The 108,546-nt window shown below is 69.5% G+C and carries 125 protein-coding genes and 2 tRNA genes (2 of these 127 only partly in view); 91 read left to right on the top strand and 36 right to left on the bottom strand.

What is annotated here, in order from left to right:
- The 26 genes from LCC91_RS10175 to tatC all read left to right on the top strand — a co-directional run.
- Window positions 1-555: the end of a glutamate synthase-related protein gene (locus LCC91_RS10175; RefSeq protein ID WP_043703669.1), read on the top strand. 4,221 nt of this gene lie to the left of the window's left edge; 555 of the gene's 4,776 nt are visible here — the last part of the coding sequence; its start codon lies beyond the left edge, outside the window; the stop codon is at window positions 553-555.
- Between the two features lie 27 nt (window positions 556-582).
- Window positions 583-2,049, top strand: coding sequence for a glutamate synthase subunit beta (locus LCC91_RS10170; RefSeq protein ID WP_043703670.1), 1,467 nt, complete (start codon window positions 583-585; stop codon window positions 2,047-2,049).
- Between the two features lie 107 nt (window positions 2,050-2,156).
- Entirely contained in the window at window positions 2,157-2,981 is an 825-nt protein-coding gene (locus LCC91_RS10165) for an ABC transporter ATP-binding protein (RefSeq protein ID WP_043703673.1), read from the top strand.
- Window positions 2,978-3,760 (top strand): lipid asymmetry maintenance ABC transporter permease subunit MlaE, encoded by a 783-nt coding sequence (mlaE, locus tag LCC91_RS10160; protein WP_043703675.1) that lies wholly within the window; start codon window positions 2,978-2,980, stop codon window positions 3,758-3,760. The genes LCC91_RS10165 and mlaE overlap by 4 nt, the downstream gene beginning before the upstream one ends.
- A gap of 19 nt (window positions 3,761-3,779) precedes the next feature.
- Entirely contained in the window at window positions 3,780-4,250 is a 471-nt protein-coding gene (gene mlaD / locus LCC91_RS10155; protein ID WP_043704110.1) for an outer membrane lipid asymmetry maintenance protein MlaD, read from the top strand.
- Entirely contained in the window at window positions 4,247-4,960 is a 714-nt protein-coding gene (locus LCC91_RS10150) for an MlaA family lipoprotein (protein WP_043703677.1), read from the top strand. Before mlaD ends, LCC91_RS10150 begins: the two co-directional genes overlap by 4 nt.
- A 102-nt stretch (window positions 4,961-5,062) precedes the next feature.
- The gene (locus LCC91_RS10145; RefSeq protein ID WP_082007748.1) at window positions 5,063-5,719 is read left to right on the top strand and encodes an MlaC/ttg2D family ABC transporter substrate-binding protein; all 657 of its coding nucleotides are present in this window, start codon (window positions 5,063-5,065) and stop codon (window positions 5,717-5,719) included.
- Between the two features lie 4 nt (window positions 5,720-5,723).
- Window positions 5,724-6,017, top strand: coding sequence for an STAS domain-containing protein (locus tag LCC91_RS10140; protein WP_043703679.1), 294 nt, complete (start codon window positions 5,724-5,726; stop codon window positions 6,015-6,017).
- A gap of 12 nt (window positions 6,018-6,029) precedes the next feature.
- Window positions 6,030-6,968 (top strand): ABC transporter ATP-binding protein, encoded by a 939-nt coding sequence (locus LCC91_RS10135; protein WP_043703681.1) that lies wholly within the window; start codon window positions 6,030-6,032, stop codon window positions 6,966-6,968.
- Complete coding sequence (locus tag LCC91_RS10130) at window positions 6,965-7,720, top strand: ABC transporter permease (protein ID WP_043703682.1); 756 nt, start codon at window positions 6,965-6,967, stop codon at window positions 7,718-7,720. Before LCC91_RS10135 ends, LCC91_RS10130 begins: the two co-directional genes overlap by 4 nt.
- A 49-nt stretch (window positions 7,721-7,769) precedes the next feature.
- The gene (locus LCC91_RS10125) at window positions 7,770-8,018 is read left to right on the top strand and encodes a BolA family protein (RefSeq protein WP_043703684.1); all 249 of its coding nucleotides are present in this window, start codon (window positions 7,770-7,772) and stop codon (window positions 8,016-8,018) included.
- 10 nt (window positions 8,019-8,028) lie between these two features.
- Window positions 8,029-9,303, top strand: coding sequence for a UDP-N-acetylglucosamine 1-carboxyvinyltransferase (murA, locus tag LCC91_RS10120; protein ID WP_043703685.1), 1,275 nt, complete (start codon window positions 8,029-8,031; stop codon window positions 9,301-9,303).
- Window positions 9,300-9,980: an ATP phosphoribosyltransferase gene (hisG, locus tag LCC91_RS10115; protein WP_043703687.1), complete on the top strand. Its 681-nt coding sequence runs from the start codon at window positions 9,300-9,302 to the stop codon at window positions 9,978-9,980. Before murA ends, hisG begins: the two co-directional genes overlap by 4 nt.
- Before the next feature lie 76 nt (window positions 9,981-10,056).
- Complete coding sequence (gene hisD / locus LCC91_RS10110; RefSeq protein ID WP_052231808.1) at window positions 10,057-11,451, top strand: histidinol dehydrogenase; 1,395 nt, start codon at window positions 10,057-10,059, stop codon at window positions 11,449-11,451.
- Complete coding sequence (gene hisC, locus LCC91_RS10105; protein ID WP_043703689.1) at window positions 11,448-12,545, top strand: histidinol-phosphate transaminase; 1,098 nt, start codon at window positions 11,448-11,450, stop codon at window positions 12,543-12,545. The genes hisD and hisC overlap by 4 nt, the downstream gene beginning before the upstream one ends.
- Window positions 12,542-13,159, top strand: coding sequence for an imidazoleglycerol-phosphate dehydratase HisB (gene hisB / locus LCC91_RS10100; RefSeq protein ID WP_043703690.1), 618 nt, complete (start codon window positions 12,542-12,544; stop codon window positions 13,157-13,159). The genes hisC and hisB overlap by 4 nt, the downstream gene beginning before the upstream one ends.
- 31 nt (window positions 13,160-13,190) lie before the next feature.
- The gene (gene hisH / locus LCC91_RS10095) at window positions 13,191-13,883 is read left to right on the top strand and encodes an imidazole glycerol phosphate synthase subunit HisH (protein ID WP_043703691.1); all 693 of its coding nucleotides are present in this window, start codon (window positions 13,191-13,193) and stop codon (window positions 13,881-13,883) included.
- A 9-nt stretch (window positions 13,884-13,892) separates the two neighbouring features.
- Window positions 13,893-14,633 carry a 1-(5-phosphoribosyl)-5-[(5-phosphoribosylamino)methylideneamino]imidazole-4-carboxamide isomerase gene (gene hisA / locus LCC91_RS10090; RefSeq protein WP_043703692.1) on the top strand — a complete coding sequence of 247 codons (741 nt, stop codon included), beginning with the start codon at window positions 13,893-13,895 and terminating at the stop codon, window positions 14,631-14,633.
- A 4-nt stretch (window positions 14,634-14,637) separates the two neighbouring features.
- Window positions 14,638-15,441: an imidazole glycerol phosphate synthase subunit HisF gene (gene hisF / locus LCC91_RS10085; RefSeq protein ID WP_043703694.1), complete on the top strand. Its 804-nt coding sequence runs from the start codon at window positions 14,638-14,640 to the stop codon at window positions 15,439-15,441.
- Window positions 15,442-15,594: 153 nt separating this feature from the next.
- Window positions 15,595-15,990: a phosphoribosyl-AMP cyclohydrolase gene (hisI, locus tag LCC91_RS10080; RefSeq protein WP_043703697.1), complete on the top strand. Its 396-nt coding sequence runs from the start codon at window positions 15,595-15,597 to the stop codon at window positions 15,988-15,990.
- 30 nt (window positions 15,991-16,020) lie between these two features.
- Window positions 16,021-16,437, top strand: coding sequence for a phosphoribosyl-ATP diphosphatase (locus tag LCC91_RS10075; RefSeq protein ID WP_043703699.1), 417 nt, complete (start codon window positions 16,021-16,023; stop codon window positions 16,435-16,437).
- Window positions 16,438-16,454: 17 nt separating this feature from the next.
- Window positions 16,455-16,817, top strand: a complete 363-nt coding sequence (locus LCC91_RS10070; RefSeq protein ID WP_052231809.1) for a DUF4870 family protein — start codon at window positions 16,455-16,457, stop codon at window positions 16,815-16,817.
- 15 nt (window positions 16,818-16,832) lie between these two features.
- Window positions 16,833-17,192: a histidine triad nucleotide-binding protein gene (locus LCC91_RS10065; RefSeq protein WP_043703700.1), complete on the top strand. Its 360-nt coding sequence runs from the start codon at window positions 16,833-16,835 to the stop codon at window positions 17,190-17,192.
- A 119-nt stretch (window positions 17,193-17,311) separates the two neighbouring features.
- Window positions 17,312-17,548: a Sec-independent protein translocase subunit TatA gene (gene tatA, locus LCC91_RS10060; protein ID WP_043703702.1), complete on the top strand. Its 237-nt coding sequence runs from the start codon at window positions 17,312-17,314 to the stop codon at window positions 17,546-17,548.
- Window positions 17,549-17,565: 17 nt separating this feature from the next.
- Entirely contained in the window at window positions 17,566-18,075 is a 510-nt protein-coding gene (gene tatB, locus LCC91_RS10055) for a Sec-independent protein translocase protein TatB (protein ID WP_043703704.1), read from the top strand.
- Between the two features lie 3 nt (window positions 18,076-18,078).
- Entirely contained in the window at window positions 18,079-18,873 is a 795-nt protein-coding gene (gene tatC, locus LCC91_RS10050) for a twin-arginine translocase subunit TatC (RefSeq protein WP_143897336.1), read from the top strand.
- 33 nt (window positions 18,874-18,906) lie between these two features.
- On the opposite strand, the gene LCC91_RS10045 is transcribed toward tatC, so the two are convergent.
- Window positions 18,907-20,052, bottom strand: a complete 1,146-nt coding sequence (locus LCC91_RS10045; protein WP_043703709.1) for a S1C family serine protease — start codon at window positions 20,050-20,052, stop codon at window positions 18,907-18,909.
- A gap of 126 nt (window positions 20,053-20,178) precedes the next feature.
- On the opposite strand from LCC91_RS10045, the gene LCC91_RS10040 reads away from it, so the two are divergent.
- The 19 genes from LCC91_RS10040 to LCC91_RS09950 all read left to right on the top strand — a co-directional run bounded on the left by LCC91_RS10040 (window position 20,179) and on the right by LCC91_RS09950 (window position 34,151).
- Complete coding sequence (locus tag LCC91_RS10040; RefSeq protein WP_185974850.1) at window positions 20,179-20,325, top strand: DUF3149 domain-containing protein; 147 nt, start codon at window positions 20,179-20,181, stop codon at window positions 20,323-20,325.
- Between the two features lie 39 nt (window positions 20,326-20,364).
- Window positions 20,365-21,168 (top strand): Nif3-like dinuclear metal center hexameric protein, encoded by an 804-nt coding sequence (locus tag LCC91_RS10035; protein ID WP_052231810.1) that lies wholly within the window; start codon window positions 20,365-20,367, stop codon window positions 21,166-21,168.
- Complete coding sequence (pdxA, locus tag LCC91_RS10030; protein WP_052231811.1) at window positions 21,168-22,241, top strand: 4-hydroxythreonine-4-phosphate dehydrogenase PdxA; 1,074 nt, start codon at window positions 21,168-21,170, stop codon at window positions 22,239-22,241. Before LCC91_RS10035 ends, pdxA begins: the two co-directional genes overlap by 1 nt.
- 126 nt (window positions 22,242-22,367) lie before the next feature.
- Window positions 22,368-22,967, top strand: coding sequence for a ubiquinol-cytochrome c reductase iron-sulfur subunit (petA, locus tag LCC91_RS10025; protein ID WP_058616062.1), 600 nt, complete (start codon window positions 22,368-22,370; stop codon window positions 22,965-22,967).
- A 38-nt stretch (window positions 22,968-23,005) separates the two neighbouring features.
- Entirely contained in the window at window positions 23,006-24,427 is a 1,422-nt protein-coding gene (locus LCC91_RS10020; RefSeq protein ID WP_043703713.1) for a cytochrome b, read from the top strand.
- A gap of 20 nt (window positions 24,428-24,447) precedes the next feature.
- Window positions 24,448-25,218, top strand: coding sequence for a cytochrome c1 (locus tag LCC91_RS10015; protein ID WP_043704124.1), 771 nt, complete (start codon window positions 24,448-24,450; stop codon window positions 25,216-25,218).
- 96 nt (window positions 25,219-25,314) lie between these two features.
- Window positions 25,315-25,926, top strand: a complete 612-nt coding sequence (locus tag LCC91_RS10010) for a glutathione S-transferase N-terminal domain-containing protein (protein WP_043703716.1) — start codon at window positions 25,315-25,317, stop codon at window positions 25,924-25,926.
- Window positions 25,926-26,387, top strand: coding sequence for a ClpXP protease specificity-enhancing factor (locus tag LCC91_RS10005; RefSeq protein ID WP_043703718.1), 462 nt, complete (start codon window positions 25,926-25,928; stop codon window positions 26,385-26,387). Before LCC91_RS10010 ends, LCC91_RS10005 begins: the two co-directional genes overlap by 1 nt.
- Window positions 26,388-26,520: 133 nt before the next feature.
- A tRNA-Thr gene (locus tag LCC91_RS10000) sits at window positions 26,521-26,596 on the top strand.
- A 295-nt stretch (window positions 26,597-26,891) separates the two neighbouring features.
- On the top strand, window positions 26,892-28,103 hold the full coding sequence (locus LCC91_RS09995; RefSeq protein WP_143897337.1) for a tyrosine-type recombinase/integrase: 1,212 nt from the start codon (window positions 26,892-26,894) through the stop codon (window positions 28,101-28,103).
- A 25-nt stretch (window positions 28,104-28,128) separates the two neighbouring features.
- Window positions 28,129-28,338, top strand: coding sequence for a hypothetical protein (locus LCC91_RS09990; RefSeq protein WP_143897338.1), 210 nt, complete (start codon window positions 28,129-28,131; stop codon window positions 28,336-28,338).
- Between the two features lie 28 nt (window positions 28,339-28,366).
- A complete protein-coding gene (locus tag LCC91_RS09985) occupies window positions 28,367-28,957 on the top strand; it encodes a hypothetical protein (protein WP_143897339.1) in 591 nt (196 codons plus the stop codon).
- A 200-nt stretch (window positions 28,958-29,157) separates the two neighbouring features.
- Window positions 29,158-29,403: a helix-turn-helix transcriptional regulator gene (locus tag LCC91_RS09980; protein ID WP_143897340.1), complete on the top strand. Its 246-nt coding sequence runs from the start codon at window positions 29,158-29,160 to the stop codon at window positions 29,401-29,403.
- Between the two features lie 12 nt (window positions 29,404-29,415).
- The gene (locus LCC91_RS09975) at window positions 29,416-29,643 is read left to right on the top strand and encodes a hypothetical protein (protein ID WP_143897341.1); all 228 of its coding nucleotides are present in this window, start codon (window positions 29,416-29,418) and stop codon (window positions 29,641-29,643) included.
- The gene (locus tag LCC91_RS09970) at window positions 29,637-32,459 is read left to right on the top strand and encodes a DUF927 domain-containing protein (protein ID WP_143897342.1); all 2,823 of its coding nucleotides are present in this window, start codon (window positions 29,637-29,639) and stop codon (window positions 32,457-32,459) included. Before LCC91_RS09975 ends, LCC91_RS09970 begins: the two co-directional genes overlap by 7 nt.
- The gene (locus LCC91_RS09965; protein WP_143897343.1) at window positions 32,456-33,205 is read left to right on the top strand and encodes a hypothetical protein; all 750 of its coding nucleotides are present in this window, start codon (window positions 32,456-32,458) and stop codon (window positions 33,203-33,205) included. Before LCC91_RS09970 ends, LCC91_RS09965 begins: the two co-directional genes overlap by 4 nt.
- Entirely contained in the window at window positions 33,202-33,420 is a 219-nt protein-coding gene (locus LCC91_RS09960; RefSeq protein WP_143897344.1) for a hypothetical protein, read from the top strand. The genes LCC91_RS09965 and LCC91_RS09960 overlap by 4 nt, the downstream gene beginning before the upstream one ends.
- Complete coding sequence (locus LCC91_RS09955) at window positions 33,417-33,803, top strand: HGGxSTG domain-containing protein (protein ID WP_143897345.1); 387 nt, start codon at window positions 33,417-33,419, stop codon at window positions 33,801-33,803. Before LCC91_RS09960 ends, LCC91_RS09955 begins: the two co-directional genes overlap by 4 nt.
- A gap of 105 nt (window positions 33,804-33,908) precedes the next feature.
- Window positions 33,909-34,151: a hypothetical protein gene (locus tag LCC91_RS09950; RefSeq protein ID WP_143897346.1), complete on the top strand. Its 243-nt coding sequence runs from the start codon at window positions 33,909-33,911 to the stop codon at window positions 34,149-34,151.
- 176 nt (window positions 34,152-34,327) lie between these two features.
- On the opposite strand, the gene LCC91_RS09945 is transcribed toward LCC91_RS09950, so the two are convergent.
- The 5 genes from LCC91_RS09945 to LCC91_RS09925 form a co-directional block, all read right to left on the bottom strand.
- A tRNA-Ser gene (locus LCC91_RS09945) sits at window positions 34,328-34,420 on the bottom strand.
- A gap of 71 nt (window positions 34,421-34,491) precedes the next feature.
- Window positions 34,492-35,811 carry a tryptophan--tRNA ligase gene (locus tag LCC91_RS09940; protein WP_143897347.1) on the bottom strand — a complete coding sequence of 440 codons (1,320 nt, stop codon included), beginning with the start codon at window positions 35,809-35,811 and terminating at the stop codon, window positions 34,492-34,494.
- 53 nt (window positions 35,812-35,864) lie between these two features.
- The gene (locus tag LCC91_RS09935) at window positions 35,865-36,533 is read right to left on the bottom strand and encodes a site-2 protease family protein (RefSeq protein ID WP_043703721.1); all 669 of its coding nucleotides are present in this window, start codon (window positions 36,531-36,533) and stop codon (window positions 35,865-35,867) included.
- Window positions 36,534-36,567: 34 nt separating this feature from the next.
- Window positions 36,568-37,203, bottom strand: coding sequence for an L-threonylcarbamoyladenylate synthase (locus tag LCC91_RS09930; RefSeq protein WP_043703723.1), 636 nt, complete (start codon window positions 37,201-37,203; stop codon window positions 36,568-36,570).
- Window positions 37,204-37,221: 18 nt separating this feature from the next.
- Complete coding sequence (locus LCC91_RS09925; protein WP_043703726.1) at window positions 37,222-38,079, bottom strand: 3',5'-nucleoside bisphosphate phosphatase; 858 nt, start codon at window positions 38,077-38,079, stop codon at window positions 37,222-37,224.
- Window positions 38,080-38,116: 37 nt separating this feature from the next.
- On the opposite strand from LCC91_RS09925, the gene murJ reads away from it, so the two are divergent.
- Both murJ and LCC91_RS09915 read left to right on the top strand, forming a co-directional pair.
- Window positions 38,117-39,679 carry a murein biosynthesis integral membrane protein MurJ gene (murJ, locus tag LCC91_RS09920; protein WP_043703728.1) on the top strand — a complete coding sequence of 521 codons (1,563 nt, stop codon included), beginning with the start codon at window positions 38,117-38,119 and terminating at the stop codon, window positions 39,677-39,679.
- 4 nt (window positions 39,680-39,683) lie between these two features.
- A complete protein-coding gene (locus LCC91_RS09915; protein ID WP_043703729.1) occupies window positions 39,684-40,535 on the top strand; it encodes a SirB1 family protein in 852 nt (283 codons plus the stop codon).
- A 39-nt stretch (window positions 40,536-40,574) separates the two neighbouring features.
- On the opposite strand, the gene purM is transcribed toward LCC91_RS09915, so the two are convergent.
- On the bottom strand, window positions 40,575-41,606 hold the full coding sequence (purM, locus tag LCC91_RS09910) for a phosphoribosylformylglycinamidine cyclo-ligase (protein WP_043703730.1): 1,032 nt from the start codon (window positions 41,604-41,606) through the stop codon (window positions 40,575-40,577).
- Between the two features lie 85 nt (window positions 41,607-41,691).
- Here purM and LCC91_RS09905 point away from each other — a divergent pair, with 85 nt between their 5' ends.
- The 5 genes from LCC91_RS09905 to folK are packed head-to-tail and all read left to right on the top strand — an operon-like array spanning window position 41,692 to window position 46,314.
- Window positions 41,692-42,792 (top strand): AI-2E family transporter, encoded by a 1,101-nt coding sequence (locus LCC91_RS09905; protein WP_052231812.1) that lies wholly within the window; start codon window positions 41,692-41,694, stop codon window positions 42,790-42,792.
- A 2-nt stretch (window positions 42,793-42,794) separates the two neighbouring features.
- The gene (gene hda / locus LCC91_RS09900; RefSeq protein WP_043703731.1) at window positions 42,795-43,484 is read left to right on the top strand and encodes a DnaA regulatory inactivator Hda; all 690 of its coding nucleotides are present in this window, start codon (window positions 42,795-42,797) and stop codon (window positions 43,482-43,484) included.
- A gap of 28 nt (window positions 43,485-43,512) precedes the next feature.
- Window positions 43,513-44,232 carry an HAD family hydrolase gene (locus LCC91_RS09895; RefSeq protein WP_185974851.1) on the top strand — a complete coding sequence of 240 codons (720 nt, stop codon included), beginning with the start codon at window positions 43,513-43,515 and terminating at the stop codon, window positions 44,230-44,232.
- Window positions 44,229-45,857, top strand: a complete 1,629-nt coding sequence (gene pcnB, locus LCC91_RS09890; protein ID WP_043703733.1) for a polynucleotide adenylyltransferase PcnB — start codon at window positions 44,229-44,231, stop codon at window positions 45,855-45,857. The genes LCC91_RS09895 and pcnB overlap by 4 nt, the downstream gene beginning before the upstream one ends.
- A complete protein-coding gene (gene folK / locus LCC91_RS09885; protein ID WP_052231842.1) occupies window positions 45,850-46,314 on the top strand; it encodes a 2-amino-4-hydroxy-6-hydroxymethyldihydropteridine diphosphokinase in 465 nt (154 codons plus the stop codon). The genes pcnB and folK overlap by 8 nt, the downstream gene beginning before the upstream one ends.
- A 3-nt stretch (window positions 46,315-46,317) precedes the next feature.
- Here folK and LCC91_RS09880 read toward each other — a convergent pair whose 3' ends face one another.
- The 3 genes from LCC91_RS09880 to pdxH form a co-directional block, all read right to left on the bottom strand.
- On the bottom strand, window positions 46,318-46,584 hold the full coding sequence (locus LCC91_RS09880; RefSeq protein WP_043703736.1) for a Txe/YoeB family addiction module toxin: 267 nt from the start codon (window positions 46,582-46,584) through the stop codon (window positions 46,318-46,320).
- On the bottom strand, window positions 46,581-46,832 hold the full coding sequence (locus LCC91_RS09875) for a type II toxin-antitoxin system Phd/YefM family antitoxin (protein ID WP_043703737.1): 252 nt from the start codon (window positions 46,830-46,832) through the stop codon (window positions 46,581-46,583). The genes LCC91_RS09880 and LCC91_RS09875 overlap by 4 nt, the downstream gene beginning before the upstream one ends.
- Window positions 46,833-46,918: 86 nt before the next feature.
- Window positions 46,919-47,554, bottom strand: coding sequence for a pyridoxamine 5'-phosphate oxidase (gene pdxH / locus LCC91_RS09870; RefSeq protein ID WP_043703738.1), 636 nt, complete (start codon window positions 47,552-47,554; stop codon window positions 46,919-46,921).
- Window positions 47,555-47,612: 58 nt separating this feature from the next.
- Here pdxH and LCC91_RS09865 point away from each other — a divergent pair, with 58 nt between their 5' ends.
- The 24 genes from LCC91_RS09865 (at window position 47,613) to LCC91_RS09750 (ending at window position 67,299) form a co-directional block, all read left to right on the top strand.
- Window positions 47,613-48,263 (top strand): YceD family protein, encoded by a 651-nt coding sequence (locus LCC91_RS09865; RefSeq protein WP_043703739.1) that lies wholly within the window; start codon window positions 47,613-47,615, stop codon window positions 48,261-48,263.
- A gap of 105 nt (window positions 48,264-48,368) precedes the next feature.
- Window positions 48,369-48,551 carry a 50S ribosomal protein L32 gene (gene rpmF / locus LCC91_RS09860; RefSeq protein WP_043703740.1) on the top strand — a complete coding sequence of 61 codons (183 nt, stop codon included), beginning with the start codon at window positions 48,369-48,371 and terminating at the stop codon, window positions 48,549-48,551.
- Window positions 48,552-48,611: 60 nt separating this feature from the next.
- A complete protein-coding gene (plsX, locus tag LCC91_RS09855; RefSeq protein ID WP_043703742.1) occupies window positions 48,612-49,664 on the top strand; it encodes a phosphate acyltransferase PlsX in 1,053 nt (350 codons plus the stop codon).
- Between the two features lie 39 nt (window positions 49,665-49,703).
- Window positions 49,704-50,723 carry a beta-ketoacyl-ACP synthase III gene (locus tag LCC91_RS09850; RefSeq protein WP_043703744.1) on the top strand — a complete coding sequence of 340 codons (1,020 nt, stop codon included), beginning with the start codon at window positions 49,704-49,706 and terminating at the stop codon, window positions 50,721-50,723.
- Between the two features lie 39 nt (window positions 50,724-50,762).
- Window positions 50,763-51,716, top strand: coding sequence for an ACP S-malonyltransferase (fabD, locus tag LCC91_RS09845; protein ID WP_043703746.1), 954 nt, complete (start codon window positions 50,763-50,765; stop codon window positions 51,714-51,716).
- A gap of 75 nt (window positions 51,717-51,791) precedes the next feature.
- The gene (fabG, locus tag LCC91_RS09840) at window positions 51,792-52,541 is read left to right on the top strand and encodes a 3-oxoacyl-ACP reductase FabG (RefSeq protein ID WP_043703748.1); all 750 of its coding nucleotides are present in this window, start codon (window positions 51,792-51,794) and stop codon (window positions 52,539-52,541) included.
- A gap of 96 nt (window positions 52,542-52,637) precedes the next feature.
- Complete coding sequence (gene acpP / locus LCC91_RS09835) at window positions 52,638-52,877, top strand: acyl carrier protein (RefSeq protein WP_043703749.1); 240 nt, start codon at window positions 52,638-52,640, stop codon at window positions 52,875-52,877.
- Between the two features lie 6 nt (window positions 52,878-52,883).
- Window positions 52,884-54,128 carry a beta-ketoacyl-ACP synthase II gene (gene fabF / locus LCC91_RS09830; RefSeq protein WP_043703750.1) on the top strand — a complete coding sequence of 415 codons (1,245 nt, stop codon included), beginning with the start codon at window positions 52,884-52,886 and terminating at the stop codon, window positions 54,126-54,128.
- A 5-nt stretch (window positions 54,129-54,133) separates the two neighbouring features.
- Window positions 54,134-54,646, top strand: a complete 513-nt coding sequence (locus LCC91_RS09825) for a hypothetical protein (RefSeq protein ID WP_043703752.1) — start codon at window positions 54,134-54,136, stop codon at window positions 54,644-54,646.
- Window positions 54,643-55,278 (top strand): RNA polymerase sigma factor RpoE, encoded by a 636-nt coding sequence (gene rpoE, locus LCC91_RS09820; RefSeq protein ID WP_043703754.1) that lies wholly within the window; start codon window positions 54,643-54,645, stop codon window positions 55,276-55,278. The genes LCC91_RS09825 and rpoE overlap by 4 nt, the downstream gene beginning before the upstream one ends.
- Window positions 55,279-55,310: 32 nt before the next feature.
- Window positions 55,311-55,961 (top strand): sigma-E factor negative regulatory protein, encoded by a 651-nt coding sequence (locus LCC91_RS09815; RefSeq protein WP_143897349.1) that lies wholly within the window; start codon window positions 55,311-55,313, stop codon window positions 55,959-55,961.
- Between the two features lie 9 nt (window positions 55,962-55,970).
- Window positions 55,971-56,984 carry a MucB/RseB C-terminal domain-containing protein gene (locus LCC91_RS09810; protein ID WP_043703757.1) on the top strand — a complete coding sequence of 338 codons (1,014 nt, stop codon included), beginning with the start codon at window positions 55,971-55,973 and terminating at the stop codon, window positions 56,982-56,984.
- A 31-nt stretch (window positions 56,985-57,015) separates the two neighbouring features.
- On the top strand, window positions 57,016-58,524 hold the full coding sequence (locus LCC91_RS09805; RefSeq protein ID WP_052231843.1) for a DegQ family serine endoprotease: 1,509 nt from the start codon (window positions 57,016-57,018) through the stop codon (window positions 58,522-58,524).
- A 109-nt stretch (window positions 58,525-58,633) separates the two neighbouring features.
- Window positions 58,634-60,448 carry a translation elongation factor 4 gene (lepA, locus tag LCC91_RS09800; RefSeq protein ID WP_043704137.1) on the top strand — a complete coding sequence of 605 codons (1,815 nt, stop codon included), beginning with the start codon at window positions 58,634-58,636 and terminating at the stop codon, window positions 60,446-60,448.
- An 11-nt stretch (window positions 60,449-60,459) separates the two neighbouring features.
- Window positions 60,460-61,425, top strand: a complete 966-nt coding sequence (gene lepB / locus LCC91_RS09795; RefSeq protein ID WP_043704139.1) for a signal peptidase I — start codon at window positions 60,460-60,462, stop codon at window positions 61,423-61,425.
- 118 nt (window positions 61,426-61,543) lie between these two features.
- A complete protein-coding gene (locus LCC91_RS09790; protein WP_318010112.1) occupies window positions 61,544-61,843 on the top strand; it encodes a DUF4845 domain-containing protein in 300 nt (99 codons plus the stop codon).
- Between the two features lie 3 nt (window positions 61,844-61,846).
- Window positions 61,847-62,551 carry a ribonuclease III gene (gene rnc / locus LCC91_RS09785; protein WP_043703763.1) on the top strand — a complete coding sequence of 235 codons (705 nt, stop codon included), beginning with the start codon at window positions 61,847-61,849 and terminating at the stop codon, window positions 62,549-62,551.
- A complete protein-coding gene (gene era / locus LCC91_RS09780; protein WP_082007749.1) occupies window positions 62,548-63,501 on the top strand; it encodes a GTPase Era in 954 nt (317 codons plus the stop codon). Before rnc ends, era begins: the two co-directional genes overlap by 4 nt.
- Window position 63,502: 1 nt before the next feature.
- Window positions 63,503-64,300 (top strand): DNA repair protein RecO, encoded by a 798-nt coding sequence (recO, locus tag LCC91_RS09775; RefSeq protein ID WP_052231814.1) that lies wholly within the window; start codon window positions 63,503-63,505, stop codon window positions 64,298-64,300.
- Window positions 64,297-65,082, top strand: coding sequence for a pyridoxine 5'-phosphate synthase (locus tag LCC91_RS09770; RefSeq protein WP_043703766.1), 786 nt, complete (start codon window positions 64,297-64,299; stop codon window positions 65,080-65,082). The genes recO and LCC91_RS09770 overlap by 4 nt, the downstream gene beginning before the upstream one ends.
- Window positions 65,083-65,087: 5 nt before the next feature.
- Complete coding sequence (acpS, locus tag LCC91_RS09765) at window positions 65,088-65,483, top strand: holo-ACP synthase (protein WP_043703768.1); 396 nt, start codon at window positions 65,088-65,090, stop codon at window positions 65,481-65,483.
- The gene (gene nagZ, locus LCC91_RS09760; RefSeq protein WP_043703770.1) at window positions 65,480-66,565 is read left to right on the top strand and encodes a beta-N-acetylhexosaminidase; all 1,086 of its coding nucleotides are present in this window, start codon (window positions 65,480-65,482) and stop codon (window positions 66,563-66,565) included. Before acpS ends, nagZ begins: the two co-directional genes overlap by 4 nt.
- Window positions 66,566-66,655: 90 nt before the next feature.
- On the top strand, window positions 66,656-66,976 hold the full coding sequence (locus LCC91_RS09755) for a BrnT family toxin (RefSeq protein ID WP_043703773.1): 321 nt from the start codon (window positions 66,656-66,658) through the stop codon (window positions 66,974-66,976).
- Window positions 66,973-67,299, top strand: a complete 327-nt coding sequence (locus tag LCC91_RS09750; RefSeq protein ID WP_043703775.1) for a hypothetical protein — start codon at window positions 66,973-66,975, stop codon at window positions 67,297-67,299. The genes LCC91_RS09755 and LCC91_RS09750 overlap by 4 nt, the downstream gene beginning before the upstream one ends.
- Window positions 67,300-67,317: 18 nt before the next feature.
- Here the strand turns inward: LCC91_RS09750 and LCC91_RS09745 are convergent, their stop codons facing one another.
- The 9 genes from LCC91_RS09745 to asd form a co-directional block, all read right to left on the bottom strand.
- Window positions 67,318-68,364: a restriction endonuclease gene (locus LCC91_RS09745; protein WP_043703776.1), complete on the bottom strand. Its 1,047-nt coding sequence runs from the start codon at window positions 68,362-68,364 to the stop codon at window positions 67,318-67,320.
- A 2-nt stretch (window positions 68,365-68,366) separates the two neighbouring features.
- Window positions 68,367-68,507, bottom strand: a complete 141-nt coding sequence (locus LCC91_RS09740) for a hypothetical protein (RefSeq protein ID WP_156137282.1) — start codon at window positions 68,505-68,507, stop codon at window positions 68,367-68,369.
- A 46-nt stretch (window positions 68,508-68,553) separates the two neighbouring features.
- On the bottom strand, window positions 68,554-69,423 hold the full coding sequence (gene accD / locus LCC91_RS09735) for an acetyl-CoA carboxylase, carboxyltransferase subunit beta (RefSeq protein ID WP_043703779.1): 870 nt from the start codon (window positions 69,421-69,423) through the stop codon (window positions 68,554-68,556).
- 72 nt (window positions 69,424-69,495) lie between these two features.
- Window positions 69,496-70,341, bottom strand: coding sequence for a tryptophan synthase subunit alpha (trpA, locus tag LCC91_RS09730; protein WP_043703782.1), 846 nt, complete (start codon window positions 70,339-70,341; stop codon window positions 69,496-69,498).
- Window positions 70,338-71,639, bottom strand: a complete 1,302-nt coding sequence (gene trpB / locus LCC91_RS09725) for a tryptophan synthase subunit beta (RefSeq protein WP_058616054.1) — start codon at window positions 71,637-71,639, stop codon at window positions 70,338-70,340. Before trpB ends, trpA begins: the two co-directional genes overlap by 4 nt.
- Window positions 71,640-71,686: 47 nt before the next feature.
- Window positions 71,687-72,364 carry a phosphoribosylanthranilate isomerase gene (locus LCC91_RS09720; protein WP_143897350.1) on the bottom strand — a complete coding sequence of 226 codons (678 nt, stop codon included), beginning with the start codon at window positions 72,362-72,364 and terminating at the stop codon, window positions 71,687-71,689.
- A gap of 11 nt (window positions 72,365-72,375) precedes the next feature.
- Window positions 72,376-73,170, bottom strand: a complete 795-nt coding sequence (truA, locus tag LCC91_RS09715; protein WP_058616071.1) for a tRNA pseudouridine(38-40) synthase TruA — start codon at window positions 73,168-73,170, stop codon at window positions 72,376-72,378.
- Between the two features lie 32 nt (window positions 73,171-73,202).
- Window positions 73,203-75,752: a FimV/HubP family polar landmark protein gene (locus LCC91_RS09710; RefSeq protein ID WP_143897351.1), complete on the bottom strand. Its 2,550-nt coding sequence runs from the start codon at window positions 75,750-75,752 to the stop codon at window positions 73,203-73,205.
- Window positions 75,753-75,924: 172 nt separating this feature from the next.
- On the bottom strand, window positions 75,925-77,043 hold the full coding sequence (asd, locus tag LCC91_RS09705) for an aspartate-semialdehyde dehydrogenase (RefSeq protein WP_043703790.1): 1,119 nt from the start codon (window positions 77,041-77,043) through the stop codon (window positions 75,925-75,927).
- Between the two features lie 274 nt (window positions 77,044-77,317).
- On the opposite strand from asd, the gene cutA reads away from it, so the two are divergent.
- A complete protein-coding gene (gene cutA, locus LCC91_RS09700; protein ID WP_224440912.1) occupies window positions 77,318-77,671 on the top strand; it encodes a divalent-cation tolerance protein CutA in 354 nt (117 codons plus the stop codon).
- A 51-nt stretch (window positions 77,672-77,722) separates the two neighbouring features.
- Here the strand turns inward: cutA and leuB are convergent, their stop codons facing one another.
- The 12 genes from leuB to LCC91_RS09645 are packed head-to-tail and all read right to left on the bottom strand — an operon-like array spanning window position 77,723 to window position 87,114.
- Window positions 77,723-78,808, bottom strand: a complete 1,086-nt coding sequence (leuB, locus tag LCC91_RS09695) for a 3-isopropylmalate dehydrogenase (RefSeq protein ID WP_043703793.1) — start codon at window positions 78,806-78,808, stop codon at window positions 77,723-77,725.
- Window positions 78,809-78,863: 55 nt separating this feature from the next.
- The gene (gene leuD, locus LCC91_RS09690; RefSeq protein ID WP_043703797.1) at window positions 78,864-79,517 is read right to left on the bottom strand and encodes a 3-isopropylmalate dehydratase small subunit; all 654 of its coding nucleotides are present in this window, start codon (window positions 79,515-79,517) and stop codon (window positions 78,864-78,866) included.
- Complete coding sequence (locus LCC91_RS09685) at window positions 79,518-79,646, bottom strand: entericidin A/B family lipoprotein (protein WP_082007750.1); 129 nt, start codon at window positions 79,644-79,646, stop codon at window positions 79,518-79,520.
- Window positions 79,647-79,687: 41 nt separating this feature from the next.
- Window positions 79,688-81,109: a 3-isopropylmalate dehydratase large subunit gene (gene leuC / locus LCC91_RS09680; protein ID WP_043703799.1), complete on the bottom strand. Its 1,422-nt coding sequence runs from the start codon at window positions 81,107-81,109 to the stop codon at window positions 79,688-79,690.
- Between the two features lie 12 nt (window positions 81,110-81,121).
- Entirely contained in the window at window positions 81,122-82,432 is a 1,311-nt protein-coding gene (gltA, locus tag LCC91_RS09675) for a citrate synthase (protein WP_043703801.1), read from the bottom strand.
- Entirely contained in the window at window positions 82,429-82,758 is a 330-nt protein-coding gene (locus tag LCC91_RS09670; RefSeq protein ID WP_043703804.1) for an FAD assembly factor SdhE, read from the bottom strand. The genes gltA and LCC91_RS09670 overlap by 4 nt, the downstream gene beginning before the upstream one ends.
- Before the next feature lie 21 nt (window positions 82,759-82,779).
- Window positions 82,780-83,481 (bottom strand): succinate dehydrogenase iron-sulfur subunit, encoded by a 702-nt coding sequence (locus LCC91_RS09665; RefSeq protein ID WP_043703806.1) that lies wholly within the window; start codon window positions 83,479-83,481, stop codon window positions 82,780-82,782.
- 25 nt (window positions 83,482-83,506) lie between these two features.
- Window positions 83,507-85,312, bottom strand: a complete 1,806-nt coding sequence (gene sdhA / locus LCC91_RS09660) for a succinate dehydrogenase flavoprotein subunit (RefSeq protein ID WP_043703809.1) — start codon at window positions 85,310-85,312, stop codon at window positions 83,507-83,509.
- A 3-nt stretch (window positions 85,313-85,315) separates the two neighbouring features.
- Complete coding sequence (gene sdhD, locus LCC91_RS09655; protein ID WP_043703810.1) at window positions 85,316-85,681, bottom strand: succinate dehydrogenase, hydrophobic membrane anchor protein; 366 nt, start codon at window positions 85,679-85,681, stop codon at window positions 85,316-85,318.
- A 27-nt stretch (window positions 85,682-85,708) separates the two neighbouring features.
- Entirely contained in the window at window positions 85,709-86,140 is a 432-nt protein-coding gene (gene sdhC / locus LCC91_RS09650; RefSeq protein ID WP_043703813.1) for a succinate dehydrogenase, cytochrome b556 subunit, read from the bottom strand.
- Window positions 86,141-86,158: 18 nt separating this feature from the next.
- Window positions 86,159-86,287: a hypothetical protein gene (locus LCC91_RS13850; protein ID WP_263479492.1), complete on the bottom strand. Its 129-nt coding sequence runs from the start codon at window positions 86,285-86,287 to the stop codon at window positions 86,159-86,161.
- A gap of 23 nt (window positions 86,288-86,310) precedes the next feature.
- Window positions 86,311-87,114 carry a GntR family transcriptional regulator gene (locus tag LCC91_RS09645; RefSeq protein ID WP_052231815.1) on the bottom strand — a complete coding sequence of 268 codons (804 nt, stop codon included), beginning with the start codon at window positions 87,112-87,114 and terminating at the stop codon, window positions 86,311-86,313.
- A gap of 103 nt (window positions 87,115-87,217) precedes the next feature.
- Between LCC91_RS09645 and LCC91_RS09640 the strand changes: the two genes are divergently transcribed.
- The 4 genes from LCC91_RS09640 (at window position 87,218) to LCC91_RS09625 (ending at window position 93,466) form a co-directional block, all read left to right on the top strand.
- Window positions 87,218-88,204 carry a malate dehydrogenase gene (locus tag LCC91_RS09640; RefSeq protein WP_043704154.1) on the top strand — a complete coding sequence of 329 codons (987 nt, stop codon included), beginning with the start codon at window positions 87,218-87,220 and terminating at the stop codon, window positions 88,202-88,204.
- A 16-nt stretch (window positions 88,205-88,220) separates the two neighbouring features.
- Window positions 88,221-89,225: an HpcH/HpaI aldolase/citrate lyase family protein gene (locus LCC91_RS09635; protein WP_143898364.1), complete on the top strand. Its 1,005-nt coding sequence runs from the start codon at window positions 88,221-88,223 to the stop codon at window positions 89,223-89,225.
- Between the two features lie 21 nt (window positions 89,226-89,246).
- Window positions 89,247-91,841: a bifunctional aconitate hydratase 2/2-methylisocitrate dehydratase gene (gene acnB, locus LCC91_RS09630; protein WP_043703817.1), complete on the top strand. Its 2,595-nt coding sequence runs from the start codon at window positions 89,247-89,249 to the stop codon at window positions 91,839-91,841.
- 101 nt (window positions 91,842-91,942) lie between these two features.
- Window positions 91,943-93,466, top strand: a complete 1,524-nt coding sequence (locus LCC91_RS09625) for a peptidase U32 family protein (protein ID WP_043703820.1) — start codon at window positions 91,943-91,945, stop codon at window positions 93,464-93,466.
- 63 nt (window positions 93,467-93,529) lie between these two features.
- Here LCC91_RS09625 and LCC91_RS09620 read toward each other — a convergent pair whose 3' ends face one another.
- Genes LCC91_RS09620 through thiD form a run of 3 tightly spaced genes read right to left on the bottom strand, consistent with a single transcriptional unit; the run spans window position 93,530 to window position 96,646 of the window.
- Window positions 93,530-94,480: a cyanophycinase gene (locus LCC91_RS09620; RefSeq protein ID WP_082007751.1), complete on the bottom strand. Its 951-nt coding sequence runs from the start codon at window positions 94,478-94,480 to the stop codon at window positions 93,530-93,532.
- A 4-nt stretch (window positions 94,481-94,484) separates the two neighbouring features.
- On the bottom strand, window positions 94,485-95,780 hold the full coding sequence (gene hemL / locus LCC91_RS09615) for a glutamate-1-semialdehyde 2,1-aminomutase (RefSeq protein ID WP_043703822.1): 1,296 nt from the start codon (window positions 95,778-95,780) through the stop codon (window positions 94,485-94,487).
- The gene (gene thiD, locus LCC91_RS09610) at window positions 95,777-96,646 is read right to left on the bottom strand and encodes a bifunctional hydroxymethylpyrimidine kinase/phosphomethylpyrimidine kinase (RefSeq protein WP_043703824.1); all 870 of its coding nucleotides are present in this window, start codon (window positions 96,644-96,646) and stop codon (window positions 95,777-95,779) included. Before thiD ends, hemL begins: the two co-directional genes overlap by 4 nt.
- A gap of 95 nt (window positions 96,647-96,741) precedes the next feature.
- Here thiD and LCC91_RS09605 point away from each other — a divergent pair, with 95 nt between their 5' ends.
- Window positions 96,742-96,918, top strand: a complete 177-nt coding sequence (locus tag LCC91_RS09605; protein WP_082007752.1) for a rubredoxin — start codon at window positions 96,742-96,744, stop codon at window positions 96,916-96,918.
- Window positions 96,919-96,966: 48 nt separating this feature from the next.
- A complete protein-coding gene (locus LCC91_RS09600) occupies window positions 96,967-100,602 on the top strand; it encodes an Hpt domain-containing protein (RefSeq protein ID WP_143898363.1) in 3,636 nt (1,211 codons plus the stop codon).
- 48 nt (window positions 100,603-100,650) lie between these two features.
- Here LCC91_RS09600 and LCC91_RS09595 read toward each other — a convergent pair whose 3' ends face one another.
- On the bottom strand, window positions 100,651-102,156 hold the full coding sequence (locus tag LCC91_RS09595) for a cryptochrome/photolyase family protein (protein ID WP_043704158.1): 1,506 nt from the start codon (window positions 102,154-102,156) through the stop codon (window positions 100,651-100,653).
- A 25-nt stretch (window positions 102,157-102,181) separates the two neighbouring features.
- Here LCC91_RS09595 and LCC91_RS09590 point away from each other — a divergent pair, with 25 nt between their 5' ends.
- The 8 genes from LCC91_RS09590 (at window position 102,182) to LCC91_RS09555 (ending at window position 108,297) form a co-directional block, all read left to right on the top strand.
- Entirely contained in the window at window positions 102,182-102,922 is a 741-nt protein-coding gene (locus tag LCC91_RS09590; RefSeq protein ID WP_043703830.1) for a YqgE/AlgH family protein, read from the top strand.
- Entirely contained in the window at window positions 102,919-103,329 is a 411-nt protein-coding gene (gene ruvX, locus LCC91_RS09585; protein WP_043703831.1) for a Holliday junction resolvase RuvX, read from the top strand. The genes LCC91_RS09590 and ruvX overlap by 4 nt, the downstream gene beginning before the upstream one ends.
- On the top strand, window positions 103,326-103,904 hold the full coding sequence (gene pyrR / locus LCC91_RS09580) for a bifunctional pyr operon transcriptional regulator/uracil phosphoribosyltransferase PyrR (protein ID WP_043703836.1): 579 nt from the start codon (window positions 103,326-103,328) through the stop codon (window positions 103,902-103,904). The genes ruvX and pyrR overlap by 4 nt, the downstream gene beginning before the upstream one ends.
- Window positions 103,905-103,922: 18 nt before the next feature.
- Window positions 103,923-104,882, top strand: coding sequence for an aspartate carbamoyltransferase catalytic subunit (locus tag LCC91_RS09575; protein WP_043703839.1), 960 nt, complete (start codon window positions 103,923-103,925; stop codon window positions 104,880-104,882).
- Window positions 104,879-106,210 (top strand): dihydroorotase, encoded by a 1,332-nt coding sequence (locus tag LCC91_RS09570; protein WP_043703842.1) that lies wholly within the window; start codon window positions 104,879-104,881, stop codon window positions 106,208-106,210. Before LCC91_RS09575 ends, LCC91_RS09570 begins: the two co-directional genes overlap by 4 nt.
- Window positions 106,197-106,994 carry a lysophospholipid acyltransferase family protein gene (locus LCC91_RS09565; RefSeq protein WP_390612144.1) on the top strand — a complete coding sequence of 266 codons (798 nt, stop codon included), beginning with the start codon at window positions 106,197-106,199 and terminating at the stop codon, window positions 106,992-106,994. Before LCC91_RS09570 ends, LCC91_RS09565 begins: the two co-directional genes overlap by 14 nt.
- An 89-nt stretch (window positions 106,995-107,083) precedes the next feature.
- Window positions 107,084-107,233 carry a DUF2889 domain-containing protein gene (locus LCC91_RS09560; protein WP_224440911.1) on the top strand — a complete coding sequence of 50 codons (150 nt, stop codon included), beginning with the start codon at window positions 107,084-107,086 and terminating at the stop codon, window positions 107,231-107,233.
- Entirely contained in the window at window positions 107,233-108,297 is a 1,065-nt protein-coding gene (locus LCC91_RS09555) for a DUF475 domain-containing protein (protein WP_197052594.1), read from the top strand. Before LCC91_RS09560 ends, LCC91_RS09555 begins: the two co-directional genes overlap by 1 nt.
- Window positions 108,298-108,417: 120 nt before the next feature.
- Here the strand turns inward: LCC91_RS09555 and LCC91_RS09550 are convergent, their stop codons facing one another.
- Window positions 108,418-108,546, bottom strand: partial view of a hypothetical protein gene (locus LCC91_RS09550; protein ID WP_224440910.1) — the final stretch only. It continues 549 nt past the right edge of the window; 129 of the gene's 678 nt are visible here — the last part of the coding sequence; the start codon falls outside the window, past its right edge; it ends in the stop codon at window positions 108,418-108,420.

Here is a 108,546-nt window from a genome sequence, read left to right as displayed (position 1 = left end):
GTGCTCTACGGCGCCACGCGCGGCGAGGCGTTTTTCCGTGGCGTGGCGGGCGAGCGCTTTGCGGTGCGGCTCTCCGGCGCGACGGCGGTGGTCGAGGGCACGGGCGACCACGGCTGCGAGTACATGACGGGCGGCACCGTGGTGGTGCTCGGCAAGACCGGGCGCAACTTCGCCGCCGGCATGAGCGGTGGGGTGGCCTACGTCTACGACGAGGACGGGCTGTTCGCCAAGCGCTGCAACACGGCGATGGTGGCGCTGGAGCGCGTCGTCTCCGCCGCGGAGCAGGAGGCGACCGTGGACCGCGCGATCTGGCACCGCGGCATGACCGACGAGGCGCAGCTGCGCCAGCTGCTGGAGGAGCACCACCGCTGGACCGGCTCGACCAAGGCGCGCGCGCTGCTGGACGACTGGGCCACCGCCCGTACGCGCTTCGTGAAGGTCTTCCCGCACGAGTACAAGCGCGCGCTGGCCGAAAACGCCGCCAAGGGGACCCCCGCGGCCGAGCCCGCGCCGGCCAAGCCCGCCGCCAAGGCGCGCAAGACCGCCACCGCCTGAGCACGCCATCTGACGAGGTTGTCGATCATGGGAAAGATCACCGGCTTCATGGAATACGAGCGCGTCGAGGAGGGCTACCAGCCCCCGGCCGAGCGCATCAAGCACTACCGCGAGTTCGTCATCGGGCTCGACGACGCGCAGGCCAAGGTGCAGGGCGCGCGCTGCATGGACTGCGGCACGCCGTTTTGCAACAACGGCTGCCCGGTCAACAACATCATCCCGGACTTCAACGACCTGGTGTACCGGGGTGACTGGAAGGGGGCGATCCAGGTGCTGCACAGCACCAACAACTTCCCCGAGTTCACCGGCCGCATCTGCCCCGCGCCGTGCGAGGCGGCGTGTGTGCTCAACATCAACGACGACCCGGTGGGCATCAAGTCGATCGAGCACGCCATCGCCGACCGCGCGTGGAAGGAGGGTTGGGTCCGGCCGCAGCCACCGGCCGTCAAGACGGGCAAGAAGGTCGCGGTGGTCGGCTCCGGCCCGTCGGGGCTGGCGGCCGCGCAGCAGCTCGCCCGCGCCGGGCACGACGTGACGGTGTTCGAGAAGAACGACCGCATCGGCGGCCTGCTGCGCTACGGCATCCCAGACTTCAAGATGGAGAAGTGGCTGATCGACCGCCGCGTCGAGCAGATGCAGGCCGAGGGGGTGACCTTCCGTACGCGCGTGCTGGTGGGGGCGCTGCCCGACGGTTGCAAGGTGACCAACGACGCGCGCGAGGTCGTGACGCCGCAGGAGCTGCTGGCGGCGTTCGACGCCGTGCTGCTGTGCGGCGGCGCCGAGCAGCCGCGCGACCTGCCGGTACCGGGGCGCGAGCTCGACGGTATCCACTTCGCGATGGAGTTCCTGCCGCAGCAGAACAAGGTCAACGCCGGCGACAAGCTCAAGAAGCAGATCACCGCGACCGGCAAGCACGTCATCGTCATCGGCGGCGGCGATACGGGCAGCGACTGCGTGGGCACGAGCAACCGGCACGGCGCGGCGAGCGTCACACAGTTCGAGGTCATGCCGCAGCCGCCGGCGCAGGAGAACAAGCCGCTGACCTGGCCGTACTGGCCGCTCAAGCTGCGCACCAGCACCAGCCACGAGGAGGGCTGCCAGCGCGAGTTTGCGATCGCGACCAAGGAGTTCGTCGGCAAGAACGGCAAGGTCACCGCGGTGCGCACCGTGCACGTCGAGATGAAGGACGGCAAGCTCGTCGAGATCCCGGGCACCGAGAAGGAGTACAAGGCCGACCTCGTGCTGCTGGCGATGGGCTTCGTGTCGCCGATCGGGACCGTGCTGGACGCCTTCGGCGTCGAGAAGGACGCGCGCGGCAACGCCAAGGCGCACACGGAGCCGGTCGGCGGCTACGCGACCAACGTGCCCAAGGTGTTCGCGGCGGGCGACATGCGGCGCGGCCAGTCGCTGGTCGTGTGGGCCATCCGCGAGGGCCGGCAGGCGGCACGCGCCGTGGACGAGTTCCTGATGGGCGCGTCGGTGTTGCCGCGCTGATACCGCCTACGGCGCACCGGCCGTGGGCGGGCCGGCGCCGTTTCGGGTTATCCCTTATCATCGGGCGGCCGGGTTTTCCGGCCGTCTTTTTTCTGTGGCCTGCACACATGAAGCCGTCGCCATTCGTCGAGTTGCAAGGGGTCGTCTTCGGCTATGGCGACGGGCGGCGCGTGCTCGATGGCGTGGACATGGTGGTCCCTCGGGGTGGCGTGACGGTGCTGCTGGGGGCGTCGGGCGGCGGTAAGACCACGATCTTGCGCCTCATGGGAGGGCAGTTGCGCCCCGACAACGGCCGGGTGTTCTTCGATGGGCACGATATCGGGACGCTCGATCGCGCAGGCCTGTACGCAATGCGCCGCCGCATGGGGATGCTCTTCCAGTTCGGCGCGTTGTTCACCGACATGTCGGTGTTCGACAACGTGGCGTTTCCGCTGCGCGAGCACACCCAGCTGTCAGAGCCGCTGATCCGTGACATCGTGTTGATGAAGCTGCACGCGGTGGGCTTGCGCGGTGCGCGCGACCGCATGCCCGGTGAACTGTCGGGCGGCATGGCGCGGCGGGTGGCGCTGGCGCGTGCGATTGCGCTCGATCCGGAGTTGGTGCTGTACGACGAGCCGTTTTCCGGGCTCGATCCGATCTCGCGCGGGACGGCGGCGCGGCTGATCCGCCAGCTCAACGACACGTTGGGGCTGACCAGCGTCGTCGTCTCGCACGAGCTGGATTTCACGTTCGCGGTGGCCGACCACATCGTGGTGTTGGTGGATGGCAAGGTGGCGCTGCAGGGCACGCCCGACGAGGTCCGGCGCAGTGACGATCCGCTGATACAGCAGTACATTCAGGCGGCACCGGATGGCCCCGTGCGTTTTCATTATCCTGCCGTCTCGGTGGAGGAGGATTTCGGGCCGCGTGCCGCTCAGGGAGGGCGTGCATGAAAGGGGGGCGTCTGGCAGACCTGGGTTTTGCGGTGCGTACCAAGCTCGCCGACATCGGGCTGGGCGCACGGCTTTTCGTGCGCCTGGTGCTGGGGATGGCGCCGGCGCTGCGGCGCTTCGGGCTGGTTCGGGACCAGCTGCACTTCCTGGGCAACCACTCGCTGTCGATCGTGGCCGTCTCCGGCCTGTTCGTCGGCTTCGTGCTCGGGCTGCAGGGGTACTACACGCTACAGCGCTACGGCTCATCCGAGGCGTTGGGGTTGCTGGTGGCGTTGAGCTTGGTGCGTGAGTTAGGGCCGGTGGTGACGGCCTTGCTGTTTGCGGGGCGTGCCGGCACGTCGCTGACCGCCGAGATCGGTTTGATGAAGGCGGGCGAGCAGCTCAGTGCGATGGAGATGATGGCGGTCGACCCCATCCAACGTGTGTTGGCACCGCGCTTTTGGGCCGGGGTGATCGCGACGCCGCTGCTGGCGGCGGTGTTCAGTGCGATGGGCATCATCGGCGGCTGGGTGGTGGGGGTGCTGCTCATCGGCGTCGATGGCGGGGCGTTTTGGAGCCAGATCCAGCACGGTGTCGATGTGTGGGCCGATGTGGGCAATGGCATGCTCAAGAGCGTGGTGTTCGGCGTTGCGGTGACTTTCATCGCCTTGCTGCAGGGGTATGCGGCGCATCCGACGCCAGAGGGCGTTTCGCGCGCCACCACGCGCGGGGTGGTCATGGCCTCGTTGACGGTGCTGGGGTTGGATTTTGTGTTGACCGCTTGGATGTTTTCGATTTGAGGAAAGAGGCTGGGCCATGCTGCAACGAACGAAAATCGACGTGTGGGTGGGTTTGTTCGTGCTCATCGGCGCGGCAGCCATCCTGTTTTTGGCCCTGCAGGCGGCCAATTTGCTGAATCTCAGCTTGGAGCCGACCTACCGGGTGACGGCGTTGTTTGACAACGTCGGGTCGCTCAAGCCCAAGGCCGCGGTGCGCAGCGGCGGGGTGGTGGTCGGTCGGGTCGAGTCGATCGCCTTTGACGACAAAACGTATCAGGCGCGGGTGGTGCTCGCGCTCGAATCGCGCTATGCTTTCCCCAAGGACAGCTCGTTCAAAATCCTCACCAGCGGCCTGCTCGGGGAGCAGTACGTGGGCATTGAGCCCGGTGGAACCGATGCCAATTTGTCCGATGGGGATGTGATCACACAGACCCAGTCGGCCCTGGTGCTGGAGAACCTGATCGGGCAGTTCCTGTTCAACAAGGCCGCAGAAGCCGGAGAAACGAAATGAAGGCCATGCTGTCACGACAGGGCGCGCGCCTCGTGGCGGGGGGCGCGGCGCTCGCGCTGCTCGCCGGCTGTGCCACGGGGCCGGATGCAAACCCGCGCGATCCGCTCGAGCCCCTCAACCGGGGCGTGTACCAGTTCAACGACGCGGTCGACCGCGCGGTCCTCAAACCGGTGGCCGAGGGCTACGTCGCGGCCGTGCCGCGACCGGTGCGCACGGGGGTCAGCAACCTCTTTGGCAACTGGCGCGACCTGTGGTCCGCCGTCAACGCGCTGCTGCAGGCGCGGCTGCAGCCTGCGGCGGAAAACGCGATGCGCTTCAGCGTCAACACCGTCCTCGGTTTCGGGGGGGTGCTCGACCTCGCGACCGAGATGGGCATCCCCCGCACGACGCTCGATTTCGGCCACACGCTGGGCCGTTGGGGCGTGCCGCCGGGGCCGTATGTCGTGCTGCCGCTGCTCGGGCCGTCGACGGTGCGCGAGACGGTGGCGCTGCCCGTCGACCGCCAGGGCGATCCGGTCAGCCAGGGCATCGACGATATCCCGACGCGCAACACGACGCAGGCGCTGCGCATCGTCGACACGCGCGCTTCGGTGCTGCGCGCCGGCGAGCTGCTGGAAGAAGCGGCGCTGGACAAGTACAGCTTCACCCGCGATGCCTACCTGGCACGCCGCCAGCGGCAGATCGACGCCGCGCGGGGCGAGGAGGAATGACGCATGACGCCGCGCGCGCGCCGTTGGCCGCCGCGGTGGGTGGATCGTAACCCTTGGTAACGGGGCGGAAACCGCCAGGCCCGCCCGCGATTCGAACGAAGCATGACACACGCATCCCTGTCTTCCCCGGTTTCGGTGGCCCGGCGCCGCTGGTTGCGCGGTGCCGGTTTGGCGCTCGCGCTGCCGTGGTGGGTGTCCGCCGTGCAGGCCCAACCCGAAGCGCCCGAGGCGCTCATCCAGCGCGTCGCCGGCGAGGTGTTCGACGCCGTCAAGCGCGACGCCGCGATCCGCAACGGGGATCTGGCGCGCATCACGCAGCTCGTCGACACGCTGCTGATGCCGCACGTCAATTTCGAGCGCATGACCGCGTCGGCCGTCGGGCGCTTCTGGCGTCAGGCCACGCCCGAGCAGCGCCAGCGGCTGCAGGCGGAGTTCAAAACGTTGCTGGTGCGCACGTACGCCGGGGCGCTGACGCAGATCCGCGACCAGACGCTGGTGGTCAAGCCGAGCCGTGCGGCCGCCGGGGCGTCCGAGGTCGTCGTGCGCTCCGAAATCCGCGGCAGGGGCGAGCCGATCCAGCTCGACTACCGGCTGGAGCAGACGCCCGCGGGCTGGAAGGTCTACGACCTCAACGTGATGGGGGTCTGGCTCGTCGAGACCTACCGCACCCAGTTCGCGCAGGAGATCAACGCCAAGGGGATCGACGGGCTGATCGCCGCGCTGGCCGAGCGCAACCGCGCCAACGCGCAACGCTCGTGACGCGATGGCTGAGGGGCGCTTCGTCGATCTGCCGGCGCTGCCGGCGACCCTGACCCACGCGCAGGCCGAGGCCTATCTGGCCGAGTGCCGGCGCGCGCTCGCGTCCGTGCCCGCCGGGGCCGCGGTGGCGGTCGATGCCGGGGCATTGCAGGTGTTCGATTCGTCCGCGCTGGCGGCGCTGCTCGCGCTGCGGCGCGAGGTGCTGGCGCGCGGTGGCGACTGGCACGTACGCCGTCTGCCCGAGCGGCTCCAGGCGCTTGCACAGGTGTACGGGGTGGCGGAGCTGCTGCCGACGTAGAATGGCGGGTTTATGTCCGCCGCTGTCACTTTCGCGCACGTCAGCAAGCGGTTCGCGTCGCCGCGCGGGCCGCTGCAGGCCCTGGACGACGTCACGTTCGACATCCAGCCGGGCGAGTTTTTCGGCTTGCTCGGGCCCAACGGTGCCGGCAAGACCACGCTGATCAGCATCCTCGCAGGACTGAGCCGTCCCAGCCAAGGGGCGGTCGCGGTGTTCGGCTCGGATGTGCACGCGGAGCCGATGCGTGTGCGCCGCGACTTGGGGCTGGTGCCGCAGGAGCTGGTGTTCGACCCCTTTTTCACCGTGCGCGAGGCGCTGCGGTTCCAGTCCGGCTATTTTGGCATCCGGCGCAACGAAGACTGGATCGACGAGCTGCTCGCCGGCCTGGGCCTGACCGACAAGGCCGACACCAACATGCGCGCGCTCTCCGGCGGGATGAAGCGGCGCGTGATGGTGGCGCAGGCGCTGGTGCACCGGCCGCGCGTGATCGTGCTCGATGAGCCCACGGCCGGCGTCGACGTCGAGCTGCGCCAGGGGTTGTGGGCCTTCGTGTCGCGGCTCAACCGTGACGGTTGCACCGTGCTGCTGACCACGCACTATCTGGAAGAGGCCGAGGCGCTGTGCAGCCGCATCGCGATGCTGCGGGGTGGGCGCGTGGTGGCGCTGGAGCGCACCGCCGACCTGCTGCGCCGCGCGTCGGCCAACGTGCTGCGCTTCAAGACCGATCAGGCGCTGCCCGCTGCGATCGCGGCGCGCGCGCGCGTCACCGGGCGCATTGCGCAGATCAAGGTGCACGACGCCTACGAGGTCGAGCAGACGCTGGCCGCGTTGCGCCAGGCCGGCGTCGTGATGGAGGATATCGAGGTCCACAAGGCCGATCTGGAAGACGTGTTCCTGGAGCTGATGGCCACCGCCCCGGCGACCCGGTCCGCGCAGGAGGTGTCGGCATGAGTGGCTGGCGCGCGCTGTTCGTCAAGGAGGTGCTGCGGTTCTGGAAGGTGGCGTTCCAGACCGTGGCCGCGCCCATCGTGACCGCGATGCTGTACCTGCTGATCTTCGGCCACGTGCTGGAGGAACACGTGCAGGTCTACGACGGCGTGTCCTACACCGCCTTTTTGCTGCCGGGGCTCGCAATGATGAGCCTGCTGCAGAATGCGTTTGCCAACAGCTCCTCCAGCCTGATCCAGAGCAAGATCATGGGCAACCTGGTCTTCGTGCTGGTGGCGCCGCTGTCGCACTGGGCGTGGTTCGGCGCCTATGTGGGGGCCTCCATTCTGCGTGGGCTGGTCGTTGGTGCCGGCGTGCTGCTGGTCACCGCGTGGGCGGCGGATCTGCGTCTTGCCCACCCGCTGTGGATCGCGGTGTTCGCGGTGCTGGGGGCGGGCCTGCTGGGGGCGCTCGGGGTGATCGCGGGTCTGTGGGCGGAAAAATTCGACCAGATGGCCGCGTTCCAGAACTTCGTCATCATGCCCATGACGTTCCTGTCGGGCGTGTTCTATTCGATCCACTCGCTGCCGCCGTTCTGGCAGGGGGTGAGCCACCTGAACCCATTCTTTTACATGATCGACGGCGCGCGCTACGGGTTTTTCGGGGTCAGCGACGTTTCGCCGTGGCTGAGCTTGGCGGTGGTGGCGTCGACGTTCACCGCCGTCGCGGCGCTGACCCTGTACCTGCTGCGCACCGGTTACAAACTGCGTCACTGAACGCCTGGATCCACCGGGCGCGTCCGTTATTTCTGTTGCCCTGACCATGATGACCGCCGAACACTTGCGCTCGCTCATTGCCGCCGGCCTGCCGTGCGACCACTTGGAGGTCACCGGCGACGGGCGGCACTGGGCCGCCGTGATCGTCTCCCCCGCCTTCGAGGGGCGGCGCGCGATCCAGCGCCACCAGATGGTCTACGCGACGCTGGGCGAGCGCATCCACAACGACGAGGTGCACGCGCTGTCGATGAAGACCTACACCCCGGACGAATGGCGCGCGCGCGCCGGCACACGCTGAGGCTGCGGCGATGGACCGACTTCTGATCCGTGGTGGACGACGACTGTGCGGCGAGGTCACGATTTCCGGCGCCAAGAACGCGGCGCTGCCCGAGCTGTGCGCGGCGCTGTTGACCGAGGAGGCGCTCACGCTGCGCAACGTGCCGCGGCTGCGCGACGTGGCGACGATGCGCACGCTGCTCGAGCGCATGGGCGTGGCGGTGCAAACGCACGGCGAGCGTGGCGGCATGACGCTGCATGCCGCGGGGCCGCTCGATCCGGTGGCGCCGTACGAGCTGGTCAAGACCATGCGCGCGTCGATCCTCGTGCTCGGGCCGCTGCTGGCGCGCTGCGGGCACGCGCGCGTGTCGCTGCCCGGCGGGTGCGCGATCGGCTCGCGCCCGGTGGACCAGCACATCAAAGGGCTGCAGGCGATGGGCGCGGAAATCGCCGTGGAGCACGGCGACATCGTCGCGCGGCTGCCGGCGGGGCGCTCGCGGCTGCGCGGAGCGCGCATCACCACCGACATGGTCACCGTCACCGGCACCGAAAACCTGATGATGGCCGCGACGCTGGCCGAAGGGCAGACCGTGCTGGAGAACGCCGCGCAGGAGCCCGAGGTGGTGGACCTGGCGGAGCTGCTCATCTGCATGGGCGCGCGCATCGAGGGGCACGGCACGAGTCGTATCGTGATCGAAGGCGCCGAGGCGCTGCACGGTGCCGAGCACGCCGTCGTCGCAGACCGCATCGAGGCCGGCACGTTTCTGTGCGCGGTGGCAGCCGCCGGCGGTGAGGCGTGGCTCGCCGCCGCGCGCGCGGATCACCTGGATGCGGTGATCGACAAACTGCGCGATGCGGGTGTGACCGTCGAGGAGGCCGCGGACGGGATCCGTGTGCACTCGCCGGGCGGTGCGGCGCTGAAGGCGCAGAGCTTTCGCACCACCGAGTATCCGGGCTTTCCGACCGACATGCAGGCCCAGTTCATGGCGCTCAACGCCATCGCGCAGGGGCCCAGCGCGGTGACCGAAACCATCTTCGAGAACCGCTTCATGCACGTGCAGGAGCTGGTGCGGCTGGGGGCACAGATCCGCATCGACGGGCGCACCGCGTTCGTCGAGGGGGGCGCCCGCCTGTCCGGCGCGACCGTGATGGCGACCGACCTGCGCGCCTCGGCCAGCCTCGTCATCGCCGGGCTGGTGGCCGAGGGCGAGACGGTGGTCGACCGCATCTACCACCTCGACCGCGGCTACGACCAGATGGAGGTCAAGCTGCGCGCGCTGGGCGCCGACATCGAGAGGATCGCATGAGCCCCGACACCGTGACGCTGGCCCTGTCCAAGGGCCGTATCTTCGACGAGACGCTGCCGCTGCTGCGCGCCGCCGGTATCGAGGTGCTGGAAGACCCGCAGACCTCGCGCAAGCTGATCCTGCCGACCAACCGGCCCGACGTGCGCGTGGTGCTGGTGCGCGCCACCGACGTGCCGACCTACGTCGAGCACGGTGGGGCCGACCTCGGTGTGTGCGGCAAGGACACGCTGATCGAGCACGACGCCGCGTGGGGCGGCGCGGCGCGCGCCGGGCTGTACCGGCCGCTCGACCTGGGGATTGCGCGCTGCCGCATGAGCGTGGCGGTGCCGGCCGATTTCGACTACGCCCGCGCGGTGCGCCAAGGCGCGCGCCTGCGCGTGGCGACCAAGTACGTCGCGATCGCGCGCGAGTTCTTCGCCAGCAAGGGCGTGCACGTGGACCTGATCAAGCTTTATGGCAGCATGGAACTCGCGCCGCTGACGGGCCTGGCCGACGCCATCGTCGATCTGGTCTCCACCGGCAACACGCTCAAGGCCAACCGCCTGGTCGAGGTCGAGCGCATCATGGACATCTCGTCGCAACTGGTCGTGCGCCCGACCGCGCTGAAGGTGCAGGGGGCGCGCATTCGCCCGATTATCGACGCGTTCCGCGAAGCGGTGCGCGCCCGCGGGGCCTGATGCGATCGCGGCGATCGGTGCTTTCCATCGTGCGCCCGCGCCCGCCAGCGGCGACTCCTGCGACAATTGACGCACCATGACCACGCCCGAGATGCCCTGTGCCCGGCCGCTGCGGCTGGACACGACCGAACCGGACTTCGCCACGCGCTTCGCCGAGCGGCTGCACTGGTCCGCCGAGACCGACGCGGAGATCGAGGCGCGCGTCGCGCAGATCCTGGCCGACGTGCGCGCTCGCGGTGACGCCGCGGTGCTCGAGTACACGCGCCGCTTCGACGGCGTGGAGGCGGCGAGCGTCGCCGAGCTCGAGATCGGCCCGCAGGCACTGCGCGCCGCGTTCGAAGCGATCCCGGCCGCGCAGCGCGACGCGCTGCAGCAGGCCGCCGCGCGCATCCGCCGGTACCACGAGGCGCAGCTCGACGCCTGCGGGCGGTCGTGGCAGTACCGCGACACCGACGGCACGCTGCTGGGCCAGAAGGTCACGCCGCTGGACCGCGTGGGCCTCTACGTGCCGGGCGGCAAAGCCGCGTACCCGTCGAGCGTGCTGATGAACGCCATTCCCGCCCACGTCGCGGGCGTGCCCGAGATCGTCATGGTCGTGCCCACGCCGCGCGGCGAGCGCAACCCGCTGGTGCTCGCCGCCGCCCACGTCGCCGGGGTGCATCGCGCCTTTGCCATCGGGGGGGCGCAGGCGGTGGCGGCGCTCGCCTACGGCACCGCCACGGTGCCCAAGGTGGACAAGATCACCGGCCCCGGCAACGCCTACGTGGCCAGTGCCAAGAAGCACGTGTTCGGCACCGTCGGCATCGACATGATCGCCGGGCCGAGCGAAATCCTCGTGCTGGCCGACGGCACGACGCCGCCCGACTGGGTCGCGATGGACCTCTTCAGCCAGGCCGAGCACGACGAGCTGGCGCAGTCCATCCTGCTGTGCCCGGATGCCGCGTACCTGGACGCCGTGCAGGCGGCGATCGACCGGCTGCTGCCGACGATGCCACGTGCGGCGATCATCGCGCGCAGCCTCAACGGCCGCGGCGCACTCATCCGCACGCGCAGCATGGCCGAAGCGTGCGAGCTGAGCAACCGCATCGCGCCGGAACACCTCGAGATCGCCAGCGCCGAGCCGCAGCGCTGGGAGCCGCTGCTGCGCCATGCCGGGGCGATCTTCCTCGGGGCCTACACCAGCGAAAGCCTGGGCGACTACTGCGCGGGGCCCAACCACGTGCTGCCTACCAGCGGCACCGCGCGCTTTTCCAGCCCGTTGGGCGTGTACGACTTCCAGAAGCGCTCCAGCCTCATCGCCGTCAGTGCCGACGGCGCGCAGACGCTGGGGCGTATCGCGTCGGTGCTGGCGCATGGCGAGGGGCTGACCGCGCACGCCCGCGCGGCCGAACTGCGGCTGCACGGGGCCGGCCATCCGGACGCGGCCGTTTCCGGGGGGCAGCGCGCAGGGGGCGCGGAGGGCGCGCAATGACCGATTTGCTCCAGCGGGCGCTGGCACGTGTTCGCGACGACGTGCAGGGCATGCACGCCTACGCGATTCAGGACGCGACGGGCCTCATCAAGCTCGACGCGATGGAAAACCCCTATCCGCTGCCCGAGGCGCTGCAGCGTGCGCTGGGCGAGCGGCTGGGGCGCGTGCCGGTGAACCGCTACCCCGGCCCGCGCGTCGAGGACCTCAAGCGCGCGCTGGCCGCGTATGTCGATTTACCGCCCGGCGCCGCGCTGATGCTGGGCAACGGGTCGGACGAGCTCATCGCGTTGCTCGCGCTGGCGTGCGACCGCCCCGGTGCGGCCATCCTCGCACCGGTGCCCGGTTTCGTGATGTACGCGATGAGCGCGCAGCTGCAGGGGCTGGCGTTCCACGGCGTGCCGCTCACCGCCGACTTCGCGCTCGACGAGGCCGCGATGCGGGACGCGATCGCCCGCGTGCGCCCCGCCATCACCTACCTGGCCTACCCCAACAACCCCACCGCCAACCGCTGGGACCCGGCGGTGATGCGCCGCCTGATCGCCGCCGTGGGCGACGTGGGCGGTCTGGTCGTCGTCGACGAGGCGTACCAGCCGTTCGCGAGCCACACCTGGCTGGACGAGTGGCGCGCCGACCCGGCCGCGCACGCGCACGTGCTGGTGATGCGTACGCTGTCGAAGTTCGGGCTGGCCGGTGCGCGGCTGGGCTACCTGATCGGCGCGGCGCCGCTCGTCGCCGAGCTCGACAAGGTCCGCCCGCCCTACAACGTCAGCGCCCTCAACGCGGAGTGTGCGCTGTTTGCGCTGGAGCACGCCGACGTCTTTGCCGAACAGGCCGCCGCGATCCGCGCCGAGCGCGCGCGCCTGATGGCGGCGCTCGCGGCGCTGCCGGGCGTGCAGGTCTACCCGAGCGAGGCCAACATGATCCTCGTGCGTGTGCCGGACGCCACACGGGCGTTCGCCGGCTTGCGCGCGCGCGGCGTGCTGGTCAAGAATGTTTCTACAATGCACCCGTTGCTCGCCAACTGTCTGCGGCTGACCGTGGGCACGCCCGCCGAAAACGACGCGCTGCTCGCGGCGCTGCCGCCTTCGCTATGACCACCCTGCCAGCTCCGAGCGCCGCCGCCCGCACCGCGGACGTGCAGCGCGTGACGGCCGAAACCCAGATCCGCGTGCGCGTCGACCTCGACGGCAGCGGGCGCAGCCGGCTCGACACCGGCATCGGCTTTTTCGATCACATGCTCGACCAGATCGCCCGCCACGGGCTGATCGATCTGGACGTCGAGTGCCGCGGCGACCTGCACATCGACGGGCATCACACGGTGGAGGACGTCGGTATCACCCTCGGACAGGCGGTGGCGCGCGCCGTGGGCGACAAGCGCGGCATCCGCCGCTACGGCCACGCCTACGTGCCGCTGGACGAGGCGCTGTCGCGCGTGGTGGTCGATTTTTCCGGCCGGCCGGGCCTGTTCATGGACGTGCGCTTCACCGCGGCGATGATCGGGCAGTTCGACACGCAGCTCGTGCACGAGTTTTTCCAGGGCTTTGTCAACCACGCGGGCGTGACGCTGCATATCGACAACCTCAAGGGCCACAACGCGCACCACCAGTGCGAGACGATCTTCAAGGCGTTTGCGCGCGCGCTGCGCGCCGCGCTGGAGCGCGATCCGCGTCTCGGGGACGTCGTGCCCTCGACCAAAGGCAGCCTGTGAGCCGGTGCGTGCCGCCCCCCGATCGGTCACGATGAACAGTCAGGTCAAGCGCGAGACGGTCGCGGTCGTCGATTACGGCATGGGGAACCTGCGCTCGGTGGCGCAGGCGGTCATCCACGCCGCGCTGGCGACCGATCACGTGGACGTCGTGGTCACCGCCAGCCCCCAAGTCGTGCGCGACGCGCACCGCGTCGTCCTGCCGGGCCAGGGGGCCATGCCCGACTGCATGGCCGAGCTCGAGCGCAGCGGCCTGCGCGAGGCGGTGCTGCACGCCGCGGCCACGAAGCCGCTCTTTGGCGTGTGCGTGGGGATGCAGATGCTCCTCGACCACTCGGAGGAGGGCGACACGCCGGGCTTGGGGCTCATCCCGGGGCGGGTGCGGCGTTTTTGCCTCGAGGGGCAACGCCAGCCCGACGGCAGCCGCTACAAGGTGCCGCAGATGGGCTGGAACCGCGTCTGGCACGGGCTGGAGCACGGCGCTGCCGAGCGACCGCGCGCGCACCCGCTGTGGGCCGGTATCCCGGACGGCAGCTATTTCTACTTCGTGCACAGCTACCACGCGCACCCGGTCGACCCGGCCCATGCGGTCGGCGAGACCGAGTACGGCGTGCGCTTCGCCAGCGCGATCGCACGCGACAACCTCTTTGCCACCCAGTTTCACCCTGAAAAGAGCGCCGCGCACGGGCTGGCGCTGTACCGCAACTTCCTGCACTGGAACCCCTGACCCGACGCCATGCTGCTGATCCCCGCCATCGACCTCAAAGACGGCCAGTGCGTTCGCCTCAAGCAAGGCGACATGGAGCAGTCCACCGTGTTCAGCGACGACCCGGCCGCGATGGCGCGCCACTGGGTCGACCTGGGGGCGCAGCGGCTGCACCTGGTGGACCTGAACGGCGCGTTCGCCGGCAAGCCGAAGAACGAGGCGGCGATCCGCAGCATCCTGCGCGAGGTCGGTGACGAGGTGGACGTGCAGCTCGGCGGCGGTATCCGCGATCTCGACACCATCGAGCGCTATCTGGACGCGGGGCTGCGCTACGTCATCATCGGCACGGCGGCGGTCAAGAACCCTGGCTTCCTGCAGGACGCCTGCACGGCGTTTGGCGGCCACATCATCGTCGGGCTCGACGCCAAGGACGGCAAGGTCGCCACCGACGGCTGGAGCAAGCTCACCGGCCACGAGGTCGTGGACCTGGCCCGCAAGTTCGAGGACTACGGCGTGGAGGCGGTGATCTACACCGACATCGGCCGCGACGGCATGCTCACCGGCATCAACATCGACGCCACGGTGCGGCTTGCGCAGGCGCTGTCCATCCCGGTGATCGCCTCCGGCGGCCTGTCGAACCTGGAGGACGTGCGGCGGCTGTGCGCCGTCGAGTCCGAGGGGGTCGAGGGCGTGATCTGCGGCCGCGCCATCTACAGCGGCGAGCTGGACTTTGCCGCCGCGCTGCGGCTGGCCGACGAGCTGAGTGCCTGAGGCGATGCTGGCCAAGCGCATCATCCCGTGTCTGGACGTCACCGGCGGGCGCGTCGTCAAAGGCGTCAACTTCGTCGATCTGCGCGACGCCGGTGACCCGGTCGAGATCGCCGCGCGCTACAACGAGCAGGGCGCGGACGAACTCACCTTTCTCGACATCACCGCCACCAGCGACGGGCGCGACCTGATCCTGCCGATCATCGAGGCGGTAGCTTCGCAGGTGTTCATTCCACTGACCGTTGGCGGCGGCGTGCGCACGGTCGAGGACGTGCGCCGGTTGCTCAACGCCGGCGCGGACAAGGTCAGCTTCAACTCCGCGGCGATCGCCAACCCGCAGGTCATCCGCGACGCGTCGGCCAAGTACGGCTCGCAGTGCATCGTCGTGGCGATCGACGCCAAACGCCGCACCCCCGCCGACGAGGCGCGCCCCGGGCCGGACGGCGGGCCCATCGGGCCGGGGTGGGACGTGTACTCGCACGGCGGGCGCAAGAACGTCGGGCTCGACGCCGTCGCGTGGGCGCGCCGGATGGCGGCGCTGGGCGCGGGCGAGATCCTGCTCACCAGCATGGACCGCGACGGCACCCAGGCCGGTTTCGACCTGGCGCTCACGCGCGCGGTCAGCGATGCGGTGGACGTGCCGGTCATCGCCTCCGGCGGCGTCGGCAACCTGGATCACCTGGTCGACGGCATCCGCCTGGGCGGGGCGGACGCGGTGCTCGCGGCCAGCATCTTCCACTACGGCACCTACACCATTGCGCAGGCCAAGCAGCGGCTGGCCGACGCGGGCATTCCGGTGCGCCGTGGGTGACGGACCGGCGCGAGCGTTGAGGCAGCGCGCAGGATCATCCGCGGTGGGGTGCGCGTCGCTCTCCGCATGACGGTCGTTGCGCATGTTCTTCACTTGCGCGGGCGGCTGGCGTGTGTCGCGCCGCGTGCGCCGGACGTGATACGCTAGCGCTCCATGAACTGGTTGGACGAGGTGCGTTGGGACGCCGACGGGCTGGTGCCGGCGATCGCGCAGGAGCGCGGCAGCGGCGACATCCTGATGATGGCTTGGATGAACCGCGAGGCGCTGCAAAAGACCGCGGAGACCGGGCGGGCCGTTTACTACAGCCGCTCGCGCCGACGCCTGTGGTTCAAGGGCGAGGAGTCGGGCCACGTGCAGCAGGTGCACGAAATCCGCCTCGACTGTGACGGCGACGTCGTGCTGCTGCAGGTGACGCAACTCGGGCACGTGCCGGGCATCGCGTGCCACACCGGGCGGCACAGCTGTTTCTTCCAACGGCTGGACGTCGCCACCGGCCGCTGGCAGGCCGTCGATCCGGTGCTCAAAGACCCCGAAACCATCTACCGCTGAGACCGCTGAGACCGCCGAGACCACTGAGCCATGCCCGACACCCCGCCCGCCGATACCCCGCCGCTCGATACCCTGCTGCGCCTGGCCGCCGTCATCGAGAGCCGCAAGCCCGCCGCGGGCGGTGACCCGGAGCGCAGCTACGTCGCGCGGCTGCTGCACAAGGGGCCGGACGCGTTCCTGAAAAAAATCCCCGAGGAGGCCGGCGAGGTCGTGATGGCCGCCAAAGACCTGCAGCACGGCGCCGGCAGCCACGGCGCACTGGTGGGCGAGGTGGCCGATCTGTGGTTTCACAGCCTGATTGCGCTGGCGCACTTCGGCCTGGGCCCCGCGGACGTGGTGGCCGAGCTGGCGCGGCGCGAGGGGCTGTCGGGTCTGGAGGAAAAGGCGCTGCGCAAGGCGCGCGAGCGCGAGGTCGCCGCATCGGTGCCGCCCACCGCCGCCGGCTGACACCCCAGGAGCCCCGCATGGACGATCCGCGCGTTATCGACCTCACGCCCCGCAGCCCCGAGCAGCTCGCGAGCCTGCGGCGGCTGACGCTGATCATCTACATCCTCTACGGCGCGTCGTGGTTCGTCGCGGTGACGGCGTTGATCGCCATCATCGTCAACTACGTCAAGCGCGAGGACGCGGCCGGTACCCTCTACGAGAGCCACTTCACGTGGCAGATCCGCACCTTCTGGTGGAGCCTGCTGTGGGCCTTGCTGGGCGTGGCGACGATCTGGTTCGGGGTCGGCGCGCTGATCCTGCTCGCGGCCGCGGTGTGGTCGCTCTACCGGCTGGTCAAGGGCGTGCTGTACTGGAACGACCGCAAGCCCATGCCCGTTTGATGTCCACGAGACCCCATGACACACGATCCGAACTGCATTTTCTGCAAGATCATCGCCGGCCAGATCCCGAGCCGCAAAGTGTACGAGGACGACGAGCTGTACGCCTTTCACGACATCCATCCGTGGGCGCCGGTGCACTTCCTCATCGTGCCCAAGGCACACATTCCGTCGATGGCGCAGCTCACGCCGGCGCACGAGCGCCTGATGGGGCGGTTGATGGTGCTGGCGCCGCGGCTGGCGCTGGAGCAGGGCTGCCTGCCGTATCCCGAAGGCGGCTTTCGCATCGTTTGCAACACCGGCGAGCACGGGGGGCAGGAGGTGCACCACCTGCACGTGCACGTCATCGGCGGCCCGCGCCCCTGGCGCAAGGGCTGATACGCCGCGCGGGCCGTTTCGGGCACAATCACGGCTGTCGCGCCCCGCTGAACCGGGGCGGGTGTCCTCTCCTCTAAACCCAGGCATCGGGGCTGGCTGCCCCGTCGTTGGAGACTTTCATGGGCAGTTTTTCCATCTGGCACTGGCTGGTCGTGCTGCTGATCGTGGTGCTGGTCTTCGGCACCAAGAAGCTCAAGAACATCGGCTCGGACCTCGGCGCGGCCGTCAAGGGTTTCAAGGACGGCATGAAGACCGGCAGCGAGTCCGAACCCGCGACCACCGCCACCGCGCAGGTCGGCCAGGACAAGGCGGCCGAGAAGACCACCATCGACGTCGACGCCAAGACCAAGTCCTGATCGCGGTCGCGTAGCGCATGATCGACCTCGGGATATCCAAGCTCGCCCTCATCGGCGTGGTGGCGCTCGTCGTCATCGGGCCGGAAAAGCTGCCGCGTGTGGCGCGCACCGTCGGCGCCCTGCTGGGCAAGGCGCAGCGTTACGTCGCCGAGGTCAAGGCCGAGGTCAACCGCACCATCGAGCTCGAAGAGCTCAAACGGATGAAAGAGTCGGTCGAAAAGGCCGCGCGCGAGGTCGAGACCCAGGTCAGCTCGACCGCCGCCGAATTCGAGCGCGAGTGGTCCGAGGTGACCGCGGGGCTCGACGGTGCGTCGGCCAGCACCGGCGGCCCGGACCCCGCGACGCAGGACGCGCTGTCGTCGCTGGGCTCGCCGGTCTATCCGCAATACCGCCGACCGAAAAAGAACTTCCGCCTCAAGCGCCAGGCCGTGCCCCAGTGGTACAAGGCCCGCGCCGGCGTGCGCACCCGGGCGCTGTCCGGTGCGGCGCGTGTGGCGCGTTACCGTCCCAAGTCCGTGCAGCGCTGAGCCATGGCCGACCCGAAAGACCCTGCCGACGAACTCGCCGGCACCGAGCAGCCGTTCGTCGCGCACCTGATGGAGCTGCGCGACCGCATCCTGTACGCCCTCTACGGCGTCGGGGCGGCGATGGTGCTGCTGGCCATCTGGCCCGGTCCGAGCGGCCTCATCGACTGGATCGCCGTGCCGATCCGCGCCCACATGCCGCCGGACGTCAAGCTGATCGCGGTGGGCGTCTTCACGCCGTTTTTCGTGCCGCTCAAGGTGCTGATGATGGCGGGGCTGCTGCTGGCGCTGCCCTGGGTCATCTACCAGATCTGGGCCTTCGTGGCACCGGGCCTCTACAGCCACGAGAAGCGCTTTGCGCTGCCGCTCATCGTCATCGGCAGCGCGCTGGCGTACCTGGGCATCGCGTTCGTGCAGTTCTTCGTGCTCGACAAGATGTTCGCCTTCATCCAGGGCTTCACGCCGGCGAGCGTCAACGCCACCCCGGACATCGCGTCCTACGTCGAGGCGATCCTGTCGCTCTACCTCGCGTTCGGACTGGCGTTTCAGGTCCCGGTGGTCGTGATGCTGATGGTGCGCTTCGAAATGGTGACGGTGGAAAAGCTCAAGTCCTTCCGCGGCTACTTCATCGTCATTGCGTTCGTCATCGCGGCGATCGTCACGCCCCCGGACGTCATTTCGCAGCTCGCCTTGGCCATCCCGATGTGCCTGCTGTACGAAATCGGCATCTGGGGCTCGCGCTGGTTCGCGAGCACGAAGCCGAAGACCGAGGCCTCGGCAGCCGACGCCGATCAGTCCTGACGCGAAGGCGAACGCCCCGGTGGCCGATACCCTTCAGTCCTGACGCTGCCCTGCCGGTGGGCGCCGTCCGGGCACCACGGTGAGCGTGCGGGGGCTGCCGCGGCGCAGCACCTCCAGCGCCGCCGGTTCACCGGGGCGCAGCGCCGCGACGGCCGACAACAGCCCCGGCACATTGCGGATCGGCGTGTCGCCCACGCGCGTGATCACGTCCCCGGGCACGATGCCCGCCTGGTCCGCCGGGCCGCCCTGCAGCACCCCCGTGACCACGACGCCCTGCGACGCGGGCACGCCAAAGTGCTGGGCCAGCTCGGGGGTGAGCTCGCGGGGCTCGACGCCGATCCAGCCGCGCGTGACCGCACCGTCGCGCACGATCGCCGCCATCACCTCGCGCGCGGTCGCGACCGGAATCGCGAAGCCGATGCCCATCGAACCGCCCGAGCGCGAGTAAATCGCGGTGTTGATGCCGATCAGGTGCCCCTCGGCGTCGACCAGCGCGCCGCCGGAGTTGCCGGGGTTGATCGCCGCGTCGGTCTGGATGAAATTCTCGAACGTGTTGATGCCGAGCTGGCTGCGCCCCAGCGCGCTGACGATGCCGGCCGTCACCGTCTGCCCGACGCCGAACGGGTTGCCGATCGCGAGCACCCGGTCGCCCACCTCCAGCGACTCCGACTGGCCGAGGACGATCACCGGCAGGTCCGACAGCTCGATGCGCAGCACGGCGAGGTCGGTTTCGGGGTCGGTGCCGATCACGCGCGCCGGCGCCTGCCGGCCGTCGCTCAGCTGCACCAGGATCTCGTCTGCCTCCTCGATCACGTGGTGGTTGGTGAGGATGTAGCCTGCGGGGCTGACGATCACGCCCGAGCCCAGGCCGGTCTGCGGCTCGACCTCCGGCCGGTCGCCGAAGAAGAAGCGGAACCACGGCTCTTGCGCGTGCGGGTGGGGCGCCGCCTTGCTGGTGCTGATGCTGACCACCGCCGGTGCCGCGGCGCGCGCGGCGGCGCTCAGGCTGTTGCCGGCGATCACCGGGCTGCGGGTATCGGGCTCGACCTCGAACACCGGCACGACGCTGGCCAGCCGCGGGCGCTGGCTCAGCCACTGCGGCTTGAGCGTGGCGACCACAAACCAGACCGCCAGCAGCACGGTCACCGTCTGGGAAAACAACAGCCAGAGACGTTTCATGGGGGCGAGCAGGGCGGCCGATGCGCGGCAATTGCCCCTTTGGGTAGCAGGGTTGATATGGGTCAAAGCGCCCGCGGCAGGTCCGCTTTCCAATGGAGGGTGTCGTGAACCGCACAGGAGTGGCGCATGAAAGCGATTGTGGACCTTTTTTCGACCGACTACGGCCTCATGAGCCTGGGGGTGATCGTCTTCATGTTGGGCATGGGGATGTTCTTTTACCGCATGTTCACGAAAAAGATCGAGGAGTCGGCGCGCGCATCCGGCAAATCCTGACGCGGCGCCGGGCTGCGTGGGCGGTGCGACAATCCGCCCATGACCGCGATCGAATCCCCCGCTGCGGCCGCCCGCCCGGCCGCAGTCAGCCGTGAGGCGCTGCTCGGCGCGTTCGACGCGCTGCTGGAGCCCGCACGCTTTCAGGACTATGGCCCCAACGGCCTGCAGGTCGAAGGGCGGGCACAGGTGCGGCGCCTGGTCAGCGGCGTCACGGCGAGCCTGGCGCTGATCGAGGCCGCCATCGACGCCGGGGCCGATGCCATCCTCGTGCATCACGGGCTTTTCTGGCGCGGCCAGCGCGGCACCGTCACCGGCTGGATGAAGGGCCGGCTGCAGCGCCTGCTGGCGCACGACATCAACCTGTTTGCCTACCACCTGCCGCTGGACGCGCACCCGCAGTTGGGCAACAACGCGCAGCTCGGCCAGCGCCTCGGCTTCGCGCCGCTGGCCGACGGGGCGTGGGGGCGTTTCGGCGAGCAGCAGCTCGGCTTTCTCGGCGTGTGCGACGCGCCCGACGCGGCGGCGCTGGCTGCGCGGGTCGAGGCGGTGCTGGGTCGTGCCGTCACCTGCATCCCCGGTGACGGGCGGCCGATCCGGCGCGTGGGCTGGTGCAGCGGCGGCGCGCAGGGGTATTTCGAGGCGGCGATCGCCGCCGGCGTGGACGCGTTCCTGACCGGCGAGCTTTCGGAACCGCAGGCACACCTGGCGCGCGAGTGCGGCGTGGCCTTCCTCGCCTGCGGGCACCACGCCACCGAACGCTACGGCGCGCCGGCGTTGGGGGCGCACGTCGCGGCGCAGCTCGGCCTCGAGCACCGCTTCATCGACATCGACAACCCGGCCTGATGGACACCACCCGCCGCGCCGCGCCGGATGCGCCGGTCGCCCTCACGATGGGCGACGCTGCGGGCATCGGGCCGGAGATCATCGCGGAGGTGTTTCGCCGCCGCCCCGAGTGGTCGGCGCGCTGCGTCGTGATCGGCGACCTGGCGGTGATGCGCCGCGCGGTCCAGGTCACCGGCGGTGCCCTGCCGATCGCGGTGCTCGACGGGCCGCAGCAGGCGCGCGACGTCCCGCCGCGCTGCATTCCGCTGTGGCCTGCGGTGTCGCTGGCGGCGCTGCCCCCCTTCGGCGCCGTCAGTGCCGCGGCGGGGCGTGCCGCGGCCGATGCCGTGATCCTGGCCGCGGAGGCGGCGCTGCGTGGCGAGGTAGCGGCGCTCGTGACCGCGCCGCTGAACAAGGCCGCCCTGGCCGCCGCGGGGTTGGACGTGCCGGGGCATACGGAGCTGTTGCAGGCCGTGGCCGCGCGGCACCTCGGGTGTGCGCCGGCGCAGCTGCCCGTGCGCATGATGCTCTCCAACGACGAGCTGCGCACGGTGCTCGTCAGCATCCACGTGTCGTTGCGGGAGGCGATCGAAGCCGTCACCGCCGAGCGCGTGTGGGAGACGCTGCGCATCACGCACACGCATTTCACCGAGCGGCTCGGCTGGCCGCGCTGCCGCATCGCGGTGGCGGGGCTCAACCCGCACGCCGGCGAAGGTGGGCTGTTCGGCCGCGAGGAGATCGACGCGATCGCCCCGGCGGTCGAACGCGCGCGCGCCGCAGGCTGGTGCGTCAGCGGCCCGCACCCGCCGGACACGGTCTTCATGCGCGCGCGCGCCGGCGCGTTCGACGTCGTCATCGCGATGTACCATGACCAGGGGCTGATCCCGGTCAAGTACCTGGGCCTGGATCGGGGGGTCAACACGACGCTGGGCCTGCCGTTTGTCCGCACCAGCCCGGACCACGGCACGGCCTTCGACCTCGCGGGCCAGGGGCGGGCCGACCCGGGCAGCCTGATCGCCGCATTGGAGGCGGCCCTCTCGGCGTGCGGGTCGGCCGCCGCGCGGACCGGTTCAGCGCCCACCCCCGCCGGTTGACCCGCATCAAGGCAGCGCGCGCGGCGAGTCCTTTACAATGATGGGGATCACGGGCACGGGGTCGGCGCGGGCACGCGCGGCGTCCGTGGCCGGCGTTTTGTTCCTCGCTTTACGAAAGTCCTCCCCATGAGCGAAGCCCCCCTGGACCAAGACCGCCGGACTTGGCTGATCACGTCGTGCGCCGTGGGCGGCGCCGGCGCGGTCGCTGCGGCGGTTCCCTTCGTCAGCTCGTTCGCCCCGTCGGAGCGCGCCAAGGCCGCGGGTGCCTCGGTCGAAGTCGACGTCTCCAAGCTCCAGCCGGGCGAGAAGATGGTCGTCGAGTGGCGCGGCAAGCCGGTGTGGATCATGCGCCGCACACCCGAGATGCTGGCGTCGCTCGAAAAGGTGGAGCCCCAGCTCGCGGACCCCAACTCCGACCGCAAGGCCTACCCCACGCCGCCGTACGCGAAGAACCGGCACCGCTCGATCAAGCCCGAATACCTGGTCGCGGTGGGCATCTGCTCGCACCTCGGCTGCTCGCCCGTGGACAAGTTGCAGCCCGGCCCGCAGCCGTCGTTGCCGGACGATTGGCAGGGCGGCTTCCTGTGCCCCTGCCACGGCTCGACCTTCGACCTCGCGGGCCGTGTCTTCAAGAACAAGCCCGCGCCGGACAACCTGGAAATTCCGCCGCACCACTACGTGTCGGACACCGTGGTGCTGATCGGCGAAGACCCGCCCAAGGCCTGAGGCGACGGCAACCCGCAATCCAGCTCTAGGGAACCACCATGGCCGAGTTCAAGGAAGCCCCTCCCAACGCGTCGCGCGGCGAAAAGCTCCTGACCTGGATCGACAACCGCTTTCCGTTGTCGAAGATGTACAAGGAGCACATGTCCGAGTACTACGCGCCGAAGAACTTCAACTTCTGGTATTTCTTCGGCTCGCTGGCGATGCTGGTGCTCGTCATCCAAATCGTCACCGGCATCTTCCTCGTGATGCACTACAAGCCCGACGCCTCGCTCAACAGCGCCGGTGTGCCGGTTGCGTTCGCGTCGGTCGAATACATCATGCGCGACGTGCCGTGGGGCTGGCTGATCCGCTACATGCACTCCACCGGCGCGTCGGCGTTCTTCATCGTCGTGTACCTGCACATGTTCCGCGGGCTGATCTACGGCTCGTATCGCAAGCCGCGCGAGCTCGTGTGGATCTTCGGCTGCGCGATCTTCCTCGCGCTGATGGCCGAGGCCTTCATGGGCTACTTGCTGCCGTGGGGCCAGATGTCTTACTGGGGCGCGCAGGTGATCGTCAACCTGTTCTCGGCGATTCCCTTCATCGGCCCGGACCTGGCGATCCTGATCCGTGGTGACTACGTGGTCAGCGACGCGACGCTCAACCGCTTCTTCAGCTTCCACGTGATCGCGGTGCCGCTGGTGCTGCTGGGGTTGGTGGTCGCGCACATCATCGCGCTGCACGAGGTCGGCTCCAACAACCCGGACGGCATCGAGATCAAGGCGACCAAGGGGCCGGACGGCAAGCCGCTCGACGGCATCCCGTTCCACCCGTACTACACCATCCACGACATCCTCGGCGTGGCGGTGTTCCTGATGGCGTTCTCGGCGATCGTCTTCTTCGCGCCGGAGTTCGGCGGCTACTTCCTCGAGTACAACAACTTCATCCCGGCCGATCCGATGGTGACGCCGCCGCACATCGCCCCGGTGTGGTACTTCACGCCGTTCTACTCGATGCTGCGCGCCACCACGTCCGAGATGATGTACGTGCTCGTGGCGGTGGTGCTCGTCGCCGGATTGCTCGCCGCGCTGAAGTCCAACGGCGGTGCGGTCGCCAAGGCCGGCATCGTCGGCGGCGCGGTCGTGCTGTCGGCGCTGATGCTGACCATCGACGCCAAGTTCTGGGGTGTGGTCGTGATGGGCGGCGCCGTCGTCATCCTGTTCTTCCTGCCCTGGCTGGACAAGAGCCCGGTCAAGTCGATCCGCTACCGGCCGAACTGGAACAAGTACCTGTACGGTCTGTTCGTGATCAACTTCCTGATCCTGGGCTATCTGGGGGTGCTGCCGCCGTCGCCGGTGGGCGAGCGCGTCTCGCAGGTGGGCACGCTCTTCTATTTCGGCTTCTTCCTGCTGATGCCGTGGTGGAGCCGGCTGGGCGAGTTCAAGCCCGTGCCCGCCCGCGTCACCTTCCACGCCCACTGATGTTGCAGGAGACCAACCCCATGAAGCGATGGATTGCCACGGGTCTGCTGGCCCTCGGTGCGGTGTTTGGCGCGGTGGGCGCGGCCCACGCAGCGGGAACGAGCTTCCCGATGGACAAGGCCCCGCGCCTGACCAACGACCAGGCGGCGCTGCAAAACGGTGCCAAGATCTTCGTCAACTACTGCCTGAGCTGCCACTCGGCGTCGTTCGTGCGCTACAACCGGCTGACCGAGATCGGTCTGACCGAGAAGCAGATCAAGGAAAACCTGATGTTCACCACCGAGAAGGTGGGGGACCAGATGATCGCCGCGATCGATCCGAAGCAGGCCAAGGCGTGGTTCGGCGCGCAGCCGCCGGACCTGTCGCTGGTGGCGCGCTCTCGCGCGGCGCAGCTCAGCTACAGCGGCACGGACTATCTGTATACCCTGCTGCGCGGGTACTACCGTGACCCGAACCGCCCCACCGGTTGGAACAACGTCGCCTTCCACAACATCGGCATGCCGCACCCGCTGTGGGAGCTGCAGGGCGAGCGCAAGCCTATTTTCGAGAAGGTCGTCAGCCACGGCCACGAGACCGAGGTCTTCCGCGGCTGGGAGGTGGTCAAGCCCGGCAAGCTCACCGAAGCCGAGTACGACCGCACGGTCGCCGAGCTCGTCGCGTTTCTGGAGTGGATGGGCGAGCCCGCGAAGAACGACCGCATCCGCCTGGGGGTGTGGGTGATGATCTTCCTGGGCGTGTTCACGGTCATCGCCTGGCGCCTGAACGCGGCCTATTGGAAAGACGTCAAATAACCCTTATCTGATCCGGCGCCGTCCGGTTCGTGCAGTGGGTGCGCCAGCCCTGGGGTGGCCACCCACTGTTTTGCTTTGTCGAGGAGCCAGCACACCATGATGGTTTTGTACTCGGGCACCACCTGCCCGTATTCGCATCGCTGCCGTTTCGTGCTGTTCGAAAAGGGCATGGACTTCGAAATCCGCGACGTGGACCTCTACAACAAGCCGGAGGACATCGCGGTGATGAACCCCTACGGTCAGGTGCCGATCCTGGTGGAGCGCGACCTGATTCTGTACGAGTCCAACATCATCAACGAATATATCGACGAGCGTTTTCCGCACCCGCAGCTGATGCCCGGCGACCCGGTCGACCGCGCCCGTGTCCGGCTGTTTCTGCTCAACTTCGAGAAGGAGCTGTTCACCCACGTGTCGGTGCTGGAGCAGCGCAGCCCGAAGCCCACCGACAAGCAGATCGAGAAGGCCAAGGCCCACATCCGCGAGCGCCTGACGCAGCTCGCGCCCGTGTTCCTGAAAAACAAATACATGATGGGCGACAACTTCTCGATGCTCGACGTGGCGATCGCACCGCTGCTGTGGCGCCTCGATCACTACGGCATCGAGCTCAACAAGAACGCCGCGCCGCTGCTGAAGTACGCCGAGCGCATCTTCTCGCGTCCGGCGTACATCGAGGCGCTGACGCCCTCCGAAAAGGTGATGCGCAAGTGATGGACAGCGACGCCGGCCTGCCGTCGACGCGGCCGTACCTGATCCGCGCGCTGCACGAGTGGTGCACGGATGGTGGGTTCACGCCCTACATCGTGGTCGCGGTCGACGAGCGCGTGCAAGTGCCGCGCGAGTACGTGCGCGACGGCCAGATCGTGCTCAACGTCGGCTACGAGGCGACGAGCGGCCTGCAGATCGGCAACGACTTCGTCACCTTCAAGGCCCGCTTCGGTGGCGTCGCGCGCGAGGTGGTGATCCCCATCGACCACGTGATCGCGATCTATGCGCGCGAGAACGGCCAGGGCATGGCGTTCCCAGCACCGGCACCCGCCGAGCCGGCCGCCGCCTCTGGCGACGCCGCGCCGGACGCGGGGCAAAAGCTCCACGCCGTCGACACGAGCGACGGCCCCGACAAGCCGTCGGGTGGCGGCGGCAAGCGCCCCGCGCTCAAGCGCGTCAAGTGACCGGTCCGCGCTGGCCCCATCGGGGGGCGGCGGGCATGTGGGCGGTTACAATCCGTGATGACGATGTCACCGCGCCCGCGTGACGTTGCATCGACGGTGCAGGGGGTGTCGCCCGTTTTTCTGCGTCGTCCTCGCCGCTTTAGCTCAGTTGGTAGAGCACCCGCCTTGTAAGCGGTAGGTCGTCTGTTCGAGTCAGACAAGCGGCACCAGCGCTTTCGTCCACGTTCTTGCCCAACGTCCCGGGCGTCTGCTTCTTCGGCCTGTTTGGGTGTCGTTGCCCGGGACCAACAAAAAAGCCGTTGCCAAAGCAACGGCTTTTTGCATTTTTGGCGGAGAGAGAGGCAGCCGAACCGTAGTTCATGGCCGTTCGCCACCGTCCGAAAACCACTATTTTTCACAGACATTTGCAAGCATCATCGTTTGCTGATGTTTGCCGAAGTTCGCCAAAATCCGCGCCAGCGAGTAAGATCGCGAGTAAGAACTGGAGTTAGGCGGAGTGCGAACATGGCGGCCCGGTTACACCTTCTTTCGGCCCGTGCGGTGCAGACTGCCGGGCCGGGTTTTCACGCCGATGGCGGCAACCTGTACCTGCGGGTGAAGGCCAGCGGAGCGCGCAGCTGGGTGTTCCGCTACCGGGACAAGGCAACGCAGCGGGTACGTGAGATCGGGCTGGGGCCGCTGCACAGCCGCACGCTGGCGCAGGCCCGCAAGCTGGCAGAGGCCATGCGCGCCGCCGTTGCCGACGGCAAAGACCCGGCGCAGCTGCTGCCGCGCACCGAGGCCGAAAAGCGCCGCACGTTTGCCGACTGCGCCGAAGAGCTCATCGAAGCCAAGCGCCCCGGCTGGCGCAACCCCAAGCATGCGCAGCAATGGGCCAACACGCTGCGGGACTACGCCTTTCCGGTGATCGGCCACAAGGCCCCGGCGGACATCACGCTGGCTGACATCAAGGCCATTCTTGTGCCGCTGTGGGCAGAAAAGACCGAAACCGCAACGCGCCTGCGCCAGCGCATCGAAGCGGTACTGGACTACGCCGCCGTGCACGGGCTGTGCGACGGCGCGCGCAACCCGGCGCGCTGGAAAGGGGTACTGGATAAGGTGCTGCCGCCTGCGCGCAAGGTGGCCGCACGGCAACACCATGCCGCTGCGGACTACGCCGACGTGCCGCGCATCATGGCCGCGCTGGAGCAGCAGGATCGCGCATCGGCCCTGTGCCTGCGCTTCATCATCCTGACGGCAGCGCGCAGCGGCGAGGCGCGGGGGTGCCGCTGGGAGGAAATCGACCTGCGCACGGCGACGTGGACGATACCAGCGCAGCGCATGAAGGCTGCGCGCCCCCACCGGGTGCCGCTGTCGGCTGCGGCGCTGGAAGTTTTGCGCGCTGCACAGAAGATGCGCCGCACGGATGCGGACTGGGTGTTTCCGGGTGCCCGTGGCGGGATGCTGTCGGACGTGGCCGTCAGCAAGGCGCTGCACGCCATCGCACCCGGCGTGACCGTGCACGGCTTCCGCTCTGCATTCCGCACGTGGGCAGAGGAGCAGACAAGCTACCCCCGCAGCGTGACCGAGGCGGCGCTGGCGCACGTCAACGCGGACAAGGTGGAGGCCGCCTACCAGCGATCCGATCTGTTCGAGCGCCGCCGCGAACTGATGAGCGCATGGGCGGACTTCGCCACCGGCACGGGGCGGGTGATTAGGCTGGCCCTTGCATCGTGAGGCCGATCAACCAAGGAGGAAAGCCATGCAGTCACAGCAACGCGCAGCCGCCAAAGCCATCCGCGACGTGCGGGCCATTCTCGGGCTGGTATCGATGGGCTTTGACCCGCAGGCGGCGCAAGTCGCGCCAGAAAGCGCCAGCGACATCGTGGCTGGGCTTGCTGTGGCGTCAGAGCTGGCCGATGAGATCGCGGCTGCCATTGCCGACGGAGCCCACGATTGCCGGTGCGTTTGATGTCTTCGATTCGCAGGGGGATGCAAACATGGAAGAGGACGACAACTTGGCGCTTTGGCGGCTGTGCGAAACATTGACTGTCCAAGAGGCCGCATGCCTGATTGCCGGAGCTGATCCGGCAGAAGTGGATAGTGTAGAAAATGCCGGTTTCTACAAAGCTGACGGAACATTTACCAGATACATGGCCGCAAAGACCGCAATTTTCCGTGCACTGGAAGCCGATAGGCTGAAAGGCAAAATTCTCGTAGATACTGACGGGTTCGGGGTGCCATTCAACAACATAAACCAATCTACCGTTGAGGTGGAATCCCTGCGCGACTGGCTGCGTCAACGTGGCGTCACCAATGGGTTTTTCTTCCACGATGCGAAAGTGCCGGACTACATGAATCCGGAGCATCCCCGCTACGCTCCCAAGCTGGCCGCCGCCGTGTCTGCATGGCTGGCCGCCGGGGAGGTGGCCGGGCGCAGCCCGAAAGAAACGCTGAAAAAGTGGCTGCGCGAACACGCCGCGCAGTTTGGCCTGACCAAGGAAGACGGCAGCCCGAACGAGCAAGGCATCGAAGAGGTTGCCAAGGTAGCCAACTGGCAGTTTGGCGGAGCCCCGAAGACCCCGGGGTAACCCACCCCATAACCCATTGATTGTTCAGCATCTTTATGCCCGCACGGGCCGCACCCACCCACCCCCGGGGTGGGTGGATTAGGCTGTGGGGGGTGGCTGGGATCGCAGGCTGCGGTGGGCAAGTTTTTTGAACCCGCCCATCTTCACGGCTTCCGTTCTTGAGGGTGCAATGCACGCACTTCCGCCACAGGAGTGCACGCATGCAAATCCGCGAACATCAGCAAACCGCCGCCGCATGGCACCCGGATGCCATGCTGCGCCGCCGCGACATTCTCGAAGGCACGCGCCACCATCCGCCGCTGCTGCGCATTGGCGTGACCAAGTTTCACGCACTAATCAATGAGGGCAAGCTACCCCGTCCGGTGCACATTGGCCGCGCCGCATTCTGGCGCGCCGGGGACTTGATCGAGGCCATGCGCCGCCTGAGCGCTGAGGCCAAAGACTGAAAGGGGGGCGGCATGAAGCAACATCCGACCCCAAAAGAAAACCCCGGCACCGGGCCGGGGCTGCCGGAACAACTCGGGGATGCGTTCGGCACCCCGGATTGTGCCACCAGCGCCAGCGGCTGCCAACTCCCGGGGCGCGATCCGTACTACGACATTGCCTACCGGCTGGGCTACATCAACGCCATTCTGGATCGTCTGGAAGCCCATTACGGCATTGAGCAGGGGGGCGCATCATGCTGATCGATGCGAGCTGCACCGGGGCGCTATCGAGCCTGCCCGCCCCCCGGCTTTACCCGGTGGAGGCTTTCCGCAATGCCATTGCCGCCGCTGGCCTGACGCCACCGGATGACATCATCCCCGATGGCAAGCTGCGCCGCTTTGCCAGCGACGGCAAGCGTGGCGACGATGCGGGCTGGTACGTGCTGCATCTGGACGGCGTACCGGCTGGCGCTTTCGGCTGCTGGCGCAGCGGCATCAAGCGCCGATGGTGCAGCAAGACCCGGGAAGCCATGACCCCGGCAGAGCGCGAAGCCTACCGGCGAAAGCTGCAAGCCATGCGCCAGCAACGCGATGCGGACACGGCGCAGCGCCAGCAGCAAGCCGCACAGGTGGCGGCCCGGCGCTGGCAGGCAGCAGCCCCGGCCACCGCAGAGCATCCCTACCTGAGCGCCAAGGGCGTGAAACCCTACGGCGTGAAGGTGGAGGCCGACGGTTACCTGATCGTGCCCATGCGGGATGCGGGCGGCAAGCTTTGGAACATCGAACGGATCAACCCGCGAAACAGCGAAGACAAGAAAGGGCTTCTGGGCGGCAGGCGCACCGGCTGTTATCACGCCATCGGCAAGCCTGAAGGCGTGCTGATCGTCTGCGAAGGCTACGCCACGGGAGCCAGCATCCATGAGGCCACCGGATGCGCCGTGGCCGTGGCCTTCAACGCGGGCAATCTGGAGCCGGTGGCCCTTGCCCTGCGATCCAAGTACCCCGATGCGCGGCTGATCGTGGCCGCCGATGATGACTGGCGCAAAGAGGGCAACCCCGGCCTGACCAAGGCCAGCGCAGCGGCGCGCGCGGCTGGCGCGCTGCTGGCCGTGCCAAGGTTCCCTGCGGATCGGCCCGACAAGGCTAAAGACTTCAACGACCTGCACCAGCTGGCCGGGCTGCAGGCGGTGGCCGCGTGCTTTGAGGCCGCGCAACCGCGTGCAGACATTGCGTTTGATCGCCAAGACGGGGTTACCGGGGTAACAGAGGTTACACCGTTGATTCACAACGAGTTTTCCGTAACCCCGCAGCCCGAAGCCGGGGTTACAGGGGTTACAGACGGCGCTGACCCGGTGCCGGGCGAAGAGGGCAGGCCCGCATTCAAGGTGTTCGACGACTGGGTGCAGCGCCCCGGCGGGCAGCGGCTGCGCCCCGGCGTGTGGCACTTTGGCATCAAGCCCGGCAAGGGGGAGGCCCCGCCGGTGCTGACCGACACGTGGGTATGCAGCCCGCTGCACGTGGTGGCCGTAGCATCAGACGATCACGACGCCAACTATGGCCGCCTGCTGCGGCTGCGCAACACGCACGGGCGCTGGCGGGAGTGGAGCATGCCAATGGCGATGCTGGCAGGCCGAGGTGATGAGCTGCGGGGCGTGCTGCTGTCGCTGGGGGTGGAAATCGACCCGCACGCGCGCCACCTGCTGGATGTGTACCTGCAAAGCCAGCATCCGCGCCGCAGCGTCACCTGCGTGCAGCAGGTGGGCTGGCACCGGGGGTGTTTCGTGCTGCCCGATGCGGTCATTGGCCCCGGCGCGCAAGACGTCGTGTTCCAAAGCGAAGAGGCGCTGCTGGCCGATTACGCCACCGCTGGCAACCTGCAGAGCTGGCGAGATGCCATTGCCGCGCGCGCTGTTGGCAACCCGCTGCTGATGCTGGCGCTGTGCGCTGCCTTTGCTGGCCCGCTGCTGCACCGGTGCAACGCCGAAGGCGGCGGGCTGCACTTCGTTGGCGACTCCAGCACCGGCAAGACCACGTTGCTGGAAGCCGCACGCAGCGTCTGGGGCGGCCCGGCGTTCAAGCGAAGCTGGCGCGCCACCGCCAACGGCATCGAAGGTGCCGCCGTGCTGTTCAACGACGGGCTGCTGGCGCTGGATGAAATCAGCGAGTGCGAGCCGCGCGACATCGGCCTGATCGTCTATGCCCTGACCAACGGCACCGGCAAGGCGCGCGCCAGCCGCACCGGAGCGGCGCGCAGCCTGCGGCGCTGGCGCTGCTTTGTGCTGTCCAACGGCGAGCGCACCATCGCCACATCCATGCAGGAAGTCGGTATCAAAGCCAAGGCCGGGCAGAGCGTGCGGCTGCTGGATGTGCCCGTGGCGCGCCAGCATGGAGCGTTCGACGAGCTGCACGGCTTTGAGGATGCGCGCGCCTTGGCTGACGCCATCAAGGAAGCCGCCAACCGGCACTACGGGCATGCGGGCCGCGCGTTCCTTGATCGACTGACGCACGATACCGAAAACCATGCAGAGCTGCTCGACACCATCCGCAGCCTGCCGGAATTTGCCGCCCAAGGCGCGCACGGGCAGCAGCACCGCGCCGCCAACCGCTTTGCGCTGCTGGCGCTGGCAGGCGAGCTTGCCACCGAGTACGGGCTGACCGGCTGGCCCGAAGGCGCAGCGGTGAAGGCTGCCGCGCTGGGCTTTGAGCTCTGGGGCGCGCAGCGCGGCAACGGCAGCGATGAGCAGCGCCGCATTCTGGAGCAGGTGGCCGCCTTCATTGACCGGCACGCAGACGCCCGATTCTCGGCCACCGACGCCCCCGAAAGCCACCTTGTGCGTGACCGTGCGGGCTGGTGGACAACGGGCAGCAGCGGCGAGCGCATCTTCCTGTTCACGGCGGACGGCTTCGCGGAGGCCGTGCGAGGCTACGACAAGCAGCGCGCCTATGACGCGCTGGTGCAGGCCGGGGCTGCCGACGCGCCGGGGGAGGACGGCAAGCGCCAGCGCTGCATGCGGATTGCCGGGCGCACCGTCAAGGTGTACCGCATCTACGCCGAGCGGCTGGGGGAGCAGGTATGACATTGCGGGACTACCTGCGGGCAAGGCGCGCGGCTGTAACCCCTGTAACCCCGGCGCAACCGTCCGAGGTTACGAAAACCACCAACAAAATCAACGATGTAACCCCTGTTACCCCGGTAACCCCGCCAAACAACACAAACGCAAGCGATGCGCGCGGCAAAGCGCCCCAGCGCCAAGGGCCGGAATCGAATTCCGCCCCCGCCAGCGCACCGGCCGGTGCCGACGCATGGCAGGCTGCCGACCGCGCCTACCGGCGGCACGCTGAGGCCTGCGCCATCTGCGCTGCGGCTGGCCGGGGCTACGGGCAGCGCTGCCCCGCCGGTGCCGACCTGTGGGCGCGTTACGCGCATCTGCCCGGCCCGGCATCCCAGCGCCAGCAGACGCCCGGCCCAAGCGCGATCACGCAGACCCCGCACCCCTACCAAGCCGAGCGGCTGCGCGACTGGAGCCCGGCCAGCGAGGAAGAGATCGGGCGCATGGCCGCGGTGCAGGCGCGCGCGCTGGCGCTGGGCATGGAAGAGGCCGAAGCCGAGCGGCTGGCGGACGTGGTGCACTGGGGCAGGCGCTGCGGTGATGACCGCGTGCCGTGCGTGACCTGTGCGCACCTGCGCGCCGGGGCCGATAGCCGCTGGCGCTGCGCCGTGCAACATCTGGCGCTGCCCGTGGAGCTGGTGGCGCTGCCGCACCGCTGCACGGGGTTTGCAGCATCGGTCAACCCGCCCCTATCCGAAGGACGGCAACCATGAAACGAACGTGCGCCAACTGCTGCGCCTACGATGCCCGATGGGGCTGCATCAACGGCATCTACGATGCGGCCCAGCCCAACGCCTGCTGCGCCCATCATCAGACCCCGGCGGAGTTTGACGCGGACATGCAGGCCATTGACCGCTTCCGCATCCGAATCGGGCTGCCCCCACGGCGGGGCTGGCCGGACGATGCCACCCCCGGAGTGGCCCCATGATCGAGCGCAGCCTACCGAAAGCGGCGGCGCAACGACTGCTGCAATTGCAGGCGATGGTGGATGCCATCGCAACCAAGCGACAGGCCCGCAAGGCCGCGTCCGATCTGGCGCAGCGGCTGGTGGCGCTGGGGGTGGAGCCTGAAAAGGCCCGCCATGCTGCCGAGAAAGCGCAGCGCAACGGCTGCGGGCTGTGCATGGCGAAGAACCGCCGTGGCCTGCCCTGCATCGCGCTGGGCGATGGAGCGGGCGGGCGCTGCCGCTTCCACGGTGGCCTGAGCACGGGCCCCAAGACACCGGAGGGCAGGCAGCGGGCGCTGGAAGCGCTGGCGCGGGGCAGGCTGCGCGCCGCCGACAACCGGCGCAGGGGCCCAGCAGGAAGTTAGCGCCGCAAGTTAGCGCCAAAGTTACCGCCGCAAGCGGCAAAAAAACCGGGGTGGGGTGCAGAACACCCACCCCCGCGGCGCGGCGCTTCCCAGACAATCCGCGCCATGACCCCAGAGCAAGCCATCGAGGAAGCCGACAACGTGGTGATCGGCACGCCGCAGGATGCGGCGCGCTTCGTGCGTGCCGCTGCCGTGCTGCTGGAAACTGAACCCGAGCTGGTGGAGGCCATCTGGCCGCGCTGCTGGATGACCGGCTGGCAGACCGAGCTGCTGCGCTGTGCCCTTGCCATCGGCGCAGGCCAAGAGCCGCCGCCGCCATTGGACTGGCTGCCTGCGCGCAAGAGGTGACCGGGGAGGCCGGGGGTGCAACCCCGGAGGTTGCAGCCTGCAACCGGCCTGCAACTTGGGGCGGCTGCGCGCCGTGGCGGGGCCCCTAGCGCCGCGCGCCAGTAAGAACGGCAGTAAGAACCGGCGCGCAACCAGAAGAAAAAAGCCCATGAAATCATGGGCTTGCGTGATCTGTCTGGCGGAGAGAGAGGGATTCGAACCCTCGATACGGGGAAGACCCGTATACCGGATTTCGAGTCCGGCGCATTCGACCACTCTGCCATCTCTCCGCGGTCGATAAGCCTATTATTGTAGCAGGCCCGCCGGCCGGCTCCAGGCCGGGGCCGTGTCAGGATCAGGCCTAGCGCAACCGGGCCAGCGCGGCCTCGATCTTGTCGGCTTCGGCCGCTGCCGTGACCGCGCCGTGCAAGTCGGCGCAGGCAGCCCAGCCCTCGGCCTTCAGCCGTGCGACGGCCTGTCCGGCGTCTTTCGGGCTGTCGAAGCCGGTGCTTTGCAGCAGCACGTGGCCTTTGGCGTCCGTGAGCTTGAAATAAAAGCGCCCGTCGGCCTCGCGGTACTGCTTGAAGACGGGCGGCGCGGCCTTCGCAGGCGCGGTGGAGGCGGTGGCGGTGCCCCAAGAGGTGGCAGTACCCATCGCGGTGACCATCGTGGCCAGGGTGTCCAGTGGCCGCAGGCCGACGGCGGCGCGCAGGCGGGCCATGAAGGGCGTCGCTTCGGCGCGCGCCTTGGCGGCACCGGCGCGCAGCATCGCCTCGACGCGCGCGGGGTGGGCCATCAGCTCGTCGTAGGTGGCGCGCATCGGCGCGATTTCGCGGTCGATGCGCTCGAACAGCCGCTCCTTGGCCTCGCTCCACGCGATGCCGGCGGCAAAGTCGCGCGCGAAGGCGGCGGTTTCCTCGGCCGTGGCGAAGGCCTGGTAGAGCTGGAAGACCGCTGAGCCGTCGGTGGCTTTCGGCTCGCCCGGCGCGCGCGAGTCGGTGACGATGCCCATGATGAGCCGACGCAGCTGCTCGCGCGGGGCAAAGAGCGGGATGACGTTGTCGTAGCTCTTGCTCATCTTGCGCCCGTCCAGCCCGGGCAGGGTGGCGACCTGCTCGTCGATCACGGCCTCCGGCAGTGTGAAGTGCGGACCGTAGAGGTGGTTGAAGCTGGACGCGAGATCGCGCGCCATCTCGATGTGCTGGATCTGGTCGCGGCCCACGGGCACCCGGTGCGCGTTGAACATCAGGATGTCGGCGGCCATCAGCACCGGGTACATGAACAGCCCCATGGTCACACCGTCGTCCGGGTCGCGCCCTTCGGCGGTGTTCTTATCCACGGCGGCCTTGTACGCGTGGGCGCGGTTGAGCAGCCCCTTGCCGCAGACGCAGGCGAGCAGCCACGTGAGCTCCGGGATCTCGGGGATGTCGGACTGGCGGTAGAACGTCACGCGCTCCGGGTCGAGGCCGCAGGCGATCCAGGTGGCGGCGATTTCCAGCGTCGAGCGCTGCACGCGCGCCGGGTCGTGCGTGGAGATGAGCGCGTGGTAGTCGGCGAGGAACAGGTAGCTGTCGATGCCGCTCTCGCGGCTGGCGCGCACGGTGGGGCGGATGGCGCCGACGTAATTGCCTAGGTGCGGGGTGCCCGACGGTTTGATGCCGGTGAGGACGCGGACGTTCATGGCAGCAGCGAACGGTGGATGGACGAAACGGGAGAGGACGCGGCGGCGGCGCGTCAGAACAGCAGCCAGCGCAGCGGGGTGAGCAGCACTTCGATTGCCTGCGCGGTGAGCTGCATCAGCGGACGCAGCCACAGCGTGCTCACGACGCCGGTGATGACCAGCGCCAGCACGATGAAAAACCCGTACGGCTCGATACGCGACAGCGCCATCGCCTGGCGCAGCGGCAGCAGCCCGACCAGGATGCGCCCGCCGTCCAGCGGCGGCAGCGGAAACAGGTTGAACGCGAACATTACGATGTTGACGAGCACGCCGGCGCGCGCCATGCCGTTGAAAAACGGCTCCTGGATGCCAGCGGCGACCAGCGCGTAGCCGAACGCCGCCCAGGCGATGGCCTGCGCGAGGTTGGCGCCGGGCCCGGCGAGTGCCACCCAGACCATGTCGCGCTTGGGGTGCCGCAGCCGGCCGAAGTTGACCGGCACCGGCTTGGCGTAGCCGAACAAAAACGCGCCGGCCGTGGCGAAGTACAGCAGCAGCGGCATCGCGATGGTGCCGATCGGGTCGATGTGGCGCAGCGGGTTGAGCGTGATGCGCCCGAGCCGCTCAGCGGTGGGGTCGCCGAAGTGCCGCGCCGCGTAGCCGTGTGCCGCCTCGTGCACGGTGATGGCGAACAACACCGGCAGCGCGTAGACGGCAACGGTCTGGATGATGTGGGCGAGGTCCATGGCGCGGAATTGTCGCAGGTGCCGCCAGCGCGGCTCACAGCCCGAGCGGCGCCAGCGGCCCGCGCCCCACGCGGAGGACCTCGGGGTCACCGCCCGTGCCCATCGGCGTGAGGTCGACGACCGTCGTCGGCTCGGCGGGGCAGGCGCCGGCGTCGATCACGGCGGCCACGGCGTGTTCCAGCCGTTCGCGGATCGTGTGCGGGTCGTTCAGCGGCTCTGTGTCGCCGGGCAGGATCAGCGTCGTGCCCAGCAGCGGCGCCGCGTGCAGCGCGAGCAGTTCGCGCAGCGCGCGGTGGTCGGGCACGCGCAGCCCGATGGTCTTGCGCGAGGGGTGGCTCACGCGGCGGGGGACTTCCTTGCTCGCCTCCAGGATGAAGGTGTACGGCCCCGGCGTGGCGGCCTTGAGCAGTCGGTACTGCCGGTTGTCCACGCGCGCGAAGGTGGCGAGCTCCGACAGGTCGCGGCACAGCAGCGTCAGGTGGTGGCGCTCGTCCACCCCCCGGATGCGCCGCAGGCGCTCCACCGCCGCCTTGTCGTCGAGGTGGCACACCAGCGCGTAGCTGGAGTCGGTGGGGACCGCCAACACGGCGCCACCCTGCAGGGCTTGCGCCGCCTGCCGCAGCAGGCGCGGCTGCGGGTTGTCGGGGTGGACTTCGAAGTACTGGGCCATGGTCGCCGCCGGCGGGCGTCAGTGCACGATGCGATCGCCCAGCAGTTCCCACACCGGGGTCAGGCGTCCGTCGAGGTAGGGCAGGGCGCCCAGGTCGGTGTGCGACTCGTCCGGGCTGTGGAAGTCGCTGCCGCGCGAGGCGGCGAGGTCGAATTCGCGCGCCAGCTCGGCGTAGCGCACCGCCTCGGCGCTGGTGTGGCTGCCGGTGACGACTTCCACCGCACGGCCGCCGTGCGCCTTGAATTCGGTGAAGAGCGCGTACTCCTGCGTCGCGTTGTCCCAGGCGTAGCGCGCCGGGTGGGCAATGACGGCGATGCCGCCGGCGCCGGTGATCCAGCGCACCGCATCCCCCAGCGCGGCCCAGCGGTGCTCGACGTAGCCGGGTTTGCCCTCGGTCAGAAAGCGCCGGAAGACCTCGTGCGTGTCGTGGCAGACGCCGGTTTCGACCAGAAAGCGCGCGAAATGCGTACGCGAGATCAGCTCGGGGTTGCCGACGTATTTCAGCGCCCCCTCGAACGCGCCGCGGATACCGACGGCGGCGAGCTGTTCGGCCATTTCGCGTGCCCGCCGCTCGCGCCCGCCCCGGGTGTCGGCCAGCCCTGCGACGAGGACCGGGTCGTCCGGGTCGATGCCCAGGCCGACGATGTGCACCGTGCGCCCGAGAAAGGTGACGGAAATCTCGACCCCCGCGAGGTAGGGCAGCCCGAGGGCGCGCGCCGCCGCCGCCGCGCGGTGCTGCCCGCCGACCTCGTCGTGATCGGTCAGCGCCCACAGCTCCACCCCGTTGGCATGGGCGCGCGCGGCCAGCGCCTCCGGCTCGAGCGTGCCGTCAGAGACGGTGGAGTGGCAGTGCAGGTCGGCGTTGAGAACGGTCATCGCGGGTCCATTGTAGGGGCGCGGCTACACTCGCGCCGTGTCGCTGTTCAAATCCGCATCCGTCGTCTCGTTGTGGACGCTGGCGTCGCGCATCACGGGGCTGGCGCGCGAGCTGCTGATCGCCGCCACGTTCGGGGCCAGCGCCCTGACCGACGCGTTCAACGTGGCGTTTCGCATCCCCAACCTGTTGCGCCGCCTGTTTGCGGAAGGGGCGTTCTCGCAGGCGTTCGTGCCGGTGCTGGCGGCCACGCGCGAGAAGGACGGCGACGCCGCCACGCGCGAGCTGATCGACCGGGTGGCGACGGTGCTGGTGGCGGCGCTGCTGCTGACGTGTGTGATCGGCGTCGTCGCGGCACCGCTGCTCGTGTGGGCGATGGCGGCCGGCTTGCGCCAGACGGCGCACGGGTTCGACGTGGCGGTGGTGCTGACGCGCTGGATGTTCCCCTACATCGGCTTCATGTCACTGGTGGCGCTCAGCGCCGGCATCCTCAACACGTGGCGGCGCTTCGCGGTGCCGGCGGCCACGCCGGTGCTGCTGAACGTCGCGATGATCGGGGCCGCCTGGTGGGGGGCGCCGCTGCTCGCGCGCGCCGGGCTGGAGCCGATTTACGCGCTGGCCGGCGGCGTGATGCTGGGGGGGCTACTGCAGCTCGCGGTGCAGATCCCCGCGCTGGCGCGGCTTGGCGTGTTGCCGCGCGTGCGCCTGACGGTGGCGGGCGTGCGCGCCGGCTGGTCTCACCCCGGTACGCGGCGGATCCTCACGCTGATGGCGCCCGCGTTGCTGGGCGTCGGGGTGGCGCAGATTTCGTTGCTGATCAACACGCAGATCGCCTCGCACCTGACGCCCGGCAGCGTGTCGTGGCTGACGTATGCGGACCGGTTGATGGAGTTTCCGACCGCGTTGCTGGGGGTGGCGCTGGGCGTGGTGCTGCTGCCGCAGCTCGCGGCGGCGCAGGCGGCCGAGGACGCCGAGCGCTACAGCCGGCTGTTGGACTGGGGCTTGCGCGCCGTGGTGCTGCTGGCCGTGCCGAGTGCCGTCGCGCTGCTGCTGTGGGCCGAGCCGCTGGTGGCGGTGCTCTACCACTACGGGGCGTTCACGGCCGCGGACGTGCGGCAAACAGCCGTCGCGCTGATGGGCTACGGGGTCGGGCTGATCGGGCTGATCGCGATCAAGGTGCTCGCGCCCGGCTACTACGCGCGGCAGGACATCCGCACGCCGGTGCGCATCGCGGTCGTGGTGCTGCTCTTCACGCAGGCGATGAACGCGGTGCTGGTGCCGCACCTGGCGCACGCCGGGCTGGCGCTGGCGATCGGGCTCGGGGCGCTGCTCAACGCGACCTGGCTGCTCGTCGGGCTGTTGCGCCGGCGCGCGTACCGCCCGCAGCCCGGGTGGGGCCGCTTTGCGCTGCAGGTGCTGGTCGGCGCGGCGGCGCTGGCGGGCTACCTGGGGTGGCTGGCGCAGGCGTATGCGTGGACGCACCCGGGGGCGCGGGTCGAGCGCGCGGCGGTGCTCGCGGCCGGCGTCGCGGGGGCGGCGCTGGTGTACTTTGGGGTGCTGGCGCTCACCGGTTTGCGGCTGCGGCAGTTTGTGCGAAAGTAGCGCCATGAACTGGGCCGCGCGTTCCCCGTCGGCGCTCGACTATTTCGCCACGCTGGTGGCGCAGGACGAGGGCTTTCCGCTGCTGGAGGCGACGGCCGCCGTCGCGCTCGACGAATACCCGGAGCTGGACGTGCAGTCGGTGCTCGACGGGGTGGACCGGCTGCTGGAGCGGCTGCGCCGGCGGCTGCCGGCGGATGCAGGTCATCTGCACCGGCTGCGCACGCTCAATCAGTTTTTCTTTCACGACCTCGGGTTTGGCGGCAACGTCAACGACTACTACGACCCCGAGAACAACTATCTGCACACGGTGCTGCGCACGCGGCGGGGGATTCCGATCAGCCTCGCGGTGATCTGGCTGGAGCTGGCGCAGGGCATCGGCCTGCGCGCGGCGGGCATCAACTTCCCCGGTCACTTCCTCGTCAAGGTCAACCTGCCGCAGGGGCAGGTGGTCATCGACCCCTTCACCGGGCAGTCGCTCAGCGGTGAGGACCTGGCCGAGCGGCTGGAGCCGTACAAGCGTCGGCAGGGGCTGGTGGACGATTTCGACGTGCCGGTGGGACTGTACCTGCAGGCGGCGGCGCCGCGCGACATCGTGGCGCGCGTGCTGCGCAACCTGAAGGAAATCCACCGCACGCAGGAGGACTGGCCGCGGCTGATCGCGGTGCTGGACCGCCTGATCGTGCTGCTGCCCGAGGCGTGGGACGAGGTGCGCGACCGCGGGCTGGCGTGGGCCGAGCTGGGCGACGCGGGCCGGGCGTTGCCGGATCTGGAGGCGTACCTGCTGCACGCGGATGACGCGCTGGAGGCCGCGGCGATCGCGCAGCGCGTGCAGGCGCTGCGCCAGGGCGGCGCCTGAGCCACACGCCAGCCGCGCCCCCGTGGCGGAGCGGGCGGATCAGGCGACGACGACCGCCGCGCCTTCGCCGCGCGGCGCGATCGTGCCGATGCGGTAGACCGTCTCGCCCTGCGCGCGCAGCGTCGCTGCGGTGGCCTCGGCGTGCTCGGCGCCGACCACCACCACCATGCCGATACCGTTGTTGAAGGTGCGGTTCATCTCGTGGTCGTCGATGCCCGCGGTGCGCTGCAACCACGCGAACAGCTCGCTCTGCGGCCAGCTGCCCTTGACCAGGTGGGCGGCCAGGGCGTCCGGCAGTACGCGTGGGATATTTTCCAGCAGGCCGCCGCCGGTGATGTGCGCGAGCGCCTTGATCGGGTGCTGCTGCAGCGCGGCGAGCACGGGTTTGACGTACAGCCGCGTCGGCGCCATGACCGCCTCGCGAAACGGCCGGCCGTCGAGCGTGGCGGGCAGGTTCGCCCCAGCGCGCTCGATGCACTTGCGCACGAGGCTGAAGCCGTTGGAGTGCACGCCGTTGGAGGCCAGTCCCAGCACCACGTCGCCGACCTGCACGTCCGCGCCGGTGAGGATGCGCGACTTTTCGACCACGCCGACGCAAAAGCCCGCGAGGTCGTACTCGCCCGGCGGGTACATCCCGGGCATCTCGGCCGTCTCGCCACCGATGAGCGCGCAGCCCGAGATCTCGCAGCCACGGGCGATCCCGGCGATGACGCGCGCGGCGGTGTCGACGTCGAGCTTGCCGCAGGCGAAATAGTCGAGGAAAAAGAGCGGCTCCGCCCCCTGCACCAGCACGTCGTTGACGCTCATCGCGACGAGGTCGATGCCGACCGTGTCGTGCATGTTCCACTCGAACGCGAGCTTGAGCTTGGTGCCGACGCCGTCGGTGCCGCTGACCAGCACCGGTTCGCGGTAGCGGCGCGGGACCTCGAACAGCGCGCCAAAGCCGCCGATGCCCGCCAGCACACCGTCGCGCAGGGTGCGCCGGGCCAGCGGTTTGATGCGCTCGACCAGCGCGTCCCCGGCGTCGATGTCGACGCCAGCGTCTTTGTAGGAGAGGGGTGTCGTGTTCATGGGCTCGGTAGAATCGGCCCGATTGTACGGGGCGCTTGCGTCGCCACCGCACCGGGCCGCGCCCGCTCGTCGTCACCACCCACCCATGACCCTGACCGACTCCCAGCGTCACGCCCTGCTGTGGCTCGCCTTGGCCGTGGCCGGCTGGTGGGGGGTGTCGCTGCTGGCGCCGGTGCTGCTGCCGTTCGTCGTCGCGGCGGTGCTGGCCTACGCGCTGCACCCGCTGGTGGAGGGGCTGGCGCGGCGGCGCGTGCCGCGCTGGTTGGGGGCGGGGGTGGCGATCGCGCTGCTGATGCTGGTGCTGCTGGCGGTGGTGCTGATCATCGTGCCGGTCGTGGCACGCCAGTGGCCGCTGTTGCGCGAGCAGATACCCCCGCTGCTGGAGCGGCTCAACGCGTGGCTGGTGCCGCTGGCGCAGCGGCACGGCATCGACCTGGCGATCGACATCGACGGCGTGCGTGCGCTGCTGCGCCGGCTCATCAGCGGGCACGAGGAGCAGCTGCTCGACGGGGTGCTGGCGTCGCTGCGTATCGGCGGTAGTGCCTTGCTGGCGGTGCTGGGCAACCTGGTGCTGATGCCGGTGGTGGCGTACTACCTGCTGCTCGACTGGGAGGCGGTCGTGGCGCGCGCGCGGGCGCTGGTGCCGCCGCGCTGGCGGCCGGGGGTCGGGGACTTTCTGGCCGAAACCGACGCCGTGCTGGGCCAGTACCTGCGCGGGCAGCTGCTGGTGATGGGCGTGCTGGCGGTGTACTACGCCGCAGCGCTCGCGCTGGTCGGCCTGCAGCTCGCGGTGCCGATCGGGGTCTTCACGGGGCTGGCGGTGTTCGTGCCGTACCTGGGGTTCGGGCTCGGGCTGGTGCTGGCGCTGCTGGCGGCGTTGTTGCAGTTCCAGAGTGTGGTGGGGGTGCTCGCGGTGGCCGCGGTCTACGGGCTGGGACAGGTGATCGAGAGTTTTTTTCTCACCCCGCGGTTGGTCGGCGAGCGCATCGGGCTGCACCCGATCGCGGTGATCTTCGCGCTGATGGCGTTCGGGCATCTGTTCGGCTTCGTCGGCGTGCTGATCGCACTGCCCGCGTCGGCGGTGCTGGTGGTGGCGGTGCGGCGGCTGCAGCGGCTCTACGTCGGCAGCCCGCTGTACCGCGCGCGCGGTGATGCCGGGACGCTGCCCCCGGCCGGGGAGGGGTGAGCGTGGAGCAGCTCGTGCTCGACCTCGGGCTGGCGCCGGTGCCGACGCTGGGCAACTTCGTTCCCGACGGCAACGAGGCGGTTTGGACCCACCTGCGGGCCTGGGCGCAGGGGCAGCCGCGCGCCCCGGTGCCGATCTACCTATGGGGGCCCGCCGGCAGCGGCAAGACCCATCTGCTGCAGGCGGTCGCGCAGGCGCTGCAGGGGCGCGGCGAGGCGGTCGGCTGGCTGAGCCCCGACGTGCGCCACCCGGGCGCGTTCGACGAGGCGTGGTCCGCGGTGCTGTTCGACGACGTGCAGCACTACACTCCGGAGCAGCAGGCTGCGGCGTTCAACTGGTTCGTCAACGCCCAGTCCCCGGCCACGGGGCCGCAGCGGGCCGTGCTCGCCAGCGGTGACCGGCCGCCCACCGACCTGCCGCTGCGCGAGGATCTGCGCAGCCGCCTCGGCTGGGGGCATGTGTTCCAATTGCAGCCGCTGACCGAGCCGGCGCGCCGCGCCGTGCTGCGGCGTGCGGCCGATGCGCGCGGGATCGCGCTGTCGGACGACGTGATCGATTTCATGCTCAACCGCTTTTCGCGTGACCTCTCCAGTCTGATGGCGCTGCTCGACCGCCTCGACGGCTATGCGCTGCGCGCGCAGCGCGCCATCACCGTGCCGCTGCTGCGCGCGATGCTGGCGGCGGATGGATGACCCGGGGGCGGATGCGATGTCGACTGCCATGCCGAGTTTCCCCAGTATCCCGGTGCCGCCGACGGACGGCCGCGTGCCGGTGGCGCTGTTCGACCTCGACCATACGCTGCTGCCGCTCGATTCGGACTACGAGTGGGGCGTGTTCACGACCCGCATCGGCTGGACCGACCCGGTCGCGTTCGGCCAGCGCAACGACGCCTTCTTTGCCGACTACCAGGCGGGGCGGCTGGACGTGCACGCGTACGTGCGCTTCGCCACCGAAGCGGTGCGCGTGCGCGGCCCGCACGCGGCGGCCGAGGCACATGCGCGCTTCATGGCCGAGGTGATCGAGCCCGCGCTGCGGCCCGAGGCGCGTGCGCTGGTCGCCGCGCACCGCGCGCGCGGCGATCGCGTCGCCATCGTCACCGCGACCAACGAGTTCGTCACGCGCCCGATCGCGCAGGCCTTCGGGGTCGACGACCTCATCGCGGTGGAGCTCGAACGCGACGCGAGCGGCTGGATCACCGGCGATATCCGCGGCGTGCCGTCGTTCCGGGAGGGCAAGGTCGAGCGCGTGACTCAGTGGTTGGTCGCGCAGGGGCTGGACTGGGCGCGCGCGCACGTCACGTTCTATTCCGACTCGACCAATGATCTGCCGCTGCTGGAGCGCGCCGACGTGCCGGTGGCCACCAACCCCGGCGAAGGGCTGCGCGCCATCGCTCGCGCGCGTGGCTGGCGCATCCTCGATCTGTTCGGATCCCACCCATGATCAAACAACTGATCGACAAACTGTTGGACAAGACGGTGCGGCCCACGCTGCGCCGGCCGCGCTTTGGCAAACGCGAGGACGTACCGGTGTCGGTGCACGGGATCGACCCGTCGCTGGTCGACGGCCGGGCGCTGGACGTGGTGCACACGCTCAAGCGCGCCGGCTACGAGGCGTACATCGTCGGCGGCGCGGTGCGCGACCTGCTGCTGGGCCTGCGGCCCAAGGATTTCGACGTCGCCACCAACGCCACGCCCGAGCAGGTCAAGGCGCTGTTCCGGCGCGCGTTCATCATCGGGCGGCGCTTTCGCATCGTGCACGTGGTGTTCGGGCGCGGGCGCGAGCACGAGGTGATCGAGGTCTCGACCTTCCGCGCCTACGTCGACCCGAGCCAGGCCGAGCCGGTCGTCGGTGACGAGCGCTCCACCCGGGCGCTGGCCGGGGTGTCGCTCGCGGTGGACGCCAGTGGCCGCGTGCTGCGCGACAACGTCTGGGGGCCGATCGAGCAGGACGCTGCGCGGCGCGACTTCACGATCAACGCGATGTACTACGACCCCGAGACGCAGACGGTGGTCGATTTCCACCAGGGCATCCGCGACGCGCGCAAGCGTGTACTGCGCATGATCGGCGACCCGGCGACGCGCTACCGCGAGGACCCGGTGCGCATCATCCGCGCGGTGCGCTTCGAGGCCAAGCTGAGCCGCCTCGGATTCAAGCTCGACGCCAAGACGCGCGCGCCGATGGCGGCACACCTGCCGCTGCTGGCCGATGTGCCGCCGAGCCGCCTGTTCGACGAGATGCTCAAGCTGCTGCAGACCGGGCACGCGCTGGCCAGTATCGAGGCGCTGCGCGCCAACGGGCTGGCGCGTGGCATCTACCCGCTGCTGGACGTGGTGGTCGAGCGCGCGGACGAGCCGTTCGTGCGCGCGGCGCTGCAGGACACGGACCGCCGCGTGGCTGAAGGCAAGCCGGTGGCGCCCAGCTTTTTGCTCGCGTGCGTGCTGTGGCAGGACGTGCGCGCCGCGTGGCAGCGCCGGCTCGCGGACGGCGTGCCGGTATTCCCGGCGCTGTCCGAGGCGGTGGACGAGGTGTTCGACGCGCGCATCGGCGATGTCTCGGGGCGTGGCAAGCTCGGTGCCGACATGCGCGAGATCTGGATGATGCAGCCGCGCTTCGACAAGCGCACCGGCAACGGGCCGTTCACGCTGGTGGAGCAGCCGCGCTTTCGCGCGGGCTTCGACTTCCTGCGCCTGCGCGCGCAGGTGGGCGAGGTGGACGAGGAGCTCTCCCACTGGTGGGAAACGTTCAGCCAGGCCGGCGAGGCCGTGCGGCGCGACATGGTGGAGGCGGTGCGGCTGGAGCAGCAGCGCGCCAAGGCCCCGGGCAAGGCGTCGCGTGGTCGGTGCCGCCGCGATGATGGGCCCGACGCCGGGGGGACGAACGGTGCGAATGGCGTCACAGCCGAAGTTGCAGTGACGCCGCCGTCGCCGACGCCGGCGGTGTCACCGTCGGCCGACGGTGACGCCCAGGCCCCCACCGCGCCGCGCAAGCGCCGGCGGCGGCGCCGCAAGCCCGCGGGCGGGGCGGCGGGCGACGCCGCTACGGGAGATGGGGCCCCCGATGCGTGAGCCGGTGACGGCCTACGTCGGATTGGGGGCGAACCTGGGCGACGCCGCGGCGCAGGTGCGCGCGGCGCTGCAGTGGTTGCAGGCGCTGCCGCAGTCGCGCTGCGTCGCCATCTCCGGCCTGTGGCGCACCGCGCCGCTGGAGGCCGACGGACCCGACTACTGCAACGCGGTCGCGGCGCTCCACACCCGCCTGACGGCGCCGGACCTGTTGAGCGCGCTGCACGCGCTGGAGGCGCGCGCCGGGCGCGAGCGACCCTATCGCAACGCCCCGCGCACGCTCGACCTGGATCTGCTGCTCTACGGCGACGCGCGCATCGAGTCGCCACGCCTGACGGTGCCTCACCCGCGCTGGCAGCAGCGCGCGTTCGTGCTCGTGCCGTTGCACGAAATCGCGCCGCAGCGCGTCAGCGCCGCCGCGCTCGCCGCCGTCGCCGATCAGCCGATTTGCCGCTGGTAACGGTCAGTCTGACGGTCCGTAGTGGTAACGCAGCTGGGCGATCAACACCGCGTCCCCCTCGACGCGGTAGACCATGCGATGCTCGTCCGTGATGCGGCGTGACCAGTAGCCCGACAGCGCGTGTTTGAGCGGTTCGGGTTTGCCGATGCCCGCGTAGGGGCTGCGCTGCACGTCCCGAATCAGGGTGTTGATCCGTTCGACGATGCGGCGGTCGTGCCGTTGCCAATACAGGTAGTCGTCCCAGGCGGCTGCGGCGAAAATCAGTTTCATTCGGCCAGTTGCCGCTCGGTTCCGCCCCCGGCGTTGAGTTCCTGGATCGCATTCAGCAGCCGTTGGGCATTGGCGGGGCTGCGAAGCAGGTACGCGGTTTCTTCCAGCGCGTTGTAGTCCTCCAGGGACAGCATCACCACTGCCTGCTCCCGGTTGCGCGTGATGATCAGCGGCGCGTGGTCGTTGCAGACCCGATCCATGGTCCGGGCCAGGTTGGCGCGCGCGGCGGAGTAGGTGATGACGTCCATGATGCGCGGAATTGTACGAAAAATTGTACGTCTTGTCGGGGGTGCTAACCAACCGATCGTCGTTGGGGTGGGCGCACCGGGTGCCGTCAGGGCGCGAGCCGCTCGCGCACCCACTGGCCGTTGTCGAGCCGGTAGCGCAGGCGGTCGTGCAGCCGGCTCTTGCGGCCCTGCCAGAACTCCCAGGCGTCGGGCTTGAGGCGGTAGCCGCCCCAATGCGGCGGCCGCGGTGGGTTCATCAGGAACTGCGCCGCGTATTTGGCCGCGTTGGCCACCAGCACCGCCCGGCTCTCGATCACCTGACTTTGCGGGCTGGCCCACGCGCCGATGCGGTGGTCCAGCGGGCGGCTGGCGAAATAGGCGTCGCTCTCCTCGGCGGACACCTTTTCCACGACGCCCTCGATGCGCACCACGCGCTCCAGCTCGACCCAGTGGAACTGCAGCGCGGCGTAGGGGTTGCCCGCGAGCTCGCGGCCTTTGCGGCTGTCGTAGTTGGTGTACCAGACGATGCCGCGCGCGTCGTAGCCCTTGATGAGCACGACACGGGTGCTCGGCCGCAGGTCGCTGCCGACGGTGGCCAGTGTCATCGCGTTGGGCTCGGGCAGCTCGGCGCGGATCGCTTCGTGCAGCCACTGGTCGAACTGCTGCAGCGGATCGGGGTGCGAGGCGTCCTCGCTGAGTTCGGCACGTTCGTAGCTTTTGCGCAGGTCGGCGATGTGGGTCATGGCGTCAGTATGGCACGGCGCATCGCGCGTCGGCGTCGCGCCGCGGGATAATGCATACATGACACGACCGACGCCCGACACCGACCCGCGCGACGACTGGATCGATGTGGAGGCGCTAGCGCGCCGCGCCACGCCGCTGGCGGGTGTGTACGCGCTGCCGCGCCTGACCCGGCTGCTCACCGACGCGCCGGCGCTCGCGGGGGTGGAGACGGCGACGGTGCGCTGGCAGGCGCAGGCCGAATGGCGCGACCCGCCCGCGGCGGTCGCGGCGGCGATGCGCGCGCTCGCCGGGGGGCGCATGGCCGCGGTGCCGCGCCAATTGTGGTTGCGGCTGCAGATCGAGGGGGCCGTCCCGCTGGTGTGTCAGCGTTGCCTGGAGCCGTACTGGCAGCCGCTGCAGGTCGATCGGTGGTTCCGCTTCGTGGCTGACGAGGCGACCGCGGAGGCCGAAGACGACACCTGTGAAGAGGACCTGCTCGTGCTGGAGGGTGCGCGCCACCACCTGCTGGCGCTGGTGGAGGACGAGCTGCTGCTGGCGGCGCCGCTGGTGCCGATGCACGCCGCGTGTCCGCGGCCCCTGCCGCTGGCCGCCGGGGATACGCTCGGCACGGGGGAGCCGGGCGCGACGGGCGAGCTGGCGGCTGGGGGCGAGCCGGCGAAACCCCACCCGTTCGCGGCGCTCGCCGCGCTCAAGCTGCGTCGTCCCTGAGCCCGCGCAACCCCCGAGCCGCTGGGGCGTCTTGTCGGCACCGCTGCGCGGCGCGGGCTATAATGCAGGGTTTTCTTAGCCTGACCCGAATTCCAGGAGCCGATCATGGCCGTTCAGCAGAACAAGAAGTCGCCGTCCAAGCGCGGCATGCACCGCTCGCACAACGCGCTGTCGGTGCCCGGCATTGCGGTGGAGCCGACCACGGGCGAGGTGCACCTGCGCCACCACATCAGCCCCAACGGTTTCTACCGTGGCCGCCAGGTGCTCAAGAACAAGTCCGAAGCCTGATGTCCGTCGCGGCCGACATGGGCGGCTCGGCTGGCCCGTGCGCGCCCGTGTAAACCAGCCGTGATCCGGATCGCCGTCGATTGCATGGGGGGCGACCACGGTCCCTCCGTGACGTTGCCCGCGTGTGCCGCATTTCTGGCGGCGCATCCGCGGGCGCATTTGTTGCTGGTCGGCCGGCCCGAGGCGCTGGCGTCGCTGCCGCGCGGGCTCGATGCGCAGCGCTGCACCGTGGTTCCGGCGTCCGAGGTCGTCGCAATGGACGACCCGGTCGAAGTGGCGTTGCGCCGCAAAAAAGACTCGTCGATGCGCGTGGCGATCGCGCAGGTCAAGGATGGCGCCGCCGACGCCGCCGTCTCTGCCGGTAACACCGGCGCGCTGATGGCCATCGCCCGCTACGTCCTCAAGACGTTGGAGGGCATCGACCGTCCGGCCATCGCCACCCAGATCCCCAACGCCCGCGGCGGCGCCACGACGATGCTCGACCTCGGAGCCAACGTCGACTGCACGGCCGAACACCTGCTGCAGTTCGCGGTGATGGGTTCCGCGCTCGTGGCCGCCGGTGGGCGGGAGAACCCGAGCGTCGGGCTGCTCAACATCGGCGAGGAAGTCATCAAGGGCAACGACGTCATCAAGCGCGCCGGCCAGCTGCTGCGCGAGGCCGCCGAGCGCGGCGATCTGCACTTCCACGGCAACGTCGAGGGCAACGACATCTTCAAGGGCACCACCGACATCGTGGTGTGCGACGGCTTCGTCGGCAACGTCGCGCTCAAGACGAGCGAGGGGCTGGCGGGCATGATCGGCGCGTTTCTGCGCGAGGAGTTCGGCCGCGGGTGGTATGCCCGGCTCGTCGCGCTGCTGGCGTGGCCGGTGCTGATGCGCTTCAAGCGCCGGCTGGACCACCGCCGCTACAACGGGGCGGCGCTGCTGGGCCTGCGGGGGCTGGTGTTCAAGAGCCACGGCTCGGCCGACGCGTTCGCGTTCGAGCAGGCGCTGCGGCGCGCGTATGATGCGGCCGAAGCGCGGCTGCTGGAGCGTGTGCGCGAGCGCATCGCCCATGCCGCGCCGCTGCTGGCGCCCGTCGCCGCGGATCCGAACCTTACCCCGAACGGCTGAGCGGGCCTCCCGCGCCGCCGCCACCGAATGTGAATGCCGATGAGTGTGTACGCCCGCATCACGGGAACCGGCAGCGCGCTGCCCGCGCGGCGCCTGACCAATGACGACATGGCGGCGCTGCTCGCCCAGCGCGGACTGGAAACCAGCGACGCCTGGATCGTGGAGCGCACGGGCATCCGCGCCCGCCATTTCGCGGAAGACGGGCAGATGGCGAGCGACCTCGCGCTCGACGCCAGCCTGCGCGCGCTGCAGGCCGCGGGACGCGCGCCGCACGAGGTGGATCTGATCATCGTCGCCACGTCGACGCCGGACATGGTGTTTCCCTCCACGGCGACCATCCTGCAGCGCAAGCTGCACGAGGCGGCGCTGGCCGCGGGCGGCCGCGGGCCGATCGGCGCCCCGGCGTTCGACGTGCAGGCGGTGTGCACCGGTTTCATCTACGCGCTGACGGTGGCCGACGCGATGCTGCGCACGGGCGGGGCGCGCTGCGCGCTGGTCGTCGGGGCGGAGGTGTTTTCGCGCATCCTCAATTTCGACGACCGCACGACCTGCGTGCTGTTCGGCGACGGTGCCGGTGCGGTGGTGCTCGAGGCGGTCGAACACGACGGCAGCGGCCCCGGCGTGCTGGCCAGCGACCTCCACGCCGACGGCCGGCACACCGATATCCTCTGTGTACCGGGCACGGTGGCCGGTGGCAGCGTGCTCGGCGATCCGTTGCTGCGCATGGATGGGCAGGCGGTGTTCAAGCTCGCCGTCGGCGTGCTGGAAGAGACCGCCCGCACCACGCTGGCCAAGGCCGGCAAGACGGAGGCCGAGGTGGACTGGCTGATCCCGCACCAGGCCAACATCCGCATCATGCAGGGCACGGCGCGCAAGCTCAAGCTGCCGATGGAGCGCGTCGTCGTGACCGTCGACCAGCACGGCAACACCTCGGCAGCGTCGATCCCGCTGGCGCTCGATCAGGCGGTGCGCGACGGGCGCATCCAGCCCGGTCAGTTGTTGCTGCTGGAGGGGGTCGGCGGCGGCTTCACCTGGGGCTCGGTGTTGCTGCGGTACTGACGCCGGGGCCCGACACACGGACGGACGACAGGAGACACGATGACCGCATTCGCTTTCGTTTTCCCGGGGCAGGGCTCGCAGTCGGTGGGCATGCTCGATGCCTGGGGCGACCACCCGGTCGTGCGGCAGACGCTGCAAGAGGCATCGGACGCGCTCGGCGAGGACATCGGCCGACTGATCCACGAAGGGCCGAAGGAGGCGTTGGCGCTGACCACCAACACGCAGCCCGTGATGCTGGTCGCGGGGGTGGCCGCGTGGCGTGTCTGGAAGGCCGAGGGCGGTGCCGACCCGGTGGCAGTGGCCGGGCACTCGCTGGGCGAGTACAGCGCGCTGGTGGCGGCGGAGGTGTTGACGCTGGCCGAGGCGGCGCCGCTGGTGCGCTTCCGCGCCCAGGCGATGCAGCAGGCCGTGCCGGTCGGCGCCGGGGCGATGGCGGCGATCCTGGGGCTGGACGCCGACGCGGTGCGTGCCGGGTGCGCCGAAGCGCAGGCGACGTTCGCCCCCGACAGCGGCGAGGTGGTCGAGGCGGTCAATTTCAATGACCCCGCGCAGACCGTGATCGCCGGCTCCAAGGCCGCGGTCGACAAAGCGTGCGAGGTGCTGAAGGCGCGCGGCGCCAAGCGTGCGCTGCCGCTGCCGGTGTCGGCGCCGTTTCACTCGAGCCTGATGTGCCCGGCGGCCGAGGCGCTGCGCGAGCGGCTCGCCACGGTCGACCTGCGCCCGCCGCGCATTCCGGTGGTCAACAATATCGACGTCGCGGTGGAGACCGACGCCGCGCGCATCCGCGATGCGCTCGTGCGCCAGGCGGCGGGCCCGGTGCGCTGGGTCGAGTGCGTGCAGGCGCTGCGCGAGCGCGGCGCGCAGGCCATCGTCGAGTGCGGCCCGGGCAAGGTGCTGCTGGGCCTGACCAAGCGCATCGCGCCGGACGTGTCGGCCGCGGCGCTGTACGATCCCGCGACGCTGGCCGAGGTGCGCGCGCTGCTGGCAGGCTGAGCGCAGATCGCGGCACGGCGCGACCCCGGAAGTCCCACGAATCGAAGACCCCCACGCATCAGGAAGGCAGACAAGATGTCCGAAAACGTCATGGCCGGTCAGATCGCCCTCGTCACGGGCGCTTCGCGCGGCATCGGCGCGGCCATCGCGCGCGAGCTGGCAAGCCGCGGCGTACGCGTCATCGGCACCGCCACCACCGACGACGGTGCGCAGCGCATCACCCAGGCGCTCGCCGCGTTCGAAGGCTGCCGCGGCGTGCGGCTCGACGTCAACGATGCGCCCGTGGCGGACGCGTTGGTCGACACCCTCGTCAAGGAGCAGGGCGCGCTGCACATCCTCGTCAACAACGCCGGCATCACGCGCGACATGCTGGCGATGCGGCTCAAGGACGAGGACTGGGACGCCGTGCTCGACACCAACCTCAAGGCGGTGTTTCGCCTCTGTCGCGCGGCGATTCGCCCGATGATGAAGCAACGCTACGGCCGTATCGTCAACATCACGAGCGTCGTCGGGGCCGCGGGCAACCCGGGCCAGGCGAACTACGCCGCGGCCAAGGCCGGTGTGGCGGGCATGACGCGGGCGTTGGCGCGCGAGCTGGGCAGCCGGCGCATCACCGTCAACTGCGTGGCCCCCGGCTTCATCGAGACCGACATGACCGCCAGCCTGCCGCCGGAGCAGCAGCAGGCGCTGCTGGCGCAGATTCCGCTGGGGCACCTGGGCAAGCCTGCCGACGTCGCGCACGCGGTGGCGTTTCTGGCCAGCCCGCAGGCGGGCTACATCACGGGTCAGGAGCTGCACGTCAACGGCGGCATGTTCATGGCCTGAGCCGCGGCCGCGCCGCGGTGCGCGACCAGTGCGAAGCCCCCACCGGCGGGGCGGCTACAATGCCGGGGCTGTTTTCAACCACCCGACGAGGGAACTATGAGCGACATCGAAGCACGTGTGAAGAAGATCATCGCCGAGCAGCTCGGCGTCGAGGAGAGCCAGGTGACCCCGGAGAAGGCGTTCGTCGCCGACCTGGGTGCCGACTCGCTCGACACCGTCGAGCTGGTGATGGCCCTCGAAGACGAGTTCGGCATCGAGATCCCCGACGAGGACGCCGAGAAGATCACCACCGTGCAGCAGGCCATCGACTACGCCAAGGCCCACTACAAGGGCTGATCCACGATGAGCCGCCGCCGTGTCGTCGTGACCGGCCTGGGCTGCGTCAGTCCCGTGGGCAACACGGTGGAGGCGGCTTGGGCCAACCTGCTCGCCGGTCGCTCGGGCATCGACCGCATCACCAAATTCGATGCCAGCGCCTTCGCCTGCCAGATCGCCGGCGAGGTTCGGGACTTCGATCTCGCGTCCTACCTCCCGCCCAAAGAGGCGCGGACGATGGACACCTTCATCCACTACGGCATCGCCGCCGCCGCCCAGGCCATCGCGGACGCGGGCCTGACGGTGGGCGAGGCGCTGTCCGAGGAGGAGGCCTGCCGCATCGGTTGTGTGATCGGCTCGGGCATCGGCGGCCTGCCGCTGATCGAGGCCACGCACGCCGAGCTGACCCAGCGGGGTCCGCGCCGCATCTCGCCGTTTTTCGTGCCGGCGTCGATCATCAACATGGTCTCGGGGCACGTGTCGATGCGCTACGGCTTCAAGGGGCCGAACCTGGCCGTCGTCACGGCGTGCACGACGGGCCTGCACTGCATCGGTGAGGCGGGCCGGCTGATCGAGTACGGCGATGCCGACGTCGTGATCGCCGGCGGCACCGAAGCCACCGTTTCACCGCTGGGCATCGGCGGCTTTGCCGCGATGCGGGCGCTGTCCACGCGCAACGACGATCCGCAGGCGGCCTCGCGCCCGTTCGACAAGGACCGCGACGGCTTCGTGCTCGGCGAGGGCGCGGGCGTGCTGGTGCTGGAGGAATACGAGCGCGCCAAGGCACGCGGCGCGCGCATCTACGCCGAATTGGCCGGCTACGGCATGAGCGCCGACGCCGGGCACATGACCGCGCCCAACATGGATGGCCCCCGCCGGGCGATGCTCGCCGCGCTGCGCAATGCCGGTCTGAACCCGGACCAGGTCGATTACGTCAACGCGCACGGCACCTCCACGCCGCTCGGCGACGTCAACGAGACGAATGCGATCAAGGCGGCGCTCGGCGACCACGCGCGGCGCGTGGTCGTCAGCTCCACGAAGTCGATGACCGGCCACCTGCTCGGGGGCGCCGGCGGGCTGGAGAGCGTCTTCACGGTGCTCGCCGTGCACCACCAGAAGATTCCGCCGACGATCAACCTGGCGGCGCCGGACCCCGAGTGCGACCTCGACTACTGCGCCAACACGGCGCGTGACGCCCGCGTCGACGTGGCGTTGAAAAACAACTTCGGCTTCGGCGGCACCAACGGCTCGCTGGTCTTCAAGCGCATCTGACGGCGATGACACCCCCGGGGCTGGCGGACGTGTCCTGTCCCGTCCACGGGGTTGCCGCCGAGCGGGGGGCGCACACGATCGGCGCGCTGCTGGCGCTCGCGACGCTGGGGCTGTGGGCCGGGGTGCGGCCCGATGCTCCCGCACCGTGGATCGCGGCGGCCGTTGCATCGGCGGCGTGGGCCGCGTGGAACGCGCGGCGGATCCGCCACGCGCCCGCCGGTGAGCTCCGCTGGTACGCCGCCGTGCTCAGCCGCCGGGAGGTGGCACCCACGTGGTCGTGGCGCAGCGCCGTACGTCCCCGGGGCGTGCCGCTGCCCGCGGTGCGCGTCGCGCTCGACTTCGGCGACGTCCTGCTGCTGCGCGGCGAGACGCCGGACGGGCAGCGTTTGTGGCTGTGCTGCCGGCGCGCCACCGTCGGCGACGACGCGACCTGGCGGGCGCTGCGCCGGGCGCTCCGGGTTACCACGGCCGCGTCAGACCGATCGGGTATATTCGCGCGGCAACCGCCCTCGCCATGAAAGATGAATCTCCCCGCCGCCCCGATGCCGATGCCGCCCTGGTCGCGCGTGCCACCGCGGGCGACCAGCGGGCGTTCGAGCTGCTGGTCATCAAGTACCAGCGTCGCGTCGAGCGGTTGATCGGGCGCCTCGTGCGCGACGCCGACCTGGTCCCCGATCTGGCGCAGGAAACCTTCATCCGCGCCTACCGCGCGCTGCCGCAGTTCCGGGGCGACGCGCAGTTTTACACGTGGCTCTACCGCATCGCCGTCAACACCGCGAAGAAGGCGCTGCAGGAGATGAAGCGCGACCCGCTGGTGCCGATGAGCGCGCTGCAAAACGGCGAGGAGGGCGAGGAAACTTCGGCGCTGGAGCAGGAACTAAACGCGCAGGTGGCCGACACCGAGACCCCGGACGCGGTGTTGGCAAGCAAGGAGATCGCCCAGGCGGTGCAGGCCGCAGTGGAGGCATTGCCGACCGAGCTGGCCCAGGCGATCACGCTGCGCGAAATCGACGGCCTGAGCTACGAGGAGATCGCCCGTGCGCTCGACTGCCCGATCGGCACGGTGCGTTCGCGGATTTTCCGCGCCCGCGAAGCGATCTCTGCGCGCATCAAGCCGCTGCTCGAGCGACAGTCCGGCAAACGCTGGTGACGCCCGTGCCCCTACCCTGTGAAAGCAAGACCATGAAACCCTCCGACGTGACGATCCGCGATACCGGTGACGAGCGCCGCGCGTGCGGCGAGCGGCTCTCCGCGCTGTTCGACGGCGAATGTGGCGGCGACGAGATCGCGGCGGCGCTCGCGGCGTCCGACCCCGAGACGCAGCGGCGCACGTGGGACGCGTACCGGCGCATCGGCGACGCGCTGCGGGCCCAGGCCGGCGGTGACGAGGCGGCGGATCCGGCGTTCGTGCGGGCGGTGATGGCGCGCGTGGCGGCACAGCCGCTGCCGACCGTGGCGGATGCGGCGGATGCGGTGTCCGCGCCCGCGGCGCTGCCGCGCGCGGCGGCCGCGGCCAACGATGCGGTCTTCCGCTGGCGGCTGGTGGCCGGCGTGGCGGCGGTTGCCGCGGTGGTGTCGATCCTGTGGCAAAGCGGCGCGGTGCCCGGCAGCGCTCCGGGCGAGGTCGCACAGGTGGCGCAGACGCCGGCCCCGCCCGCCGTCGTCGTGGGCGCTACCGCGGGCGTCGTGCCAGCCGCCGTGCCGGTGGCGCGGGTGCGTGATCCGCAGCTCGAGGAGCTGATGGCCGCGCACCGCCAGTGGGGCGGGGCGTCGGCGCTGCAGACGAGCGCGGGCTTTCTGCGCGCGGCCAGTTACGATGTCCCGGCGCGCTGAGCTGCACCGATGTCGCTGACGTCGTCTCTCCGTCATCTCTTCCGTGCCGTCGCCGGCGTTGTGGCGGCGGCGTTGTTTGCGTGGCCGGGCGCGATGGCGCTCGCACAGGCGGTGCCGTCCAACGGCGCGCCGCCGGCCGACGTGCGCGGCTGGTTGCAACGCCTGCACGACGCCACGCGCAACCGCGCCTACAGCGGGGTGTTCGTCGTCACGCGCGGCAGCGAGATTGCGACCGCGCGCATCGCACACGTGTGCGACGGGCGGCAGCAGGTCGAGCGCATCGAGTCGCTCAGCGGCCCGGCGCGCGTGACCTGGCGCCGCGACGACGAGGTGCTCACCGTCTGGCCCGAGCGGCAGTGGGCGCTGCGCGACCGGCGCGAGCTGCTGCGGCTCTTTCCCGGACCGGTCGGGGTGCCGGGCATCGAGGTCGGGGGCTACTACCGCGCCGAGCCGCGCGGCAGCGAGCGCGTTGCGGGCTACGACGCCTGGGTGGTGGACATCGTGCCAGCGGACGCGCTGCGCTACGGCTACCGCCTCTGGTCCGAAAAACGCACCGGGCTCGCGCTGAAGGTGCAAACCCTGCGCGCCGACGGCGAGGTGCTGGAACAGGTGGCGTTCACCGAACTGCAGCTCGACGCTCCGCTGCGCCTGGAGACGCTGGCGCGACAGATGGACGATACACGCGGCATGCGCGTCGAGCGGCCGGTGCTGAACAAGACGACGCTGGAAGCCGAGGGCTGGCGGCTGCGCGCCGAGGTGCCGGGGTTCCGCCCGGTGACCTGCTGGTCGCGGCCGGCCGAAGCGGGGCGCACCCGCGCGCCGTTGCAGTGTGTGTTTTCCGATGGGTTGGCGGCGGTGTCGCTGTTCTTCAGCACCGGCGAGGCGGCTGCCTCGCAGCGCGCCCAGGCCGGCGCGACCCACGTGCTCGTGCAAACCGTCGCGGGCACGCCGGTGACGGCGATGGGCGAGGTACCACTCGCGACGCTGGAGCGCTTCCTCGGCGCGCTGGAAAAGACCCGTTGAGTGAATCGGCAAGGAGCCACAACCGATGACGATGGACGTATCGAACCCCACGCACACCCCGACGCCGCCGGCGCGGCGGCCGTGGGCGCTGGCGGCCGTTTCCGCGGTCGCGGCGGTCGCGCTCGTGTGGAGCGCCGCGCAACACGGCGTCGGCGCGCAGCCGGTCGGTTCCGCCGCCCCGGCCCCTGCGGCCGCGGCGCCGCGCGTCACCGGCCTGCCGGACTTCACGGTCCTGGTGGAGGAGGTCGGCCCGTCGGTGGTCAACATCCGCACGGTTGAGCGCGTGCGGCGCGACGAGTCGATGGGCGACGACGTGGAAGAGCAGATGCGCGAGTTCTTCCGCCGCTTCGGCATCCCGCTGCCGCCGGGGGCGGTGCCGCGCGGGCCGCAGGGGCCCGACCGCGTGCCCGAGCAGCGCCAGCGCGGCGTGGGGTCGGGCTTCATTTACAGCGCCGACGGCTTCATCCTCACCAACGCCCACGTCGTCGACGGGGCCGAGGAGGTCATCGTCACGCTGCCCGACAAGCGCGAGTTCAAGGCGCGCGTGGTCGGCTTCGATCGGCGCACCGACGTCGCGGTGGTCAAGATCGACGCCACCGGGCTCAAGCCGGTGCGCATCGGCGACGTGGAGCGGCTCAAGGTCGGCGAGTGGGTGATGGCGATCGGCTCGCCGTTCGGGCTGGACAACACCGTCACGGCCGGGATCGTCAGCGCCAAGCAGCGCGATACCGGCGACTTCCTGCCCTTCATCCAGACCGACGTGGCGATCAACCCCGGCAACTCCGGCGGGCCGCTGATCAACATGCGCGGTGAGGTGGTCGGCATCAACAGCCAGATCTATTCGCGCTCGGGCGGCTTCATGGGCATCAGCTTCGCGATCCCGATCGACGAGGCGGTGCGCGTGGCCGAGCAGCTCAAGGCCACGGGCAAGGTCACGCGCGGGCGCATCGGGGTGGCGATCGAGCCGGTGGACAAGGAGCTGGCCGAGTCGCTGGGCCTGCCCAAGGCCATCGGGGCGCTGGTGCGTGGGGTGGAGGACGGCTCGCCCGCGGCCAAGGCCGGGATCGAGCCGGGCGATATCATCCTGCGCTTCGACGGCAAGCCGATCGAGAAGTCGGCCGACCTGCCGCGCATCGTCGGCAACACCAAGCCGGGCACGCGCGCGGCGGTGGAGGTCTGGCGGCGCGGCGCGACCAAGACGCTGACGCTGACGGTGGGCACCTTCGAGGAGGAAACGGCCGCCGCGCCCGCCGAGCCGAAGGTGGCCAAGGCCGGGCCGCTGGGCTTGACGGTGCGCGAACTCACCGCCGACGAGCGGCGCGAGCGCAAAGTCGCCGGCGGCGTGTTCGTCGCGGAAGTCGGTGGCCCGGCCGCCGCGGCCGGGGTGCGCGCGGGTGACGTGATCGTCGGGGTCGGCAACCAGTCCGTGGCGGGCGTGCGCGAGTTCGAGCGCGCCGTGGCCGACTGGCCCAAGGGCCGGCCGGTGACGCTGCTGATCCGCCGCGGCGACTGGGCGCAGTGGGTGCTGGTGCGGCCGTAACGCATGGTGTGCCGTGGCCCCGACCACGGCACGCGCCGGGCGTACGACCTACAATCGCACCTTTGCACCGAACGGGCGCGCTGGTTGGGCGCGCCCTTTTTCTGTGGCCATGAAGCACATCCGCAACTTTTCCATCATCGCGCACATCGACCACGGCAAGAGCACGCTGGCCGACCGCCTGATCGCGCGCTGCGGAGGCTTGAGCGAGCGCGAGATGACCGAGCAGGTGCTCGACTCCATGGACCTGGAGAAGGAGCGCGGCATCACCATCAAGGCGCAGACGGCGGCGCTGCGCTACACCGCGCGCGACGGGCAGACCTACAACCTCAACCTGATCGACACACCGGGGCACGTGGACTTCTCCTACGAGGTCAGCCGGTCGCTGTCGGCGTGCGAAGGCGCGCTGCTGGTCGTGGACGCGAGTCAGGGGGTGGAGGCGCAGACGGTGGCCAACTGCTACACCGCGCTCGATCTGGGCGTGGAAGTGCTGCCGGTGCTCAACAAGATGGATCTGCCGCAGGCCGACCCGGAGCGCGCGCGGCAGGAAATCGAGGACGTGATCGGCATCGACGCCTCGGAGGCGATCCCCTGCTCGGCCAAGACCGGCATGGGCATCGACGAGATCCTGGAGGCGGTGGTGGCCAAGGTCCCACCGCCGCGCGGCAACCCGGACGGGCCGCTGCGCGCGATGATCATCGACTCGTGGTTCGACAACTACGTCGGCGTGGTGATGCTGGTGCGTGTCGTGGACGGGTGTCTGAACCGCGGCGACCGTATCCGCCTGATGGCCACCGGCGCGCAGTACCAGTGTGAGAAGGTCGGCGTCTTCACCCCCGCCAACCAGCCGCGCGAGGCGCTGCACGCCGGTGAGGTCGGCTACGTCATTGCCGGTATCAAAGAGCTGAAGAACGCCCGCGTCGGCGACACCATCACCTCGTTCAAGACCGCCAGCGGCGCCAACATCCCCGCGGCGACCGAGCCGCTGCCGGGCTTCAAGGAAGTGCAGCCGATGGTGTTTGCTGGGCTGTACCCGACCGAGGCGAGCGAGTACGACGCGCTGCGCGACGCGCTCGAGAAACTGAAGCTCAACGACGCCTCGCTGCACTTCGAACCCGAGGTGTCGCAGGCGCTGGGATTCGGCTTTCGCTGCGGCTTCCTGGGGCTGCTGCACATGGAAATCGTGCAGGAGCGCCTGGAGCGCGAGTTCGACCAGGACCTCATCACCACGGCCCCCTCGGTCGTGTACCAGGTGGTCAAGGGCGACGGCGAGATCGTGATGGTGGAAAACCCCTCGCGTATGCCGGAGCCGAGCAAGATCCAGGAGATCCGCGAGCCCATCGTCACCGTGCACATCTACCTGCCGCAGGACTACGTCGGCCCGGTGATGACGCTGTGCAACCAGAAGCGCGGCGTGCAGCTCAACATGGCCTACCACGGCAAACAGGTGATGCTCACCTACGACATGCCGCTGGCGGAGATCGTGCTGGACTTCTTCGACAAGCTCAAGTCCGTCAGCCGCGGCTACGCGTCGATGGACTACGAGTTCAAGGAGTACCGCCCGTCCGACGTGGTCAAGGTCGACATCCTGCTCAACGGCGACCGGGTCGACGCGCTGTCGCTGATCGTGCACCGCAGCCAGGCGCAGTCGCGCGCGCGCGCCGTCGTGCAGAAGATGCGCGAGATCATCAGCCGCCAGCAGTTCGACGTCGCCATCCAGGCGGCGATCGGTGCGCAGATCATCGCCCGCGAGACGGTCAAGGCGCTGCGCAAGAACGTGCTGGCCAAGTGCTACGGCGGTGACATCACCCGCAAGCGCAAGCTGCTGGAAAAGCAAAAGGCCGGCAAGAAGCGCATGAAGCAGATCGGCACCGTCGAGGTGCCGCAGGAGGCGTTCCTCGCCATCCTGCAGGTGGAGGAGTCATGAGCGATCAGACCATGGGGACGCTGACCGGCGTCGTGCTGGCGGCGTTTGCCGGCTACGGGCTCGCGTGGTATGCGGGCGCGATCGACGGCAACTTCGCGTTGCTGCTGCTGCTGGCGGTGGTGATCACCGGCGTGTACTGGGTGGCGGAGCGCTGGGTCTTCCTGCCGCGCCGGCGCGCCGCGGCCGAGCACGCCGTGGCCGAAGCGCAGCGGCGCCACGACGAGTGCGTGCGCCAGGGCGTGGTGCCCGAGCCGGTCGATCTGGAGGCGCTGCGCCGCCGGCTGCTCGCACAGCCGTGGTGGCTGGACTGGACCGCCGGGCTGTTCCCGGTGATCCTGGCGGTGTTCGTGCTGCGATCCTTTCTGTTTGAGCCGTTCAAGATCCCGTCCGGCTCGATGATCCCGACACTGCACGTGGGCGACCTGATCCTCGTCAACAAATACCACTATGGGGTACGGCTGCCCGTGATCCACACCAAGGTGTGGGACAACCACGAGCCGCAGCGCGGCGACGTGATCGTCTTTCGCTACCCGCCGCAGCCGAGCCTGGACTACATCAAGCGCGTCGTCGGCGTGCCCGGTGACGAGGTGGCTTACCTCAACAAACAGCTCATCATCAACGGCCAGCCGGTGCCGCGCGAGGCCGCACCCGATTTCTACGACGCGGACGCGATGCGTTACCGCAAGCAGTTCATCGAGACGATCGGGGACAAGCGCGTGCACACGCTGGTGGACGACGAGCGCCCGCCGTTCATCCCCATGGCGACGGAGTTCCCCGGACGCGACCAGTGCCGCTACACGGTCGAGGGCGTCACCTGCCGCGTGCCGCCGGGGCACTATTTCGTGATGGGCGACAACCGCGACAACTCGCTCGATTCGCGCTACTGGGGTTTCGTGCCGGAGCGCAATATCGTCGGCAAGGCGGTGTTCGTCTGGATGAATTTCGGCGACCTCGGCCGCATTGGTCCGTTCGAGTGATGTGATGTTGACGTTTGCCGCTATCATGTGGCCAGCGGCCGCCCACCGGGCGGCGCACCGACGCGAGGGGGAGTGACAGATGCGACAACGCGGTTTTACCATCTTGGGCCTGGTTTTCGTGGCGGCCATCGTGGCCGTGCTGGTCGTGCTGGCGGCGAAGGTCACGCCCACGGTCACCGAATACCTGGCAATCCGGAAGGCGGTCAACCGTGCTGCGCAAAGTGGCACTACCGTGCGGGAAATCCGCGACGCGTTCGATCGCGCCAAGACGGCCGATTATTTCGAGGCCATCAGCGGCCAGGACCTCGATATCAGCAAGGACGGCGACAAGATCGTCGTCGAATTTGCCTACGACAAGGAAATCCACCTGTTCGGTCCGGCGTATCTGCTGCTGAAATACCGCGGCCGCAACGAATGACGCATGACTGACGTGACATCGAGCGGTCTGGAGGCGCTGCAGCGCCGGCTGGGCCACCGTTTTCGTCGGCCCGAGCTGCTGCTGCGGGCGCTGACCCACCGCAGTTTCGGCGCCGACCACTACGAGCGCCTCGAGTTTCTGGGCGACGCCGTGCTGGGCCTCGCGGTGTCCACGCTGCTGGTCGAGCGCCTGCCGCAACAGGGCGAGGGGGAGCTGTCGCGCGTGCGCGCGAGCCTCGTGCGGCAGGACGCGCTGCACCGCATCGCGCTCGACCTGGGCCTGCCGCCGCTGTTGCGGCTCGGCGAGGGCGAGCAGCGCTCCGGCGGGCGCGAGCGGGCGTCGATCCTGGCCGACGCGGTGGAGGCGCTGCTCGGGGCCTTGTACCTGGACGCCGGCTTCGAGGTGGCGCAGGCGGTGGCGCGGCGCTGGTACGAGGGGGTCGAACTGCGCCCCGGGCTGGGCAAGGACGCCAAGACCGCGCTGCAGGAGTGGCTGCAGGGCCGGCGGCGGCCGCTGCCGGTGTATCAGGTGTCCGCCATCCACGGCGAGGCGCACGCGCAGACCTTCGAGGTCGAGTGCCGGGTGGAAGGTGCCCCGTCGACGAGCGGCCGCGGCCCGTCGCGCCGCGCCGCCGAACAGGCCGCCGCTGCCGCGATGCTGGAGCAATTGCAGACCCAGGGCCCCTGCGCCCCTGTCCCATCCCGATGAGCACGGATTCTTCCCCTTCTTCTTCGACGGATGCCGCTTCGTCGACCCCGGCCGCTGCTGAGCCCGCCGGGCCGCAGCGCTGCGGGTTCATCGCCATCGTCGGCAAGCCCAACGTCGGCAAGTCCACGCTGCTCAACGCGCTGGTCGGGGCCAAGGTGAGCATCACCTCGCGCAAGGCACAGACCACGCGCCACCGCATCACCGGCATTCGCACCGAGGGGGCGACGCAGTTCGTCTTCGTCGACACGCCCGGCTATCAGACGCGGCACGGCAACGCGCTCAACCGCGCGCTCAACAAGGCGGTGCTGGGCACCGTCGGCGACGTGGACCTGCTGCTCTTCGTCGTCGAGGCCGGGCGCTTCGATCTGGCCGACGCCAAGGTACTCGCGCTGCTGCCCCCGAACGTGCCGGTGATCCTCGTGGCCAACAAGCTCGACCGCGTGCACCGCCGCGTCGAGATCGCGCCGTGGCTGCGTAGCATGCAGGAGCGCTATCCGTTTGCCGAGTTCTTCCCGATGAGCGCGAAGCAGCCGCGCGACGTGCAGCGGCTGCTGGCGCTGTGCGAGCGGTACCTGCCCGAGCAGCCGTGGATGTACGAGGCCGACGACCTCACCGACCGCAGCGAGCGCTTCCTCGCCGGCGAGCTGGTGCGCGAAAAGCTCTTTCGCCTGACCGGCGACGAGCTGCCGTACACCTCCACCGTCGTCGTCGACCGCTTCGAGCAGGAAGGGGAGCTGCGCCGCATCGCCGCCACCATCATCGTCGAGCGCGAGTCGCACAAGGGCATCGTGATCGGCGAAAAAGGCGAGCGGCTCAAGCGCATCGGTACCGAGACCCGCCAGGAGCTGGAACGCGAGTGGGGCGGCAAGGTGTTCCTGGAGCTGTGGGTGAAGGTGCGCTCCGGCTGGTCCGACGACGAGGCGCGCGTGCGCGCCTACGGCTACGAGTGACGTGGTCAGCCGCCGCCGCGCGCGGGTGCACGACGAACCCGCCTATGTGTTGCACCAGCACGACTGGAGCGAATCCAGCCTGATCCTGGAGGTGTTCAGCCGCCACCATGGCCGTGTCGTGCTGGTCGGCAAGGGGGTCAAGCGCCCGACGTCGCAGTTTCGCTCCGTGCTGCTGCCGCTGCAGCCGCTGCGGCTCGATTGGTCGGGCGACGGTGAGGTGCACACGCTCAAGGCGGCGCATTACGCCGGCGGGCACGTGATGCCGGCGGGCGATGCGCTGCTGGCGGGCTACTACCTAAACGAATTGCTGCTGCGCCTGACGGCGCGCGACGACCCGCACCCGGCGCTGTTCGACCACTACGCCGCGGCGGTGCGGGCACTGGCGCAGGGCGAGGACACGGCGCTTGCCTTGCGTCGCTTCGAGCTGCTGCTGCTGCGCACGCTGGGGTGGCTGCCGGACCTGACGCAGGAGGGGTTGCGCCTGCTGCCGCTGGAGGCCGACGCGGGCTACCGGCTGGCGGCTGAGGCTGGCTTACAGCCAGCGGCGGTGGATGATGCGGCGGCCCTTTCCGGCCGCCAGTGGCGGGCGCTGGCGGCGGCGCTGGCCAGCGACGATCCCTGGGCCGCGCTCGCCGCCGAGGCACCGACGCTGGTCGGTACCGCGTTGCGCGCGGGGCTCGCGGCGCTGCTGCACTACCATAGCGGCGTGCGGGCGTTTCGCACCGGCGAGCTGATGCGCACCGTGCGGCGGCTCGCCGCGGCGCCGTCTCCCGTCGCCCTTCCGGATCCCCCGTCATGAACGCCACCCCCACCGCTTCCCACCGGCGCACCGCGCTGTCGGTCAACGTGAACAAGGTCGCGCTGCTGCGCAACAGCCGGCACCTCGGCATTCCCAGCGTCGTGCGCGCCGCCACGCTGTGCCTGCAGGCCGGGGCGGATGGCATCACGATCCACCCGCGGCCGGACGAGCGCCACATCCGCCGCCACGACGTGTTCGACCTCGGGCACCTGATGGCCGAATGGCCCGACCGCGAGTTCAACATCGAGGGCAACCCCTTCCACAACCTGCTCGACGTCGCCGATGAACTGGTGCGTCAGGGCCTGCCGCTGCACCAGCTCACCTTTGTGCCGGATGCGGTCAACCAGTTCACCAGCGACCACGGCTGGTGCTTCCCCGACGATGCCGAGCGCCTCGGCCCCGTGATCGCACGGGCGCACGCGCTGGGCGCGCGGGTGAGCCTCTTCATGGACCCGCTGCCGGAGCAGATGGCGGCGGCGCGCGCGGTCGGGGCCGACCGGGTCGAGCTCTACACCGAGCCGTACGCGGCGGCCTGGGCCGACGCGGCGGCGCGCGCCGCGCACCTGCAGCGCTACCGCGCCGCGGCCGAGGCGGCGCAGGCGGCGGGGCTCGCCGTCAACGCCGGGCACGACCTCAACCGCGACAACCTGACGGATTTTCTGCGCGCCGTGCCAGGCGTGGCAGAGGTGTCGATCGGCCATGCGCTGATCGCCGATGCGCTGGAGCTCGGCTACGCCGAGACGGTGCGCGCCTACCTGCGCTGCATCGCGGCAGCCGACTGACCGCGATGATCTACGGCATCGGCACCGACCTGTGCGACGTGCGCCGCATCGCCGCGGCGCTCGCACGGCACGGGGACCGCTTTGCCGAGCGCGTGCTCGCCGAAGGGGAGCTGGCCACCTGGCGCGCGCGGCGCACACGCTGCCCCGAGCGCGGGGTGCGCTTCGTGGCCACGCGCTTTGCGGCCAAAGAGGCGTTTAGCAAAGCCATCGGCCTGGGGCTTCGCGCCCCGATGACGTGGCGCGACTGCGAGGTGGTGCACCTGAGCGGCGGCCGGCCCGGCTTTCGCCTGCACGGCGCGCTGCAGGCGTGGTGTGCCGAGCGGCGGCTGCGCGCGCACCTGAGCCTGAGCGACGAAACCGACTATGCCACCAGCTTCGTGGTGGTGGAGCAAGATCCATGACCCTGCATGCCCCCCTGATCATCGACGTCGCCGGCACCCGCCTGACCGACACCGACCGCGCGCGCCTGGCCCACCCGCTGGTCGGCGGGGTCATCCTGTTCGCGCGCAACTGGCGCGACCGCGCGCAGCTCACCGCCCTGTGCCGCCAGATCAAGCGCGTGCGGCGCGACCTGCTGATCTGCGTGGACCATGAGGGCGGGCGCGTGCAGCGCTTCCGCAGCGACGGTTTCACGCACCTGCCGCCGATGCGCGACCTGGGGCGCCTGTGGCGCGAGGGGCCGGAGACCCGACCGGGCGAGGCGGCGCTGGCGGCCTGCAACGCGGCTACCGCGGCCGGCTACGTGCTTGCTGCCGAGCTGCGCGCCTGCGGCGTGGACTTCAGCTTCACTCCGGTACTCGACCTGGACTGGGGCCGCAGCGAGGTGATCGGCGACCGCGCGTTCGACGGCGACGCGCGCGTCGTCACGCTGCTGGCGCAGGCGCTGATGCACGGTCTGCGGCTGGCCGGCATGGCGCACTGCGGCAAGCACTTTCCCGGTCACGGTTGGGCCGAGGCCGACTCGCACGTCGCGCTGCCGGTGGACGACCGCGCGCTGGAGGCGATCCTGACCGATGACGCCGCGCCGTACGGCTGGCTGAGCGCGGCGCTCGCCGCGGTGATGCCGGCGCACGTCGTCTATTCGCAGGTGGACGCGCGGCCCGCGGGGTTCTCGCGCGTGTGGCTGCGCGACATCCTGCGCGAGCGGCTGGGCTTCACCGGCGCGGTCTTCAGCGACGACCTGAGCATGGCCGGTGCCCGCGTGCTGGACGGCCGGCCCGTCACCCACACGCAAGCGGCCCTCGCTGCGCTGCAGGCGGGCTGTGACCTCGTGCTGTTGTGCAACCAAAGCCCGGTGGACGACGGTGCGGCGATAGACGAACTGATCGAGGGCCTGAGCCGCGCGTATTACGAAGGCCGCTGGATCCCGGACGAAACGGCGGAGGCACGTCGGCGGGCGCTGCTGCCCGCCGGGACGGCCCTCACGTGGGACGAGCTGATGGCCGACGCGCGCTACCAGCAGGCGCTGGCGCTGTTGCCATAGCCGACTGGTCCGAGGACGGGTACGCACTGGCGTGCTGTCCCATCGGATGGGGTTGGGGCGTTGCTGTCGTGTATATACATGGGAGGCGATATGACGCATAATCCACACCTGCAGACGCTCAAGATTTCCGTCAAGGTGCTGGAAAAACTGGCCAGCAAGCATCAGGTCAGTCGGCGAGAGGTGGAGCAATGCTTCGAGAACCGCGACGGACCGCTTCTCATGGACACCCGGGAGGAGCATCGGAGCGATCCGCCGACCTTGTGGTTTCTGAGTGAAACCAACCGGGGGCGTTTGCTCAAAGTGGTGTATATACAGCGCGGTGAAGAGATCCACTTGCGGACCTGCTACGAACCGAACCCTGTCGAGATCGCCATCTACCAGCGCGCACGTGACCAAAGGAACCCATCATGAAAAAGATTCACAGCACCGACGAGGCGTGGGATACGCGGGAATTGGGAGCCGATCCAGACGCCGTCCAAGTCGCGCCCCAGGAACACGTCCAAGCGCTGGACGCGGCGCTGGGCATGCAGACCATCTCCATCCGGCTGCCCAAGTCGCTGATCGACGCATACAAACTCATCGCCGCTCACCATGGCGTGGGTTACCAACCCCTGATGCGCGACATTCTGCAGCGCTACGTCCCCGAAGGCCTGCGGGAGGTGCTGGCGCACCACGAGGAAAAGGTTCGGGAGTCGAGCGAGCGGTTGCCGCAAAAGCGGCGCAAGGCGGCGTGATGGACCCCCTGGAATACCTTATCCCTCGTCGCCTTCGTCGCTGACGGCCACGGTCCAGATGCGCTTCAACGGAAGCTCGGCGCGTAGGTCGGGATCGAGCTTGTCGTAGACCTCGTACAGCGCGTCGAGCAGCTCGGTTTGCGACCAGAGGCGGACGCGGAAGAAACTGCCGGCTAGCTCCTTCTGCACGTTGTTCTTGAAGCCGCTCCAGGAGACGAACAGGCCTTCGTTCGCGCCGAACTTGCTCACCGAGCCTAGCAGCTTGTCCACAGTCGGGCGATCGATGGGTGCCTGTTCCGACTTCACCTCGACCACCAGCCGCGGCGAGCCAAAGCCGAGGGGGCCGGCGCCAGCCAGGATGTCGGCGCCGCCGTCGGCGCCCGCCGGGCTGCGCCAGGTGGTGTAGCCCTGCGCGCGCAGGATGCCCTCGACCAGGCGCGTGAGCTCATGGCCCTTGAACCGGCTCAGGATCAGGCGGGCGATGCCATCGCGCGCCCGTTCCTCCAGGTCCAGGTCCGCGGCGTCGTCGGCCTCAGCAGTCGGCCCGGCAGGGGCCAGCACCTGCGCGACCGACTCCGGTTTCCAGCCGTTCTTGCGCATCGCCTGCAAGCGCGCCTCGGCGTCGTTCTTCTGCACACGGCAGATGGTCATGAAGGCGCCGAAGGTGTTGAGCAGGTCCTTGCCGAAGTGGCTGCGTGGGATCGCCTCGCCGATCCACTTCACCGCGCGCCAGTGGAAGAACGGCGACGGCCCGGCGGGTTCGAAGCTGTAGTCACCAGTGATCTCGCCGATCTGGATGGCGCGTTGGGTCTTGAGTGGCAGCACGACCCAGTCGCCCTTTTTCATCTCGTGGGCGAACGGCCAGATCTGGCTGGCGTGGTTGAGGAGCTTCTTGGGCTTGGCGTCGGGGTAGCGCGCTTGCAGCGCTTTGATGAGCGCCTCACGGTCGGGCAAGGTGGCGAGGTTGACGTCGAGATCGTGCCAAGTGACGTACACCCGCTTCTCGGACAGAAACTTGTCCTGAAACTCGCCGTGGCTGCCGGCGCGAACGAGCCAGACGGCCATGCTTACACCCCCTCCGCTTCGTTCGGCACGTTCTCGCCCCAGACGCTGGCGATGGTGGCCTGGATGTGCTTTTCCGTGCGGCAGCCTGCTGCTTCGAGCAGCTTATTAAGCTTGTTTTGTGCGGTGACTTCTTTTTGTGACACGTGAACCCCCCCCTTGCATCCTGGCGGTTGCCAGGATGCAATTTTGTCACGCCACCGCGTCCGCGCTCTGGCGCAGCAACATCGCCAGCACGTTGGCGACCGTGCTGCGCAGTTCGCGGCGGTCGCAGATCATGTCGATGCCGCCCTTTTGCAGCAGGAATTCCGCGCGCTGGAAGCCTTCGGGCAGTTTGACGCGCACGGTATTTTCGATCACGCGCGGGCCGGCAAAGCCAATGAGCGCCTTGGGCTCGGCGATGACCACGTCGCCCATGAAGGCAAAGCCGGCGGAGACGCCGCCCATCGTCGGGTCGGTGAGGATGCTGATGTAGGGCAGGCGCTTTTTGGCCAGGCGCGTGAGCGCCGCGTTGGTCTTGGCCATCTGCATCAGCGACAGCAGCCCCTCCTGCATGCGCGCGCCGCCGGTGGCGGTGAAACAGATGAAGGGCACGCGCTGTTCGATCGCGTTTTCGACGCCGCGCACGAAGCGCTCGCCGACGACCGAGCCCATCGAGCCGCCCATGAAGTCGAACTCGAAGCACGCGGCGACGACGGGGATGGTGTGCACCGCCCCGCCCATGACGATGAGCGCGTCGGTCTCGCCGGTGGCCTCCAGCGCTTCCTTCAGGCGTTCGGGGTATTTGCGGCTGTCCTTGAACTTGAGCGCGTCGACGGGCAGCACTTCCTGCCCGATTTCGTAGCGGCCCTCCGGGTCGAGGAAGGCGTCGAGCCGCGCGCGCGCGCCGATGCGGTGGTGATGCGCGCAGTGCGGGCAGACGTTGAGGTTTTTCTCCAGGTCCGCTTTGTAGAGCACGGACTCACAGCTCGGGCATTTGATCCACAGCCCCTCGGGGATGCTGCGCCGCGGGGCTTCGCTGCGCGTGACCCGGGGCGGGAGCAGTTTTTCCAGCCAAGACATGGCATCTCCTTGTCGTGTGGGCCGGGTGCGCGGGCACGCACGCCCCGCGACGCCCGACCGGTGTGCACGCGATTATGCGCCAGCGGCGCCGTCGCGTGGCGGCAGCGCATCCAGCGCCGCGCGGATCTCGCGCAGGAAGCCCGCCGCCGCGTCGGCCACCCGGTCGCGCGGTTCGTTTTCGATCATCTGGATGAGGCGGGTGCCGATGACCACCGCATCGGCGGCGCGTCCTACAGCCTGGGCGCTGGCCGCGTCGCGGATGCCGAAGCCCACGCCAACAGGCACCGACACGTGGGCGCGGATGCGCGGCAGCATCGCCTCCACCGCGGCGGTGTCCAGGTGCGCCGCCCCGGTGACGCCGGTGAGCGAGACGTAATAGACGTAGCCACTGGCCAGCCGCCCGACCTGCGCCATGCGCTCGTCGGTGCTGGTGGGGGCGAGCAGGAAGATCAGGTCCAGCCCGTGCGTGCGCAGCGCGGCGGCAAACGCTTCGCACTCCTCGGGCGGGTAGTCGACGACCAGCACGCCATCCACGCCGGCGTCCGCGGCATCGCGCGCGAAGCGGCCCGCGCCGTGCCGGTGCTCCCACGCCTCGATGGGGTTGGCGTAGCCCATCAGCACCACGGGCGTCGTCGTGTCGCGCGTGCGGAAGTCCCGCACGATCTGCAACACCTGCGCCAGGCCGATGCCGGCAGCGAGCGCCCGCTCGCCGGCGCGCTGGATCACGGGGCCGTCGGCCATCGGATCGGAAAATGGCACGCCGAGTTCGATCACGTCGGCGCCGGCGGCGACCATCGCGTGCATCAGGTCCGGCGTGATGTCGGGATAGGGGAACCCCGCGGTGACGAAGGGGATGAGGGCGCGGCGGCCTTGGGCGCGCAGGCGCGCGAACGTGGCGGACAGGCGCGCGGCGCTCATGCGGCGGCTCCCGGGGGCAGGGTGATGGGGGCGGCGGTTTTGACGGCTTGTCCGCGGCAGCTCGGGCGGCAGTAGAAGTCCGCCTGCGAGAGGTCGGCCACCGTGCCGATGTCCTTGTCGCCGCGGCCCGAGAGGTTGACCAGCAGCGTCTGGTCGGGCCGCATGGTTTTGGCCAGCTTCATGGCGTAGGCGATGGCGTGGCTGGACTCCAGGGCCGGGATGATCCCTTCGGTGCGGCACAGGCGGTGGAAGGCGGCGAGCGCCTCGTCGTCGGTGACGCCGACGTACTCGGCGCGGCCGCTGTCCTTGAGCCACGCGTGTTCGGGGCCGACGCCGGGGTAGTCCAGCCCGGCGCTGATGCTGTGGGTCTCCGTGATCTGGCCGTCGGCGTTTTGCAGCACGTAGGTGCGGTTGCCGTGCAGCACGCCCGGCACGCCACGCTGTAGCGAGGCGGCGTGGTGGCCGCTGTCGAGGCCGCTGCCGGCGGCCTCCACGCCGATCAGGCGCACCTGCGCGTGCGGGATGTAGGGGTAGAAAATCCCCATCGCGTTGCTGCCACCGCCGACGCAGGCGATGACCGCGTCCGGGTGCGCGCCGCCGTTGCCGGGCAGCCCGAGGTCGCTCAGCATCTCGGGCATCTGGCGCAGGCACTCCTCGCCGATGACGCTCTGGAAGTCGCGCACCATCATCGGGTACGGGTGCGGCCCGGCGACGGTGCCGATGATGTAGAACGTGTCGCGCACGTTCGTCACCCAGTCGCGCAGCGCTTCGTTGAGCGCGTCCTTGAGCGTCTTGCTGCCCGACTCCACCGGCACGACCGTGGCACCGAGCAGCTTCATGCGGTAGACGTTGGGGCTCTGGCGCTTGACGTCCTCCGCCCCCATGTAGACGACGCACTCCAACCCGTAGCGGGCGCAGATGGTGGCGGTGGCCACGCCGTGCTGGCCCGCGCCCGTCTCGGCGATGATGCGCGGCTTGCCCATGCGGCGCGCGAGCATCGCCTGGCCGATGACGTTGTTGATTTTGTGCGCGCCGGTGTGGTTGAGGTCTTCGCGCTTCAGGATGATTTGCGCGCCGCCGATCTCGCGGCTGAGCCGCGCGGCGTGGTACAGGGGCGAGGGGCGGCCGACGAAGTGCGCGAGCTCGTAACGGAATTCGCGCTGGAAGTCGGGATCGGTGCGGTAGCGTTCGTAGGCGGCGCGCAGCTCGGCGATGGCGTGCGTGAGCGTTTCGCTGACGAAGCTGCCGCCGTAAGGGCCAAAGTGGCCCCGCGCGTCGGGATAGGCGTAGGCGGACATGGAACGGCTTTCTGGCAGGGTGACGCCGCCCGCCAGGGGGCGATGCGTCACGGGGTTTCGGTGAGGGTCTGGTCGGCGCGGCGCACAGCGGCGATGAACGCCGTCACGCGCGCCGGGTCCTTGATGCCCTTGGCCGCCTCGACGCCGGAGGAGACGTCAACGGCCCAGGGACGCACCAGCCGCACACCATCGGTCACATTTTCGGGTGTGAGTCCACCAGACAAAACGACCCGATCGGCGGCGCGAAGTCGAGGGTGTGACCACGGAAAAGCTGTCCAGTCGAACGATTGCCCGCCACCGCCGTAGCCGGGTACGTGCGCATCGACGAGCACGGCCTGCGCGGCGGCATGGCGTTCGGCGTATTCTAGGAGATCGAAGGCCCCGGCGCCAGCGCCCACCGGCACGCGCGCGGCACGCCACCACGGTCGCGTGCCGGCGAGCGCTGCGCACTGCGCCGGGGTTTCGTCGCCGTGGAATTGCAGCACCGCGTGTGGCACCGCGTCCAGCGCCGCGGCGACGTCGTCCGCGCTGGCGTTGACGAACAGCAGCACGGGCGTGACGCACGCCGGCAGGCGGCGCGCCAGCGCGCCCGCGCGGCGGGCATCGACGTAGCGCGGGCTGCCCGGGTAGAGCACGAAGCCGATCGCATCGGCGCCGGCCGCGGCGGCGTGTTCCACGTCGGCCTCGCGCGTGAGGCCGCAGATTTTGATCCGGGTGCGTCGCATAGCGCTGATGCTCACAGTGGCAGCCAGTCGAAGGCCGGCGTCTGCCGGGGCAACGCCAGCGCCTCATCGTACACGGGGCCGAGGAAGTACAGCCCGTCGGGTGCGAAGGTGGGCGCGGCGATCTCGCGGCTGCGCGCGTCGCGCACGGTGGCCATCCACTCCGGTGGCCGCAGCCCCTGCCCGATCGCGATGAGGCACCCCATGATGTTGCGGATCATGTGGTGCAGGAAGGCGTTGGCCTCGAAGTCGAAGCGCCAGTAGGGGCCGCGCCGTCGGATATCGATGCGGTAGAGGTGCTTGACGGGGGAGAGCGCCTGGCACTGCGCGGCGCGAAACGAGGAGAAGTCGTGCTCGCCGATGAGGTGCCGGGTCGCCTGCTGCATCGGCCCCAGCGCCAGCGGTCGAAATACCCAGCCGACCCGGCCCGCCTCGAGGCTCGGGCGCACCGGGGACTCCAGCAGCACATACGCGTAGCGCCGTGCACGGGCGCTGTTGCGCGCGTGAAAGGTCGGGGGGACGGGCCGTGCCCACTGCACCGCGATGTCCGTGGGCAGGTAGCGGTTGGTACCGCGCACCCAGGCGTTCATCGGTCGCTCGACCGGCGCGTCGAAGTGCACGACCTGGTTCAGCCCGTGCACGCCCGCGTCGGTACGCCCCGCGCACAGGGTGGCGATGGCGGGCACATCGGCAAAGGTAGCGAGCGCCCGTTCCAATTGATCCTGCACGGTGCGGCCACCGGGCTGGCTTTGCCAGCCCTGGTAGGCGGTGCCCAGATAGCTCACGCCCAGCGCGATGCGCGTTGCCACGCCCACCACCCCGTGCGCGTGCGCCGTTGGCGTCACGCGAGTTGCGCGAGGAACGCGCGCGCGCGCTCCTGCAACTCGCCGGTCGCCTCGGCCACGACTTCTTCGGCCAGCGTGCGCGCACCGTCGATGTCGCCGATCGCCTCGAACTCGCGGGCCAGCGACAGTTTGGTCTCCAGTGGGTCGGCCTCGCCGAGGCCCTCGGGGATTTCGAGACTGGACAACGCGTCATCGACTGAGACCTCGGAAGGTACGGCGAGCGTCGCCTCTTCCGTGACGGTCACCCCTTCTGAGCCCGCATCGAGTTCGGGGGGAACGCTGAGGGTCAGCACCTCGTCGACCCGCGAGGGGGCAGGGGCAGCACTGCGCTCAGCGCCGGCGGACGGCGATGGTGCCAGATCGAGGTCAAAGTCCAGGTCCAAAGTCTGCGGAGGCTCGGAGGCTGGGGTCGTCGGCGGTGCCGATGTGTCCGGTGCCGCTTCGGTGGGTTCGACAGAAATGTCGAAATCCAAGGGTTCGTCGGGCTGTCTGCTCGAATCGCCGGTATTCGAATCGGCGGTATCCGAATCGGCGGTGTTGCCGACCTCTGCGACCCGCTGGTTTGGCTCGGTCACGGCAGCCGTGACCTCCGGTGCAGGCGCTGGCGCTGTCGACATCGCCTGTCGGTACAACGGGTTGTTGGGATCGAGGGTGATCCCCCATTCGCACGCGCGTGCCCACTCGGGCCCCCGTCCTTGGGTGAGCGCATGCAGTTCCCGCGCTTGGGATTCAAAGCGCGCGGCGTCGGGCCGCTGCGCGTAGATTTCCAACAACTTGAGGCGTACCGGAAGGCGATCCGGATGCGTTCGCAGCGCCTCGAGCAGGATTTCTTCCGCCTGCTGTTCGCGTCCGTAGGCGAGGTAAACCTCCGCTTCGGCGACCGGGTCGATTTCACCCCCAGCGTCCAGTTGGCTGGGGGAGTAGAGCATCGACGACGAGGGCGCTTCGTCCTTCATCTCGACTTCGCTGCCGACGGGGTCGACACGCAGTTCGCTGGGCGATTCCGCGGGGGTTGCCGTTTGCCGCCGCTGGCGGGTACGCCACCAAAACAGCGCAGCGAGCAGGACTGCCACGCCACCACCGGCTGGAGCGACCAGGGGGTTGTCCAGAAGGCTGGCAAAAATCCCGGGTTCTTCGTGCGCCGGTGCCGGCACAGGGGGGGTCGGTTTCGGCTCGGCCGTAGCCGGGGCAGCCGCGGCAGGCGCAGGTGGAGCGGGGGGGGCGGCCTCCGCAGCGGCTGCAGGTGCCGAAGTGCCGGGCGCTTGCACTGGATCGGTGCTTGCGGGCGAATCCGCGGGCTTGGAGGGATCGGTCGCTGGGGTCGTGGAAGTGGTTGCTCCGGTAGCAGCGGGGGCGGCAGCGGGGGACGCTGGCGGTTGCTGCACGGCCTGTTGCAGTTGCTGCAGCTCCGTCAGGTTGCGGTTGAGCTCCGCGACGCGCTGTTCAGAGTCGCTGCGCTGGCGTTGTTCGGCGATCGCGGCTTCGGTGCGCGCGGCATCGCCCGGTTTTGTCAAGGTCAGCTTGTCCTGCGCGGCCGCCTGGGGTTTGGCTTCGGCGATCGCGGACTCGACGACCCCCGCCGCGGCGCGCGAGGCCTCCGGCGCTTCCTGCCGGGGGGCAGCGGCTGCGAGTCGGCGCCGGTATTCGTTGAAATCTCGCGCCTGTGCCGCCACCAAACGGCGCGCCTCGCGCGCGTCGATTTCGCTGGCGACCGCGGCATCGGGCATGTCGATGACGGCCCCGGCCCGCAGCAAATGGACGTTGTTGCGCACGAAAGCCTGCGGGTTGTGGCGCAGCATCGCCACCAACATCTGCTCCATCGTCACGTCGGCGGGCTTGTGCGCCGCGGCGATCTTGCCGGCGGTGTCCCCGCGCCGAACCGTCACCCGCGTGCCCTGTGCCTGCGGCTGATCGCCGTTCGGTTGGGCGGCGCCAGGCCGTGGTACCGGGGCGGGGCGCGCCTGTTCGCGGACCGCTGTGGATGCCTGTGTGGGGGCTGGCATCGGGGCAGGCGCGGGTACCGGCGGGGTGATGGGCGACTGCCGTTGCAGATGAGGCGGGTCGAACAACAGCGTGTAGTTACGCAGCAGCTCGCCACCAGCCCAGCGGGCCTGAAGAACCAAGTCGAGAAAAGGTTCCGTCACGGGCCGTTGGCTGCGCAGGACGATCACCGCCTGTCCGCCGGCGCGTCGTTGGACGTCGAGGGTGACCTCTTGCAATAACGGTTGAAACTCGAGATTCGCCGCTCGGAACCGCTCGACCGGCGCAATGCGTACCTGCAGGCTCGCGGCCTCGGTATCGTCGATCGAGGGTACTTCGATTTCCGCCCGAAGCGGTTCTCCCAGGATCGACTGCACCGTGGCACGTCCGAGCGACAGTGCCCAAACCGGATCGGCAAGGGCCGTCGCGGCGAGTATTGCCAGCGTGACGTGCCGCAATGTCGTTCGGGGTTGGTCGTCGCGGATATCGCCGTTCGGGGCGCGATACGCCCGCGCATTGCGCTGGGCTCGTCGGGGGATGGATAAGGGGGTCTTTCGGGAAAACATCTCGACAACGGCTCAATGGAGTGTCGAACTTAGCATCAAAGCCTTACAGCAACAAGCTGAAGAACCGTGCAGATGCCATGATGAAGGGTTAATTTGCCATCGTCGTTGTTTGCGCACAACGAGTGAGCCGTTTGACGTTATTGAACGGGCGCGGGATTGCGCCCGTTTGCCGTCAGACGCCCAGCAGGATGCGCAGCATGCGCCGCAGCGGCTCGGCCGCGCCCCACAGCAGCTGGTCGCCGATCACGAAGGCGGAAACATATTCCGGGCCCATGTTGAGCTTGCGCACGCGCCCCACGCCCACCTGCAGCGTGCCGGTGATGGTGGCGGGCGTCAGCTCGCGCACGGTGATCGCCCGGTCGTTGGGCACCCACTTGACCCACGGGTTGCCGCTGCGGATGATGGCTTCGATCTCTTCCAGCGGCAGGTCGCGTTTGAGCTTGAGCGTCAGCGCCAGGCTGTGGCAGCGCATCGCGCCGATGCGCACGCACAGGCCGTCGACGGGGATGGTCTGCGTCGTGCCCAGGATTTTGTTGACCTCGGCCTGCCCCTTCCACTCTTCCTTGGACTGGCCGTTGGGGAGCTGCACGTCGATCCAGGGGATGAGGCTGCCGGCCAGCGGCGCGCCGAAGTACTCGGTCGGCACGTCCTCGCGGATCGCCTTGGCCACCTTGCGGTCGATTTCCAGAATCGCCGAGGCCGGGTTGGCCAGCTCGTCGGCCACGGCGGCATGGATCACGCCCATGCCCTTGACGAGCTCGCGCATGTTGTTGGCGCCCGCGCCGCTGGCCGCTTGGTAGGTCATCGAGCTGACCCACTCGACGAGGTTTTCGCGGAACAGGCCGTTCAACCCCATCAGCAGGATCGAGTTGGTGCAGTTGCCCCCGATCCAGTTCTTGCCGCCCGCGGCCAGCGCCTTGCGGATCACGTGCTCATTCACAGGGTCGAGCACGATGACCGCATCCGGCTCCATGCGCAGGGCGCTCGCGGCATCGATCCAGTGGCCCTGCCAGCCGGCGGCGCGCAGCTGGGGATAGACCGCTTTGGTGTAGTCACCCCCTTGGCAGGTGATGATGATGTCACACTGCGACAGCGCCGCGATGTCGTGCGCGTCCTGCAGCGTGCGGTGGGTCTTGGCCTGCGCCGGAGCGGCGCCGCCCGCGTTGGAGGTGGAGAAGAAGACCGGCTCGATGTGATCGAAATCGCCTTCGGCGACCATGCGGTCCATCAGGACCGAGCCGACCATGCCGCGCCAGCCGACCAGGCCGACCCGATTGCCAACGTTGCTCATTGCGTGTGCCCTTTCAGAGGAGGAAGTGGAGAAGTTTCCTGTCACTGCCCGGCTCGTCTGGCCGGGAGGGGCGCACGACGAACCAGGCTGGGATCAGCCGGTAATGGTGGTCGTGGTTTTGACGCCGGTGCACGCGCCCACGAGCGCCCGGGCAGGGGCCGGACGGGGGGCAGCGGTGCGAAAAACGGGCGCCACGGTGCGCATAATGATGGCATTGTAGCCCAGCGCGCCTGTTGCGAACCTGACAACCACGCCCCTGCGCGACCCGACACCCATGACGCTTTCGTCCCTGAGCGAAGCCGAACCGATGACCGACCTCGTCGCCGTGGTCACGACGACCGGCAGCCGCGCCGATGCGCTGCGGCTGGCCCATCTGGCCGTGGAGAAGCGGCTGGCCGCGTGCGCGCAGGTGTCGCCGATCGAGAGCGTCTACGTCTGGCAGGGTGCGGTGCAGCACGAGCCCGAGTACCGGCTGGTGCTCAAGACGACGGCAGCCCGGCGCGCGGCACTGGAGGCGACGCTGGCGCAGGCGCATCCGTACGAAGTGCCCGCGATCCTGACGGTGCCCCTGGCGCACGCAAACCGCGCCTATGCGGACTGGGTGCGGGCTGAAACCACCCCGGCGTAGCCGGCACGGGGCTGAGCCCCCGCCCGAGCCGCCGCCCGATTTGGCGCCGCCTTATGCGCTGAGCGCGCGCACGACCGCGTCGCCCATCTCGGCGGTGCCGACGCGGCGCGTGCCGTCGCTGTGGATGTCCGGCGTGCGCAGGCCATCGGCCAACACGCGCTGCACCGCGGCTTCGATGCGCGCCGCGGCGTCGGGCCGCTGCAGCGAATAGCGCAGCATCATCGCGGCCGACAGGATGGTCGCCAGCGGGTTGGCGATGCCTTGCCCCGCGATGTCCGGCGCGCTGCCGTGGCTGGGCTCGTACAGGCCCTGGCCGCGTTCGTTCAGGCTCGCGGACGGCAGCATCCCGATCGAGCCGGTCAGCATCGCTGCCTCGTCCGACAGAATGTCGCCGAACATGTTGCCGGTGACGATGACGTCGAATTTTTTCGGCGCCTTGACCAGTTGCATCGCCGCGTTGTCGACGTACATGTGTTCGAGCTCGACGTCGGGGTAGTCGCGGTGGACCTCGGTGACGACGTCTTTCCAGAACTGGAAGGTCTCCAGCACGTTGGCCTTGTCGACGCTCGTGACCTTGCCACCACGGCCGCCGTGGCGTCGCCGCGCCGCCTCGAAGGCGACGCGCGCGATGCGCTCGATTTCCGGGCGGCTGTAGCGCATGGTGTCGAACGCTTCCTCGGCGCCGGCGAAGGCGCCGTCGGGCGCGGTGCGCCGGCCGCGCGGCTGGCCGAAATAGATGTCGCCCGTGAGCTCGCGCACGATCAGGATGTCGAGCCCCGCGACCAGCTCCGGCTTGAGGCTGGAGGCGTGTGTGAGTTGCGGGTAGCAGATGGCCGGGCGCAGGTTCGCGAATAGCCCGAGGTGCTTGCGCAGGCCCAGGATCGCCTGCTCCGGGCGCAAGTGCCGCGGCAGCGTGTCGTACTTCCAGTCGCCCACCGCGCCGAACAGCACGGCATCGGCCTCGCGCGCCAGCGCCAGCGTCGCGTCCGGCAACGGATGGCCGCTGGCCGCGTACGCGGCGCCGCCCACCGGGGCGGTGGCCATTTCCAGCGGCAGGTTCAAGGCCTTGAGGACCTTGACGGCCTCGTCGATGATTTCGGGGCCGATGCCGTCACCGGGCAGGATCGCGACTTTCATGGAGCGTTGGGGGTCAGAAACGGGGGCGGGGACAGCGGGACGACGGCGGCGCGGCTCAGGCCGCGAACGTGCGCGCGAGCCACGGGTAACGCGCGAGCCGCTCGGCTTCGAACGCGCGGATCTTGTCCGCGTGGCGCAGCGTCAGGCCGATGTCGTCCAGCCCGTTGAGCAGGCAGTATTTGCGGAAGGGCTGCACCTCGAACGGGATTTCGTGGCCGTTGGGCTCGATCACCACCTGGCGTTCCAGGTCGATCGTCAGCTCGTAGCCGGGGAAGGCCTGCACCTCGTGGAACAGCCGGTCGACCGTCGACTCGGGCAGCACGATCGGCAACAACCCGTTCTTGAAGCAGTTGTTGAAAAAGATGTCGGCGAAGCTCGGTGCGATCAACGCCCGAAAGCCGTACTGCTGAATGGCCCACGGCGCGTGCTCGCGGCTGGAGCCGCAGCCAAAGTTCTTGCGCGCCAGCAGTATGCTCGCCCCTTTATAGCGCGGCTGATTCAGCACGAAATCCGGGTTCGGTTTGCGCTGGCTCTCCGGGACGCCGGGCTGGCCCGGCTGGTCCAGGTAGCGCCACTCGTCGAAGAGGTTCGGCCCGAAGCCCGTCTTGCGGATGGACTTCAGGAACTGCTTCGGGATGATCGCGTCGGTGTCGACGTTTTCCCGGTCGATCGGGGCGACGATGCCCTTGTGGAGGGTGAACGGTTCCATTTATTTCTTGGCCGCGTCTTGCAGGACTTGCCCGCCTTTTTGGATATCTTTTCCCAAACCCGCAACCGTGTTGCAGCCGGTGAGCAACAGCCCCAGACCAACGAGAATGGCACCGATCGAACGCATCATGATGGGTGTCTCCTGTCAGCGGTGTGATTTGGATGAGGGATTCAGGCAAACTGGCGAACATCGACAAACCGCCCGTGAATAGCGGCTGCTGCCGCCATCGCCGGGCTGACCAGGTGCGTGCGGCCTCCCGCACCCTGGCGTCCTTCGAAGTTGCGGTTGCTGGTCGAGGCGCAGCGCTCCCCGGGCTCCAGCCGGTCGGCGTTCATCGCCAGGCACATCGAACAGCCGGGCTCGCGCCACTCGAAACCCGCGGCACGGAAAATCTCGTGCAGCCCCTCGCGCTCGGCCTGCTCCTTGACCAGGCCGGAGCCGGGCACGACCATCGCGAGCTTCACGTTGCGCGCGACGCGCTGGCCGAGCTTGCGCACGACCGCCGCGGCTTCGCGCAGGTCCTCGATGCGGCTGTTGGTGCACGAGCCGATGAACACCTTGTCGATGGCGATGTCGGTGATCGGCTTGCCGGGCTGCAGGCCCATGTACTGCAGCGCGCGCTCCATCGCGTTGCGTTTGACCGCGTCCTTTTCCTTGTCCGGGTCGGGGACGCGCTCGGTCACGGGCAGCACCATCTCCGGCGAGGTGCCCCACGTCACCTGCGGCTGGATTTGGCTCGCGTCGAGTTCGACCACGGCGTCCCACTGCGCGTCCGGGTCGGAGTGCAGCGTACGCCAGTACGCGACGGCCTGCTCCCACTCGACGCCGGTGGGCGCGAGCGGCCGGCCGCGCACGTACTCGATGGTCTTGTCGTCCACGGCGACCAGCCCGGCGCGCGCGCCCGCCTCGATCGCCATGTTGCACACCGTCATGCGCCCTTCCATCGACAGTGCGCGGATCGCGCTGCCGGCAAACTCGATCGTGTAGCCGGTGCCGCCGGCGGTGCCGATGCGGCCGATGATGGCGAGCACGATGTCCTTGGCCGAGCAGCCGCGCGGCAGCGCACCCTCGACGCGCACGAGCATGTTCTTGGCCTTCTTGGCCAGCAGCGTCTGCGTCGCGAGCACATGCTCGACCTCGGACGTGCCGATGCCGTGTGCCAGCGCCCCGAACGCGCCGTGGGTCGAGGTGTGGCTGTCGCCGCAGACCACGGTCATGCCGGGCAGCGTCGCGCCGTTTTCCGGGCCGACGACGTGCACGATCCCCTGGCGCTTGCTGAGGAACGGGAAATACGCCGCCGCGCCGAACTCACGGATGTTGGCGTCGAGCGTGATGATCTGCTCTTTGCTGATCGGGTCGGCGATGCCGTCGTAGCCCAGCTCCCAGCCGGTGGTGGGGGTGTTGTGATCCGCGGTGGCGACGATGGACGACACCCGCCACGGCTTGCGGCCGGCCACGCGCAGCCCCTCGAAGGCCTGCGGGCTGGTGACTTCGTGCACCAGGTGGCGGTCGATGTAGAGAATGGCGGTGCCATCCTCCTCCGTGTGGACGACGTGCTCGTCCCAGATCTTGTCGTAGAGGGTGCGTCCCATGCGGTGGCGGTATCAGCGTTGCTCGATCGGCTTGACGTCGCGCTTGGCCGCGCCGGTGAAGAGCTGGCGCGGACGCCCGATCTTATACTCGGGATCGGAAATCATCTCGTTGAGCTGGGCGATCCAGCCCACCGTGCGCGCCAGCGCGAAGATACCGGTGAACAGGTTGACCGGGATGCCGATCGCGCGCTGCACGATGCCGGAATAGAAGTCGACGTTCGGGTAGAGCTTGCGCTGCACGAAGTAGTCGTCCTCCAGCGCGATCTGCTCGAGCTTGCGCGCCAGCGCGAACAGCGGGTCGTTTTCCAGGCCCAGCTCGCCCAGCACCTCGTGGCAGGTCTCCTGCATCAGCTTGGCGCGCGGGTCATAGTTCTTGTAGACGCGGTGGCCAAAGCCCATCAGGCGCACGCCCGAGTTCTTGTCCTTGACCTTGGCGATGAACTCGCCGATCTTCTCGACGCCGCCCATCGCCTGGATTTCTTCCAGCATGTTCAGGCACGCCTCGTTGGCGCCGCCGTGCGCCGGGCCCCACAGACAGGCCACACCGGCCGCGATCGCCGCGAACGGGTTGGTGCCGGAGCTGCCGCACAGGCGCACCGTCGAGGTGGACGCGTTTTGTTCGTGATCCGCGTGCAGGATGAAGATGCGGTCCATCGCGCGCTCGAGCACCGGGTTGACGCGGTACTCCTCGCACGGCGTGGCAAACATCATGCGCAGGAAGTTGCCGGCGTAGCTCAGGTCGTTGCGCGGGTAGATGTAGGGCTGACCGACGCCGTACTTGTAGGCCATCGCGACCAGCGTCGGCATCTTGGCGATCAGGCGGATCGCGGCGATCTCGCGGTGCTCGGGGTTGTTGATGTCGGTGCTGTCGTGGTAGAAGGCCGACATCGCACCCACCAGCCCGGTGAGCACCGCCATCGGGTGCGCGTCGCGCCGGAAGCCGCGCAGGAAGAACTGCATCTGCTCGTGCACCATCGTGTGCAGCGTGACGCGGCGCGCGAAGTCGGCCTTCTGCTGCGCGTTGGGCAGCTCACCGTAGAGCAGCAGGTAGCAGGTCTCGAGGTAGTCGCACTGGGTGGCCAGCTGCTCGATCGGGTAGCCGCGGTAGAGCAGCTCGCCCTTGTCACCGTCGATGTAGGTGATGGCGGACTGGCACGACGCCGTGGAGAGGAACCCCGGGTCGTAGGTGAACATGCCGGTCTGCGCGTAGAGCTTGCGGATGTCGATCACGTCCGGCCCGACGGTGCCGGAGTAGATCGGCAGCTCGACGCTGGGCGCGCCATTGGAAAACGACAGCGTGGCTTTGTGGTTTTGCAGTTTCATGGGGAGTCCTGGGGGGGTTGGGCGGGGTCCGCCGAGGGGGTGGGGGCGCCATCACGCACGGGCGTGCGCAGCAGCGCCAGCACCTCGAGGACCTCCGGGGTGGCGAGGGCGCCGTCGGGCTCACGGCGGCGCAGCAGCAAATCGAGCAGGTCGTTGTCGCTGAGGTCCATCAGCAACTCCAGCCCGCGGGCCTGCCGCACGGTCAGCGTCGCCCCGTGGCGGCTGAAAAAGCGCTCGATGAACAGGTCGTTTTCGAGCAGACCGCGACGGCAGCGCCAGCGCAGCTTGCCGAGCTGGTGGTCGTCGAGCCGGTCGCGGTCGTCCATGGCCTGGGTCCGGGGGCGCCGTCAGACGGCGCGGCGCACCATCAATTCCTTGATCTTGCCGATCGCCTTGGTGGGGTTCAGCCCCTTCGGGCAGACGTCGACGCAGTTCATGATGGTGTGGCAGCGGAACAGCCGGTACGGGTCCTCGAGGTTGTCGAGGCGCTCGCTGGTGGCCTGGTCGCGGCTGTCGGCGATGAAGCGGTACGCCTGCAGCAGGCCGGCCGGGCCGACGAACTTGTCCGGGTTCCACCAGAAGCTCGGGCACGAGGTGCTGCAGCTCGCGCACAGGATGCACTCGTACAGGCCGTTGAGCTCCTCGCGCTCTTCCGGCGACTGCAGGCGCTCCTTCTCGGGCGGCTGGGTTTCGTTGATGAGGTACGGCTTGATCGAGTGGTACTGCTTGAAGAACAGCGTCATGTCCACGATCAGGTCGCGTACCACCGGCAGGCCCGGCAGCGGCTTGAGCACGATCGTGTCGGGCAGCGTGCGCAGGTTGGTCAGGCACGCCAGGCCGTTCTTGCCGTTGATGTTCATCGCGTCCGAGCCGCACACGCCCTCGCGGCAGGAGCGGCGGAACGACAGCGTCGGGTCGAGCTCCTTGAGTTTGATCAGCGCATCGAGCAACATGCGCTCGGTGGTGAGCTCCACCTCCAGCGTCTGCATGTAGGGCTTGGCGTCCTTGTCCGGATCGTAGCGGTAGATCTTGAACGTGCGTTTGGCCATGATGGGATCCTCCGGCGTGGGGACGTCAGAACGTGCGGACCTTGGGCGGGATCGACTCGACGGTCAACGGCTTGAGGTTGACCGGCTTGTAGGTGAGCGAATTCGTTTCGCTCCACCACAGGGTGTGCTTCATCCACTCCTTGTCGTTGCGGCCCAGCGGGCACTCGGGGTCGTCGGCCGGGCGCTCGTAGTCCTTGACCGTGTGGGCGCCGCGGCACTCCTTGCGCGCGGCGGCCGAGGTCATCGTCGCCTGCGCGGCTTCGATCAGGTTTTCGACCTCCAGCGCCTCGATGCGCGCGGTGTTGAACACCTTGGAGTGATCCTTCAGACCGATATTCGCCACGCGCTCGCGCAGCGCGTTGATCTTGCGCACGCCTTCGTCCATGCTGGCCTGCGTGCGGAAGACGCCCGCGTGCTGCTGCATGGTCTGGCGGATATCGTTGGCGACGGCCTGCGCGTATTCGCCGTCGCGGCAGCTCTCGAGCCGCGCCAGCCGCGCGAGCGTGCGGTCGGCCGCGTCCTTCGGCAGCGGCTTGTGCTCGCGGGCGCGATCGAGATTCGCGACGATGTGGTTGCCCGCCGCGCGGCCGAAGACCAGCAGGTCCAGCAGCGAGTTGGTGCCCAGCCGGTTGGCACCGTGCACCGACACGCACGAGCACTCGCCCACCGCGTACAGGCCGTTGACCACCTTCTGGCCGCCGTTACCATCCGGCACGACGACCTGGCCGTTGATGTTGGTCGGGATGCCGCCCATCTGGTAGTGGATGGTCGGCACGACGGGAATCGGCTCCTTCGTGATGTCGACGTTGGCGAAGTTGATGCCGATCTCGTACACCGACGGCAGCCGCTTGTGGATCGTCTCGGGGCCGAGGTGGTCGAGTTTGAGCAGGATGTAGTCCTTGTTCGGACCGCAGCCACGCCCTTCCTTGATCTCCTGGTCCATGCAGCGGCTGACGAAGTCGCGCGGTGCCAGGTCCTTGAGCGTCGGTGCATAGCGCTCCATGAAGCGCTCGCCGTTGCTGTTGAGCAGGATCGCGCCTTCGCCGCGGCAGCCTTCGGTCAGCAGCACGCCCGCGCCGGCGACGCCCGTCGGGTGGAACTGCCAGAACTCCATGTCCTGCAGCGGGATGCCGGCGCGCGCGGCCATGCCGAGGCCGTCGCCGGTGTTGATGAAGGCGTTGGTGCTGGCGGCATAAATCCGCCCGGCCCCGCCGGTGGCCAGCAGCGTGGCCTTGGCCTCGAGGATGTAGACGTCGCCGGTTTCCATCTCCAGCGCGGTCACGCCCACGACGTCACCGTCGGTGTCGCGGATCAGGTCCAGCGCCATCCACTCGACGAAGAACGTGGTGCGCGCGGCGACGTTTTGCTGGTAGAGCGTGTGCAGCATCGCGTGGCCGGTGCGGTCGGCCGCGGCGCAGGCGCGCTGCACGGGCTTTTCGCCGTAGTTGGCGGTGTGGCCGCCAAAGGGGCGCTGGTAGATGGTGCCATCGGGGTTGCGGTCGAACGGCATCCCCATGTGCTCCAGCTCGTACACAACCTTGGGCGCCTCGCGGCACATGAATTCGATCGCGTCCTGGTCGCCGAGCCAGTCGGAGCCCTTGACGGTGTCGTAGAAGTGGTAGTGCCAGTTGTCCTCGGACATGTTGCCGAGCGACGCCCCGATGCCGCCCTGGGCCGCCACGGTGTGCGAGCGGGTGGGGAAGACCTTGGACAGCACCGCCACGTTGAGGCCGGCGCGGGCGAGCTGCAGCGACGCGCGCATGCCGGAGCCACCGGCGCCGACGATCACGACGTCGAAGCGGCGACGGGGAAGATTCGAAGTCTGAGTCATGGCTTACAGCCTCCAGAGCACTTGGAACGCCCAGCCTGTGCAACCGACCAGCCAGACGAGGGTGAACACATGCAGGGCCAGGCGCAGGCCCACGGGCTTGATGTAATCCATCCAGATGTCGCGCACGCCCACCCACGCGTGCCACGCGAGCGCGACGACCACCGCGAAAGTGAGGAATTTCATCCACGTGGCCGCGAAGATGCCGGCCCAGGCTTCGTAGCCGATCGGGCCGGGGGTGAAGATCACCTGCGCCAGCAGGACCACGGTGAACAGGGCCATCAGCACCGCGGTGACGCGCTGCACGAGCCAGTCGCGCAGGCCGTAGTGAGCGCCGGTGACGACGCGCTTGGAGCCGTAATTGACCGCCATTTGTCGCTACTCCGTCTGAGGGGGGAATCAGTACAGGCCAAACAGCTTGGCGCCCAGCACCACGGTCAGGCCGAGGCTCACCACCAGCGTGACGATCGCCGAGGAGCGGCCGTAGGCTTTGTCCACCTTGTGGGTGACGTCCATGATCAGGTGGCGCACGCCCGCGCAGAAGTGGTGCAGGTAGGCCCAGATCAGCGCCAGCGCGACGAGCTTGAAGAACCACCCGGGGACGAAGCCCGCGCCGGCGGTGAAGACCGCGGTGAACGTACCGTACGACAGCTCCGACGACAGCGAGGTGTCCATCATCCACACCACGAACGGCAGCAGCAGGAACATCAGGCCGCCGCTGGCGCGGTGCAGGATGGATACCCAGCCCGCCACGGGCAGGCGGTAGGTCGTCAGGTCTTTGAACGCGTTGATATTGCGGAACTCAGGCCGCGCGGTGCGCATGGGCGTCATCGAAGTTCTCCTGGGAGGTCAGTGCAAGCCGCCGATGCCGCCGCGGTCGCTGGCGACCGGGGCGGCGAGATCCGAAGTGTGCATCCGGTCGCTGACGGGTGACTGGCAGACGATTCTATTGCAATGCAGCATGGCGGGTTGTCGCATCGGCGGTGTCCTCGTCGGCGTCGTCAGCTCAGTTCGTTGCGGTAGTGGTGCCGGTCGGTGCGGTACAGGCCGCGGCGCAGCTCCATCGGCACGCCGTTGTAGGTGTAGGCCAGCCGCTCCACGCTCAGCAGCGGCGTGCCGGCGGGCACCTGCAGCCGCTGCGCCGCCGCGCCCGTGGCGGCGACGGCCTTGATGCGCTCCTCCGCGCGCACCATGCGCACGCCGAACTGGGTCTCGAACAGCGCGTACATCGGCCCGGCGTAGGCCGACAGCGCTTCCAGCGTCAGGCCGCGAAACGCCGTGCCCGGCAGCCACAGCTCCTCGTAAATGGTGGGGATGCCCTGGAACGACAGCACGCGGCTGACCTGCACGACGGTTTCGCCCGGCTGCAGTTGCAGCGCGGCGGCGACCTCGGCGTTGGCGCGCACGCGCCGGCAGGCCAGCACCTCGCGCGTGGCCGGGCCGATGTCGTCCAGCGTCCCACTGTCCGGGTGCAGCCGCAGGAAGCGGTACTGGATGTGCTGCTCGGCGTGGGTGGCGACGAACGTGCCCTTGCCCTGCCGGCGCACGAGGAGGTTTTCCGCGGCCAGCTCGTCGATGGCCTTGCGCACTGTCCCCTGGCTGACGCGGTAGCGCGCAGCGAGCTCGACCTCGCTCGGGATGGGGTCGCCCGGCTTCCATTCGCCGGCCTGCAGGCTTTGCAGGATGAGCGCCTTGATCTGCTGGTACAGCGGGCTGAAGGCGGGTGTGGGCGCGCCCGCGGCGGCCACGCCTGGCGCTCCCGCAGTCGGGGGTGCATGCAGCGTGGTGGGGCCGTCGGGTTTCATGCGCGTAATCATATCTTATATAAGACATAAGACAAATTGACGCCGGGGGTGTACCAAGGTACACTCACGCCGTCAATCCACACCTTCCCCTATGGAGAACCCCATGAGCAAGAAGCCCGTCCGCGTCGCCGTCACCGGCGCTGCTGGCCAGATCGGTTATGCGCTGCTGTTCCGTATCGCTTCCGGCGAGATGCTGGGCAAGGACCAGCCGGTGATCCTGCAGTTGCTGGAGATCCCCGACGAGAAGGCCCAGAAGGCGCTCAAGGGCGTGATGATGGAGCTGGAGGACTGCGCCTTCCCGCTGCTGGCGGGGATGGAGGCGCACAGCGACCCGATGACGGCGTTCAAGGACACCGACTACGCGCTGCTCGTGGGCGCGCGTCCCCGCGGGCCGGGCATGGAGCGCAAGGACCTGCTGTCGGCCAACGCGCAGATCTTCACCGCGCAGGGCAAAGCGCTCAACGCCGTGGCGTCGCGCAACGTCAAGGTGCTGGTCGTGGGCAACCCGGCCAACACCAACGCCTACATCGCGATGAAGTCCGCGCCCGACCTGCCGGCCAAGAACTTCACCGCGATGCTGCGCCTGGACCACAACCGCGCGCTGTCGCAGATAGCGGCCAAGACCGGCAAGCCCGTCTCCAGCATCGAGAAGCTGTGCGTCTGGGGCAACCACTCGCCGACCATGTACGCCGACTACCGCTTTGCCACCATCGACGGCCAGTCGGTCAAAGAGATGATCAACGACGAGGACTGGAACCGCAACGTCTTCCTGCCCACCGTCGGCAAGCGCGGCGCGGCGATCATCGAGGCGCGCGGTCTGTCGTCGGCGGCGTCGGCGGCCAACGCGGCCATCGACCACATGCGTGACTGGGCGCTGGGTACCAACGGCAAGTGGGTGACGATGGGCATTCCGTCGCAGGGCTGGTACGGGATCCCGAAGGAGGTGATGTTCGGCTTCCCGGTCACCTGCGCCAACGGCGAGTACACCGTGGTCGAGGGGCTGCCGATCGACGAGTTCAGTCAGCAGTGCCTGAACAAGACGCTGGCCGAGCTCGAAGAAGAGCGCCAGGGCGTCGCGCACCTGCTCTGATCGGGCCCGCCGCGCGATGGCTGCCGCCGCCTCGCCCCACCCGCGCGCCGTGCTGCTCGGCGCCCAGGCCGGTCGTGTCGGCCTGCCGGTGTGCGACCACTACGCGGGGGTCGAGGCGCGGATGCGCAAAAGCCTCGCGCTGCAGGCCGAGATGGCGGCGCGGCACGGCGCGTGCCTGTTCGACGTGACGCTGGATTGCGAGGACGGCGCCCCGGTCGGGGGCGAAGCCGAACACGCCGCGCTCGTCGTCGAGCTGGTGCGCAGCCTGGACTGGGCCGCGCCGGTGCCGCCGCGCGTGGGCGTGCGCGTGCACCCGGTCGATCACCCCGCTTTCGCGGCCGATGTCGCGACCATCGTCGGCTCGGTCGGGACGCGCCTGACGCACGTGATGGTGCCCAAGGTCGAGTCCATCGCGGACGTCGAGCGCGCGGCTGCGGCGCTGGACGCCGCGGGCGCCCCGTCGCTGCCGCTGCACGTGTTGATCGAGTCGCCCGCGGCGGTGCACCGGGCGTTCGACATCGCGGCGCATCCGCGCGTCGTGTCGCTGAGTTTCGGGCTGATGGACTTCGTCTCGGCGCATGGGGGCGCGATCCCGGCCGACGCGATGACGGTGCAGGGGCAGTTTGCGCACCCGCTGGTGCGCCGCGCCAAGCTCGCCATCGCCAGCGCCGCGCACGCGCACGGCAAGGTGCCGTCGCACTGCGTGGTCACCGAATTCCGCGACCGCGAGGCGGTGGCCGACGCGGCGCGCCGGGCGGCGCGCGAGTTCGGCTACACGCGCATGTGGAGCATCCACCCCGACCAGATCGAACCCATCGTGCGGGCCTTCCAGCCCGACGCCGAGGCGGTGCAGACCGCCGCCGACATCATCGCGGCCGCCGCGGCGGCCGACTGGGCCCCGATATCCCATCAGGGACATTTGCACGACCGCGCGTCTTTCCGCTACTTTTGGCAGGTGCTGGAGCGCGCGCACGCCACCGGCGTGCCGTTGCCCGAGCCGGTGCGCGGCTACTTTTCCTGACATCCTCTGGAGCACACCACCATGTTGCAAGCCTACCGTGAACACGTGGCCGAGCGCGCCGCGCTGGGCATTCCGCCGCTGCCGCTGTCGGCCCAGCAGACGGCCGAACTGATCGAGCTGATCAAAAACCCGCCCGCCGGCGAGGATCCGCAGTTTCTGCTGGAGCTGCTGACGCACCGCGTGCCGCCCGGGGTGGACGATGCGGCCAAGGTCAAGGCGTCGTTCCTCGCAGCCGTCGCGCACGGCGATATCCAGGTCGGGCTGATCAGCAAGGCGCGCGCCACCGAGCTGCTGGGCACGATGGTGGGCGGCTACAACGTCAAGCCGCTGATCGACCTGCTCGACGACCCCGAGGTGGCGCCCGTCGCGGCCGAGGGGCTGAAGAAGACGCTGCTGATGTTCGACGCCTTCCATGACGTGGCGGAGAAGGTGCAGGCCGGCAACCCGCACGCGAAGGCCGTGATGCAGAGCTGGGCGGACGCGGAGTGGTTCCTCTCGCGCCCCGAAGTGCCGCACAAGATCACCGTTACCGCGTTCAAGGTGCCGGGCGAGACCAACACCGACGACCTGTCGCCGGCGCCGGATGCGTGGAGCCGCCCGGACATCCCGCTGCACGCGCTGGCGATGCTGAAGAACAAGCGCCCGGACGCGCCGTTCGAGCCCGACGAAGACGGCAAGCGCGGCCCGATCAGCGTGCTGCAAAAACTCAAGGAAAAGGGCCACCTCGTCGCCTACGTCGGTGACGTGGTCGGCACCGGATCGAGCCGCAAGTCCGCCACCAACAGCGTGATCTGGTGGACCGGTCAGGACATCCCGTACGTGCCCAACAAGCGCTACGGCGGCGTGACGCTGGGCGGCAAGATCGCGCCGATCTTCTTCAACACGCAGGAGGACTCCGGCTCGCTGCCGATCGAGGTCGACGTCAGCCAGATCGAGTTCGGTGACGTCATCGACATCTACCCCTACGACGGCAAGATCGAGAAGAACGGCCAGGTCATCGCCACCTTCCAGCTCAAGAGCGACGTGCTGCTGGATGAGGTGCGCGCGGGCGGCCGCATCAACCTGATCATCGGCCGCGGGCTGACGGGCAAGGCGCGCGAGTTTCTGGGTCTTCCGCCGTCGACCGTGTTCCGCCTGCCCAAGGCACCGCAAGACAGCGGCAAGGGTTACACGCTGGCGCAGAAGATGGTCGGCCGCGCCTGCGGCCTGCCGGAGGGCAAGGGCATTCGCCCGGGCACCTACTGCGAGCCGAAGATGACCACCGTCGGCAGCCAGGACACCACCGGGCCGATGACGCGCGACGAGCTGAAGGACCTCGCGTGCCTGGGCTTCTCGGCCGATCTGGTGATGCAGTCGTTCTGCCACACCGCGGCGTACCCGAAGCCGGTGGACGTCAAGATGCACCGCGAGCTGCCGGCTTTCATCAGCAGCCGCGGCGGCGTCAGCCTGCGCCCGGGCGACGGCGTCATCCACTCGTGGCTCAACCGCATGCTGCTGCCGGACACCGTGGGCACGGGCGGTGACAGCCACACGCGCTTCCCCATCGGCATCAGCTTCCCGGCCGGTTCGGGCTTGGTGGCGTTTGCCGCCGCCACCGGCGTCATGCCGCTGGACATGCCCGAGAGCGTGCTGGTGCGCTTCAAGGGCGAGATGCAGCCCGGCATCACGCTGCGTGACCTGGTGCACGCCATCCCCTACTACGCGATCAAGCAGGGGCTGCTCACGGTCGAGAAGAAGGGCAAGAAGAACATCTTCTCCGGTCGCATCCTCGAGATCGAAGGGCTGCCGAACCTGAAGGTGGAGCAGGCGTTCGAGCTTTCGGACGCGTCGGCGGAGCGCTCCGCCGCGGGCTGCACGATCAAGCTCAACAAGGAACCGATCATCGAGTACCTGCAGAGCAACATCGTGCTGCTGAAGTGGATGATCGCCAACGGCTACCAGGACGCGCGCACGCTGGCGCGCCGCATCAAGGCGATGGAGGCGTGGCTGGCCAACCCGCAGCTGCTGGAGGCCGACCCGGATGCCGAGTACGCCGCGGTCATCGAGATCGACCTCAACGAGATCAAGGAGCCGATCCTGTGCTGCCCCAACGACCCGGACGACGCGCGGCCGCTCTCTGAGGTGGCGGGCACCAAGATCGACGAGGCGTTCATCGGCTCGTGCATGACCAACATCGGCCACTTCCGCGCCGCCGCGCAGCTGCTGCACGGCCAGCGGGACATCCCGGTGCGGCTGTGGGTGGCGCCGCCGACCAAGATGGATCAGAACGAGCTGATCAAGGAGGGCTACTACGCCACCTTCGGCACGGCCGGGGCGCGCACCGAGATGCCGGGCTGCAGCCTGTGCATGGGCAACCAGGCGCAGGTGCGCGAGGGCGCGACGGTGGTGTCCACCAGCACGCGCAACTTCCCCAACCGGCTCGGGCGCAACACCAATGTGTTCCTGGCGTCGGCGGAGCTGGCGGCGATCGCCTCGCGTCTGGGGCGGCTGCCGACGGTGGAGGAGTACCACGCCGAAATGCGCGTCATCAACGAGCGCGCCAACAACATCTACCGTTACATGAACTTCGACCAGATCGACGAGTACGTCGAGACAGCCAAGGAAGTGGTCGCCTGACGGCGCGCGGCACGCCAGCGCACAAGAGGAACGGCCCCCATGGGGCCGTTTTTCGTGCACGCTTTCGCAAGCGGGTTGGCCGTGCCTGACAATCGCCCCCCATGAAAGCCCCCGAATTGCTTTTGCCCGCCGGCTCGCTGCGCCACCTGCGCGTGGCGTTCGATTTCGGTGCCGACGCCGTTTATGCGGGTCAGCCGCGCTACAGCCTGCGCGCGCGCAACAACGAATTTCGCCTCGAGCAGATCGCCCAGGGCATTGCGGAAGCGCACGCGCGCGGCAAAAAATTCTTCGTCACCAGCAACCTGATCGCGCACAACGACAAGGTGCGCACCTACCTGCGCGACCTGGCGCCGGTGGTGGCGCTGCGGCCGGACGCGCTGATCATGGCCGATGCGGGCCTGATCATGCTGGTGCGCGAGGAGATGGAGCGCGGCCGCTGGCCCGAGGTGCCGATCCACCTGTCGGTGCAGGCCAACACGACCAACTGGGCGGCGGTGAAATTCTGGCAGCGCGCGGGGGTGTCGCGCATCATCCTGTCGCGCGAGCTGAGTTTGGACGAGATCGCGCAGATCCGCGACGCTTGCCCGGACATGGAGCTGGAGGTGTTCGTGCACGGGGCGCTGTGCATCGCGTACTCGGGGCGCTGTCTGCTGTCGGGCTACTTCAACAGGCGCGACCCCAACCAGGGCACGTGCACCAACGCGTGCCGCTGGTCGTACGCCACGCACGCGGCGACCGAAACGGATACCGGTGATGTGCAGCCGTTGGTTCGATCGGCTGCCGGCGGGGGCTGCGGTGGCGGCTGCGCCAGCCCCGGCGGGGCCGGCTCGCCCGCGGCCGGTGCGGGGGCCGCAGCGGGTGAATGCAGGGATGAGGGCGGGTGGGATGGCAGCGGCGACGCGGCGGCCGGATGGCCGCGGCTCGGGGCGGACTTCGACTTTGCGCGCGAGCAGGCCGAAGCCGACGCGGTGTTCGCGACCACGGGTGACGGCCGGCGCCATCCACTGGCGGATCGGGTGTGGCTGCTGGAGGAGAGCGCGCGCCCGGGTGAGCTGATGCCCGTGATGGAGGACGAGCACGGCACCTACATCCTCAACAGCCGTGACCTGCGCGCGGTGGAATACGTGGAGCGCCTGGTGCGCATCGGCGTCGATTCCCTGAAGATCGAGGGCCGCACCAAGAGTCCGTATTACGTCGCGCGTACCGCCCAGGTGTACCGCCGGGCCATCGACGACGCGGTGGCGGGGCGGCCGTTCGACCCGGCGCTGCTGGCGGAGTTGGAGGGCCTATCCAACCGCGGCTACACCAGCGGCCTGCTGGAGCGCCGCCCGGCGCAGGACTACCAGAATTACCTCAGCGGCCACTCCGCGCCGACGCGCAGCCAGTACGTCGGCGACGTGCTGCGCGTGCGCGACGACGGCTGGGCCGAGGTGGAGACAAAAAACCGCTTCGCTGTCGGCGACCGGCTGGAGGTCATCCACCCCGCGGGCAACCGCATCGTCACCGTCGAGGCGATGCAAAGCACCGCGGGCGAGTCGATCACGGTCGCGGCAGGCAACCCGCTGCGCGTGTGGGTGCCGTTGGGCGCTCCCGTGCAGGGGGCGCTGCTCGCGCGGCTGCTGTGACCCCGTGGTCGTGACGGGCCGCGCCGCCCGGCCGCGCGGCGCGGGCGGTGAACGCTGGCGTCCTCAGCCGCGGATCGGGCCGGGCCGCACCAGCAGCTCCAGCGTGCGCCGCAGCGCCGGTGGTGGCTGCGGCGTGTCGGTGTCGGTATCGGTCAGCTCGAAGCGGGAGCCGGCTGGCAGCAGGTGCAGCCGCACGTCCAGCAGCTGCAACGGGTCCTCCGGGTCCGTGTCGCGCACGTTGGAGCGCATCTGCCGTCCGTCGAGCAGCGTGACCGCGCCGTTGCCGAGCACTTCGATAGCGCGGCCGCGCTCGATGACCAGCGCCGTGTCCTCGTCGATGCCGACGCCGAGCAGATCGGGCCGCAGCGCGACGGCCGAGAGCAGCCGCCCGAGTCGGTGCCGTTCGTTGAAGTGCTGGTCGATGATCGCGTAGGCGAGCAGCCCCAGGCCGATGTCGAGCGAGACCGCGTCGCGGTACGGGCGCAGCGCCGGCTCGCCGATGGCCAGCATCTGGCGCGACAGCGCCGCCGCCCCCGCGCTGGTGCCACCGATGCACGCGCCGCGCAGGTGAAAGGCCCGGTGCAGCGCGCGCGCTGCCGGCGTCTCCCACAGCGCGGCCATCAGGCGGCGCTGGTCACCCCCGCTGATGTAGATCCCGTCGGCCGCGAGCAGCCGCTCGACCGCCGCCGGATCGTGCGCCTCGTCGGCGCTGCGAAAGTCGATCGGCTCGACGTGCTGCGCTCCCAGTTCCGCAAAGACGCGCTGGTAGCCCGCCCAGGACCCCTCGGGGTCTGCGCTCGCTGCGGTCAGCACGAGCAGGCGCGCACGCGGGCCGCCGCTGAGTTCGACGAAGCGGCGCAGGATCAGCCGGTCGCGCTCGCGGTCTTCGGCACCGCCCACCGCGATCAGGTGGCCGCTGCGGCGGGTGGCCGGCGCCGGCGGCGCGGCCCAGCCCGCGGCGGGCAGCGCAAGCAGCCCGGCCAGCGCCCGCAAGGAGTCACGGCGGGATGGCATCGGATCAGAGGGTGGCGAACACCTCGCGCGCGGCGGCGAGCGTCGCGTCGATGTCGGCGTCACTGTGCGCGGCGCTGACGAACCCCGCCTCGTACAGCGCCGGCGCGAAGTACACGCCGCGCTCGAGCATGCCGTGGAAGAACCGGTTGAAGCGCGCGGCATCGCTGGCCATGACCTGCGCGTAGTTCTGCGGCAACGTGGGCAGCAGGAAGAAGCCGAACATGCCCCCTTCGCTGTCGACGCTGAACGGCACGCCTGCACGGTCGGCCTCGGCTTTCAGCCCCTCGACCAGCGCGCGCGTGCGCGCCGAGAGCGCCTCGAAAAAGCCCGGCTCGCGGATGAGCCGTAGCGTCGCCAGCCCGCACGCGGTGGCCACCGGGTTGCCCGAGAGCGTGCCGGCCTGGTAGACGGGCCCCAGCGGCGCGAGCTGCTCCATCACCGCGCGCTTGCCGCCAAAGGCCGCCAGCGGCATGCCGCCACCGATGACCTTGCCCATCACGGTCATGTCCGGCGCAAAACCCGGGATCAGCCGCGCGTAGACGCTTTGCGCGCCGCCGAGCGCCACGCGAAAGCCCGTCATCACCTCGTCGAACACGAGCAGCGCGCCGTGCTGGGTGCACAGTTCGCGGCAGCGGCGCATGAAGAGGACGCTCGCGCGCACGAAATTCATGTTGCCCGCGATCGGCTCGATCATCAGCGCGGCGATCTGCGACCCGTGCTCGGCAAACGCGGCCTCGAGCTGTTCGATGTTGTTGTACTCCAGCACCAGCGTGTGCTGCACGACCTCGGGCGGCACGCCCGCACTCGTCGGGTGGCCAAACGTCGCGAGCCCCGAGCCGGCCTTGACCAGCAACGCGTCGGCGTGTCCGTGGTAGCAGCCCTCGAACTTGATGATCTTGGGCCGCCCGGTGGCCCCGCGCGCCAGACGGATCGCGCTCATCCCCGCCTCGGTGCCGGAGCTGACCAGCCGCACCATCTCCAGGCTCGGCAACAGGCCGATGATGGTTTCGGCGAGTTCGATTTCGCGCTCGGTGGGTGCGCCGAAGGAGAAGCCCTCGCGCGCCGCGGCCTGCACGGCGTCGAGCACCGCGGGGTGGCCGTGGCCCAGGATCATCGGCCCCCACGAGCCGATGTAGTCGATGTAGCGCTGGCCGTTGGCGTCCCAGAAATACGCCCCCTGCGCGCGGGTGATGAAGCGGGGGGTGCCGCCCACGGCCTTGAAGGCACGCACGGGCGAGTTGACGCCGCCCGGGATGACGGTCTTGGCGCGGTCGAACAGGGTCTGGTTGCGGTCGGTCATGGTTTCTCGGCGGGGTCGCGTTCGTCGGGTTCGTCGTCGTCATCGGCCCAGAACAGCCGGTCGGGCACGGCGTGCCCCATGCCCGGCTGAAAGCCGTTGACCAGGGTCTGGTCCAGGTAGCGCAGTGCCTCGGCGCCCGCTTCGCCCAGCTCGCTGCCGTGGGCCAGCAGCGCGGTCAGCGCCGCCGACAGCGTATCGCCGGCGCCGATGAAAGTGGCGTCGATGCGCTCGAAGCGCACGTGCGCGAGCACCAGCTCGGGCGAGGCGAGGTGGTTGTCGATGCCGTCGTCGCGCACCGCGCCGGTGACCAGGGTGTACGAGACCCCGTGCACCGCGGCGGCGCGGGCGATGTCGCGCGGCCCCGGCGGTCGGTCGTCCTCCCAGTCCGGCAGCAGCCAGCGCGCGAGCGTATGGTGGTTGCCCACCAGCACGTCGGTCTGCGGCAGCAGCAGTTCCTCACACGCCTCGAGATAGGCCTCGCGCTCGGCGTCCGTCCACCACGCGAGCTCCGGCAGGTAGGTCACGACCGGCAGCTCGTCGTAGTCGCTCAGGATCGCGCCGATCGCCGCCACCGCGTGGGCGCTGCCGGCAAAGCCCACTTTGACCGCGGCCACCGACACGTCCTCCAGCACGGTGCGCGCCTGGTCGTCGATCCATTCGGCGTCGAGCGCGTGGTGACCGTGCAGGTGGCGGCTGTCGCGCAGCCACACGCTGGTCGTCACCGGCAGCACATGGCACGACGCACTGGCCATCGCCAGCAGGTCGGCGCTCAGGCCACCCGCGCCGCTGGGGTCGCTGGCGTTGAAGCACAGCACGCACGGCGGGCGCGCAGGGACGTCGGTGGGGGTGGGCGCAGGGGTGGACATCGGGCGGGCGCAGCGCCGGTGCCCCACGGCGGGCCCCGGACACGGGCGTCGATACAATGGGGTCATTCTAATCAGACCGCCTTGCCTGACCCGACATGACGACCCCGAACCGTACCTGGATGTGCCTGATCTGCGGCTGGATTTACGACGAGGCCGCGGGCGACCCCGAGCACGGCATTCCCCCCGGTACCCGCTGGGAGGACGTGCCGGTGAACTGGACCTGTCCGGAGTGCGGCGCGCGCAAGGAAGACTTCGAGATGGTGCCGATCTGACGCCGCGCGGTGTCGCAACGCGGTTGGACGAGGAGGAGGGACAGGGCAGTGAACCCACGTACGCAGACCGCGGAGCCGATGGGCGACACGGTTTTGGATTTGGCACCGCTGGCTTGGCTCCACGATGAGTTGCAGCGGGCCTTGCAGGGTGCCCTGGCGGCCGTGCGGGACTACGTCACGGCCCACGAACGTTCGCGCAGTGCCGATTTGTCAGCGGTCGATGCCGCCGAGATGCGATTGCAGGCGCAGGCCTTGCAGCAGGCGGTGGGAGCGCTGGAGATGGTCGGGCTCGTGCCCGAGGCGCGGACCGTGGCCGCGTTGCAGGCCGTTGTCGAACGGCTGATCGAGCGGCCCTTGGCCGCGGAGCCCGAGGTCATCCCTCTGGTGGAGCGGGGCGTGTGGGCACTGCAGGATCAGCTCCGGCGCCATTTGGACCGTCGGGGGCTGCCGGGGCTCGCCCTGTTTCCGTTTTACCGGGATTGGCGTCAGTGGGTGCAAGCAAGGGCGCACCCGGCGGATCTCTGGATGCAGGCATTGCCGGCGACGCTCCCTGTGCCGAAAGCGCAGCGTATCTTGCCCAGTCCGCGCGTGCGGTATTGGGTCGAGAGGTTTGCCTTGCCGCTGTTGCGCGAAGGGCGCGTCTCCGCCGCGGTCGGGTTGGCGCGGCTCGTGGCTGGGCTTGCGCGGGCAGGAGGTGACCCGTCGCAGACGCGTTTTTGGTCGATTGCTGCGGCCGTCTTCGAGGCGGTAGCGGCCCAGCGTCTATCGACGGACGTGTGGTTCAAGCGCTCTGTGGCGTCGATGTTGCGTTTGCATGTGCCCTCGTTCAGTGGTGGGCCCACCGCGGGGGTGCCATGGGAAGGCTCGGCGCGGGAGTGGTTGTATCTCGTCGCGCGTGTCGATCCGGCACCCGATGAGACGTTGCCGCATGCCCATGCGCTCTGGAAAGCGCTGGGATGGACGGAGCCATTGCGTTGGGACCCGGAGCGGCGGTGCCTTGGGCAAGTCGATCCAAAGGTCGTCGCACAGGCCTTGGAAGCCGTACAGCACGTGCTGCGCGTAGGTGCGCAAGGGGCAGGGGACGGGCGGGAGCAGGCGGTTGCGGCCTTGGCCGACGCCTTGGCATCGTTGCCCGCTCCCTGGCCATTGCTGTCGTCGGCGTGGCGGCAGTGGGGTGCAACGCTGGCCACCACAGGCGGTACCGACGTCGAGACCGTGTTGGTGGCGCTCGGCACGCAAACCGAGCTCGAATCTTTGGATGTCGTGGATGGGGGGCAGGCTCAGCGCGTTTGTGCGCTGGCCGCCCGACTGCAGGCCAAAGCGTCGGGTGAAGCGATGCAGGACCCCGAGCCGTGGCTCGTCGAGCGCTATCGCGCCTGGACCGAGCGCGAGGGCGCGCGTACGTTGGTACGTGAATGGCGCACTGTCCTTGCTGACGTCGAGTCTGCGCTCGATGCACTGTGGCGAAGAGGCGACGAACTCGCGTGGGAGGCGCTGCGCAGCGTGCCTCAGCGGTTGCGTGGCTTACGTGAGACAGCCGTTTGGATGGCATCCGGGGGTATCGATACCGCCCTGCTTGCTTGCGCCGATGAGGTCGCGCAATGGCTGTCGTCCCACGACGCCGGCCCGTTCACGGTGCCGCCGGAGCAAGCCGATCGCGTCAGTGCCAATCTGGCCGCGATCGCGGTGTGGCTGGAGGCGTGGGAGCGTGACCCGGCGGGGTATGCCGCACACCCTTATGTTTTCGACCGCGAAACGGGGCTGTTGACGCGCGAGAACTGCGCTGTCGGCGAAGTCGATGAAGTGCCGCCAGCGGAAGAGTCGATCTCGGGCGACGAATCCGTGGACGAGTTCGACGAGCGCGCCATCTTCCTCGAGGAGGCGACCGAGCTGCTAGACGAGTTGGCGCGTCCCCTGGCCTCGTTGCAGAGCGATCCCACCGATCGGGGCGCACTGGGCCGTGTGCGGCGGGTTTTTCACACCCTCAAAGGCAGTGCACGGCTCGTCGGGTTCCGGCAGCTCGGCGAGGCTGCATGGGGGGCCGAGCGCCGCCTCAATGCGTGGCTCGCGGAGGATCATGTGCCCGATCCCGGGCACATCGCGGTGCTGCAGGGCGTGCGCGACGCGCTCGTCTTGTGGGTGCAGGCGTGGGTGGAACACGGCACGGCGGGTGATGAGGAAGAGCGTCTCGCCAGTGTCGATGTTTTGCTGCAACGCCTCGACGCTGGCAGCGAGATGGATGCTGCTGAGGTGACGGTTGTCCACGAGGGCGGCATCGGTGTTGGCGAGGGCGCGGCGAACGGGTTGGGCGACCCGGAGTCTGTTCGTGCAGAACCCGAGCCGGCCGCCGCGGAGGCAGCGCTCATGGAGGCCTCGGTCGAGGAGGGGCCCGGAACCGAAGCGCTGGATGCAGCGGATTGCCCGCTGTCTCCAGACTCGATCGTGATGTCCGGCGACGTTGCATCGTCTCCCGCGCCCGATGAGGCAGTCGATACGGCTGCATCAGAGCCCAACACACCGACCGGGTCGCCGCTGACATGGCTCATCGCGGCGGATGTTCTCGTGCGCGCCGGTCGACAGCAAGCGGTATGGCGCAGGGGTTCCAGGACGGCGACGGGCAGCGGCGGGGCGGCCGGATCTGTCGATCGGACGGCTCGTCGGACATGGGCGGCGGCGGCGTTGGAGATCCGGCGGCAGCGGCGTGCAGCCGGCCTGGCGGTGCGTCCGCAGGTCGCGCGCTGGGGCTGGCTCGGACCCGATGCGCTCGCGCAACACTTGGCGAGGGCGTGCGCGGATGCGCCGGCGCTGCATTGGCAGTGGGACATCGGTGCTGACCTCTGGCTGGAGCCCGCGGTGGCCGATCGGCTCACCGTGATCCTGGCCCACCTCGGAGCGGTGGCGGCGGCGTTGCGACCCGGTGCCCGGACGGTCGCGGTGCGTTTGCGCAACGTCCTCGAACGGGGGGCAATTGTCGTCGAGTGTGTGCACGACGGCGCGTCGCTGCCATGGGGGCGTTTGCACGACGATGCCATCCGTTGGGGTTTGCATGCGCGCGACGATCCGTTTACGCCGGACGATGCCATCCGGTGCGCGATCGAGCGTCCGACTGTGGGGCCCGCGGGTGACGATCCATGGGCAGCCGTCGGGTTGGGGGATGCCGGTGTCGAGGGCGAGTTACGCGCACTCGCGGCCCAGGTGACCTGCTTGGTACCCGAAGCTGGCGGTGGCGGATGGCGGCTGGTGGTGCCGGTTGCGCTGTCGCTGGTTGCGGTGACGGTCGTGCAGATGCACGCTCAGACGGTGGGGTTGCTGGCCACCGCGGTCGACGCGGAGACGCGCGTGTCCGCTGGGGTGTGGGCCGATGCGCAGCGCGCGGGCGTGTGGCGCGACGCGCAGGGGCACGCGTGGCCCATTGCGCCGGTGGGGTGGTCCTGGGCGGCATCGCGCGTCGTGCCGGGAGACGCCGCACGGGTCACGGTGGTGACCTGCCGCGGGGTCGGCCAGCGGGCCGCGTGGGCGGTGGACGCGGTGCTGGACCATCGGGTGGTGTGGCTGGATCCGGCGGCGGTGAGCGCGGCATGCGGGGCGGCTGGTCCCGATGTGGTACTGCCCGGCTACGTCGGCATGGGCCGGTGTGCGGACGGCACCGTGCTGCCGGTGCTGCATCCGCTGGTGGGTATCTAGCTGCTTTCCGGCGAAGCGCCGCGGAGGGTGTGCCGGGCGGGTTGCGCGTCAGGAACGCTCGCGGCGCACGACGGCGTAGCGCTCCAGCGTGCGCGCGCGTGCTTCGGCGTGGTCGACGATCGGCATCGGGTAGTCGCGCCCCAGTGTGACGCCCGCTGCCGCCCGCACCGCGGCATCGGCCTGCCAGGGCGCGTGCAGCGCGGGGGTTGGCAGCTTCGCCAGCACCGGCAGGTAGCGGCGGATGAACTTGCCCTGCGGGTCGAATTTTTCGCTCTGCGTGACCGGGTTGAAGATGCGGAAGTAGGGCTGCGCGTCGCAGCCGCTGGAGGCTGCCCACTGCCAGCCGCCGTTGTTGGCGGCGAGGTCGAAGTCGATCAGGTGGTCCGCGAAATACTGCTCGCCCCAGCGCCAGTCCAACCCGAGGTCTTTGGTCAGAAAGCTGGCCGTGACCATGCGCAGCCGGTTGTGCATGTAGCCGGTTTGGTTGAGCTGGTGCATCGCCGCGTCGACCAGCGGGTAACCCGTGCGCCCCTCGCACCAGGCGGCAAACAGCGCCTGCGCGTGTTTGCCGCGCTCCCAGCGGATCGCGTCGTATTCCGGCTTGAAGACCTTGCCCTCGCCGACGTGGGGGAAGTTGGCCAGGATCTGGTGATAGAACTCGCGCCAGATCAGCTCGTTGAGCCATGCGGTGGCACCCGCCATGCCCTGCCGGTGCAAGGCCAGCGCCGTGCTCACCAGCGCGCGCACGCTGATCGTGCCGAAGCGCAGGTGCACGCTCAGGTAGCTCGGCCCCTTGACGGCGGGGTAGTCGCGCGCCTGGTGGTAGTGCTCGATGCGGGTCAGGAAATCCTCCAGCAATGCACGCGCCCCGCGCGTGCCGGTGCGCACGCGCAGCTCGCGCAGGTTGGTGCGTGCAAACCCCAGCGCCTCCAGCGCCGGCACGCCCGGCGGGTGATCCGGAGGGCAGGGCGCCAGCGCGTCGCCGTGGCGCTCGACCGGGTGCGCGCGCAGGTGCTCGTCGGTCAACGCCTTGAGCCACGCGTTCTTGTAGGGCGTGAACACCGTGAACGGCCGGCCAAAGCCGGTGAGCACCTCGTGCCGCTCGAACACGACGTGGTCCTTGTACGTCTGCAGCACCGCGCCGGCGTGGGCCAGCGCGCCCAGCACCTGCGCATCGCGGCGCCGGGCATAGGGGTCGTCGTCGTGGTTGGCGAACACCGCCTGCGCCCCGAGCGCAGCGGCCAGGCGCGGGATTACCTTCACCGCCGCCCCGTGGCGCACGATCAGGCCAACACCTTCGGTGCCGTGGGATCGCCCGAGCGCGCGCAACTGTTCGTCCAGGTCGATCAGGCTCTCATGGATGAATTCCACGCGCCGGTCGGCGGTCAGCCCGCGGTCGAGCAGCGGCTGCAGGATCGCGGTGTCGAACACGAACACGCACCAGACCTGCCGGCACTGCGTGAGCGCCTGGCAGAGCGCGGCGTTGTCTTCGGCGCGCAGATCGCGGCGGAACCACATGAGGCCGCGGTCGTAGGGTTTGGAGGGGGCAGACATGGGGTGACGCGTAAAATTGGCCGCCATGAGCCCGGATTCTGCCCCTGCCGACCTGACGCATCATTTTTTGATCGCCATGCCCGGGCTGAACGACGAACTGTTCGGGCGCAGTGTCGTGTACCTGTGCGAGCACACGCCGCGCGGGGCGCTGGGGCTGATCATCAACAAGCCGACCGGCATCACGCTTGACGATCTGTTCGAGCGGCTGGAGCTGCCGCTGGGCCGGCCGGAATGGTCCGGCATGCCCGTCTTGCGCGGCGGTCCGCTGCAGCCGGAGCGCGGGTTCGTGCTGCACGAGGACATGGGCGAGCCGCAGCCGATCGTCGCCGCGGTCGCCAGCCGCGCGGAGGCGGCGGGTCCCGCGCCCGCCCCCGCGTCCGCGATGGGGGCGCTGCTGCAGTCTGCGGGGGTCGACACGGGGGCCGGCGGCGACCCCGACGCCGCGCAAGCGCCGGAAGCCCCGCGCCTGACCGTGTACGCCTCCTCGCTGAAGGTGCCAGGGGCCGGGTTGGAACTGACGACCTCGCGCGACGTGCTGGAGGCCGTGGCCGCCGGCGCGGGGCCGCGGCAGATGCTCATCACGCTCGGGTATGCGTCGTGGGGCGAGGGGCAGCTCGAGTCGGAGATCGGTGACAACGCTTGGCTGACCGTGCCGGCCGACCCGGCGCTGTTGTTCGAAGTGCCGGTCGAGCAGCGTTACGAGCGCGCGCTGGCGCTGCTGGGGGTGCAGCCGTGGATGCTGGCGCCGGGCGCGGGGCGGGCATGACCGCGTGGGGCGTGGTGCCGGCGCGGGCGCAGACCTTCCTCGCCTTCGACTGGGGGGAGCGGCGCGTCGGCATGGCCAGTGGCAACGTCGTCACACGCACCGCCTCACCGCTGCCGACCATCGCCGCGCAGGGCGATGCGCGCTGGCAACGCCTGCTGGCCGTGATCGCCGAATGGGGCCCGGATGCGTTGGTCGTGGGCGTGCCTTTTCATCCTGACGGCGCGGCGCACGAGCAGACGCGCCGGGCGCAGCGCTTCGCGCGCCAGCTGCACGGCCGCACCGGGCTGCCCGTGATCGAGGTGGACGAGCGCTACAGCACCACCGAAGCGCACGCGCAGGGGGCCGCGGATGCCGACGCGGCAGCCGCGTGCATCATTCTGGAACAGTTTTTGAGGAGCCTGCCATGACCGCCGACGCCGAACCGGCGCGCGCCGCAGCCGCCGCACCGCTCGCCGCGGGCACGCTGCCCATCGACGCCGAAGCCCTGTACGCCGAGCTGCGCCGCGCGGTGCAGGCGCTGCTGGCCACGGGCCCGCAGCCCACGCACCTGGTCGGGGTCGTCTCCGGTGGTGCGTGGCTGGCCGCGCGGCTGCACCGTGAATTGGGGCTGCCTGGGGAGCCGGGCACCATCGCCGCGACGCTGCACCGTGACGACTATGCGCAGCGCGGGCTGGCCGCGGCACCGGCGCAGACGCGCCTGCCGTTCGCCGTGGAGGGGGCGCATGTGCTGCTGATCGACGACGTGCTCTACACCGGTCGCACGCTGCGGGCCGTGCTCAACGAGCTGTTCGACTACGGGCGGCCGGCCAGCGTGCGCCTCGCGGTCCTCGTCGACCGCGGCGGGCGCGAGCTGCCGGTGGCGGCCGACGCGGCGGCGGTACGGCTGCCGCTGCCGCCACACCAGTCGTTCGAGCTCGCGCAAGGGGCGGACGGGCGCTTCAGCTTCGTGCTGCTGGAGCGCGCCCAACCACGACAGGGCTGAACCACGGAGCGCGCCGCCATGCCAAGCCACAACCCCCAACTCAACCGCCACGGTGAGCTGATCCACCTGCTCTCGACCGAGGGCTTGCCGCGCGACATCCTGCTGCACATTCTGGACACGGCGCAGCAGTTCGTCAGCGTCAACGACCGCGAGGTCAAAAAGGTGCCGCTGCTGCGCGGCAAGAGCGTCTTCAACCTGTTTTTCGAAAACAGCACGCGCACGCGTACCACGTTCGAGATCGCGGCGACGCGCCTGTCGGCCGACGTGTTCAATCTGGACATCGCGCGCTCGTCCACCGCCAAGGGCGAGACGCTACTCGACACGATCGCCAACCTCTCGGCGATGGCGGCGGACATCTTCGTTGTGCGCCACAGCGAGTCCGGCGCGCCGTACCTGATCGCGCAGCACGTCGCGCCGCACGTGCACGTGATCAACGCCGGTGACGGCCGCCACGCGCACCCGACGCAGGGCCTGCTGGACATGTACACGATCCGCCACTACAAGGGCGACTTCACGCAGCTGTCGGTGGCCATCGTTGGCGACGTGCTGCACTCGCGTGTGGCGCGCTCCGACATCCACGCGCTGACCACGCTGGGCTGTCCGGACGTGCGCGTCGTGGGCCCGCGCACGCTGGTGCCGAGCGACCTGTCGCACTTGGGTGTGCGCGTGTGCCACTCGCTGGAGGAGGGCATCCGCGACTGTGACGTGGTCATCGCGCTGCGGCTGCAAAACGAGCGCATGAGCGGCGCGCTGCTGCCCTCGAGCCAGGAGTTTCACCAGCGCTTCGGCCTGACGCCGGAGCGGCTGCGCTGGGCCAAGCCGGACGCCATCGTCATGCACCCGGGGCCGGTCAACCGCGGGGTCGAAATCGACTCCGCCGTCGTCGACGGGGCGCAAAGCGTCGTGCTGCCGCAGGTGACGTTCGGTATTGCGGTGCGCATGGCCGTCATGGGCATCATCGCGGGGAACGAGGCATGAAGCTGCTCATCCGTCAGGGGCGGGTCATCGATCCCGCCAGTGGCACCGACCGCGTCGCCGACGTCGCGATCGCCGCTGGCCGCATCATCGGCATCGGCGCCGTGCCGGCCGACTTTGCGCCGAACCGCGTGTTGGACGCCACCGGGTGCTGGGTGCTGCCGGGGCTGGTGGACCTGTGTGTGCGCCTTGGCGAGCCGGGGCAGGAGCACGCCGGGATGCTGGAGAGCGAAACCGCCGCCGCCGTCGCCGGTGGCGTCACCAGCCTCGTGTGCCCGCCCGATACCGACCCGGTGCTGGACGAACCGGGCCTCGTCGACATGCTCAAGGCCCGCGCCGAAAAGCTGCACCGCGCGCGGCTCTTCCCGCTCGGTGCGCTCACGCGCGGGCTGCAGGGCGAGGTGCTGGCCGAGATGGTACAACTCACCGAGCGCGGCTGCGTCGGCTTTGGTCAGGCCGATCGCCCCATCGTCAACACCCAGGTGTTGCAGCGCGCGTTTCAGTACGCGGCCACCTTCGGCTATAGCGTGTGGCTGCGGCCCGAGGAGCCGTGGCTGTCCAAGGGCGTGATGGCCAGCGGGCCGCTCGCCACGCGCCTGGGCCTGTCGGGTGTGCCGGCCGCGTCCGAGGTGATCGCGCTGCACACGCTGTTCGAGCTGCTGCGCGGCGTCGTGGGGCGCGTGGCGCCGCCGGGCACCGAGCCACCGGTGCGGCTGCACCTGTGTCGCCTCAGCACGGCCGCGGGCGTGGCGCTGGTGCGGCAGGCCAAGGCCGAGGGCCTGCCGGTGACGGCCGACGTCAGCGTCCACCAGCTCATGCTCACCGACACGGACATCGGCTACTACGACACCCGGTTGCGGCTGCAGCCGCCCGTGCGCCAGCAGCGCGACCGCGACGCGCTGCGCCAGGGACTCGCCGATGGCACGATCGACGCGCTGGTGTCCGACCACACGCCGGTGTCGGCGGACGCGAAAGCGCTGCCGTTCGCCGAGGCTGAGCCGGGGGCCACGGCGGTGGAGCTGCTCGCCGCGCTGGCGCTGAAATGGGCGCAGCAGGACGGTGTGCCGATCGCGCGCGTCGTCGAGGTGTTGACCGCGGGGCCGGCGCGCGTGCTGGGCGCGCGCCTGGGCACGCTGCAGGCGAGCGTCGGTCGGCTCGCGGTGGGCGGCGTCGCGGACGTGTGCGTGCTCGATCCGGCGCACGAGTGGCGCGTCGAGCCGGCGCGGCTGCGCAGCCAGGGCCGCCACACACCGTTCGAGGGACACGCGCTCCCCGGCCGCGTGCGTGCGACGCTGGTGGGCGGTCACCTCGCGTTCGATGCGGGCGGCTGAACCGGTGATGTCGCGCTGGGGCATGCGCTGGCGCGCCGTCGCGCGGGCAGCGTGGCTGGTGGCGCACGTGCTGGGCGGGCTGTGGACCGTGTGGCGCGCTTTCCCGCGCTGGGACGAGGCGGCGCGCGCCGCGCGCATCCAGGCATGGTCGGCCAAGGCGCTGCGCATCCTCGGGGTGACCCTGCGCGTGGAAGGGGAGCCCCCCGCGGCCGGGCCGGTGCTGGTGGTGAGCAACCACGTCTCGTGGCTCGATATCCTGGCCATCGATGCCGCGCGCCCGTGCCGCTTTGTGTCCAAGGCCGATGTGCGGCACTGGCCGCTGCTCGGCCGGCTCGTCGCCGGGGCGGGCACGCTTTTCATCGAGCGCGACCGCAAGCGCGACGCACTGCGCGTCGTGCACCACCTGGCCGAGCGGCTGCGCGCGTGCGACGTGCTCGCGGTCTTCCCTGAGGGCACGACCAGCGATGGCCGCACGGTGCTCCCGTTTCACGCCAACCTGCTGCAAGCGGCGCTCGTCACCGGCGCGCCCGCGCAGCCGTTGGGGCTGGCGTACCGCGATGCCCGCGTGCCCGCGGAGGCCCTGTCGCGCCATGACGCGCCCGTGTACGTCGGCGACACCGCGCTGCTGACGTCGCTGTGGCGGGTGTTGACGGCGCAGGGGCTGGTGGCGCACCTGCGCTGGGGGTGCCCGCAGACCGCGAGTGGGCGCGATCGGCGCACGTGGGCGGCGGATTTGCGCGCCGAGGTCGCGGTGCTGGCCGGGCTGCCCCCGCCCACGGACTGACGCGCGTCGCCGAATCGACAGCGGCACCGGCGCGCGTTTCGCGACAATCACGGGTTCGCTGTTGCGCCCTGCCCGAAGGAGTTTTCACCTTGTCCTTGCCACCCCCTGTCGAGCGCCAACCCATGCACACGCGTCGCGTCGAGTTCCGCGGTTACCGGCGCGACGACGGCTTGCGGGACATCGTACGGCGCTACCCGCTGTTTTTCCGTCCCCGCGCCACGCAGGAGTCCGCGGCATGATCCGGCATTTTCGTTTTTCGCTTGCGTTTTCGGCCGTCTGTCTGGGGCTTGCGGCCTGGTGGGGGCTGCAAACCCCGATGGGGCTGTGGACCGCGCTGTGGCTCACGACCGTGCTCGCCGTCCTGGAGGTGAGCCTCTCGTTCGACAACGCCGTCGTCAACGCCGGCGTGCTGCGCTACATGAGCCCCCTGTGGCGGCAGCTGTTCCTGACGGTGGGCATCCTGATCGCGGTCTTCGGCATGCGGCTCGTGTTTCCCATCGTCATCGTTGCGGTGTCGGCCGACATCGGCTGGGGGGAGACGGTGCGCCTGGCGCTGCAACAGCCGGACGAATACTCCCGCGTGCTCACCGGCGTCTACCCCGTCATCTCGGCGTTCGGGGGCACCTTTTTGTTGCTGGTGTTCCTGAACTTTCTGTTCGACCGCAACAAGGAGACGCACTGGCTCGGGCCGCTGGAGCGGCGCATGGTGCGCGCGGCCAAGTTCGACGAGATCAGTGTCTTCATCGCGCTGGCCGTGGTGTTTTCGACCCGCTGGTGGGTGCCGGAAGCCGAGCAGACGCGCGTCTTCGTCGCCGGTGTTGCGGGGATCCTGCTGTACCTGGCGGTGGACGCGGTGGGCGCGCTGTTCGAGTCGGAGGAGGCCGGTGACGCGGCCGTGGCGGCGATGCACCGCTCGGGGTTTGCGAGCTTCCTCTACCTCGAGGTGCTGGACGCCTCGTTCTCGTTCGACGGCGTGATCGGCGCGTTTGCCATCACCAAGGACGTCGTCATCATCATGCTGGGGCTCGCGATCGGCGCGATCTTCGTGCGCTCGATCACGGTGTACCTGGTCGAGCGCGGCACGCTGCAGGCATACGTCTACCTGGAGCACGGCGCGCACTATGCGATCGGGGCGCTGGCGGCGATCATGCTGCTGGGCACCCTCGTGCACGTGCCGGAGGTCGTGACCGGCCTGATCGGCGTGGCCTTCATCGCCGCGTCGATCGTGTCGTCGGTGCGCGAACGCCGGGCAAATTGTGCGCAGCAGGCCAACGACGCCACCGCCGACGACCAACCCGATTGACCCAACCGACGGACCCGACGTCACGCCGGGCGTCATTGGTGTGCGGCGGGCGATGCAGCCCGCCGCCGCGACCGCTGCCCCTGGCCGCGCCATGACCGCGCGGGGCATGTCGTCGGCGAATCAGCGTGGCTGCACCGTCGCTTCGGTTCCGTCACCGCTGGCCACGCGGGTGGAACCCCCGGGGGGCGCCGATTTGGCGTTCCCAGGGGTTGCGGTCACGCGTGTCGCCTTGCGCACAGCCGGTGAAGG

The organism is Tepidimonas taiwanensis, assembly GCF_020162115.1.
In the GTDB taxonomy this organism is placed as follows: domain Bacteria; phylum Pseudomonadota; class Gammaproteobacteria; order Burkholderiales; family Burkholderiaceae_C; genus Tepidimonas; species Tepidimonas taiwanensis.
The sequence above is the reverse complement of the archived record's forward strand: the minus strand, read 5'-3'. Positions and strand labels throughout refer to the sequence as shown.

Coding starts and splice junctions, on each gene's coding strand:
- LCC91_RS10170 (WP_043703670.1), top strand. CDS start 583: ATGGGAAAGATCACCGGCTTCATGGAATACGAGCGCGTCGAGGAGGGC.
- LCC91_RS10165 (WP_043703673.1), top strand. CDS start 2,157: ATGAAGCCGTCGCCATTCGTCGAGTTGCAAGGGGTCGTCTTCGGCTAT.
- mlaE (WP_043703675.1), top strand. CDS start 2,978: ATGAAAGGGGGGCGTCTGGCAGACCTGGGTTTTGCGGTGCGTACCAAG.
- LCC91_RS10150 (WP_043703677.1), top strand. CDS start 4,247: ATGAAGGCCATGCTGTCACGACAGGGCGCGCGCCTCGTGGCGGGGGGC.
- LCC91_RS10145 (WP_082007748.1), top strand. CDS start 5,063: ATGACACACGCATCCCTGTCTTCCCCGGTTTCGGTGGCCCGGCGCCGC.
- LCC91_RS10140 (WP_043703679.1), top strand. CDS start 5,724: ATGGCTGAGGGGCGCTTCGTCGATCTGCCGGCGCTGCCGGCGACCCTG.
- LCC91_RS10135 (WP_043703681.1), top strand. CDS start 6,030: ATGTCCGCCGCTGTCACTTTCGCGCACGTCAGCAAGCGGTTCGCGTCG.
- LCC91_RS10130 (WP_043703682.1), top strand. CDS start 6,965: ATGAGTGGCTGGCGCGCGCTGTTCGTCAAGGAGGTGCTGCGGTTCTGG.
- LCC91_RS10125 (WP_043703684.1), top strand. CDS start 7,770: ATGACCGCCGAACACTTGCGCTCGCTCATTGCCGCCGGCCTGCCGTGC.
- murA (WP_043703685.1), top strand. CDS start 8,029: ATGGACCGACTTCTGATCCGTGGTGGACGACGACTGTGCGGCGAGGTC.
- hisG (WP_043703687.1), top strand. CDS start 9,300: ATGAGCCCCGACACCGTGACGCTGGCCCTGTCCAAGGGCCGTATCTTC.
- hisD (WP_052231808.1), top strand. CDS start 10,057: ATGACCACGCCCGAGATGCCCTGTGCCCGGCCGCTGCGGCTGGACACG.
- hisC (WP_043703689.1), top strand. CDS start 11,448: ATGACCGATTTGCTCCAGCGGGCGCTGGCACGTGTTCGCGACGACGTG.
- hisB (WP_043703690.1), top strand. CDS start 12,542: ATGACCACCCTGCCAGCTCCGAGCGCCGCCGCCCGCACCGCGGACGTG.
- hisH (WP_043703691.1), top strand. CDS start 13,191: ATGAACAGTCAGGTCAAGCGCGAGACGGTCGCGGTCGTCGATTACGGC.
- hisA (WP_043703692.1), top strand. CDS start 13,893: ATGCTGCTGATCCCCGCCATCGACCTCAAAGACGGCCAGTGCGTTCGC.
- hisF (WP_043703694.1), top strand. CDS start 14,638: ATGCTGGCCAAGCGCATCATCCCGTGTCTGGACGTCACCGGCGGGCGC.
- hisI (WP_043703697.1), top strand. CDS start 15,595: ATGAACTGGTTGGACGAGGTGCGTTGGGACGCCGACGGGCTGGTGCCG.
- LCC91_RS10075 (WP_043703699.1), top strand. CDS start 16,021: ATGCCCGACACCCCGCCCGCCGATACCCCGCCGCTCGATACCCTGCTG.
- LCC91_RS10070 (WP_052231809.1), top strand. CDS start 16,455: ATGGACGATCCGCGCGTTATCGACCTCACGCCCCGCAGCCCCGAGCAG.
- LCC91_RS10065 (WP_043703700.1), top strand. CDS start 16,833: ATGACACACGATCCGAACTGCATTTTCTGCAAGATCATCGCCGGCCAG.
- tatA (WP_043703702.1), top strand. CDS start 17,312: ATGGGCAGTTTTTCCATCTGGCACTGGCTGGTCGTGCTGCTGATCGTG.
- tatB (WP_043703704.1), top strand. CDS start 17,566: ATGATCGACCTCGGGATATCCAAGCTCGCCCTCATCGGCGTGGTGGCG.
- tatC (WP_143897336.1), top strand. CDS start 18,079: ATGGCCGACCCGAAAGACCCTGCCGACGAACTCGCCGGCACCGAGCAG.
- LCC91_RS10045 (WP_043703709.1), bottom strand. CDS start 20,052: ATGAAACGTCTCTGGCTGTTGTTTTCCCAGACGGTGACCGTGCTGCTG.
- LCC91_RS10040 (WP_185974850.1), top strand. CDS start 20,179: ATGAAAGCGATTGTGGACCTTTTTTCGACCGACTACGGCCTCATGAGC.
- LCC91_RS10035 (WP_052231810.1), top strand. CDS start 20,365: ATGACCGCGATCGAATCCCCCGCTGCGGCCGCCCGCCCGGCCGCAGTC.
- pdxA (WP_052231811.1), top strand. CDS start 21,168: ATGGACACCACCCGCCGCGCCGCGCCGGATGCGCCGGTCGCCCTCACG.
- petA (WP_058616062.1), top strand. CDS start 22,368: ATGAGCGAAGCCCCCCTGGACCAAGACCGCCGGACTTGGCTGATCACG.
- LCC91_RS10020 (WP_043703713.1), top strand. CDS start 23,006: ATGGCCGAGTTCAAGGAAGCCCCTCCCAACGCGTCGCGCGGCGAAAAG.
- LCC91_RS10015 (WP_043704124.1), top strand. CDS start 24,448: ATGAAGCGATGGATTGCCACGGGTCTGCTGGCCCTCGGTGCGGTGTTT.
- LCC91_RS10010 (WP_043703716.1), top strand. CDS start 25,315: ATGATGGTTTTGTACTCGGGCACCACCTGCCCGTATTCGCATCGCTGC.
- LCC91_RS10005 (WP_043703718.1), top strand. CDS start 25,926: ATGGACAGCGACGCCGGCCTGCCGTCGACGCGGCCGTACCTGATCCGC.
- LCC91_RS09995 (WP_143897337.1), top strand. CDS start 26,892: ATGGCGGCCCGGTTACACCTTCTTTCGGCCCGTGCGGTGCAGACTGCC.
- LCC91_RS09990 (WP_143897338.1), top strand. CDS start 28,129: ATGCAGTCACAGCAACGCGCAGCCGCCAAAGCCATCCGCGACGTGCGG.
- LCC91_RS09985 (WP_143897339.1), top strand. CDS start 28,367: ATGGAAGAGGACGACAACTTGGCGCTTTGGCGGCTGTGCGAAACATTG.
- LCC91_RS09980 (WP_143897340.1), top strand. CDS start 29,158: ATGCAAATCCGCGAACATCAGCAAACCGCCGCCGCATGGCACCCGGAT.
- LCC91_RS09975 (WP_143897341.1), top strand. CDS start 29,416: ATGAAGCAACATCCGACCCCAAAAGAAAACCCCGGCACCGGGCCGGGG.
- LCC91_RS09970 (WP_143897342.1), top strand. CDS start 29,637: ATGCTGATCGATGCGAGCTGCACCGGGGCGCTATCGAGCCTGCCCGCC.
- LCC91_RS09965 (WP_143897343.1), top strand. CDS start 32,456: ATGACATTGCGGGACTACCTGCGGGCAAGGCGCGCGGCTGTAACCCCT.
- LCC91_RS09960 (WP_143897344.1), top strand. CDS start 33,202: ATGAAACGAACGTGCGCCAACTGCTGCGCCTACGATGCCCGATGGGGC.
- LCC91_RS09955 (WP_143897345.1), top strand. CDS start 33,417: ATGATCGAGCGCAGCCTACCGAAAGCGGCGGCGCAACGACTGCTGCAA.
- LCC91_RS09950 (WP_143897346.1), top strand. CDS start 33,909: ATGACCCCAGAGCAAGCCATCGAGGAAGCCGACAACGTGGTGATCGGC.
- LCC91_RS09940 (WP_143897347.1), bottom strand. CDS start 35,811: ATGAACGTCCGCGTCCTCACCGGCATCAAACCGTCGGGCACCCCGCAC.
- LCC91_RS09935 (WP_043703721.1), bottom strand. CDS start 36,533: ATGGACCTCGCCCACATCATCCAGACCGTTGCCGTCTACGCGCTGCCG.
- LCC91_RS09930 (WP_043703723.1), bottom strand. CDS start 37,203: ATGGCCCAGTACTTCGAAGTCCACCCCGACAACCCGCAGCCGCGCCTG.
- LCC91_RS09925 (WP_043703726.1), bottom strand. CDS start 38,079: ATGACCGTTCTCAACGCCGACCTGCACTGCCACTCCACCGTCTCTGAC.
- LCC91_RS09915 (WP_043703729.1), top strand. CDS start 39,684: ATGAACTGGGCCGCGCGTTCCCCGTCGGCGCTCGACTATTTCGCCACG.
- purM (WP_043703730.1), bottom strand. CDS start 41,606: ATGAACACGACACCCCTCTCCTACAAAGACGCTGGCGTCGACATCGAC.
- LCC91_RS09905 (WP_052231812.1), top strand. CDS start 41,692: ATGACCCTGACCGACTCCCAGCGTCACGCCCTGCTGTGGCTCGCCTTG.
- LCC91_RS09895 (WP_185974851.1), top strand. CDS start 43,513: ATGCCGAGTTTCCCCAGTATCCCGGTGCCGCCGACGGACGGCCGCGTG.
- pcnB (WP_043703733.1), top strand. CDS start 44,229: ATGATCAAACAACTGATCGACAAACTGTTGGACAAGACGGTGCGGCCC.
- folK (WP_052231842.1), top strand. CDS start 45,850: ATGCGTGAGCCGGTGACGGCCTACGTCGGATTGGGGGCGAACCTGGGC.
- LCC91_RS09880 (WP_043703736.1), bottom strand. CDS start 46,584: ATGAAACTGATTTTCGCCGCAGCCGCCTGGGACGACTACCTGTATTGG.
- LCC91_RS09875 (WP_043703737.1), bottom strand. CDS start 46,832: ATGGACGTCATCACCTACTCCGCCGCGCGCGCCAACCTGGCCCGGACC.
- pdxH (WP_043703738.1), bottom strand. CDS start 47,554: ATGACCCACATCGCCGACCTGCGCAAAAGCTACGAACGTGCCGAACTC.
- LCC91_RS09865 (WP_043703739.1), top strand. CDS start 47,613: ATGACACGACCGACGCCCGACACCGACCCGCGCGACGACTGGATCGAT.
- rpmF (WP_043703740.1), top strand. CDS start 48,369: ATGGCCGTTCAGCAGAACAAGAAGTCGCCGTCCAAGCGCGGCATGCAC.
- LCC91_RS09850 (WP_043703744.1), top strand. CDS start 49,704: ATGAGTGTGTACGCCCGCATCACGGGAACCGGCAGCGCGCTGCCCGCG.
- fabD (WP_043703746.1), top strand. CDS start 50,763: ATGACCGCATTCGCTTTCGTTTTCCCGGGGCAGGGCTCGCAGTCGGTG.
- fabG (WP_043703748.1), top strand. CDS start 51,792: ATGTCCGAAAACGTCATGGCCGGTCAGATCGCCCTCGTCACGGGCGCT.
- acpP (WP_043703749.1), top strand. CDS start 52,638: ATGAGCGACATCGAAGCACGTGTGAAGAAGATCATCGCCGAGCAGCTC.
- fabF (WP_043703750.1), top strand. CDS start 52,884: ATGAGCCGCCGCCGTGTCGTCGTGACCGGCCTGGGCTGCGTCAGTCCC.
- LCC91_RS09825 (WP_043703752.1), top strand. CDS start 54,134: ATGACACCCCCGGGGCTGGCGGACGTGTCCTGTCCCGTCCACGGGGTT.
- rpoE (WP_043703754.1), top strand. CDS start 54,643: ATGAAAGATGAATCTCCCCGCCGCCCCGATGCCGATGCCGCCCTGGTC.
- LCC91_RS09815 (WP_143897349.1), top strand. CDS start 55,311: ATGAAACCCTCCGACGTGACGATCCGCGATACCGGTGACGAGCGCCGC.
- LCC91_RS09810 (WP_043703757.1), top strand. CDS start 55,971: ATGTCGCTGACGTCGTCTCTCCGTCATCTCTTCCGTGCCGTCGCCGGC.
- LCC91_RS09805 (WP_052231843.1), top strand. CDS start 57,016: ATGGACGTATCGAACCCCACGCACACCCCGACGCCGCCGGCGCGGCGG.
- lepA (WP_043704137.1), top strand. CDS start 58,634: ATGAAGCACATCCGCAACTTTTCCATCATCGCGCACATCGACCACGGC.
- lepB (WP_043704139.1), top strand. CDS start 60,460: ATGGGGACGCTGACCGGCGTCGTGCTGGCGGCGTTTGCCGGCTACGGG.
- rnc (WP_043703763.1), top strand. CDS start 61,847: ATGACTGACGTGACATCGAGCGGTCTGGAGGCGCTGCAGCGCCGGCTG.
- era (WP_082007749.1), top strand. CDS start 62,548: ATGAGCACGGATTCTTCCCCTTCTTCTTCGACGGATGCCGCTTCGTCG.
- LCC91_RS09770 (WP_043703766.1), top strand. CDS start 64,297: ATGAACGCCACCCCCACCGCTTCCCACCGGCGCACCGCGCTGTCGGTC.
- acpS (WP_043703768.1), top strand. CDS start 65,088: ATGATCTACGGCATCGGCACCGACCTGTGCGACGTGCGCCGCATCGCC.
- nagZ (WP_043703770.1), top strand. CDS start 65,480: ATGACCCTGCATGCCCCCCTGATCATCGACGTCGCCGGCACCCGCCTG.
- LCC91_RS09755 (WP_043703773.1), top strand. CDS start 66,656: ATGACGCATAATCCACACCTGCAGACGCTCAAGATTTCCGTCAAGGTG.
- LCC91_RS09750 (WP_043703775.1), top strand. CDS start 66,973: ATGAAAAAGATTCACAGCACCGACGAGGCGTGGGATACGCGGGAATTG.
- LCC91_RS09745 (WP_043703776.1), bottom strand. CDS start 68,364: ATGGCCGTCTGGCTCGTTCGCGCCGGCAGCCACGGCGAGTTTCAGGAC.
- accD (WP_043703779.1), bottom strand. CDS start 69,423: ATGTCTTGGCTGGAAAAACTGCTCCCGCCCCGGGTCACGCGCAGCGAA.
- trpA (WP_043703782.1), bottom strand. CDS start 70,341: ATGAGCGCCGCGCGCCTGTCCGCCACGTTCGCGCGCCTGCGCGCCCAA.
- trpB (WP_058616054.1), bottom strand. CDS start 71,639: ATGTCCGCCTACGCCTATCCCGACGCGCGGGGCCACTTTGGCCCTTAC.
- LCC91_RS09720 (WP_143897350.1), bottom strand. CDS start 72,364: ATGCGACGCACCCGGATCAAAATCTGCGGCCTCACGCGCGAGGCCGAC.
- LCC91_RS09710 (WP_143897351.1), bottom strand. CDS start 75,752: ATGTTTTCCCGAAAGACCCCCTTATCCATCCCCCGACGAGCCCAGCGC.
- asd (WP_043703790.1), bottom strand. CDS start 77,043: ATGAGCAACGTTGGCAATCGGGTCGGCCTGGTCGGCTGGCGCGGCATG.
- cutA (WP_224440912.1), top strand. CDS start 77,318: ATGACGCTTTCGTCCCTGAGCGAAGCCGAACCGATGACCGACCTCGTC.
- leuB (WP_043703793.1), bottom strand. CDS start 78,808: ATGAAAGTCGCGATCCTGCCCGGTGACGGCATCGGCCCCGAAATCATC.
- leuD (WP_043703797.1), bottom strand. CDS start 79,517: ATGGAACCGTTCACCCTCCACAAGGGCATCGTCGCCCCGATCGACCGG.
- LCC91_RS09685 (WP_082007750.1), bottom strand. CDS start 79,646: ATGATGCGTTCGATCGGTGCCATTCTCGTTGGTCTGGGGCTGTTGCTC.
- leuC (WP_043703799.1), bottom strand. CDS start 81,109: ATGGGACGCACCCTCTACGACAAGATCTGGGACGAGCACGTCGTCCAC.
- gltA (WP_043703801.1), bottom strand. CDS start 82,432: ATGAAACTGCAAAACCACAAAGCCACGCTGTCGTTTTCCAATGGCGCG.
- LCC91_RS09670 (WP_043703804.1), bottom strand. CDS start 82,758: ATGGACGACCGCGACCGGCTCGACGACCACCAGCTCGGCAAGCTGCGC.
- LCC91_RS09665 (WP_043703806.1), bottom strand. CDS start 83,481: ATGGCCAAACGCACGTTCAAGATCTACCGCTACGATCCGGACAAGGAC.
- sdhA (WP_043703809.1), bottom strand. CDS start 85,312: ATGACTCAGACTTCGAATCTTCCCCGTCGCCGCTTCGACGTCGTGATC.
- sdhD (WP_043703810.1), bottom strand. CDS start 85,681: ATGGCGGTCAATTACGGCTCCAAGCGCGTCGTCACCGGCGCTCACTAC.
- sdhC (WP_043703813.1), bottom strand. CDS start 86,140: ATGACGCCCATGCGCACCGCGCGGCCTGAGTTCCGCAATATCAACGCG.
- LCC91_RS13850 (WP_263479492.1), bottom strand. CDS start 86,287: ATGCGACAACCCGCCATGCTGCATTGCAATAGAATCGTCTGCCAGTCA.
- LCC91_RS09645 (WP_052231815.1), bottom strand. CDS start 87,114: ATGAAACCCGACGGCCCCACCACGCTGCATGCACCCCCGACTGCGGGA.
- LCC91_RS09640 (WP_043704154.1), top strand. CDS start 87,218: ATGAGCAAGAAGCCCGTCCGCGTCGCCGTCACCGGCGCTGCTGGCCAG.
- LCC91_RS09635 (WP_143898364.1), top strand. CDS start 88,221: ATGGCTGCCGCCGCCTCGCCCCACCCGCGCGCCGTGCTGCTCGGCGCC.
- acnB (WP_043703817.1), top strand. CDS start 89,247: ATGTTGCAAGCCTACCGTGAACACGTGGCCGAGCGCGCCGCGCTGGGC.
- LCC91_RS09625 (WP_043703820.1), top strand. CDS start 91,943: ATGAAAGCCCCCGAATTGCTTTTGCCCGCCGGCTCGCTGCGCCACCTG.
- LCC91_RS09620 (WP_082007751.1), bottom strand. CDS start 94,480: ATGCCATCCCGCCGTGACTCCTTGCGGGCGCTGGCCGGGCTGCTTGCG.
- hemL (WP_043703822.1), bottom strand. CDS start 95,780: ATGACCGACCGCAACCAGACCCTGTTCGACCGCGCCAAGACCGTCATC.
- thiD (WP_043703824.1), bottom strand. CDS start 96,646: ATGTCCACCCCTGCGCCCACCCCCACCGACGTCCCTGCGCGCCCGCCG.
- LCC91_RS09605 (WP_082007752.1), top strand. CDS start 96,742: ATGACGACCCCGAACCGTACCTGGATGTGCCTGATCTGCGGCTGGATT.
- LCC91_RS09595 (WP_043704158.1), bottom strand. CDS start 102,156: ATGTCTGCCCCCTCCAAACCCTACGACCGCGGCCTCATGTGGTTCCGC.
- LCC91_RS09590 (WP_043703830.1), top strand. CDS start 102,182: ATGAGCCCGGATTCTGCCCCTGCCGACCTGACGCATCATTTTTTGATC.
- ruvX (WP_043703831.1), top strand. CDS start 102,919: ATGACCGCGTGGGGCGTGGTGCCGGCGCGGGCGCAGACCTTCCTCGCC.
- pyrR (WP_043703836.1), top strand. CDS start 103,326: ATGACCGCCGACGCCGAACCGGCGCGCGCCGCAGCCGCCGCACCGCTC.
- LCC91_RS09575 (WP_043703839.1), top strand. CDS start 103,923: ATGCCAAGCCACAACCCCCAACTCAACCGCCACGGTGAGCTGATCCAC.
- LCC91_RS09570 (WP_043703842.1), top strand. CDS start 104,879: ATGAAGCTGCTCATCCGTCAGGGGCGGGTCATCGATCCCGCCAGTGGC.
- LCC91_RS09565 (WP_390612144.1), top strand. CDS start 106,197: ATGCGGGCGGCTGAACCGGTGATGTCGCGCTGGGGCATGCGCTGGCGC.